Consider the following 112,122-nt stretch of genomic DNA (forward strand, 5'->3'; position numbering starts at 1 on the left):
AGAGAGCCCACGCGAATGCGGAACCTCTCAAAGCTATTCCAATGTGCCTCCGCATTTGCGTGGCCTTCGGCGTTCTTCGGGTCTTCCGGTCCCTTCAGGTGATCGCCTCGTCTGGCTGCGTCAGGGCATTTCGTCCGAACTTGCATGGCTGAACCAAACCGGATGCTGGAACATCCGGGGGAGACTTGTGACGGCAGCGGTCTTTGACACCGCCGCCCGGGCGTTCACCCCCTGCGTTCGGCTGCACGTTACAGCTTCCGGCAAGGCGCCGGCCCCCGCCTGCCCGCGAGGGTCTCGCTCCGGCGACGGAAGCGGGAGGATTGTAGGCATGAGCCGGCGAGCGGGGAAAATCGCGATCGGCCGTGGAAACCAGATCCATGCTGTGAAGCCACGCCAGTGGCCTCAACGGATTTCCGTGCCTTCTGCCCCTGTTTGAACCTGCCGGCGACAATGGCGGCTTCCAGCGGCTCCTCGGCTTCCATACAGCACGGCGGGCGTCTGGTCGTGCTCGTCGGTCGGGGAGCTCTGCCTTGGTCCAGCCTTTGCCGGCGCGGCCTCGCCCAGATCGTCCTCCAGCTGCTCGGCCTTCTCCTTTCCAAGCCGAAACGGGGATCTGGTAGCCCGGCCGCAGCCCGCGCACCAGTCCGCGCTTTTCCTCCTTCGCCCGTTGGCCGAGCGGGAAAATCGAGACAGGATTTTTCCAATGATAGCCCCGCCTAAAAGTCCCAGTCCTCATCTTCGGTCGAGACAGCCTTGCCGATGACATAGGAGGATCCTGATCCGGAGAAGAAGTCGTGGTTCTCGTCGGCGTTTGGCGACAGCGCCGACAGGATCGCCGGATTGACCTTGCAGGCTTCCGGCGGGAAGAGCGCCTCGTAGCCGAGGTTCATCAGCGCCTTGTTGGCGTTGTAGTGCAGAAACTTCTTGACGTCCTCGGTGAGCCCGACGCCATCGTAGAGCGCCTCGGTATATTTCGTCTCGTTGTCGTAGAGTTCGAGCAGCAGGTCGAACGCAAAATCCTTGATCTGCTGCTGACGCGCCTCGGACAGCCGCTCCACACCGCGCTGGAACTTGTAGCCGATATAGTAGCCGTGGACCGCCTCGTCGCGGATGATGAGGCGGATCATATCAGCCGTGTTGGTGAGCTTGGCGCGGCTCGACCAGTACATCGGCAGATAGAAGCCGGAATAGAACAGGAAGCTTTCGAGAAAGACGCTGGCAACCTTCTTCTTCAGTGGGTCGTTGGAGGCGTATTCCTCCATGATCAGCGCTGACTTCCTCTGCAGGAACTCGTTCTCGTCCGACCAGCGATAGGCGTCGTCGACATCAGGCGTCAGGCAAAGCGTCGAGAAGATCGACGAGTACGAGCGTGCGTGGACTGCCTCCATGAAGGAGATGTTGGAGAGTACCGCTTCCTCATGCGGCGTTGCGGCATCGGCCATCAACGTCACCGAGCCGACGCAGTTCTGGATCGTGTCGAGAAGCGTCAGGCCGGTGAAAATCCGGATGGTGAGCTGCTGCTCGTCGGGCTTCAACGTTGCCCAGGACGGAATGTCGTTCGACAACGGCACCTTTTCCGGCAGCCAGAAGTTTCCGGTCAGGCGGTTCCAGACGTCGAGGTCCTTGTCGTCCTCGACACGGTTCCAGTTGATGGCGCGCACGCGACTTGCGGGCTTGATTTGGATGTTCATTGGATCGTCCTCGCAAAGTCAAAGTGTGCAGGAAACGCAGCCCTGCACCTCGGTGCCGGACAACGCCATCTGGCGCAGGCGGATGTAGTAGATGGTCTTGATGCCCTTCTTCCAGGCGTAGATTTGCGCCCGGTTGATGTCGCGGGTGGTTGCCGTGTCACGGAAGAACAGCGTCAGGGACAGCCCTTGATCGACATGCTGGGTCGCCGCCGCATAGGTGTCGATGATCTTCTCTGGCCCAATCTCATAGGCATCCTGATAATATTCGAGATTGTCATTGCTCATGAAGGCCGCCGGATAGTAGACGCGCCCGATCTTGCCCTCTTTGCGAATTTCGATCTTCGAGACGATCGGATGAATCGAGGACGTCGAGTGGTTGATGTAGGAGATCGAACCGGTCGGCGGAACAGCCTGCAGGTTCTGGTTATAGAGGCCCGAGGTCATTACCGCCTGCTTCAGCACCAGCCAGTCTTCCTGTGCCGGAATATCGATGCCCGCCGTCTCGAAGAGTTCCTTGACCCGCTCGGTTGCCGGGACCCAGGCCTGCTCCGTGTATTTGTCGAAGTATTCGCCGGTTGCATACTTCGAGTTCTCGAAGCCCTTGAAGCTCGTGCCGCGCTCCACCGCCAGCCGGTTCGACGCACGGACGGCATGGTAGGTCACCGTGTAGAAATACATATTCGTGAAATCGACGCCTTCGTCCGAACCGTAATAGATGCGCTCGCGGGCGAGATAGCCGTGCAGGTTCATCTGGCCGAGGCCGATCGCATGGCTCTCGTCATTGCCCTTTTCGACCGACGGCACCGAGGCGATATGGCTTAGGTCGGAAACGGCGGTCAGCGCGCGGATCGAAGTCTCGATCGTCTTGCCGAAGTCGGTGGAATCCATCGCCGCAGCGATATTGAGCGAGCCGAGGTTGCAGGAGATGTCCTTGCCGATATGCTTGTAGGAGAGATCATTGTTGAACTCGCTCGCCTCGCTCACCTGCAGGATTTCCGAGCAAAGGTTGCTCATCGTGATGCGGCCGGCGACCGGATTGGCGCGGTTCACCGTGTCTTCGAACATGATGTAGGGATAGCCGCTTTCGAACTGGATTTCGGCGATCACCTGGAAGAAGTCGCGCGCCTTGATCTTTTTCTTACGGATGCGGCTGTCGGCCACCATCTCGCGGTACCTTTCCGTCACCGAAATCTCGGTGAAAGCCACGCCATGGACCCGCTCCACATCGTAGGGCGAGAACAGGTACATGTCCTCGTTGTTCTTTGCGAGCTCGAAGGTAATGTCGGGAATGACGACACCGAGCGACAGCGTCTTGATCCGGACCTTCTCATCTGCATTTTCGCGTTTGGTGTCGAGGAAGCGCATAATGTCGGGATGGTGCGCATTGAGATAGACTGCCCCTGCCCCTTGGCGTGCGCCGAGTTGGTTGGCGTAAGAGAACGAATCTTCCAAAAGCTTCATGACAGGAATGACGCCGGAAGACTGAGCCTCGATCTGCTTGATCGGAGCACCTGCTTCCCGCAGGTTGGTCAGAGAGAGTGCAACACCCCCGCCGCGCTTCGACAACTGAAGCGCCGAATTGATGCCTCGCGCGATCGACTCCATATTGTCCTCGACGCGCAGGAGAAAGCAGGAGACGAGTTCGCCGCGTTGCTTCTTCCCGGCATTGAGGAAGGTCGGCGTCGCGGGCTGAAACCGCCCGGCGATGATCTCATCGACCATATGACGGGCGAGGTTTTCGTTGCCGCGGGCCAGCGTCAGGGCAACCATGCAAATGCGGTCCTCGTAGCGCTCCAAATAGCGCTTTCCGTCGAAGGTCTTCAGCGTATAGCTGGTGTAATACTTGAATGCCCCGAGGAAGGTTGGGAAGCGGAACTTTTTCCCATAGCCATGGTCGAAGAGATCGCGCACGAAGTTGAACGAATATTGGTCGAGAACTTCCTGCTCGTAATAGCCCTCGGTCACCAGGTAATCGAGCTTTTCCCTGAGGTTATGGAAGAAGACGGTGTTCTGGTTCACATGCTGCAGGAAATACTGCTTGGCCGCCAGCCGATCCTTGTCGAGCTGGATTTTGCCGTCCTCGTCATAGAGGTTCAGCATGGCATTGAGGGCGTGGTAGTCGAGCGCGGCTTCTGATGCCTTCAAGGGTCGATCGAGCGTTAGCGTGTCCAAAATCGTTCCAATCCGTGTCTGACGTTGTCGACATCCGCCGCCGTGCCCAGCAGCTCGAACCTGTAGAGGTATGGCACCTGGCACTTGGCGGAGATGATGTCGCCGGCGATCCCGAAGGTCGCTCCGAAGTTGCTGTTGCCCGCGGCGATGACCCCGCGGATGTTCGAACGGTTTTCCGCGTCGTTGAGGAAGCGGATCACCTTTTTGGGCACGGCCCCCTTGCCGCCTTCGCCGCAATAGGTGGGGACGATCAGGACGAAAGGACTGCTAACCGCAAGGTTAGCGTCGCCGCCGATCGGGATGCGTTGGGCCGGCAGACCCAGCTTTGTTACGAAGCGATGGGTGTTTTCCGACCGACTGGAAAAATAGACGATCTCGCCCATCGTCCTTGCCTCACACCAGCGCGCTGATCATATCGGGGCGGAACCCGGCCCAATGCTGCTCACCTGCGACGACCACGGGCACCTGGCGATAGCCGAGGCCCTGCACCAGTTCGTAGGCCGCAGTATCGGTGGAAACGTCGATCACGGTATAATCAATGCCCTGGCGGTCGAGTGCGCGGGTGGTCGCGGTGCACTGGACGCAGGCGGGCTTGCTGTAAACGGTAATGCTCATCAATATATCCTCGTGTATCAGGAAGGCATAAGGGATCGTTCGGACATCCGCCGATGTCCGTGCGACAAATGAAGACAGCTGTTGCCGATTGCCGGGCGCGCTAAATGCCCGTCACTCGCGCAGATGCAAATCGAAACTCAAGGACCTAAGACTTCACCCCGAAGTGGCTCATGCGGGGCATTGGCGGAAGCGAAGACGCGACATCATGCGCAATCCAACGCTCGCCGTCCGGACACCCCGCCCGTGGACGTTGCTGATCGAGGCAGGTCTCCTGGCTTGCAGGTCATAGCGCTCATTCTCGCCTTCCCAAAATCAAAGACTTCAGTGGCTTTGTCGAACGAATGCTCGCCGCTTACAGTTGCGGGGGCAGCTCCGGCATTGCTCGGCCCGTCATGGACGTCGCGCACCGTATTCCCGTCTTAGCTTCCGATCCTTGCGAATCTGAAGAACCTCGAACACTACATATAGTATATGAGGTTAATTTCCCGTCAATGGCTATGTTCACACCAGCCGGTGAAAGTCTGGGAAATCGCAATGCCTCTCCGCAGGCGTGTCGGACGGATCGACCTGGATCGAAAATTGGAGCTAAGCAGAGTATTCGATCTGCATCGCGTCGCTGATCAGCGCCTTGGCGTCCTCGCTGTCCCAGGCCGCGGGGCCGTTCATGGCGGAGACAGACAGCCCATGTCATCGATCAGCAGCGTGACGGGCAGGCCGACTCCACGTATCGAGGCCGGCTGGCCCGGCCGCAAGTCCGGCCGTGGCTTCTACGACTATCGCGGCGAAACGCCGGTCCCGACCCGCTGAGACGCCAAATGATCTCGCGGATCCACGAGATGTCGGGTTCCATTCCTGCTATTTGAGGTTAGCCTCTCACACCAGATCGATAAGCTGATGAAGTGACCTGGCAAAAACCATCAACGCCTATACGCCACGGGCGTCGCGCTTTGCCTGTGAAACAGCGCCAGCCTTCCGCATTCTACCTCGCTCCATAGGACGGATGAGATTTTTGCGCTTTGAACTTTCGATCGAGTGCATGCCTGCATGAGCCTGGCGTGCGTTAAATGACTCGTCTTTCTCGCTTTTCGCTTCACTCTTTCGCGCCAACACGGCTCGCATGTTCTCGACCATCTGAACTTTAGCGAGCATTCTACGCCGACGAGCCTGTTCGGCATTTACACTACGCACGCCCATTGCCAGAACTTCGAGTTTGGCTCTCGTGCCGGTATCCTTGCGCGCTGGCGTCGCCCCTTTGGGTTGGGCCTTGCCTCGAATTTCCCTGCGCTGTCTATTCGCCTCGCTTTGCGCACGATCGCGCCTTTCACGTATTCGCTTGGCGAGGTCCGAGAGATCAGCATCCGGCAGGCCCTGCATTGCCGGATGGTGGGTTTTTTGAACGAGTTGCCATTCGTCCGCCGTTAGCAAACGTTCTGCCTGCTTGCGCGAAATTGCCATCTACGCCTCCTACGCTGTCGCACCAGTAAACTGACTTGCGTTCGATAGGGCTCGCCTGCCGCCTGAGCGAAGCGAGCTAAAGCTTCAAAAGCTTGGGAGACGCCGTCTCCTTCCGTCGCAGGTTCGACTTATGCGCGCTAAGCACGTGACGTCGTCTCGTTCACAATCTAGCGCCGCACGGCAAGGTCCGCAATGGGCCTTCAATATCGGTGGTCGTGTGGCGTCTTTCGAGGGAGTATTCTAAGTTGTCGACACTCACGACCCCACCGCACCCTTGATCAGCGCCTTGGCATCTTCGCTATCCCAGGCCGCCGGCCCGTTCATGGCAGAGATCAGGCAGCCCTTGTCGTCGATCAGCAGCGTGACGGGCAGGCCGAACGCCAGGCCCTTCTTCTTCAGGCTGTTGAACACCTCGATCGTGTTGTCGCGATAGAGCTTGAGCGCATCGACGCCGATCTCGCTCAGGAAAGCTTTCGGTTTCTCGTCGTCGCCGGTATCGATGTTGACGGGAACGACCTGGAACCTGTCGCTGCCCAACTCCTTCTCCAGCGCGTTCAGGGCCGGCATTTCCTCGCGGCAGGGTACGCACCATGTCGCCCAGAGATTGAAGAGCACGGTCTTGCCGGTGAAGTTGTCGAGCGTCATCGGTTTGCCGTCGGCGCCCTTGAAGGCGATGGTGGTGAGCTTGCGGTGCTCGTCGGCGGCAACCATTGCTGCGACCTGGCCCTTCAGGAGCGGCGAAATCCTGGCGGCGACGTCCTTCGCCGCCGCGCATTCGCCCGATGCCGTTTGCGCGCCGCCATTGCCAGACCCGGCTTCCCTGATGTAAACCGCTGCCGCACCGGCAATAATGCCCGCGATGGCCGCGATCCCGATCAGCTTGAGGGATGGCAGGCGCAGGGGCGTTCTTGTCGTCATTTCGTTCTCCGAGACACGCGTTCTTCAAGGCAGGCATCTTCATGGCCGACAGCACGGACACCAAATCCTCCAACCAGATGTGGGGCGGACGTTTCGCTTCCGGCCCAGATGCGATCATGGAGGAGATAAATGCCTCGATCGGTTTCGACAAGAAGCTGTTTGCACAGGACATCCGCGGCTCGATCGCGCACGCCACCATGCTCGCCCACCAGGGTATCATTCAGTCCGATGATAAGGACAAGATCGTCAACGGGCTAAACACGATCCTGTCAGAGATCGAAAGCGGCAATTTCGAATTCTCCCGCCAGCTCGAAGACATTCACATGAATGTCGAGGCACGGCTCGCGACGCTGATCGGCCCAGCCGCCGGCCGCCTGCACACCGCCCGCTCGCGCAACGACCAGGTCGCGCTCGACTTCCGCCTCTGGGTGAAGGAAGAGCTTGTGAAGACCGAGCAACTGCTGACCAACCTGATCGCCGCCTTCCTCGACCGCGCCGAAGAGCATGCCGAAACCGTCATGCCAGGCTTCACGCATTTGCAGACGGCGCAGCCCGTCACCTTCGGCCATCACTGCATGGCCTATGTCGAAATGTTCGGCCGCGACCGCTCGCGCGTACGCCATGCCATCGAGCATCTCGACGAAAGCCCGATCGGCGCGGCGGCGCTGGCCGGTACTGGCTATCCGATCGACCGCCACATGACCGCCAAGGCGCTCGGCTTCCGCGAACCGACCCGCAACTCGATCGACACCGTCTCCGACCGCGATTTCGCCATCGAATTCCTGGCGCTGGCCGCCATCTGCAGCATGCACCTGTCGCGTCTGGCCGAAGAGATCGTCATCTGGTCGACCCCGCAATTCGGCTTCGTGCGCCTGTCGGATGCCTTCTCCACCGGCTCGTCGATCATGCCGCAGAAGAAAAACCCCGACGCCGCCGAACTGGTGCGCGCCAAGACCGGCCGGATCAACGGCTCGCTGATCGCGCTTCTGACCATCATGAAGGGCCTGCCGCTCGCCTATTCCAAGGACATGCAGGAAGACAAGGAGCAGGTCTTCGACGCCGCCGAGAGCCTGGAGCTGGCCATCGCTGCCATGACCGGCATGGTCCGCGACCTGACGATCAATACCGCGCGCATGAAGGCCGCAGCCGGTTCCGGTTACGCGACTGCCACCGACCTTGCCGACTGGCTGGTGCGCGAGGCCGGCCTGCCGTTCCGCGACGCCCACCATGTGACCGGCCGCGCCGTGGCGCTTGCCGAGAGTAAAGGTTGTGATCTCGCCGAACTGTCGCTTGCCGATCTGCAGGCGATCAATCAGGCCATTACCGACAAGGTCTACGACGTTCTGACGGTCGAGGCATCGGTTGCAAGCCGCAAGAGCTTTGGAGGCACGGCACCTGAGGAAGTGCGCAAGCAGATCGCCTACTGGCGCGCCCGCAACTGACCTCAACAATCAGGGTGCACAAGGTGGATAAACTTCGCTATGAAGGTGTCCACCAGTGCCGCTCCAAGAGGAATTCCATGCAGAAGAGCTTGCCGCAGATCGTCCGCCTGACGGTTGTTTTCGCCGTGATCGGCCTTGCCGTCGCCGGGTGCGGTCGTAAAGGCGATCTCGATCCGCCGAGCGCGAACGCAACGAAGACCGGCGACTCGTCGAAACCGACGCCGCAGCCAGGCACCGCGGATAGACCCTTCATCATCGATCCGCTTCTCTAAGAGGCAACTGACGTGAACCATTTCCAGTATCGCGACGGCGTCCTCTACGCCGAAAACGTTCCCGTTCCCGAGATTGCCAAGGCCGTCGGCACACCTTTCTACTGCTATTCCACGGCGACGCTCGAGCGCCACTATCGGGTGTTCGCCGAAGCATTCAGCGATGTCGACGCCATGGTCTGCTACGCCATGAAGGCGAATTCCAATCAGGCCGTGCTGAAGACGCTCGGCAATCTCGGCGCCGGCATCGACGTCGTCTCCGAAGGCGAGCTGCGCCGCGCGCTCGCCGCCGGCATCCCGGCATCGCGCATCATGTTTTCCGGCGTCGGCAAGACACCGCGCGAAATGGATTTTGCGCTCGAGGCCGGCATCTACTGCTTCAATGTCGAGTCCGAGCCGGAACTCGAGATCCTTAATCAGCGCGCCATTAAATCGGGGAAAAGGGCACCTGTCTCCTTCCGCATCAATCCCGATGTCGACGCCAGGACACATGCTAAGATCTCGACCGGCAAGAAGGAAAACAAGTTCGGCATCTCCTGGGAGCGCGCCCGCGCCGTCTATGCCCGCGCTGCGACCCTGCCCGGCATCGAAGTGACCGGAATCGACATGCATATCGGCAGCCAGATCACCGAACTGCAGCCGTTCGAGGACGCCTTCAAGCTACTGCGCGAGTTGGTGAGCATGCTGCGCGCCGACGGCCACGACATCCATCACGTCGATGTCGGCGGTGGCCTCGGTATCCCCTACCGGGATGACAACAACCCGCCGCCGCATCCGGAAGCCTATGCCGAAATCGTCAAGAGCCAGCTGCGCGAACTGAACTGCAAGATCGTCACCGAGCCCGGCCGCCTGATCGTCGGCAATGCTGGCATCCTGGTGACCGAAGTGATCTACGTGAAGGACGGCGGCGAAAAGACCTTCGTGATCGTCGACGGCGCAATGAACGACCTCATACGCCCGACCCTCTATGAAGCCCATCATGAGATCCGCCCCGTCGTGATCTCCGCAGCAAACGCGCCGCGCATCAAGGCCGATGTTGTCGGCCCCGTCTGCGAAACCGGCGATTTCCTGGCGCTCGACCGCGAAATGGCGATGCCGAAACCCGGCGATCTTTTCGCTATCAGCTCCGCCGGCGCCTATGGCGCGGTGCAGGCCGGCACCTACAACAGCCGCCTTCTTGTTCCCGAAGTGCTGGTCAAGGGTAGCGATTTCCACGTGATTCGTCCGCGCGGGACCTACGAAGAGCTCATTGGCCTCGATTCCGTCCCGACCTGGCTGGGGTGATCACGCTCTCGGTGATGGCATCACTTTTTGGCGAAGAGCCGTGAAAATCCGACATTGGCCGGCGCTTGCCCTCGCCTTCGCCACAAAGAATGTTATCCTTGACCGAGAGCGAATTGCCGCCGGCAATCGCCGGATGTGCACTCTGCCCTCGAACGCCAGCTCGCGGAGACCGGATTGAATAAGCGCTCCAGCAGCGAGAAACGCGGTGCATTTGCCCTGAGGCCGTCCTTGGCTCGGCTGGTTGCGGCGAAGCGCTTTCTGGCGCGCCTGGTCCTGCTGTCCGAACAGATACTGCCCCTGCTCCTGCCGATCCTGTCGGTTGTGGCGCTCTATCTGGCAGCGTCGTGGTTCGGTGTCTTCCGCTACGCGCCCGACTGGGTCCGCGTGGCGCTGCTGATCATTTTCGCGGTTGCCTCTCTCGCAACGCTTCTTCCCCTGCGCCGGCTTCATTGGCCCGACACAGCCGCCGCCGACCGGCTGCTCGAACAGCGCAACGGCCTGCAGCACCAGCCGGTGGCCGTTCAGGAAGACGAGCCCGCCACCGACACGCCCTTCACGCGCGCCCTCTGGCGCGAACACCAGACGCGTATGGCGGAGAAGATCGCGGCGCTCGACACCGGCTTCCCGCGTCCCGACATCGCCTCCCACGACAGAATGGCGCTGCGTGCCATCCCGGCCCTGCTTGTGGTGACGGGTTTTGCCTATTCACTATCGACGAACGGCGGCTCGATCACCGACGCGCTGCTGCCGCGGCCGGCACCGCAAGCCATCGATCCTGCCGTGCGCATCGATGCCTGGGTCACGCCACCCTCCTATACCGGTCGCGCACCGATCTACCTGACGGTAAACGGCACCGAGCAGGCGGCGATCCGCGTTCCCGAACTCTCGAACCTTACGGTCCGTGTCAGCGGCGGCAAGACCGCCGAGAAGGTCGTCTTCCGGCATGAGAATGGCGAGGCACAGGACATCGCGCCTCAGGAAGCGGCCAAGCAGCCCGTGCCTCCGGCGGCGACGCAGACTGAAGGAACGGCTGCACCCCCCGCTGCGTCGGCCGCTACGCATCTGATGAAGCTCGAGGAAAACGGTGAGCTCGAGGTCAACGGCCGCACGTGGAGTTTTGAGGTTATTCCTGACAAGGCGCCCGAGATCGCCTTCAATGGCGTGCCGAAGCCGACGGTCAACGGTGCGCTCGAAATCGGCTTCACCATCAAGGACGACTACGGCGTACAGGAAGCGCGTGCGGAGATCGTTCCTGTCGACACCGAGCCGACCGCAACGCCGCTCTACCCGTTGCCCGACTTTCGCCTGGATATCCCCCGCCGCAATTCGCGCGACGCCAAAGGCGTGACTAGCAAGAACCTTACCGAGCACCCACTCTCGGGTAAGCGGGTCCGCATCACCCTTGTTGCCAAGGACGCCGCTGGCCAGACCGGTCGCAGCCCGCCGCACGAGATGACGCTGCCCGCCCGCCCGTTCAACGAGCCTCTCGCCGCGGCCGTGGCCGAGGAACGGCAGGTCTTCTCGCTCGATACCCGGAAGATGCCGGAAGCGATCGCGCTGAACGAAGCACTGACGCTCCGCCCGGAAGAGACGATCCCGAGCCTGACCAATTACCTGCTGCTGCAATCCGCACTGACACGCATGAAGCTCACCAAGGGCGACGAAGCGATGAAGGACACCGCCGATTACCTCTGGGATATCGCGGTCGGCATGGAGGACGGCGATCTTTCGCAGGCCGAGCGCAACCTGCGCAACGCCCAGCAGAACCTGGCCGATGCCCTGCAGCGCAATGCACCTGATCCCGAGATCAAGAAGCTCATGGACGAGCTTCGCAAGGCGATGCAGGAATATATGAAGGAGCTTGCCCAGCGCATGCAGAATGCGCCGATGCAGCCGAACCAGAACGCCCAGAACATCATTCGCCAGCAGGATCTGGAGCGGATGATGGACCAGATCGAGAATCTCGCACGCTCGGGCAATCGGGACGCTGCCCAGCAGATGCTCTCCGAGCTGCAGCGAATGATGAACAACCTGCAGGCCGGCAGGCCGCAGCAGGGGCAGCAAGGCCAGGACAACAGCCAGATGCGCCAGCAAATGGACAAGCTCGGCCAGATCCTGCGCGACCAGCAGAAACTGATGGAAGAGACGTTCAAGCTGGACCAGCAGCTGAAGGACCGCATGCAGCGCGGCGATCCCAACATGGGCATGAACGATCCGTTGCTCGACGACATGCCGATGGACAATGACGGCATGCAGCAGGATCAGCAACAGGGTCAGCAAGGCCAGGGTCAGGACCCGAACCAGCAAGGCCAAAACCAGCAGGGCCAAAATCAGCAGGGACAGTCGCCTTCCGACCAGATGACGGCCGAGCAGCTGCGCGAGGCCCTAAAGCAGTTGCGTTCGCGCCAGGACGAACTCGGCAAGCAGCTCGGCGAGTTGCAGAAGGGTCTTGGCGACATGGGCATCAAGCCCGGTCCGGGCTTCGGTCAGGCCCAGCGCGAAATGGAAGGCGCCGGACGCGAGCTCGGCCAGGGCCACGGTGAACCTGCGATCCAAGGCCAGGGACGTGCGCTGGAGGCGCTGCGCCAAGGCGCGCGCGACATGATGAACCAGATGATGCAGGCAATGCAGGGCCAACAGGGACAGGGTCCGCAGGGTCAGGTCGGGCAAGGCAACCAGAACGGCCGCGACCCGCTTGGCCGTCCACGCCGCGCCGAAGGACCTGATTTCGGCGATCAGGTGAAGGTGCCCGACGAAATCGATGTGCAGCGCGCCCGCGAGATCCTGGACGCCATTCGCGAAAAGCTCGGCAACAACCCGCCGCAGGAGATCGAACGGCGCTACCTGGAACGGCTGCTGGACATCCAGTAACCCAACTGTGCCAATTCAGGTCACAATAGCGTGAGATTCGCTGCCTCCACGCCGCAGATACCTATGTCTACTGTGACGCGAGATCGCGCGTCGTTTGGGCACGAGTTGAGGGTATTTCCATGAGAACGGATTTGAAGCTGATCGCAGCTGTCGCTCTTGGATTCGGCATGGCTGCAAGCACAGTAAGCGCGATGGATATCGGTGGTTTCGCCACGACCAACAGCGGCGGCAGGACCATGGCTGCCGACGGCTACGAATCGAGCCGAAGCTGGCGCGGATCGAATGCCTACCGACCGGCTCCCTATAGCATGGAGACGACAGGGAGCATTTCGTCCAACGGCTCCAGAGCACGGCGACCAGTCAATTGCCCGCCGCGGCCGGTTCCTGGCACGCTGCAGACGCAGGGCGGGAACAGTGGAACGACCATAAATCCGGCTTGCCCCGACTATTGAGAAGCCGCGAGGGATGGAATCTTGTCGATCATGCCATCGCCTCCCATGCAGCGAGACGATGGCATAACCATACGCATGACATCGTAGACGCCAACCTCCAAATTTATCGCCGAGGCTAGCCCTGCCTGGCAAAAGCTTCGTAATGTCACGCTGTAAGTGAATAACGATAGCGATTCGATGGCAATTCTCTTCAAGACGGTAATCGGTGAAAACGCAGCATTTGAGCTGATCGAGAAAGCACTCTCCCGAACCGGCGAATACGATGGCTACCTCAACGTCGTAGCGGACGAAGGCGAGCGGACTCTCTCCTGGTCTCCCGGCATGCACGCCGAACAGTTCCAGGCGGAGATCACGGAGATCCTTCGTTCGACATGGGACATCTGCCGCTTCTGGGTGATCTACGAGCGGCGTGACGATCGGCAGGATGCCGAAGCCAATGCCATCCGCAATGCGGCGTTCAGGCTGACGCGCGGCTATGCCGGCGTCATCGTCGTAACCCTCAGCCTGCTCCACAAGCGCGATAGCCTGGCCGATATCGAACTGATCTTCGTGTGCTTTCAGCAGGACTTCCAGCGACGCAATTTCCGCGTACGCTACGAAGGCAAGTTCATTCCCGACGAGAGCTGAACAGCCGAGGCAGTGCCTGACGTAACTCCCGGGATTGAGGGAAGATCGAAGAGCAATAGGCCGTCGTTTGCTGGTGGCTTGACCCGAGGACCCAAACACCCCTCACCGCAGCTCAAGATACAAGTCCCGCCAACCCGGATTCGTCTTCTCGATCAGCTCGATCCTCCCACCGAGGGTCAGGCCCAGGATGAGGAGAGGGATATGGGAAGGGCGCAGGAAATGACCCCCTCAAGACCGAAAATGGAACCCGGTTTCGGGATAAAGACATGGCTTCCCAAGATAGACGAGCGAAAGCGCGACAAGCGAATCAGAAAGATCGTGACGCGCTCAGGCGGCCAACGCACGCGCGACTGCCTTGCGGATATCGGGCAACGCAAAGGGCTTCGAGACGACATCGACGATCTTTTCCGCCAGGTCGTCAGCGCGTTCGCGCTGTTCCGCATAGCCGGTCATCAGCAGTATTTTCAGCGCCGGGAAGGCAGATTTTGCCTGGTGCGCCAGTTCGATGCCGTCCATAACGGGCATGCGGATATCCGAGAGCAGCAGGTCGTAGACGCCGTCTCTGAGTTTTTCCAGTCCTTCCGCACCGTCGGCGGCTTCTTCGGTCTCATGACCGTCAAGACGCAAAGCGCGGGCTACGAAAGAACGCAGGGAGTCCTCGTCTTCCGTAATCAGAATTTTTGCCATGGTGTGCATCACTCCGTTTCATGCCCCGCAACGGAAATCACACGACTTTCCTTTGCGATCGGTAAACGGCGGCAAGGGATGGACGGGATGGTTAACAACCCGTCTTATCCCGGCACATTCAGGCGTCGCCAGTGACGACGCCGACAAATGGAAGCTCGCGGAAGGCATAGGCGACATCCATTCCGTAGCCGACGACGAAATAGTCGGGGCATTCGAAGCCGACATAGTCTGCTTCCAGCTTTTCCTTGCGCTTCACGCTCTTGTCGAGAAGCACGGCAATGGTGACGTGGCGTGCGCCGCGCTCATAGAGCAGTTCCTTGGCAAACAGCAGCGTGCGGCCGGATTCCAGAATATCGTCGATCAGAAGAACGTCGCGATCCTTCACATCGCTGTCGATATCCTTGACGATTCGAACACCTTGCGAAACCGTGCCGGTGCCGTAGCTCGACAGCGTGATGAACTCGACTTCGGGCGCCAGGCCGCTGTCGTGCAGCGCGCGGATGAGGTCGGCGGCGAAGATGAACGAGCCCTTCAACACGGCAATGACCAGCAGATCCTTCGTGGGTCCCGCTGCAATCTGCTTCGCCATGGCATGGTTGCGTTCCGCAATCTGCTCAGCGGTGAAGAGTGGCTCGATGTTTTTTCCGCGCACGACGGGCATAAGAAGGCTTGCTCCATGAATAGACGCACAAGCCGTTACCACAAACAGCGGAACGAAACACCCCTTACGGCATGAACGAAAGCCGGACTTCCGGCATTTTTCCACCCGCGTACTGGACTCTCGTTGAAAACCCGCGGCTCTGGCCACCGTAGATGACATCCGCAGGCGGGTTGATGACGATGCTTGCCGTCAGCTGCTCACCGGCAAAAAAGTCGGCGCGGATGGGGCGCACGACCTGTGTCGTACCGCTCTGATTGTCGATGATGCCATTCACGAGCAATACCCGCATTCCGTTCGCATCACGGGGCGCCATGGTGACGTGCGAGAAATGCAGCGGCGAGTCCGTTGATCCAGCCTCGCTTTGCGAGAGGCCGGAGAAACCCCCGAAGAGGCCGAACACCAGCAACGAAAGCGCAAGTACGAGCGCGGCAAAGGTCTTGACCGATGCCTGCTGCAACCAGGCTTCGCCCATCCGAATGAACGCCGATGTGCTCGACGACTGCCAAGGACGCTGGCGATTGTCATTGAAGCTGCGGGCATCAAAGCCCCGGGTACGACCGTTCGTAATCACCACGAATTCGGCATCGGCAACATCGGCCGGGCGAGTTCGGCGGGCCTCACGCTTGGTCGGTTCGGGCGGCAGAAAATCATAGGCGTGACTGGGCGCCTGGCGTCTGAACGAGGAGGAGGTCATGATGACGGCCTTTCCGGTGTCCACATGGTTTCAGGCCGGACGGAAATCCGGGATTGAAACGAATCCTGCTCAGTCGTAAATTTTAATGGTTAATGCTTCGCAAAGATCGCCATCAAAGCGGCGTCTTTCCGGTAAAATTTACTGGTTGTTAATGGTGTTGGTTAACAAGTCGTGCGGTGAACAAACAAAAGACTGATCTGCCGTTGATCCACTTCGAAAATGTCGGTTTGCGCTATGGGATGGGGCCGGAAATTCTCCGGGACCTGACGTTCGACATTCCGAAAAAATCGTTTCAGTTCCTGACGGGGCCTTCGGGCGCCGGCAAGACCACGCTGCTGCGACTGCTGTTTCTTTCGCTGCAACCGACCCGTGGACTGATCCGCATGTTCGGGCGCGACATTTCCGATATTCCGCGCCCCGAGCTGCCACTGCTGCGGCGCCGCGTCGGCATCATCTTCCAGGAATTCCGTCTGCTTGACCATTTGACCACCTACGAAAACGTGGCGCTGCCGCTGCGTGTTCGCGGCAAGGACGAAGGCTCCTACAAGACCGATGTGCTTGAGCTTCTGAAATGGGTTGGTCTTGGCGAGCGCATCAACGTCTTGCCGCCGGTTCTGTCAGGTGGCGAAAAGCAGCGCGCCGCGATCGCGCGCGCCCTGATCGACCGTCCCGAGATTCTCCTGGCCGACGAGCCGACCGCGAACGTCGATCCGCCGATGGCCCGCCGTCTGCTCAATCTCTTCCTCGAACTCAACCGTCTCGGCACGGCGGTTGTCATCGCGACCCACGATCTGGCGCTGATGGACCAAGTGGAAGCCCGCCGCATGATTCTGTCGGAAGGGCATCTCGAAATCCATGACTAAAGCTGCCCCCAAACCGCCGGCAGAGGCCGCTCCCCAAGGCCAGAAGCGGCCGGAGATGAAGGTGCGCCCGACGGCGCCGATCCTGCCTTCCGCCAATATCCAGGGCAACGCGCTGATGGTGGTCATTGCCATCATGGCCTTCCTCGCCTGCCTGACACTCGGCGGCGTCAGCATGGTCCGCTCCACGGCGGCAAGCTGGGAGAGCCAGATTTCCCGCGAGATCACCATCCAGATCAGGCCCGACGAGGGTCTGGACATGGACAAGACGCTGACACAGGCGCGAGATCTCGCGCTCACCTTTGTCGGGACAAAGGACGGCCAGATTGTCGACGAGGCCGCAACAGCCCGTCTGCTCGAGCCGTGGCTCGGCACCGGGCTCGACATCAAGGAACTGCCTGTTCCGCGGCTTGTGATCATCACCATCGATGAGAACAACCCGCCCGATTTCGAGGCAATGCGCTCGCTGCTCAAGGAAAGCATCCCGCAGGCTTCGCTCGACGACCACCGCACCTGGGTCGACCGGCTGGTTTCGATGGCCCACACCACCGTCATGATCGGCACCGGCATCCTGCTGCTGGTCTTTTCGGCGATGGTGCTGACCGTCGTTTTCGCGACCCGTGGCGCCCTGTCCGGCAATCGCCACATCGTCGAGGTGCTTCACTTCGTCGGCGCGGAAAGCTCGTTTGTCGCCACAGAGTTCCAGAAGCATTTTCTGAAGATCAGCCTCAAGGGATCAGCGGTCGGCAGCGCCCTTGCCGCGCTCTTCTTCATGACCGCCGGCTTCCTGCAGAGCCACACGCTGGCCACCCCGCAGACGGACCAGGCAACCGCTCTCTTCGGCACGTTTTCGGTCGGTGCGCTTGGCTATGCCGGCATCTTTGCCACCATGATCGTCATCGCCCTGCTGACGACCTTCACGGCCCGGCTGACGGTGATGCGAACCATTTACGAGATCGACACGCTGCGTTCCGATCCGACACGCGCCGATGGGCTCGTGAATTGAGCTTTACATGCCTTTTTTGCCTTGAAAGCGTCTGTTCGCCGCCGCAATCTGCATATATTTTTCTGATTCATGAGCATGGGCAATTTTTCGCGCACCCCGATTCGCCCTGGAACGGAGCTTGCTCGCTCCGACGGGCGACCTGTGCGCGGTCCGGTGCGTCGAATGCTGCGCTGGGGCGGCGTTGCCTTTGTGCTCATTGTCGCGCTGATTTTTGGCGGCTTCCTTCGCTTTGCCGATTCCGTTACGACCTTGAAGCCTCCGCTCGATCCGCGCGCGGATGCGATCGTCGTTCTGACAGGAGGCTACCAGCGCATCGACCAAGCCGTCGAGCTACTTCAGAAAGGTGCCGGCAAGCGCCTGCTGATTTCAGGCGTGCACCCTGCAACCACGCCGAAGCAGATCCGCAAGATGACCCAGGCTTCGCCGGAGCTTTTCTCCTGCTGCGTCGACGTCGGCTACGATGCGCTCGACACGATCGGCAACGCCCAGGAAGCATCGAACTGGATCCATCAGCGCGGCTACAAGAGCGTCCTCGTCGTCACCAATAACTATCATATGCCGCGCAGCCTGGCGGAGCTCGCTTATGTCGACTCCGAAACCCAGTTCATTCCCTATCCTGTTGTGAACACGGATCTGAAGACCAGCAACTGGTTCACCGATCCCAACGCCGTGCGGGTCATGCTCGCCGAATATGCGAAAGTGCTCTTTGCCGGCGCGCGCAATCTGACGGGTCTCGGCCGTCATGCAGGGCTGCGTTCGGCCGGCGTCTCCGGCTAAAGCCGAGGGAAACCTTTTTCTGACGGCCAATATCGTGTAGGAGGGCGCAACCGCCTTTTGCGGACATTGGCCTTGGGAAAGTTTATGATCGCCCTGCGTTCCGTTTTCTTCAACACGATCTTCTACGTCAACCTCATCGTTCGCATGATCGTGCTGTCCCCCTACTATTTTATCGCGCCGCGCAAGGACGCCTACCGCATACCGAAGAACTGGGCGCTGTCGAGCCACTGGTTGATGGAGAAGATCGTCGGCACGACCTTCGAGATCGAGGGCATGGAGAACCTGCCTGATGGTGGCTATATCCTGGCACCGAAGCATCAGTCTTTTTGGGATACCTACGCCCTGCTGCCTTGGCTGAAGGATCCTGTCTATATCCTGAAGCGCGAGCTGATGTGGATCCCGCTCTTCGGCTGGTATGCCAAGAAGCAGCGGATGATCCCGATCAACCGCGGCGCACGCGGCAAGGTCATGGTCGAGGCGTTGAGGCGCACCAAGGAAGAATTGGCAACCGGCCGGCAGCTGATCATCTACCCCGAAGGCACGCGCCGCCCGCCGGGCGCCGAGCCGCTCTACAAATACGGCATCGCTCGCATGTACCGTGACCTGCAGCTACCGGTCGTGCCGGTCGCCATGCATCCCGGCCTCTTCTGGCCGCGACGCAGCACGATGCGCTATCCCGGCCACTTCAAGGTCCGGATACTGCCGCCGATCCTGCCTGGCATGGATCCCGATGCCTTCTTTGCACATCTGATTGAGGTGACCGAGAAGGCGAGCGATGAACTACTGGTCGATACCGTCCTGCGCAATCCGAACCTGCCGCTTCCGCCGACTGCCACTCGCCGGCTCGCGGAATTGCAGAAGGTCAATGCCGCGACGGGTTGAACTCAGGCCGCCTTTCTCAGCCGTTCCACTTCACCGACCACCTGCTCCAGCCAGTGATCGCGAATGCCCATGTCCTGCAAATGCGCCAGCGTGTTGAAGACGTAGGCGTCGTTTGGTCCTGACTGGCCTTGCGCACCGTGGACAACCCGTGCCGCCGCGATCGCATCGAGCCCGCCGGCATATTGCGTATGGCTGCGATCGACGACATAGGCGATCGCCTTGCTTGCCCTGCCGTCCGCCAGCTGCAACGGCAGGCAGCGTTCGAGATAGACGTTGGTTACGAGCTCGCGCTCCCTGAGATAGTCGATCGTTTCGTCCCACTGCTCCGGCGCGATCCGGAAGGCCATGCCACGGCAGGAACCACCACGATCCAGGCCGAGCACCAAGCCCGGATCCCGCTGCGTGCCGCGATGCACCCAGGAATGCACGCAGAGCGAACGCCTATAGCCATAGACAAGAGCCTGCGAACGCTCCAAAAACTCGAAGCCCGGATTCCACATCAGTGATCCGTAGCCAAATACCCAAAATTCGTCCATATCGCACGCCAGACCGACATTCCCACTTGCGGCACACCATTGGAGAACATCATGGCAGCGTCAAGCCCATCGCGCAGCGGCAGCAAATTCTGGATGCTCGGCGGCGGTATCGTCTTGGTGATCGTGCTTTATACGGGTGCTTGGTTTTATGCCGCGTCCCAGTTGAAGAACACCGTGCTGAGGGCAATCGCACCCGGCAATACGGCAGGCGTCAGTGGCGAGTGCACAGATATCGATTTCCGCGGCTATCCATTCCGGATCGGCCTGTTCTGCTCGAAGGTCGATGTCGACGATACTGTCAACGGCGTATCGGCAAGCTTCGGCCAGTTGCGCTCCGCAGCGCAGGTCTACGCTCCCGGCCATATCGTGTGGGAGCTCGATTCACCCGCCGAGATCCGCAATGCCCATGGCCTGTCGCTCAATGCCGAATGGGCGAGCCTGCAATCCAGCCTGATCACCAAGCTGAAGGGTATCGACCGCTCGTCGATGGTCATCGACAGGCTCAAGGGGACCGCCGTCTCCTCCCAAACGGGCCAGACGATCGACTTCGACGCCGCCCATACCGAAATCCATCTCCGCCAGAACGGCGGCGATCTTGACGGCGCGATCTCCGTGACGGATTCCAATGCCGCCATCAAGGATTGGCCTGCCTTCCCCAAGCTTTCGGCGAGTGCCGACGTGACGCTTGCCGGCAAGGCCGGCATGATCGACGGCAGCGACCAGAGGGGGCTTAACGGCGCCAGTGGCGAACTGCGCAAGGTCGTGGCCGACATCGGTGACGGCAAGGTCATGACCCTGAGCGGCCCCTTCTCCTTCGACGAGGAGGGCTATCTGTCAGGAAAGTTCAAGCTGGAGATCGAGCAGCTTGGCCCCTGGCGCGACAGCATCAAGCAGACCTTCCCTGAAATCGCCAAGACGGTCGATACAGCCGCCAAGCTGCTCAAGGCGCTGGCCGGCGGCGGCGACAAGGTTTCCGTCGATCTCGTGGTGGCGCGTGGCAACGCCACGGTCGGCGGCTTCATCCCGCTCGGATCGATCCCGCCGATCTGAGGGTTAGCCGTGGCTCCCCCGCCTCATCCCTGTGCTTGTCACAGGATCCATTCACCGCACGCCCACGCGGTGAATGACTGACATTGCGCTAGCGGGAGCTTCCCGGGCCGAAAGAGTTGGGGCGCACTGGATTCTTGTGACAAGCACAGGATGGGGGCAGCCTATTTGCCAACCTCGACCATCCTGCGGATGAGAGAGGGGCGAAGCGGCTCGGTCAACTCCTATGCTCGTCACCGGAACGAGATGTCTCCAAGTCCGTCCCCTTACTTCTTTTCGAGCGGATGGGGACGGCCGAAGTCCGGCGCATCGACATCCTGACCGGCCTGGACGATGGAGCGGCGGATGGCGCGGGTACGGGTGAAAAGATCAAAGATCTTGTCGCCCTCTCCCCATCGAATGGCCCGCTGCAGATAGGCGAGGTCCTCGGAGAAGCGCGCGAGCATTTCGAGGATCGCATCCTTATTGTGCAGGCAGACGTCGCGCCACATCGTCGGATCGGAGGCGGCCAGACGCGTGAAGTCGCGGAAGCCGGAAGCGGAATACTTGATGACTTCCGATTCGGTGACCGCCTCAAGATCATCTGCCGTACCGACGATGTTGTAGGCAATGATATGCGGCAGGTGCGAGACGATGGCGAGCACCTTGTCGTGATGCTCCGGATCCATCTCGTCGACCTTGGAGCCCAACGATTCCCAGAACTGTCGCAGCGTCTTCAACGCCGTCTCGTCAGTGCCTGAAATCGGCGTGAAGATGCACCAACGGCCCTCGAAGAGCCCGGGGAAGCCGGCATCCGGACCGGATTTCTCCGTACCCGCCAGCGGGTGGCCGGGGATGAAATGAACGTGTGGCGGCATATGCGGCTGCATCTGTGCGATGACCGAAGCCTTGGTCGAACCGACATCCGTCACGATTGCACCGGGCTTCAGGCTGCCGGCGATTTCTTTCGCAACGCTCTCGGACGCCCCAACGGGCACCGACACGATGACCAGGTCGGCGTCCTTTGCGGCATCGGCCGACGACGTCGTGTAGCGGTCGCCGAGTTGCAGTTCCTCAGCTCTCTTCAGGGTGTCGGCGCTGCGCGTCGCGATGACGACCTCCTTTGCTAGGCCAAGCCGCTTGACGTCATAGGCAATGGAGGAGCCGATCAGGCCGATCCCGATCAGCGCGATGCGATCGAACTGCACGGTCATGACTTGCGTCCCACAAACTCGCCGAGCGCTTCGATGACACCACGGTTCGCCTCTTCCGGCCCGATGCTCATGCGCAGCGCATTCGGGAATCCGTAGCCCTTGACCGCACGCAGGATATAGCCGCGGCTGGTCAGGAACGCGTCGGCTTCGGGCGCCCGTTTGCCATCAACGTCGGGGAAGTGGATGAGCACGAAGTTGGTGACCGACGGCGTCACCTTCAGACCGGCCGCCTCGAGTGCGACCGTCATCTTCTCGATCCACATCTGATTGAAAGCTACCGCTTCCTGCATAAATGCCTGGTCGCGAATGGCTGCGGCACCGGCGGCGATTGCAGCCGAATTCATGTTGAACGGACCGCGGACACGATTGACCGCGTCGATGATGTCGGCGGGCGCGTACATCCAGCCAACGCGAAGAGCGGCCAGGCCATACACCTTGGAGAAGGTGCGGGTCATGACGACGTTTGGATTGGACGAAACGATCTCGATTCCGGCTTCGTAGTCGTTGCGGCGCACGTATTCCGCATAGGCCGCATCCAGAACCAGCACGACATTCTTGGGCAAGGAGGCATGCAGACGACGGATCTCGCTGACCGGAACATACGTGCCAGTCGGATTGCCCGGGTTGGCGATAAAGACCATTTTGGTCTTGGGCGTAACCGCGGCAAGGATCGCATCGACGTCAACGGTCGCGTCCTTCTCCTTGACAACGACCGGCGTGGCGCCCGCGCCCATGATCTGGATTTTGTAGACGAGGAAACCGTGCTCGGTGATGATCGCTTCATCGTCGGCGCCAAGATAGACATGGCAGAGCAGGCCGAGCAGCTCGTCCGAGCCGTTGCCGCACATGATATTATCCGGATTAAGGCCGTGAACGGCCGCGATGGACTCCCGCAGTTCGACGGCCTGACCGTCCGGGTAGCGTTCCAGATTGCCGGCAGCCTCACGGAAAGCTTCGATCGCCTTCGGACTCGCGCCGAGCGGCGTTTCGTTGGACGAGAGCTTATAGACGCGTGCAACACCCGGCGCATGTTCCTTGCCCGGCACATAGGCTGCGATATCCAGAATACCGGGACGCGGAACGGGCTTGCTCTTCTCTTCGCTCATGGGATCGACCTTGGAAAATACCGAGGAAATTCGGCTGAAAACTGCCCTGTGGCAATAGAACGGAAAGGCAGTCTTGTCGAGTAGTGCGGGACCTAGGGTCAGGACCTAGCGGCTGCGCGTCGTTGGAACGCCATGCGGCGCCAGAACCGGCACGAAGACGCGACGCGAGGCGCGGGCGGCAACCGGCAAGCCCTGATAGAGCCGCTTCTGCGCCTCGACGATGATGACGCCTGAGAAGGCCGGCCATAAGGTGCGTCCCACGCGGTCGAAGACACTGTGCAGACGCATCATCGTGCGAAGCTTTGAGGGCGGAAAGAACAATGCCTCCGCCGTCGCGCCGGGCGTGAAATTGGTTTCCCGCAGGAGGTTCGTCAGCTGTCCTCGCGAGTAGGGACGCCCCGAGCCAAACGGCGTGTGTTCCATGCGCGCCCAGACCCCGCGGCGGTTCGGTACGACAATGACCAGACGCCCGCCTGGTGCCAGCACCCGCCACAACTCCTTCAGGGTTTCGCGCGGGCTCTCGGCAAATTCGAGCGAATGGACCATCAGCACCCGGTCGATCGAGGAATCGGGCAGCGGCAATTCCTCGTCGAAGATCAGGGCCGTCGTGGAAAGAGCGCCCACCGGCCAATTCACGGCGCCTTGCCCTGCCGGCATGAAGGCAAAGGTTCTCTCCGTGTCGGGCTGGAAGCGATCAAGGAAGGGAACGACATAGCCCAGACCAACGAGACGTTCCTGCGGCAGCCGGACCCACAGCGAGGAGAGCGCCATGGCGATCGACTGCTCGGCAATGCGTCCGAGGTCGGAATGATAGAACTGGCGTAGGTCAACAATATCAGCGTGCATCAAGGCAAATGTTATCAGTGGGCGGTTGGACTTCAAGGCGGGACTCTCTACATTCCCGGTATACCCGCGATAAAGAGGCTGCCTGAGACGATGAAACCTTTGGATTTAGACGTTTTTCTCTGCCGTTCCGACAATTTCGGCGTGTTGGTGCACGATCCTGAAGCCGGCCTGACGGCGTCGATCGACGCGCCCGATGCAGCCGCAGTGGAGAAGGCTGCGTCCCGCCGCGGCTGGACGATCTCGCATATTTTCACCACGCATCACCATACCGACCACGTCGAAGGCAATCTCGCGCTGAAGGAGCAATATGGCTGCGAGATCATCGGCCCCGTCAACGAGGCCGTGGCGATCCCCGGCCTCGACAAGACCATGGCCGACGGCGATACCTTCCTGTTCGGCGACCATACGGTACAGGTCATAGAGACCCCTGGGCACACGGCCGGGCATATCTGTTACCACTTCATCGATGACAAGCTGCTCTTTGCCGCTGACACGCTGTTTGCGCTCGGCTGTGGTCGGCTCTTCGAGCGTCCGGCCGCCGATATGTGGCACTCGCTTCAGAAGCTTGCCGTGCTGCCTGACGAAACGGCCGTCTACTTCGGCCACGAATATACCCTGTCGAACGCGCGCTTTGCGCTCACCATCGATCCGGACAATCAGCGCCTGATAGTCCGTGCGGCCGAGATCGAAGCCCTGCGGGCCGAGAACAAGTTTACAATTCCGACGACGCTGGCGCTCGAGAAGGAGACCAATCCCTTCCTGCGTGCCGCCGACCCTGCGATCCGCCGCAACCTCTTGATGGAAACAAAGACCAATGAGGAGGTCTTCGCGGAGATCCGCCGACGCAAGGACAATTTCTGATGTCCCCGGACGATATCATTCGCGAACTTGGAATGGAGCCGCATCCCGAAGGCGGCTGGTATGTACAGACCTTCCGCGACACCGACGGTGGCTCGCGCGGACATTCGACGGCGATCTACTATCTCCTGAAGGCCGGCCAGCGTTCCCACTGGCATCGTGTCCACGACGCAGCCGAGGTCTGGCACTACTATTCAGGAGCGCCCCTTGCACTGCACCGCGCCGAAGACGAAGGCGGAAGTGAAACGCTGACGCTCGGCACCGACATCTTGAAAGGAGAGCGACCGCAGGCGATCATTCCAGCCAACTGGTGGCAGTGCGCCGAGACGCTCGGAGATTACACGCTGGTCGGCTGCACGGTCGCACCCGGGTTCGAATTCTCAAGCTTCGAAATGGCGCCGCGCGACTGGAAGCCCGCCGCCTGATCATTCCGCGGCGGTGGCTTGCTGCGCCGTTGCGGCCTTCCGCCGAAACATGTCCTGCGCCGCCAGCAGCGCCCCGCCTGTCACGAGCAAGCAGGCGAAGGCGATCCGCCAGCTTGGGTCGGCAAAGCCGAAGATAGTCAGGATGAGCGTCGAAAGCAGCGGCGCGGCATAACTCGCCGAGCCGAGGATCTGGATGTCGCCATTTTTGACGCCGAAATCCCACGCATAGAAGGCGGCACCCACCGGGAACAGGCCAAGGCCGAGAACACCCAGCCATTCAAGGCCCGTTTCCGGCCAGATCGTCGTCTCAAGGCCGAGGTGGCAGACCAGCGACAGGATAGAGGTCGCCATGCAGAATCCGGTGACGACATCGGTCGACACAGCATCGAACCGCCGCGTCAACAGCGAATAGCCGGACCACGTGAAGGCGCAAAGGAAGGCAGCGCCGTAGCCGACGGCATAGGCGCCATCGAAATTGATGCCGTTGCGCCCGACGATCAGGAAGGTGCCGCAAAGACCGGCCAGGGCGCCGACGATATGATACCAGCGCAGCCGCTCTCCCGGCAGCAGCGCCGATCCGACGACGATCAGCAGCGGCCAGAGATAGGCAATCAGCCCCGCTTCGACCGCCGGCGCATTGCGAAGCGCCGTGAAGTAGAGGAAGTGATAACCGAACAATCCCGCAATCCCGACGATCCAGACCTTGGCCGGCTGCTTGAGCAGCGCCAGCCGCGACGGATTGAGGGTCAGCACGACGATGCCGGGAATGCTGCCGATGGCAAAGCAGATTGCCGACAGCTGGAACGGCGGCATTTTGCCGGAGGCGGCCGTAAACAGCGCCAGAAACGACCACATGAGGATGGCCGTAAAGCCGATTAGCGTTGCCCGAAGCTTCACCTGCCCCCCTTTTGCGGAGACACCTGCTCCGTCAGCTTGCGCCGTATTTCACGGCGGTGATCGTCACCGGTCCGTATTGCGTGGGAATACGGACGTAGACCGGAGCATATACATTTGCCGTATCCGACTTGGCAAACCAGATTTCCATCCTGCTGCTCTTGCTCAGATAGTCGATGTCGCTGCGACCCTTCTTGTAGCCGGAGCGAGGGACGAACCGGACATTGCAGACCGTCGCCTTGCCGCTGAAGCCCGCCGTCGAGAAATTCTGCGCGCCCTTGGGAGAGAGCACCAGATCCATGCGCATCTCGCCGTCATAGATCGGCAGCTTCTGCGCGCAGACATTGGCATCTCCGGGGAAGATCAGACCGGAGATCGGATCGAGGACGGAACGCATGTCGCTGGCTGGTACGTTGACCCAGTTCTTCGGCAGCCGGCGCGGCGGGTTGACTGTCGTCGAGGTGATATTGCCGTTGCTGTAACGCACGTCATATGTCCGGGCGCGCTTGCCACTCTTGTAGTAGAGATAGTAGCGGGATGCCTGTAGCCGGTCGCCGCGCAGCACGCCGTCGACGCTCGTCTTGGCGGAGATATTGGTGACGAGATCGGCAAGGCCGGCCGAACTGATGTCGCCAGATACCCTGTAGCTCTTGTCGTCCTCGATCTTCGTCAGGAAGGCAGCGCGCGCAATCGTCAGAATGCCAAGCGAAACCCTGTATTCCGTGCGATGCACGATCTCGCTCGCCCCGGCCGGAATGGCCATCAGCGCAGCGACCGCGGAAATGAAAATGCGTTTGCCCAGATGAGCCATGAAATGAACCTTGTTCGGGCAGCTCGTAAAGCCGTTCATCACGGTCTATACGCCTGTCTCACGACGAAGCAAACACGAGCTTTTTGACAGAATTGCGGGAAATGCCAAGGTTTGGCTTGACGCGCACGGCCTGTCTGACTATAGAACCGCAACTTTCCAATCATGGCCTGTTGGATTGCTAGCCCGGTTTTGCGTGGGCGTGCAACTGATGGCCGAGAAAAACAAGAATAGGTGTTCCATGTCCCGCATGTGCGAATTGACCGGCAAGGCAGTCCTGACTGGTAACAATGTCAGCCATGCCAACAACAAGACCAAGCGCCGGTTCCTCCCGAACCTGTGCCAGGTTACGCTGATCTCCGACGCGCTCGGCCAGCGTTATCGTCTTCGCGTTTCGGCTGCTGCTCTTCGTTCCGTCGAGCATCGTGGCGGTCTCGATGCCTTCCTGCTGAAGGCAAGTGAAAACGAACTGTCGATGCGCGCTCGTCTGCTGCGTCGCCAGATCGTCAAGAAGACTGCCGAAGCCGCTGCTGCATAAGCTTCGACTGCTTCTTCTTTCATACGGCTTCAAAAGGCTTGCACGGATGATATCCGGACAAGCCTTTTGCTTTGCCGGTCTGTCCCTCGAACTGGTGGCATACCCCAGGATAAAAAAATGCTGACGACGCGCTTTACGCTTATCTATGTCACACTGATGACGCTGGTCGTCGTCGCCTCGAACTTCCTCGTGCAGTTCCCGCTGAATGCCGAGCTCGCCGGCATCAATCTGGCCGACATCCTGACCTGGGGTGCCTTCACCTATCCGGTCGCCTTCCTGATCACGGATCTGACCAACCGCCAGTTCGGCCCGCAGGCTGCCCGCAAGGTCGTCTTTGCAGGCTTTGTCGTCGGCGTGGCGCTGTCCTTCTATACCTCGGTTCCGCGTATCGCGATCGCTTCGGGTTCGGCCTATCTCGCCGGCCAGCTGCTCGATATCTCGGTCTTCAACCGCCTGCGCCGTCAGGCCTGGTGGCGCGCGCCGCTCGTCGGCTCGCTGATCGGCTCGATGCTGGATACGGTGATCTTCTTCTCCTTCGCTTTCGCGGCCTTCTTCGTCTTCTTCGGCCCGAACGATCCCTTCGCGCTCGAATCCGCCCCGATCCTCGGCGTTTTCACCGCGGAGGCACCGCGCTGGATTTCCTGGGCGATCGGCGACTTCGCGGTGAAGACGATCGTCGGCCTCGCAATGCTGCTGCCCTATGGCGCACTGATGAACGTGCTGCGCCCGCTGCAGGCCGCCCCTGCGCGCTAAACAGGCGCTTGCCGCCCCCATTCTTAACTATTCGGCGGAGCTTTTGCTCCGCCGTTTCTTACTATTGGCAAGAACCCGGGACGACTTGCCGAAAAGAACCTCGCCGCGACACTTTGCTGCCACGCTCGAATGAAAAAAAATCGATGCATCCCATGCGCGGCGGTGGTTGTTGATGACGTTTTTATGACAGATGGTGTCGCAACCGCATCAAACAGGAGGACAAGCGTGAGCGAGAAGCGGAAGCGAGTTTATGAGGCGCTTTTGGACGGCGCGACGGAAGGTCTTTCCGGCAATGCGCTTTTTGATTTCGTGCTGGAACGCTGTCCCAAGGCGACCAGCAAGAAGATCGTGCGTGCCTCCTTGCTGGCCCTGACCGATCCTGACGTCACCGACCGGAACGTTCTGCATACTATCTACGCGCTCGCCATCGCCCACTGGATGGACGAAGTCGGCTCTACCAGCGATCCTGACGATGATGAGAATCCCACGGAAAAGAGCCCGGTATTGCGGAAGCTGAAGAAGAAGCCTGCATCCGCGTCGGCGCCTGCGGAGGCGAACCAGATCTGAGCCGGAGCAGCTTCGGGTCGAAAAAGAACGGTTCCGGGCACTACTGATGTTGTGGATGCACAACACGGTGTGCGAAGCGGAATGCCGGAACCCCCAGCCACAATGTTGTCACGGAACTGTTAAAGTCCACTCCTAGACCCGTCGCTATCGAATGCTGATAGGGACCGCCATGAACATCCCCATCCTCCTCAGCTAGATCGCAGCGCTCACCGCGACCTCCGGCGCTTACGCAGCAGACGCGATTGTCCCTGCCGAGCCCGAGCCTGTCGAGTATGTGCGCGGCTGCTTAGGTGCGGATTTGACGAAATGGATGAAGTGAGGGTGATGGCCATGCCGAACTCCGTGCCGATGGTACAATCGAGATTGCTTTCGCATACGGCGATGAGGCCACTTTGATAGCTAAGCCGGAGACTTCTTCGACAGCCTACTGGGCTTTGCTCTGCTCCATCGCCAGTTCTGCCAGGAGGCTTTCAGTATCTCGGAAGATCGTGGCCACCGCCAGAACCTGTCTGCCGCGCTTGAAGCGCAGGAGGCAGTCTTTCGCGGCAAGGTCGCCCTCGACCTCGATTGTGTCCCATCCCTCGGCATGGCCGACATAGTTAATCGGAATGTCGTAATGCTGGCTCCAGAAGAACGGCACATCCGTGAACTTCTCCCTGTGTCCGAGCATGTTGAGCGCTGCAGTCGCACCCTGCCGCTGCGCCACCACCCAGTGCTCCACCCTGATGGTCTCGCCGCTGTGGGGGTCGGGCCACCGGGCGATATCGCCGGCCGCATATATCCCCGGCACGCTGGTCTCCAGATAGGCATCGACCAGGACGCCTCGATCGGTGGCGAGACCCGCTGCTTCGGCGAGATCGACCCGCGGCCGCACGCCGATGCCGGCAACGATCACGTCGGCGGTCAGGGTGCTGCCGCTTTTCAGTAGGACCTCGCTCACGCCGATGCTCGCCGCGGTGTCCCTAAGATGGAAGACGACGCCATTTTCCTCATGTAGGGCGCGGATGAGGTCGCCCATCTGGGGGCCCAGCACCCGTTCCATTGGCCGTTCGTCGGGCGCCACCACATGCACGTCGACACCGCGGGTCCGAAGAGCGGCGGCAACCTCGAGGCCGATGAAGCTGGCGCCAAGCACGACCGCATGCCGTGCGGCGCCGATTTGCGCGATGATCCTGCGGCTGTCGGCTAGCGAGCGCAGCGTGTGGACATGAGGCTGGCTGGCACCGGGTATGGTCAGGCGCACCGGTTCGGCGCCGGTCGCGAGCAGCAATTTGTCGAAGGCGACCCGTGCCCCGTCGGCCAGCACGACCTCTCTGACACGGACATCGATGCCAGCAACCTTAGTTGCCAGGCGCAGATCGATGCCGTTCCTGGCATAAAAGCCTTCTTTTCGCAGAGGGATCCAGTCTTCGGGAGCCTTGCCCGCCAGATAGTCCTTCGAAAGGTTGGGCCGGTCTACAGGCAGCGCCTCGTCGTCGCTGATCATGACAATGGCGCCCTGATATTGTTCTCGCCGCAGTCTCTCGGCCGCGGCAAAACCGGCCGCGCCACCGCCGACGATGACGATCCTTTCCGGAGAGAACCCGGCATTGCTTTTGCGTGGGGCAGGCGACGGTTTCTCAAGCTTCTGGCCAACGAGAATCCTTTCGCCGCGCTGCTCGACCGACCAGCAAGCGAGTGGCGACAGCGCAGGCGCGCGCAGAGCCTCTCCGGTGCGCAGGTCGAAGCAGGCGTGATGCCAGGGGCAGGGGACGCTGTCGTCGGCGACGAGGCCGTCGACCAGCGGTCCGCCATAGTGCGAGCAGGCGGCAGCAACGGCGAATATCTCTGCTCCGCGGCGCACCAGAAGCACGGCCTCGGCGTCGCGATGGCCAACCAGCTTACCACCATCGGGAAGATCGGCGAGCGCAATGCCGAGGGCCAGATCGGGCCCGCTTGGATCTGAATGATGACCGGCCATTTTCTTCTCCCCCAATGGGCAGCTACCGGTATCGTCCTTTGTGATACTCGGTTGCCGAGCAGGCAGCTTCCCTTGAATTCTCCGCTAATCCGGCTCTCTCTTATGCGAATAAATTTGGCCTGCGGCTGAGTGGAATTCTTGTGATGATGTCAGCCGCAGTCGCTCTTCTAGCTCAAATGAACGGCATCTGCTTCAGTTCTAGAGGGAGCCCGTGGCTTCAACCAGGCGCCCTGATGACCTTCACGAACTCGGCTACATCCATCAAACTACAGCTTGTAGCCGATCTTTCGCAGCAGGTCTTTCCGCCACGCAATGTCTGCGTCGGTTTCGACACCCAGCGGCGCGGCGCCATCCACGACACCAAGCACGCCGCGGCCCAGCTCAGTTTGTGCGACGATCACCTGTGTCGGGTTGGCCGTCGCGCAGTAAATGCGGCAGACCTCTGGTACCGAACGCACCGCAGCCAGCACGTTGACGGGAAAAAATCCGTCCCCGAGGAAGATCAAGAAAGTGTGGCCAGCGCCAATGGCCAATGCATTGTCGCGTGCGAGGGCGATCGTGGCTTCGTCATTGCCCGACCAGCGCACCAGCCGCTTACCAGAGGCCTCGCAAAAAGCCAGCCCGAAACGAATGCCAGGAACCGCACCCACCAGTGCCTCGTGGACGTCTTCCACGGTCTTGATGAAATGCGACTGGCCAAAAATGAAGTTGGTGGCGTCTGGCTTGACGATGGGCACCACGGAAAGTTCCATGGCTGCACTCCTTCAAGATAGGCAATGCAATGGTAGGTAGGCAGAAGAAAGGCGGTTTCAAGCCGCCAAAGGCGGACACGCCTCCGGGCGCAGCCCCCTTGGCTTCTTCGTTGCGGTTCCACACCCTTCAAAGCCCGTGCGCTGCGATCACGTAACATCCAGCGCGCTGTTCAGATCCGGCAATCCCCGACGCGTCGGCGTCTTCAATTCACTCACTTATGAGGCCATTTAAACGTCGAGCATCGCGTCGCCTATGGCCTTGCCGAGCGCCGCGGCTGGCCAAGCTCCGCTCCCGGCGATGGCCGGTTGCGGCTGTACTGGCGTGGCGAGCAGCCCATCACCCGCTTGAACGCCGTGCTGAAGGCGGCTTCCGACTCGTAGCCGAGCGATGGCGCAATGCGGGAAATGGGTTCTCTGGCGTTTTCCAGCCGGTCTCCGGCGAGAAGCATGCGCCAATGCACGAGATAGTCCATCGGCGAGGTCCCGACCGTCTCCTTGAATCTGAGCGCGAAGGTCGAGCGCGACATGCCGGCGCGCGCCGCCAGTTCCTGCAGGGTCCAGCGGCGGGCGGGGTCGTCGTGCATCGCCGTCATCGCCGCACTCATCTGCTTGTCTGCCAGCGCAAAGAGCCATCCGACACCGGCCCGGGAACCGTCTGCGAGATGCAGCCGCAGCGCCTGAACCAGGATCATGTGCGCCAGGTGTTGCACGATCAGGAAGCCACCCGGCTGCGGCTCGCGCAGCTCCTGCATCATCCGCTCCACCAACCAGCGTAGCGCCGCCTGGCCGGGCTCGTCCCTGATGAGAACGATGGGCGGCAGGATGCGAAGCAGCAGGCCTGCATGGGCGCCGGTCAGCGCAAAGCGGCTGCTCACCAGAAGGAAATCGTCGCCGCCATTGTAGGAGACGATGCCGCCCGTGCGCGCCATCGCAAAGATCGTCGCCGCTCCGACCGGCGGCAGCGAAAGGTCCGTCGCCAGGCGAAAAGGCCGGCCGCTCGGCAGCAGGAAGCAATCCCCCGTCTGCAGCCCCACCGCCTCTGGCACGCCTTCCACCGAGAGCCAGCAATGGCCGGAAACCACGGCGCCGCATTTGACGCCGTCTTGTTGATCGGGGAACTGGATCGACCACTCTCCACCCGCCTCGAAGCCCGCAGACAGGTAATTGCGCGGCTTCAGCAGAGACAGGACGTTTGACAGCGGATCCATGAGGCCTATTCCGGACGATCGCGAAGATAATACGGACTTTACAGCATAGACCGTATTTCCAAAAATCCTATCTTGATCTGGACGCGGCCGCAGGGACGGCCCGAAATTCAGAGATAGCTCGGAGAAATCGATGCGTGTCTTCGTAACAGGCGCCACGGGATTTGTCGGCTCTGCCGTCGTTCAGGAGCTCATCGGCGCGGGCCACGAGGTCCTCGGCCTTGCCCGCTCTGATGCCGCTGCGGTATCGCTTGCAGCGGCAGGCGCTGCGGTGCATCGCGGCCATCTTGAGGATCTGGAGAGCCTGCGCAGTGGTGCCGGTGCCGCCGACGGCGTGATCCATACCGGCTTCATCCACGACTTCTCCAGGTTCAAGGAGAACTGCGAGATCGACCGGCGGGCAATCGAGACGCTGGCTTCCACGCTGGCGGCAAGCGACCGCCCGCTGGTCATCACCTCAGGAACCGGGCTGCTCCCGAAAGGCCGGTTGACGACCGAGGAGGATGCGCCGACCGCCGCCTCTCCCCGCATCGCCTCCGAAGAGGCCGCCGCTGCCGCCGCATCGCGGGGTGTGCGCGCCATCACGATCCGCCTGCCTCCGTCGGTTCATGGCGACGGCGATCACGGCTTCGTCCCGCTGCTGATCGGCTTCGCTCGCGAGAAGGGCGTATCGGTCTATGCCGGCGAGGGAGGCAATCTCTGGGCCGCCGTGCACAGGTTCGATGCAGCCAGGCTCTACAGGCTGGCGCTCGAGAAGGGCAAGGCAGGCGCCCGCTATCATGGCGTCGCTGAAGAGGGCGTTCGCTTCCGGGAGATCGCCTTGGTCATCGGCCACCGGCTGAACGTGCCGGTCGTTTCCAAGTCTCCCGAGGAGGCGGCTGTACACTTCGGCTGGTTTGCGCATTTTGCGGCGATGGACAATCTCGCCTCGAGCAAGCGAGCGCGCGAAGAACTGGGTTGGCAGGCAACCGGTCCGGGGCTGATCAAGGATATCGACCGGCCAGTCTACTTTGGCGGCTGACGCCGAGCGGTCATTTCTGCAGGCGAGCCGTGTCGCCGGCTCGCGACTCCACCAGCCGGAACTCCAGCATCAGATTGCGTTGCAAGATGGAGTGGTTGTCATCAGAGACGATCACCACATGCGTGGTCCCATCCTCGGCCGCGAAGACATCCAGGCCTTCCATATTGTCGATCTGATAGCTGAAGTCGGCCTGCAACAATATACCGCCGTCCATGACAGCGCCGGGGCGGATGTCGGCAGCCTTGATGCGGCGGATGCGCATTCCGATGCCTTCTGCGACGTTGAAGCGGCGCTCCAGCAGCAGCAGGTCGCCATTCGGCAGGAAGGCTCCGTCCGTCGCGTCGAAATCGCCGTAATGGGCGAGCGACAGACGTCCCTTCAACGGCCCGTCCAGAATCGCGGCATAGGCATTGCCGTCGATGTCCAAGCTGCGTTCGGCCACGATCAACGTCCCGCCCTTGAGGGCACTGTCAACGGGCGCAATGGCGATGGTCTCAAAGCCGCGGTTGCCGCGCAGCGATCGTTTCGGGAACGGAATGGGAATGGTGTCGATCGCAGGCGATGTCTCGAAGCCGGGGTCGGGATAGACGTCGACGCGGTGGTCCTGTTCGAAGGAGACGAGGATCTGGTCGCCATGCAGCGTAATACCCTCGGCATCCATATGCCCCTTGCCTTCAAAGCTCCGCCCGGCGCGATTCTTCATCGGGGTGATCGCGACATCGGCAAGGCCGGACAGGCGCCCCTGCGGATCGCGCTCGAGGCGTCCGGTCATCCAGTGGCCGGTATCGAGCACACCCACGAAATCCGTCTTGTCTGATCGAAAACGGATCGACGACAGCGAACCGAACAGCCGCTGGGGAGAGACCATCTCGAGCCCACCGAGGAATTCGAGGGGGCCGAACCGGGTCTGGTCGGAGCCGATCTTGAAGTCAGTGATGACGCGGCTCCTGACCTCGACATCGCCATCGGCAAGGGCTGGCGGCATGGCGGCCGCCAGCGCAAGGACGATCGATATCAGGCTGGCGAAAGGCTTTCGGAACATCCAGAAAGCGTCCCTTCGCGATTAGCCGGCGCGGCGGAGGCGACCGCCCCGCGGCTGGACGGTCTTGTCTTCGAAGAGTGACGCAAGCTGCTCGGTCATGGCGCCGGCCAGCTCGTCCGCATCGACGATCGTCACCGCGCGCCTGTAATAGCGCGTTACGTCATGACCGATACCGATTGCCAGAAGCTCGACGGGCGAACGCGTCTCGATGCGATCGATGACGGCGCGCAGGTGTCGCTCCAGATAGTTGCCCGGATTGACCGAAAGCGTCGAATCGTCGACCGGCGCGCCATCGGAGATCATCATCAGGATGCGTCGCTGCTCGCGGCGGGCAAGCAGGCGGTTGTGCGCCCAGATCAACGCTTCGCCGTCGATGTTCTCCTTGAGCAGGCCTTCGCGCATCATCAGGCCGAGATTGGCACGCGCGCGGCGCCAAGGAGCATCGGCCGACTTGTAGATGATATGGCGCAGATCGTTGAGACGGCCCGGCGTCTGCGGCTTGCCGCTACCAAGCCACTTCTCACGCGCCTGCCCACCCTTCCAGGCCTTTGTGGTGAAGCCCAGGATCTCGACCTTGACGCCGCAGCGCTCCAACGTGCGTGCCAGGATATCGGCGCAGGTGGCCGCAACCGTGATCGGGCGGCCGCGCATCGAGCCTGAGTTATCGATCAAAAGCGTCACGACGGTATCGCGGAACTGCGTGTCCCGCTCCATCTTGAAGGACAGCGCCTGCATCGGGTCAATGATCATGCGCGTCAGACGCGCAGGGTCGAGGTATCCTTCCTCGAGATCGAAATCCCAGGAGCGGTTCTGCTGCGCCATCAGGCGGCGCTGCAGGCGGTTCGCGAGACGGCCAACCGCACCCTGCAGATGTGCAAGCTGCTTGTCGAGGAAGGCGCGCAGGCGCTCCAGCTCCGCGGCGTCGCAGAGCTCTTCGGCAGTAATTGTCTCGTCAAATTCCTCGGTGAAGACGTGGTAATCGACCTTCTCGTTGAAATCGTCGAAGGGGGTGTTCGGACGGCGGGTTTCGCCCGGCGTCTCGGAATCTTCCTCGCCTTCTTCCTGCATGTCGTCGTCGGAGATTTCAGCGCCTTCGGTCTCGCCGTCCTCCATCTGCTCGTCGGCGACTTCGCTGTCCTCTACGGGCGCGGCGTCGGAACCCGCGTCGTCATCGACCTCGTCCTGGTCCTGCTCGTCGCCGTTCGGCTGGTCTTCCTGCTCCGAATCGTCGTCGGAATCGGGCTCGCTGTCATCGTCGCCATACTCTTCCGCCATCTCCATGGCTGAAAGCACGTTGCGGATCGCCTTCGAGAAGGCCGGCTGATCGTTGATGACGCCGGAGAGGTTTTCGAGTTCGGCACCTGCCTTCTCCTCGATGAACGCGCGCCAAAGGTCGAGGACCTTGCCGGCAGAGGCTGGCGGCTTCTCACCGGTCAGCTTCTCGCGCACCATCATGGCCATCGCCTCGCCGATCGGCGCATCCTCCTGCCGCTCGATGCCGGAGAAATTCGCCTTGGCGTATTTCTCATCGGTCATCGACCGAAGGTTTGCAGCAACGCCTTCCATGCGCAGCGCGCCGATCGATTCCACACGCGCCTGCTCGACGGCGTCGAAGATCGCCCGCGCGTCGGAGCCTTGCGGCGCCATCGTCGCGTGCACCCTATCGTCGTGGCAGGCGAGCCTCAGCGCCATCGAGTCGCCGAGGCCGCGCGTGACTGCGAGTTCATGCATCGTCGGACGCTTGGAAAGCTCCGGCAGACGAATCCGCTCGGCAGTCATTCCAGGGCGTTCGTTGGCGAAGGTCACCTCGACGTCGCCGTCGCCGGCGATCGCGCGAACGCTGCCGGTTATCGCCCGGCGCAGGGGCTCGACGTCGACTGGCGAGCCGGGCTTTGCTTTCGAATTGTCACCGCGAGCAGCCATGATCGGTCGCCCTTAGGCCTCCAGAACGATATTGGCGGCACTTTCCTTCAGCTCGACGCCGAAGGCGCGCTGATAGTGCTCGGCAACCAGCGGGCGCTCCAGTTCGTCGCACTTGTTGAGGAAGGTGACGCGGAAGGCAAAGGCGATATCCCCGAAGATCTCGGCGTTTTCTGCCCAGGTGATGACCGTACGCGGGCTCATGACGGTGGACAGGTCGCCATTCATGAAGGAGGCGCGCGTCAGATCTGCAACGCGAACCATCTTGGAGACCGTGTCGCGGCCTTCCTTGTCCTTCTGGAACGTCTTCACCTTGGCAGCGACGATGTTCACCTCATGGTCGTGCGGCAGGTAGTTCAGCGTCGTGACAATCGACCAGCGGTCCATCTGCGCCTGGTTGATCTGCTGTGTGCCGTGATAGAGGCCGGTGGTGTCGCCGAGGCCGATCGTGTTTGCGGTGGCAAAAAGACGGAACGCCGGGTGCGGACGGATGACACGGCTCTGGTCGAGCAGCGTCAGGCGGCCGGACGATTCCAGAACGCGCTGGATGACGAACATCACGTCGGGGCGGCCGGCATCGTATTCGTCGAAGACGAGCGCGACGTTGTGCTGGTAAGCCCAGGGCAGGATGCCGTCCTTGAATTCCGTGACCTGCAAACCGTCCTTCAGAACGATCGCGTCCTTGCCGACGAGGTCGATACGGCTGACATGGCTGTCGAGGTTGATACGCACGCACGGCCAGTTGAGGCGGGCGGCGACCTGTTCGATGTGCGAGGACTTGCCCGTGCCGTGATAGCCGGAGATCATCACGCGTCGGTTATGGGCGAAACCGGCAAGAATGGCGAGCGTGGTCTCGCGGTCGAAGAGATAATCGGTGTCGAGGTCCGGAACATAGGCGCTGCCCTGGCTATAGGCCGGCACGCGAATGTCGGAATCGATACCAAAGACCTCCCTGACCGAAACGGTGGTGTCCGGAAGCTCCGAAATATCAAGGTCAATCTTGCTCATCATGTCTCCAAGGCGGGTGACCGACACCCGACCATACTGTCTCAGCCCATATCGCAACCATGACGCCGCAGATTAGGTCCGCGCTCGCTCATGTCGGAACGTCGGCGATGCTTCTCCGGGACTGAAACGAAACCTCGGGGGCGATAATCTACCGCTAGCGAGCATTCTTGAACAAAGTCCCGGACAAGAAACGCCGCGCCCGGAAGTGGCCAAGGCGCCTGTGGGACAAACGCAGAAAGTTATGCCGCGGTTGCCTGCGGCCTCAGCCGATTTGGGACCATACCTGATTGAAGACCAAGAGCAAGGACGGGAATTAACAAAAACCGTTCTGCTTCAATAATTGATAGGCCTGAATGACGGCGCGGAACCGTTCTTCCGAGCCGCGGTCGCCACCATTGGCGTCGGGGTGGTGCTTCTTGACCAGTTCCTTGTATCGGCTCTTGATCTCCGACGAGGTTGCACTGGCATCAAGGCCCATGGTGTCGAAAGCCTTGGCTTCCAGGCTTTTCAGCTTGCGCTGTTCGGGAAAACGGGGACCACTTCCCTTGGTGCTGTTGACGAAGCCGAAGGGATCGCGCACGCGGTAGGAACCCGAGCGCAGATCGGAATGCAGCGGGCTGTTCTTGGCGGCCTTGTTGACGCCGACCGTCCAGGTCGGACGATGCCCGGTTATCGCTTCCTTCTGGTAGCGCGCGATCTCGCCGTCGGAGAGGCCGGAGAAGTAGTTGTAGCCCTTGTTGTATTCCTTCACGTGCTCGAAGCAGAACAGAAAGAACTGTCCCTCGGCATTGCGTCCGACGGGAGCGCGATGCACGCCTTTCTTGTCGCAGCCATCCCACTGACAGGAAGGGGGAGCCTGTTCGGTTTCCTGCTCGCGTTTGCGGCGGGTGCGGATGCGGTCGAAGTATTTGGAATCGAGTCTCATGGCGGCACTAATTATGGGCCTGCGAAGAGGCGACAACAAGAATTGACAAACCGGAATGTTGCTGGCTTGGTGGGAACCTTTTTCGCAAAGCAACGAGACCATGACCCTGCAGACCCGCATTGAAGAAAAGTTGACCGCCGCGTTCGCGCCAGAGCGCCTGAGCGTGATCAATGAAAGCCATCTTCATGCGGGCCATCAGCCTGACATAACGGGGACCGGCGAGACCCACATGCGGGTGCGCATCGTATCCGCCAAGTTTGCCGGCATGCCACGACTGGCGCGACACCGTGCGATCACGGAGCTTTTGAAGCCAGAGCTGGATGCCGGATTGCATGCGCTCGCTGTCGAACCAGCAGCCCCCGGCGAACCTGTGCGCTGGTAGCGGGCACAAGGCCGTATATGGGTGTTCTGGCCGCTTTTCCAATGCCACCGGATACGTCACGGTACCTTTTCAGCGGATCAGAAGTGCCGTCGCATAAAGCCCGAAGCCGAAGATGGTGTGCGCCAGCAGATTGAGGAGGCGCACCTTGTTCGGGTTCGGCGTCTTCGATGCCGCCCAGCCGATGCCAAGACCGGGCTGCAGCAGGAACCAGCCGGCACCAACGGTGACGATCGCCCAGGTCCAGGCCGGCAGGAAAGTCGGCTCCGCCAGCCAACCCGGCCCGACGAGCAGCACGAGCAGAATGCCGTAGGCAATGCCGACCGCATAATGGCCGATCCAGCCGAGCGCGAGTTCATGTTCGCAAGGTGCAGCGGTGCCGATATCGTCGTGGAAGACCTTGCCATTCTTCAGGTGCCAGAACCAGCGCCCGACCGGCGCCCAGTTCGGCAGCGGACCGCCCGTGGCTTTCGCAAGAACAATTGCCCAGATGTCCATAAGGACGGTCGCGCCGATGCCGATGGCGACAGAACGCCAGAAAATATCAAACATATCAAATCCATAATGGTGATGCTGGCGACGGACCCCTCTCCGGCGCGAGCAATAAAGGGACATCAGCCTCAAACCGGACTTGCCTCGTTTTCCTCCGCCGGCCGGATTCGAAGTTTCGTGATGCGGTTCTTTTCACGCTTCATGACGATGAAGCGCTTTTCATGGAAGGTGAAGGCCTGCCGCTCCTCTGGGATGGTCATCGATTCGTGGATCACGAGGCCGGCGATCGTCGTCGCCTCCTCATCCGGCAGATGCCAGTCGAGGGCACGGTTGAGATCGCGGATCGGGACGTTGCCATCGACCACGATCGAACCGTCCGCCTCCTGGCGCACGCCCTGTATGTCGATGTCGTGCTCATCGGCAATATCCCCGACAATCTCCTCGAGGATGTCCTCCAGCGTCACGATGCCCTGCACTTCGCCGTACTCGTCGACGACGACGGCGAAATGCTGCTTGCGGCGCAGGAAGGCATTCAGCTGCGCTTCGAGACTGGTGCTGTCAGGCACGAACCACGGCTTCTGCGCGATCTTGACGATATCGAGATGTTCCGGCTCGGCATCGCGCTCGGCAAGCGCGCGCAGTAGATCCTTGGAGTGAACGACGCCGATGATATTGTCCGTCGAGCCGCGCCAGAGCGGCATTCGGGTAAAGGGGCTTTCCAGGATCGTCCGTACGACCACCTCCGGCGGATCGTCGGCATTGATCGCCCGCATCGCGGTGCGGTGGACCATGATGTCGGAAAGTTCGAGTTCGCCGAGATCGAGGACGCCACCCAGGCGGTCGCGGTCTGCCTTGACGAAAGATCCCTCGCGGTGCAGCAGATCGACGGTGCCACGCAGTTCCTCGTGGGCGGAAAGCATCGAAGTCTCCCGCGAGAGGTTGATACCAAAGAGCGACAGAAGCCAGCGCACGATCGCATTGACAAAGGATGAGAGCGGGCCGACGACCGCGACGAACAGCTTAACCGAATAGGCGACATTGAGTGCGAACCGATCCGGCGTCGAAATCGCCCAGCTTTTCGGCAGCACCTCGGCGAAGATGACCAGGATGACGGTCATTGCGAGAGTGGCAAGCGCCACGCCGGAATTGCCGAACAGCCCGAGAAACAGGCTGGTCGCCAGCGACGAGGAAAGGATGTTGGCGAGATTGTTGCCGATAAGCAGCGCGCCGATCAGCCGGTCGCGGCGTTCGATGAGCCGCCGCACCAGCCCCGCGCGTTGCTCGCCATTGGCTTCGAGCGTGTGGATGCGGCTGCGAGAGACTGCCGTCAGCGCCGTCTCCGAGCCGGAAAAAAACGCGGACATGAGCACGAGGGCCACGATGGAGACAATTTCCGGCCAGTATGCGGAAAGAAATGCCAGCGTGCCTTCGAGGGTCATTGCGGGTGTTTCTCCTTGAGGAAGCTCAGCACTTCCGAGGCGGGAACATCATTGGCGACAAAGGACTGCCCGATGCCGCGCGTCAGGATGAAGGTCAGTTTGCCGCCCTTCACCTTCTTGTCCTGGGCGATCGCGTCCATCAGCACTTCAGCAGGTGGCAGCGTTCCTGGGATTTCGGCCATGCGCGTCGGCAGACCGACAGCCTTCAGGTGGCTTTCGACACGGCGTGCGTCGTCCGGGCTCGCCAGGTTCATGCGCGCCGAAAACGCGTGCGCCAGAACCATGCCGATCGACACGCCTTCGCCGTGTACGAGACGCGAACTGTCATAGGCGGTGGCCGCCTCCAGCGCGTGGCCGAAGGTGTGGCCGAGATTGAGCAGCGCGCGTTGCCCGGTTTCGCGTTCGTCGGCCACGACGACATCGGACTTTGCCTGGCAGCTTGTGGCGATTGCCTCGATGCGGGCGGCACCGCCGGCAAAAACCGCCCGCCAGTTGGCTTCCAGCCAGGCGAAGAAATCCGGCTTGTCGATCAGGCCGTATTTCGCCACCTCGGCATAGCCGGCGCGGAACTCCCGCGCGCTCAGCGAATTCAGGACGTCGGTGTCGGCGAGCACGAGGTCGGGCTGGTGGAAGACGCCGACAAGATTCTTGCCGTGCCGGCTGTTGATGCCCGTTTTGCCGCCAACCGAGGAATCGACCTGCGACAACAGCGAGGTCGGCACCTGCACGAAACGCACACCGCGCCGCACGATCCCAGCCGCAAAGCCGGAGAGATCGCCGATCACGCCGCCACCGAGCGCGATGACATAATCGTTACGCTCAATCCGCGCTTCGAGGACCTTGTCGCAAACGGTCATCAGGTGCTCGAAGCTCTTGGTCTTCTCGCCGGCCGGCAGCACGAGGGTTGCGCAGGCGATGCCTGCCGCCTCGAGGCTTTGGATCAGCGCCTCAAGATAAAGCGGCGCCACGTGCTCATCGGTGATGACGGCCGCTTTCCGGCCCTTCAGGCGCGATGCGATCTCTGCACCGGCGCGGGCGATCAGGCCTGGTCCGATCAGGATATCGTAGGCGCGCTCGCCGAGCGGCACGTGAACCTTGCGTTCGGAGGCGGAGGCAATCGCATTCATCAGGCTGCGCTTTCGGTTCGGGCGTCGATCACGGCTTGGAGAACCTCATCCGCCATCAGTTCCTTGCGCACATCGCGCGAGAGGACGGTGAGGTCGGCGAGCTCGTAGATCGGATAACGCGCGTTCATCAGGTTTTCGAGGGTCTGCTTGGGGTTCTCGGTCTTGAGTAACGGCCGCGTATCGCGCTTGCTGACCCGCTCCCAGAGAACGTCGAGGTCCGCCTTCAACCAGATGGAGACGCCGCCCTTCTTGATATGCTTGCGCGTCCGGTCGTTGATGAAAGCGCCGCCCCCGGTGGAGACAACGCGCGGACCGTTCTTCAGCAGGCGCTTCATCACGCGGGTTTCAAGCGCACGGAACTCTTCCTCGCCGTAGGCCGCGAAGAGTTCGCCAATGGACATGCGGGAGACCTTCTCGATCTCGGCGTCGCTGTCGACGAAAGGAATGCCGAGCTGATGGGCGACGATCCGACCGACGGAGGATTTGCCTGCGCCCATCAATCCGACCAGGATCAGATTGCGAGAACCGAGCGCAGCACGAGCCCTGTCTTTCAAGCTTTCGGCAACGGTCAGAACTGGGTCGCTCATTGGTCCATTCACACTTTGTTTGCGAACGGTATCGACAAATGCAGGTGTAGCGTCAAGTCGCGGGCAAGGGAAACGTGGTTCAAATGCGCCTTCTTGCACTTGCAAACATGCTTCTTCATAAAGAAGCAGAGCCATGGAGTTGCTGAATGCCGAGTTTGTTCCGTTTTCTCGCCGTATTGGCGGTCATCGCCGGTGCGATATACGGAACGATGTGGGCACTTGTTGTTTTCGTGGAGCCGCAGGAGCGCGACGTGACGATCCGTATTCCGTCCGAGCGGATCAACCCTCCGTCGACCGGCGCCATCAACCCGTCCAAGAAGTGAGACGATGAAGGATCTCGGCTGGGTTCACGTCGAAGCCTTTCTGGAAATGATGAGCGCGGAGCGGGGTGCGGCTGCAAATACGCTCTCCTCCTATGAGCGCGACCTCGACGATCTGCACGCCTTCCTGAACGGCAAGGGCGTCCGCCTGATGGACGCGGCGTCGGCAGATCTTTCGGCCTACCTCTCCTCACTCGCTGCCCAAGGGTTCAAGCCTTCCTCCCAGGCGCGGCGGCTGGCTGCGATGCGCCAATTCTACAAATTCCTTTATGCCGAGGGCCTGCGCACCGACGATCCGACCGGCGTTCTCGATGCGCCGAAGAAAGGCAGGGCACTACCGAAGACGATGGGCGTCGACGAGGTCGGCAGGCTGCTGGAGCAGGCGGAAACCGAAGCTCAGGATCCTGCGCCCGGCCAGCTGCAGCGACTTCGGATGCTGGCTCTTCTCGAACTGCTCTACGCCACGGGGATGCGCGTCAGCGAGCTTGTTTCGCTTCCCGCCCGTGTGCTCGATCAGGACGGACGCTTCCTGATGATCCGCGGCAAGGGCAACAAGGAGCGGCTTGTGCCGCTATCGCAATCGGCAATCGCGGCGCTGAAGCTTTACGGTCGCATGCTCGCCGCCGAGAACGCCGCCGCCAATGTCCAGCAGGAAAGCGCCTGGCTGTTTCCGGCTGCATCCAAGCAAGGCTACCTGCCGCGGCAGGTTTTCGCGCGTGATCTGAAAAATCTTGCGAGCCGCGCGGGCCTCACCCCATCTATGATCTCGCCGCACGTCATGCGGCATGCATTTGCAAGCCATCTCCTCGCCAATGGCGCGGATCTTCGCGTCGTTCAGGAGCTGCTAGGGCACTCAGACATTTCAACCACGCAAATCTATACGCATGTGTTGGAGGAACGGCTTCAACAACTGGTCCAAACGCACCACCCCCTTGCCAAACAGGCCAAAAAGCAGGAATAGGACCGGCAACAAAGGGCGCGCTCATAAAAAGGCCGCCCCGGCAAAAGGAACGGAAACGCACCTCATGCACAACTATCTCGACTTCGAAAAGCCGATCTCCGACCTCGAAGGCAAGATCATCGAACTGAAGAAGCTCGCCTCGGAAGACGAGAGCATCGACACATCCGATGAAATCGGCAGGCTTGAAGTTCGCGTTCGCGAAGCGATGGTCGACATCTATTCGAAGCTCAACGCCTGGCAGAAGACGCAGGTTGCGCGCCATCCGCAGCGACCGCATTTCGTCGATTATGCCAAGACGCTGTTTCAGGAATTCACGCCGCTCGCCGGCGACCGCAAGTTTTCCGAAGACGCCGCGATCCAGGCAGGGCTTGCCCGCTTCCGCGGCCAGCCTGTCGCCGTTCTCGGTCAGGAAAAGGGCAACGACACGAAGAGCCGCCTGAAACACAATTTCGGCAGCGCACGTCCGGAAGGCTACCGCAAAGCGATCCGCATTCTCGAGATGGCTGACCGCTTCGGTCTCCCCGTCATTACGCTCGTCGATACGGCAGGCGCCTATCCGGGCGTCGGCGCCGAAGAGCGCGGCCAGGCCGAAGCCATCGCCCGGTCGACGGAAATGTGCCTCTCGGTGAAGGTGCCGATCGTCTCCGTCGTCATTGGCGAAGGTGGTTCGGGCGGCGCGATTGCAATCGCCACCGGTAACCGCGTCTACATGCTGGAGCACGCAATCTACAGCGTGATTTCGCCGGAAGGTGCGGCCTCGATCCTCTGGCGCGATTCCGCCCGCGCCAGGGAAGCCGCCACCAACATGAAGATCACGTCAGACGATCTGAAGTCGCTCGGCATCATCGACGGTATCATCAGCGAGCCGCTCGGCGGCGCGCACCGCGATCCGGACAGCGTGATTGCCGCGACCGGCGACGTCATTGCCAATGCTCTCGGCGAACTTTCCAACCGCACGGGAGAGCAGCTTCGCAACGATCGAAGGCAGAAATTTCTCAACATGGGCCGCAATTTGTAGTACACAACACGCCGCTGCGCCGTGAATGAGGCCAAACCTTGGCCACAATAATGTTATCAATAACTTTCCTACTTGCGGGGACGCGCGCGCCTCATAGGCTGGTAAGAGTTTGTGAACCATAGTCAGCCTATGATTCGCTCCGCGCTCGTTGAGGCCGGGTTGCATACTGTTGATGGGCTATTTTGAATGCGCATTCGTCATTTTGCTTATGTTTCCCTGATGACGCTGGCCTTGGCCGGCTGCAACGATGCATTGGAAACCGCCCAGGTGGACCTCTCGAGGGTCAAGAACAAGGTCGAGCAGCCGCTGCCGCCGCGTATCCTGTCCGAGATCTCCGCCAAGGGCATGCAGCGCAATTCGCCGATCATGATCCGCATCTTCAAGGAAGAAGGTGCGTTGGAGATCTGGAAGGCGAAGACCGATAATCGCTTCGACAAGATCGCTGACTATAAGATCTGTGCCTGGTCGGGCCGCCTCGGTCCAAAGGTGAAAGAGGGTGACCGGCAGGCGCCTGAAGGCTTCTACAACCTGAGCCGCGCCAACCTGAATCCGAATTCGAAGTATTATCTCGCCATCAACACCGGCTTTCCGAACCACTATGACGCGGTCAACGGCCGCAGCGGCACCAATCTGATGATCCATGGCGCCTGCTCGTCGTCAGGCTGCTATTCGATGACCGACCAGCAGGTGCTTGAGATCTATGCCTTCGCCCGTGATGCCTTCGCCGGCGGCCAGTCGACGGTGCAGCTTCAGGCCTTCCCCTTCCGCATGACAGCTGAGAACATGGTGCGCCATCGCCTGAACCCGAACATCGAGTTCTGGAACATGCTGAAAGTCGGCTACGACAACTTCGAGGTCACGAAGCGTCCTCCTGAGGTGAATTTCTGCGAGAAGAAGTACGTCTTCAACCAGCAGGCAACCGACAACGCCACCTTCAATCCGGCCGGAACGTGCCCGGCAATGTCGACGCCGCCGGCGCTGACGGCCGCCCTTGCCTCCTACGGCAAAACCTACGACGCCGACTTTGCCAAGGCCATGAAGAAGTATGACGGCATGGCCTGGTACGATCCAAGCGAGGCCGAACGCAAGGCTGTGGTCGCCAAGCTGCGAAAGGGTCGCGAGCTCGCCTATGCACCGACCGGCACCTCGCTCGAAGCGGGCAAGATGGTCAAGGTCGCAGAACTCGAAGAAATGGCGGCCAGCAAGACGGCGTCCACGGTGGCCGCCAATGCAGCGCCCGGTGCTGCGCCGGCGACGCCCGAAGCAAAGGCGATCGCAGTCGCCGCTGCCGTTCCGGCCCAGGTTCCCGTCCCCACGCCAAGCCCCCTGGCATTCGCGCCGGTGGAGCAGTCGGTGCCGGTGGAGGTCGCCTCAAAGAAACCGTTCTGGAAGTTCTGGGGCAAGGATTGATGGCGTGAGCGCCGTTCTCTATGACCTGCGCGGCCTCAAGTGCCCGCTTCCGGTGCTGAAGACACGCCGCAAGATGTCCTTCCTGCCGAAGGGTGCATTGATCCGGGTCGAAACGACCGATCCGCTCGCCGGAATAGACATCCCTCACTTCTGCAACGAAGACGGCCACGAGCTGGTCGAGACCGAAAAGACCGAGGCCGGCCACCGCTTCCTCATCCGCAAGGGATAGATCAGAACCGCATGCCCGGCACGGCAAGCGGATTGTCGTTCAGCGCCGTCCGATCCGGCGTATCGACACGCGGCTTGCCGAGAAACGCATCGAACAGATCCTTGACGAATGCTTCGGGCAAATCCCTGGTGATCAGCACCATGCGCGTGCGTCGGTCCTCAGGGTCAGGCCAGGCCGGCAGACGTGACGGCGGGTGGAAGATGCTCTGCACGCCGTGAAGCACCAGCGGTCGATCTGGCCGGTCGGATACCGCGACGATCGCCTTCATCCGCAACAGCTTTTCGCCGTGCGCCGAACGCAAGAGATCGATGAACATATCAAGCGCCATCGGGTCGATCGGCTTGTCCTCGACGATCGAGAAGGACCGGATCGAGGAATCGTGGCGGTTCACGTCATGCGGGTCCTGATGATCGTGTCCGTGATGATGATGGTGATGATGTCCGTCAGCGCCATGGTGATGGTGTTCATGGTGGCGCGCATCATGCGCATCCTCGTCGCGCAGCCAGCGACCGACGTCGGCGATCTTGGTTGCCGGATCATAGAGACCATTGACCAACACACTCACCTTTCCGGCTTCGGCGCTGTCGGCATCCATCAGCGCCGCACGCGGGTTGAGTGCATCAAGGCGCGCTTCCAGCGCCCGCAACACCTCCAGCGACACCATCGTCCGCTTGGAGATGAGCAGCCGATCGGCAACTGCCGCCTGCTTGACCGCTTCCTCGTGATTGTCGAGTGTCTGCGAACCGTTGACCGCATCGACCACCGTCACGATGCCGTCGAGATCGAAATTGGTGGCGATGACGGGGTTGCCCATGATCGCCTGCATGACCGGCGCCGGATCGGCAAGCCCCGTCGTCTCGATGACGACCCGGTTGACCGGCTTGACACGACCGGTCTGCACCGCATCCATCAGGTTTGCCAGCGTATCGACCAGCTCGCCGCGCACCGTGCAGCAAAGGCAGCCATCCGAAAGCTCGATGATCGCGTCACCTGAGCTTTCCACCAGCAGGTGATCGATGCCGACGTCACCGAACTCATTGATGATGACAGCAGCGTCCTTCATCGCCGGATCCTTGAGGATGCGGTTCAGCAGGGTCGATTTGCCGGCACCCAGAAAGCCGGTCAGGATGGTGACCGGTATCCGATCGGAAGCAGCGCTCATCTCAAACTGGCCTTAGAAAGAGGTCGGACGCGGCAGCGGCACCGGCACGTTGGCGATCGTCCCGGCGCTATCCGCAGTGGCCAATTTGTCCGGCTGCGGTTCGTTCTGACCCGGAATAAGTCCCGCGAAGACGAAATTCGGCTCGTGGTCCATTTCCTGGATATAAGGCGACAGGACCTTCATACGGCCGACCTCGTCGCGCGTTTCACTGCGGACCTTGGCGCCCTTGGCGCTGCAGATATCGGCGGTGATGTCGGTCACCTGATCCTGGCCCGGCCCATAGGGTCGCAGCGAACTGAGCGTGTCGGACGCGGCAAACTGCGAGGTGAAGCCCTTCTGCAGCAAGTCAGCGGAGGCATCCGCACGGGCCGCAAGGCTGTCGGTGCCGAGTACAACGGAGATCAGCGTGCGGCCGCTGCGGGTTGCCGAGGCGATCTGGTTGAAGCCCGAGGCGCAGATGAAGCCGGTCTTCATGCCGTCCGCGCCTGCGAAACGGCCGATCAGGGCGTTGATGCTCGGCACATTCTTGGTGCCCGTCGTGATGCCCTCAAGCGAGAAATATCCGGCATATTGCGGGAACTCGCGGCGCAGCGCGACGGAGAGAACCGCAAGATCGCGCGCCGTCGTGTACTGGCCTTTGCCGGGCAGGCCGTTGGGATTGACGAAATGCGAATCCGTCATGCCGAGCTTCGCTGCCTCAGCGTTCATCTTCAGCACGAAGGCTTCCTGCGTGCCGCCGACGGCCTCAGCAACGGCAACCGCGATGTCATTCGCCGACTTGACCATGAGGATCTTCAGTGCACTGTCGAGCGTCAGTTTCTGTCCCGGCTTGAAATACATCTTCGCCGGCGGCTGGGCGGCCGCCCGCTTGCTCATCACAACAGGCGTGTCGATGCTGATCTGACCGGCGCGAACCGCATCGAACACTGTATAGACGGTCATCAGCTTGGTCAGCGAGGCGGGATACCATTTACGGAACGCCTCGTCGTGCTCCAGCACGCGGCCGCTCTGGACATCGACTAGAATATGCGGGTTCGCATAGGCTTGGGCGGAGGCCGAAAGAGCGATAGCGGCTGCGGAAGCTGCGATTGAGAGCGGCCGCAAAGCGGCAAACAAACGGTTCTGGCGCGTCGACACGGTTCGTCCTTAAAGATGTCCGGAAGTCTCGAAAGTTTCCCCTATTTAACGTATATGGCCATGACATGGCAAAGGGCCTTGATTAAGTTATTTCTGCGGCATCGTGTCCCCGCGACCCGGTTCCGTCCCCGTTTCGATTTTCACGACAGGAAAGCCAGCATGCCGATTTTGAACAGAGCCGCCGAACTTCAGGACGAAGTGACAGAGTGGCGACGGCATATCCATGCGCGTCCCGAACTTCTCTTCGCGGTCGAAAACACCGCCGCCTTCGTGGCCGAGAAACTCAAGGAGTTCGGTGTCGACGAGATCGTCACCGGCATCGGCAGGACCGGCGTCGTCGGCCTGATCAAGGGCAAGGGCGAAGGCGCGCGCACCATCGGCCTGCGCGCCGACATGGATGCCCTGCCGCTCACCGAAATCAGCGGCAAACCCTGGGCTTCGACGACCCCGGGCAAGATGCATGCCTGCGGCCACGACGGCCACACCGCCATGCTGCTCGGCGCGGCGAAATATCTGGCCGAGACGCGCAACTTCAACGGCAATATTGCGGTCATCTTCCAGCCGGCCGAAGAAGGCGGCGGCGGCGGCAACCTGATGGTCAAGGACGGCATGATGGAGCGCTTCGGCATCGAAGAGGTCTACGGCATGCACAACTTGCCGGGCCTTCCGGTCGGGCACTTCGCCATCCGCAGCGGCGCGATCATGGCCGCCACCGACGAATTCACCATCACCATCAAGGGCCGCGGCGGCCATGCGGCACAGCCGCACCGGACGATCGATCCGATCGCGATCGGCGCGCAGATCGTCAGCAACCTGCAGCTGATTGCCTCCCGCAGCGTCGACCCGCTGCGCTCGGTCGTCGTCTCGGTCACCAAGTTCAATGCCGGTTTTGCGCACAACGTCATCCCGAACGATGCGACGATCGCCGGCACGGTGCGCACGCTCGACGAAGAGGTGCGCAACCTCGCCGAGACGCGCCTCAAGCAGGTGGTTAACGGCCTGGTTGCGGCCCATGGAGCCGAGGTTGACATCAACTTCCACCGCAACTATCCGGTGACCTTCAACCACGCGACGGAAACCGGCCACGCCCTGCGCATCGCTGGCGAGATCGCCGGCGCCGGCAACGTGAATGCTGAGATCGACCCGATGATGGGCGGCGAGGACTTCTCCTACATGCTGAACGCCCGTCCGGGCGCATTCATCTTCATCGGCAACGGCGACACGGCCGGCCTGCACAACGCCGCCTACGATTTCAACGACGAAACGATCGCCCACGGTATTTCCTACTGGGTGCGGCTTGCCGAACAGCGCCTCGGTGCCTGAAACTGACTTCATGCGGGCATTGCAAAAGAGCTTGGCTTCCGGCCAAGCCTTTTGTATGCATGACGCTCAAGTGGTCCCGTAGCTCAGCAGGATAGAGCATCAGATTCCTAATCTGAGGGTCACGCGTTCGAATCGCGTCGGGATCACCAGTATTTCAAAGTTTAACCTTCGATTTCCTCAGAGTGTCCCGTTCGTGCATCTGTTCACGTTGATTCTCAATGATTCAACGTGTTGTCGGCCGCCTGAATAGACATCATCGAAATCGATGACATCCGTATCTAGAGTGGATAGAATCTGACGCTTGGTACCCGCGCAGAAACCTCCGTCCCGGTCGTGGAAGGGCGTTCCGACCTGCCCGCAAGCAGAAATTCCAATGTCGCACGAGGGTGGTTAGCGGTCCTTTGGTTATTCGTCACTCCGACAAAGAGGCGCGCAGTTTATGCCCAACCTCACTTTGCGTAGTGTCGCCTCAAGCTATTCTGAATACCCTGCGGTGGAGATTTTGCAGCATGGCGAAGCTCGTGTTTGGAATGAACCAGTCCCTGGACGGCTACGTCGACCACCTGGCAATGCCGACAGGCCCCGCGCTCTTTCGTCACTGGATAGAGCAAGTGCGCGACCTGACGGGCAGTGTGTACGGTCGCCGCATGTACGAGATCATGCGTTATTGGGACGAAGACCGTCCTGAGTGGAATGGGGAGCAACGCGAGTTCGCGCAGGCGTGGCGGCGCCAACCGAAGTGGGTCGTGTCGCGCTCGTTGAAGTCAGTCGGCCCCAACGCCACACTTGTTGAGGATGGCATCGAGGCGGTGATACGTGGCCTGAGGGCTCGGCTCGTTGGGGAGATTGCAGTTTCCGGACCAGACCTAGCACGAAGCCTAACCGACCTTGGTCTTATTGATGAGTATCGACTCTACTTCCACCCCGTCGTGCTTGGTCGCGGCAAGCCATTCTTCGCCGGCCCGCGGCCACCACTGCGCCTTGTTTCCACAGATCACGTTGGCGAGGACGTGATTAGGTTGACGTACGTTCCTGCTTAATCGCGTGTCTCGCCAGACGGACTGCGCCGGCGCGTCAGGTCTGCGCTGGGGTCGCGTTTTCCCCTTGGTCGCCGGCCGAAGATCGGACATCCGGTGCGGCGATCGGACCGCCGCACTGACAAGGGATTGACTCAAAGTCCGTTACAGATGGCACCAGTATCGAGCACGCCCAATCTGAAGAAGGATGGGCGGTTCATGCGCGGCGATCAAGAAGGCGAAATTTCCGGCAATTAGAGTCGGGACAGAAACCTCTCCAACTCCTCGGCATCAACAGGCACGCGATGACGTTCCTCGGGATAGGCGCCGCTTGCGATGTCGGCGGCGTATTCGCGGAATGCCGCGATCCGTTCCACCTGGATCCGATCATATTCCGCCGCGAGGTTGCGATAGACCTTGGCGTGGCGCGGATAGTGCCCGCGATTCAGGCCCAGCACGTCCTCGGAGAAGAGATATTGGGCATCGCAGCCGCTGCCGGCTCCCATGGAGATCAGCAGCATCGAGGTCCGTTCCGAAATCGCCGCAGCGACCTCGGCCGGCACCACCTCGATTTCCGCGCTGAAAGCACCCGCGGCCTCCAGATCCTTCACCTGCTTGTAGACGAAGGCTGCCGATGCCGCCGTCTTCCCGACGGCCCGAAAACCGCCCGTCCATGTGGAATGCGACGGAATGAGCCCCGTATGGCCGCAGACGGGAATATGTTCGTCACGCAGCCGCCTGATCGTCTGCAGGCTGGCGGCGCAGTAGATGGCATCGGCTGACGCCGCCCGCATCGTCACGGCGCAGCGCAGGATCTCATCGGTGGTGGCACCGCTCTGGCCGTACTCGCCGCCGGGGATTGCGAAGCGACCGGGAGCGGCATCGCGAAACTGTGGATCGACGAGGAGCTCGGGAGGAACCGAAATCAGATCGATGCCGGCGGCCTCGGCCGCTTCGGCCTCCTCGAGCGCTACCACGCGTAGCATGCTGAGCTGCCGCTTGCCCTTCATTGCCAGGAGGTCATGCACAGTCGGTCGCGCTTGTTTGCTCATTGCCGATACCTTGAGAATACGGTCGCCACTCAGGCGGCCAGGAGGGATTTCAGTTTGACGTTGCTTGCGACGAGGGCCGCCGGATCCGGATGGGCGCGCGCCGCGATCAGCATTTCGGCAAGCCGTATGTCGCGGGCGACCGCATTGCCGCGACCGATGCCGCTTGCCGCAAGCAACCGGCCGGCTTGATCGAGATGGAACAGGATGAAGGCGCCATCGCCGAGATCGCGTCGCAGATGCTGAACGGCGCCCTCCGCCAAGCCGGCGATCTGCAGCGTCACATCGTATTGATCGGACCAGAACCACGGTACGGACGAAACGGCTTTGCTAGGCCCTATCATATTGGCGGCGGCCAGTGCCCCCTGCTCCTGGGCATTGCGCCAGGATTCGAGCCGCACGCGGCGGCCGCCATAGATCGCCAGCGGGAACGAGCAGCAGTCGCCGGCTGCGTAAATGTCAGGTGCCGAGGTGCGCAGGAATTCGTCGACGGCAACGCCGTTGTCGATCCTGAGGCCGGCGCGAGCGGCAAGATCCGTATTGGGAACGGCGCCAATGCCGACGAGCACCAGATCCGCCTCGACAGTATCGCCATCGACCAGGCGGATGATCGCCCTTTCGCCCTTTCCCGTGACACTGTTGATTGCAACGCCGCAGCGAATGTCGACGCCTTCGAGCGAATGGCGTTCGGTGATGACGCGGGCAACCTCATCCGGCACGCCGCGCTTCAGCACGCGCTCCAGTCCTTCGAGAACCGTCACATCAGCTCCGAGCGCCCGCGCCGTCGCGGCAAGTTCCAGGCCGATAAAGCCGCCGCCGATGATCGCGATGCGCTTGCCGGGCACCATGGCCTTCCGAAGGGCAACCGCGTCCGCATGGGTGCGCAGCGAACGGATATGCTCGCTCTCCGCGCCGATCCCCGGAAAAGGCCGTGCGCGAGCGCCGGTCGCAAGCAGGAGCTTGTCATAGGCAATGGTGCGGCCATCGGAAAGCGCGACTGACTTTGCCTCGGGATCGAGACCCTGAATTGTGACACCCGTCAGCAGGCTGATGCCGCTTTCGACATATTTGGCCGGCTCGGCGATGAATTTCGGCACCGCCGAACGCTCGTCGCTCGCCTTTGAAAGCGGCGGCCGCTCGTAGGGCGCAAGCGACTCGCTACCGATCAGCGTGATCTCGCCGTCATAGCCCTTTTCGCGCAGGGCAAACGCCGCGCGTGCGCCGCACTCCCCTGCCCCGATGATCACGAAATGGGTCATCACAGCCTCCTCAGATCGAGATGAAGACGGCACCGCCTTCGACTTTGACGGGATAGGTGCTCAGGTTGACGCAAACCGGCGCCCCCTTGGCTTCACCCGTCTTGTAGTTGAAGCGGCCATTGTGCTTCGGACATTCGATGATCTCGTCCATGACGAGGCCGTCGGCGAGATGGACGTGCTCGTGCGTGCAGAGCCCGTCGGTTGCGAAGAACTCGTCGTCGGGGCTGCGGTAGACCGCAAACGTCCTGCCGGCGTGATCGAAACGCATGACATCCTCCTCGTCGATGTCGTCGACCGCACAGACCTCGATCCAATTTCCGCTCATCTTGTCCTCCCAAACTCTTTGTTTCGCGCGGGCTATTGGGCCGCCGGCGCAAGCTCGCTATGGAATTCCTCGCGATAGGGCCGCGCCGTCGCCGGCAGCTCGCGTTTGAGGAAATAGTCCTCGTTGCGCAGTTGGCGCAGAAATGCCGGGATCATCTCGCGATAGCCGGACCAAATCGACGGATTGGCCACCGGCAGATCGTGCTTGATCATCGCATGCAGGCGCGGCAGCGCGTGGTAGGGCACCATCGGGAACATGTGATGCTCGACGTGGTAGTTCATGTTCCAGTAAATGAAGCGGCTGACCGGGTTCATATGGACCGTGCGGCTGTTCAAACGGTGGTCGATGACATTGTCCGCGAGACCGCCATGCTGGAGCAGGCCGGTCAGCACATGATGCCACGCGCCATAGAGCCGGGGCAGGCCGATCAGCATCAGCGGCAGGATGGAGCCCATCGCAATCGCAGCCGCGATCGTTACGACATAGATGGCAAGCCAGATGCGCGCGATAAAGATGGCGCGCGGCTGTTCCATCTCAGGAATGAAGGTCTTCTCTTCCGCGCTGATGATGCCGAAGGCATTGCGCAGCATGTCGACCACTGCATGCCAGACATCGAGAAGGCCGAAGAAGTTCAGGACCAGCCGCAGCAGATCCGGCGGGCGCATCACTGCAATTTCGGGATCACGGCCGACGATCACCGTGTCGGTGTGATGGCGCGTATGGCTCCAGCGCCAGGTCACCGGATTGCGCATGATCATGAAGCAGGCGATTTGATAGACCGCATCATTCATCCAGCGTGTCTTGAAGGCCGTACCGTGGCCGCATTCGTGCCAGCGGCTATCGGATGCCGAGCCGTAAAGCACCCCATAGGCAAGGAAAAACGGCAGAGAGAGCCAGGAGCCCCAGAAATAGATAGCAAACCCGGCAAAGACGATCATCGCCCCGAGCCAGATGATCGTGTCGCGAATGGCCGGGGCGTCGGAACGCTGCATCAGCGCCTTTATATCCTTGCGCGCAACCTCGCTGTGATACCACTCCGCGGCCGCCAGTCCGATGTCGACGGCCGTTCGGCCGTTTTCGCCAAGCAGGCTGTAGTCTCGCTTCTTCGTCTGGTCTGCCATTTTAATCTCCCACAGGCCGTCCCTCCCGGCCCGTCCAACAGAGATTAGGTTGACTTTCGTCATGCGACAATGCAGCCTTGATGTATTCTATCAAAACACATCATTGCGATGCCATCACGATGATGGATTCTTGCAAGGGCACGATGGTAAGGCGACCAACGATACAGGATCTGGCGGATGCTTCCGGCGTTAGCGTCGCGACGGTCGATCGTGTGCTGAACGGTCGCCATCGCGTTCGGGAGGAGACGGCGCGACGCGTCTATAACGCGGCAGCCTCGATCGGCTATCATGCCGTCGGTCTGCTCCGGCAGCGGGTGTTTCAGGACCTCCCGCATTATCGGCTGGGGTTTTTGCTGCAGCGTCCTGCCCAGTCGTTTTATCAAACGCTCGCTCGCGAAATTGAGCAGGCGGCGCACGCCAATACGTCATTCCGCATTACGGCGCAGATCGAGTACGCGGCCGCGTCGACACCGGCCGCCATCATCGAAAAACTGAAGCTTCTCGCGAGCCGCAATCAGGCGATTGCTTTGGTCGGACCGGACTATCCGGCCGTCACCGCCGAGGTCGAAGACCTGAAAGCCAAGGGCGTCCCGGTCTTTTCAATCCTGTCTGACCTCGCAAGTGGCGTGCGGCGGGGCTACATCGGATTGAACAATCGGAAGGTCGGCCGCACGGCCGCCTGGATGATCGCAAAGGCCGCCAGAACCCCCGGAAAGGTCGCCTGCTTCGTCGGCAGCCATCGTTACCTCGGGCATGAGTTGCGCGAGATCGGCTTCCGCTCCTATTTCCGCGAGAATGCCCCTGATTTTGAGGTTCTCGAAACGCTGATCAACCTGGAGACGCCTGAGATAACTCACGAAGCCACTATCAATCTCCTCAAGCAGCATTCGGACCTCATCGGATTTTATGTCTGCGGCGGCGGCATGGAAGGCGCGATCTCGGCTGTGCGCGAAGAGGGCCTTGCCGGCAAGCTTGTCGTCGTCGTTAACGAACTGACACCCGACTCGCGTGCAGCGCTTGCTGACGACGCGGTGACCGTGGCGATCTCAACGCCGATCAAGAACCTCTGCAGCGAATTGATCACCCTGATGACCTCTTCCCTTGGGTCGGAGAATGATGCGGTTCCGGGGCAATCGTTCTTGCCTTTCGATATCTACACCTCAGAGAACATCTAGCCGCTCGTCGCGGCATTCCAGTATCAAGACCAACGAACGGCATCGGTCGGCGGCGAAACCGTTCAGGTGCGTGTCAGTTTCATGACACATTTAACCGCTACTGCGGTGGACTGAAATGTTCGCCCGTGTGAACAAACAGGCACCGAGGGCCGCCCTCTTGACACCACCGTCGCTTTATCGGCCAAGAATCGGCAGCATTTCGCTCTCCGCCATCACCGGGCTCTATCTCGTCCTGTTCACGAACCGGACGTTCTGGGGGAAGGTTCACACCTATCTCGCCACCACGCCGACAGCGATCACCGCACTTTACATTGCGATCTCGGTTCTGTTCGTGGCCATCGTCACGGCCTTTTCGGCGAAATACGTCATCAAGCCGGTTTTGATTTTCCTGGTACTTGCGGCGGCACTGGCGGCGTGGTTCACCGACACCTTCGGCGTGATCGTCGACAGCGACATGATCCGAAATGCGATGGAAACGACGCCTGCCGAGGCCAATCACCTGATTACGCCCGGCTTTCTCCTGCATGTCGTATTGTTCGCCGTTATTCCGATCACGTTGATCCTTTGGGTCAAGGTGGTTCACCGCCCCGTGCTGCAGAAGCTCTTGTGGAACAGCGTGACGATCGTCGGCTGCCTGTTGGTATTCGGCGCCGTCGCGGGCGTCTACGCCAAGGAGTATACTGCAGCGATCCGTCAGCACCGAGACATCGTGAAGAGCCTGAACCCCGTTACCCCGATCGTCGGCGCCACACGGTATTTCATGCAGACCGGCAAAGAAACCAGGCTCGTCGTCAAGCCGCTCGGCACCGACGCCAGGGTCGTCCCTGTCGTGGACGTGCACAAACCACGGGTGACGATTATCGTTGCCGGCGAGACTGCGCGGGCGATGAACTTTTCGCTCGGCGGCTATCATCGCGACACCAACCCCGAGCTTCGGAAGCAGGGCGTCATCTATTTCCCGCAAACGACGAGCTGCGGCACGGCAACTGCAACGTCGATACCCTGCATGTTCTCGCAGTTCACGCGCGCACGCTTCACCCATAGCAAAGGCATCGAGAACGAAGGCCTGATGGATGTTCTCGCCCACGCGGGCATCGACGTGACATGGTTTGACAACAACACCGGCAGCAAGGGCGCCGCTGCCCGCATCAATTATGTAGACCTCGCGAATTCGACCGATCCACGGTTCTGCAAAGACGGCGAGTGCCAGGACGGCATCTTCCTGGACAAGCTCGACACGTGGCTGAACGGCGTCACCAAGGATAGCGTGCTCGTCCTGCATCAGATCGGCAGCCACGGCCCGGCCTATTACCTGCGCTATCCCCACGAGTTCCGGAAGTTCACCCCTGAGTGCGAGACGGCGGAGCTCGGCGACTGCAAGGACGATGAAATCGTCAACGCATACGACAACTCGATCCTCTACACCGACCATTTCCTTTCCACGGTCATCGACAGGCTCAAGGCTCGCAGCGACAAGATTGCGACCGGCTTGATCTACATGTCGGATCACGGTGAGTCGTTGGGCGAGAAGGGTCTCTATCTCCATGGGGCGCCCTATATCCTCGCCCCGGAGGAGCAGACGCACGTTCCTTTCTTCGTTTGGCTCGACCCGGATTTCACTGCGTCGATGGCACTCGACAAGGCATGCTTGGCCCAGTCGACAGCACAGCCGACATCCCATGACAACCTGTTCCACAGCGTGCTCGGAATGATGAATATCTCGACGTCCGTCTATGACGCGAAGCTTGATGTCTTCGCCGGTTGTAAGACGGGTCGGACCTCCTAGCGCTAAGAGCGCGCTGCCCAGGAAAGGCCGCGACGAAGAATGAGGCGCATGTAGGGGTGATCGAACTCGCTCGCTACATGGCCGAGCGCAGAGTAAAACACACGTCCCGAGCCGAACTGACGCTTGAAGGCGACCGGCATCGTGACGTTGCGCGCAGCCGCATCATACTCTCCGGAAAAGCTCGTCGTCGCCAGGATTTCGACCGACGGATCGTAGTGGAGGTAGTATTGCTCTGACCGATAGTCGAAATCGGGAATGCCCTCCATCACAGGATCATGCTGGCGAGTGACGTTGACGCGAAAATCGATGATGTTGCCGGGATGGGCGACCCAGGTCACGCCGGAAACATAGCGGAACGGAGCACTCTCTTTGAACGAGGTCGCAAGAGCGCCGTGATGCCCGCCGAGGCCGAGACCGCCGCGCACGGCCTCCACCAACGCATTGGCATGGCCTTTCTCGATCTTCTCGCCGGTGATAACAGGCACCAGCAGATCGGCGTTCGCGATCGCCGCTGATCCGAAGATGCCAAGGTCGCCGGTCACTTCGACGGCAAAGCCATCCTCCTGCAACAGTTCCCCGACGCGGTGCGCGCAGGCTTCAGGCTCGTGGCCGCTCCAACCGCCCCAGACGATGATCGCTTTGCGCATGCGCACCTCCCCTTACCGAACGTACTAGGCCGCCGAAAACGGCCAACTCTTACTTACGACAAGACTGCCGGCCTAAGCCAGTGCGAGCCTTTTGCCGATCACATTTTCTGCCGGCGGTCAGAAGGCGGAACTTTTCCAACCGACACGGCGTTTGACGCAAAAAGAGGAGTGCTTGCCATGCGCATAAAACTGACGTTGCTTGCATTCGCATATCTCATTGTCAGCGGCCTGCTGCTCGCAACCGCCTATAAGTCGACGGGACCGATCACCACGCCAAAGACAGACAGGGTCGCAGGTTCGACCTTCCTGATGGAACGCTTCGCCGGTTGATCGGATAACTACGCTACCTGAATATCATTGCGCACAGGATTCGTCCCGGCGATAGCCTGCGCAACCTCTGTTGCGCGGTCGATTTCAGGCGCGGTTGCCACAACGCCTGTCAGCACAACGGCATGGTCCTCAACCGTCACCTTCACATCCGCCGCATCGATGCCGCCTGCCACAGCCAGGGCATTCGCCACGGCCTTTTCGAGCGAAGCATCCTTGTCGCCTGTTTCCGGATCAAAGGGCTCGCCAAAGAAGGTTGGTTGCTTGAAAACCATTGCACTTCCTCCTGTTTCGACTTCAACAAAACGCGGCGATCGGCAGTTGGTTTCGCGCAGGGCCATCGAACCTGATCTGCGAAAGCAGCGAACGCCTGGCCGGCTGCCGGATTTCTGCTGCGCGGCACACTTGCCGCTCATTTCAATCCCCTGTACAGCCAGAGCCAATGCAAGAGTTTTGGCGAAATCACCGATGATGGCACGCGAACGTGCGCCCAGGCGCCTCAGTATTTTTGGCTCAACCGGCTCGATCGGACAAAATACGCTCGACGTTATCGAGCAACTGGGCGGACGGGACGGCTATGAGATCTCGGTCGTGACCGGCAACGAGAACGTCCAGCTTCTGGCGCAGCAGGCCAAGCAGGCGGGCGCCAAGCTTGCGGTCACGGCTAGCGACGACAAATATCACTCGCTGAAGGACGAGCTCTCAGGCAGCGGCATCGCGGTGGCCGCCGGCGTGTCCGGCCTGGCCGAAGCCGCCGACCTCGATGCGGATTGGGTGATGGCCGCCATCGTCGGTACGGCCGGACTGGCCCCGACACTGGCTGCCGCCCGCAAGGGCGCCACGATCGCGCTCGCCAACAAGGAATGTCTGGTTTCGGCTGGCGATCTTTTCGTCGATGCCGTGGCGAAGGGCGGCGGACGGCTGATCCCCGTCGACAGCGAACACAGCGCAATCTTTCAGTCTCTTGACGAGGACCAGCGGCATGCGGTCGAACGGATCATCCTGACGGCGTCCGGCGGTCCGTTCCGCACCTGGTCGCGCGCCGACATGGCGAATGTGACGGCAGCGACAGCGCGCGCGCACCCCAACTGGTCAATGGGACTGAAGATCTCGGTCGGAAGTGCCTCGATGTTCAACAAGGCGCTGGAGATGATCGAGGCAAAGCATCTCTTCGGCGTTCGCCCGGACCAGATCGAAGTGATCGTTCACCCGCAGTCGATCGTCCACTCCATGGTCGGCTACACGGATGGATCGATCATAGCCCAGCTCGGCAGCCCCGACATGAGGACGGCGATCGGCTATGCACTCGACTATCCGCGCCGGCCGACGCTGAACGTCGAGCGGCTGGACTTTGCCAAGCTCTCGCGCCTGGATTTCGAGGCCCCTGATGAAGAGCGCTTCCCGGCGCTAAGATTGGCGCGCACCGCGCTGGAGCGCGGCGGCCTGCAGGGTGCCATCATGAACGCGGCTGAGGAAGTTGCGTTTCACGCCTTCGTCGATGAACGGATCGGCTTCCTGATGATGGCCGATATTGCCGAGGCGGTCATGGACAAGATGATCAAAACGGGTGAAGCGCGGACGATGGACGACGTGTTTGCTGCCGATGCCGAAGCCCGAAGGCTCGCTGCAGAACTGATCGCTCTTAGCGAAAAGGCCGCCTGACGGCGGCCAATCTTTTTGCAAACCAAGCGCCCTTAAGCAACGTGCCGGGCGAGCGCGCAGCGCGACCACAGCGAATGCAGCGCATCCACGAGATGCTCGATGTCGGCATCGCTGTGCAGCGGTGTCGGAGTGATGCGCAGGCGCTCGGTCTTCTTCGGCACCGTCGGGTAGTTGATCGGCTGCACATAGACGCCGCAATTGTCGAGCAGCAGGTCGGAGATCCACTTGCACTTTGCCGCATCGCCGACCATGACCGGGACGATATGGCTCGGGTTCGGCATGTGCGGGATGCCGCGCTGATCGAGCAGTGCCCGCAGCTTGCGGACACGATCCTGGTGACGCGCACGCTCGAAGGGACTGACCTTCAGATGCTGGATCGAGGCGACCGCACCGGCGGCAAGTGCCGGCGGCAAGGCCGTGGTGAAGATGAAGCCCGATGCGAAGGAACGAATGAAATCGCAAAGCGCCGTCGAGGCAGCGATATAGCCGCCCATGACGCCGAAGGCCTTGCCGAGCGTGCCTTCGATCACCGTCAGGCGATCCATCAGGCCTTCGCGCTCGGCAATGCCGCCGCCGCGCGGTCCATACATGCCAACGGCATGGACTTCGTCGAGATAGGTCATGGCGCCGTACTTGTCGGCGAGGTCGCAGATTTCCTTGATCGGCGCAATATCGCCATCCATCGAATAGACGGATTCAAACGCGATCAGCTTCGGCGCCTTCGGGTCGGCGGCCGCCAGCTTGGCTTCGAGATCGTGGATGTCGTTGTGCTTCCAGATCACCTTCTCGCACTTGGCATAGCGGATGCCTTCGATCATCGACGCGTGGTTCAGCGCGTCGGAGAAGATGATCAGGCCAGGGATCTTGGCGCCGAGCGTGCCGAGCGCCGCCCAGTTGGAAACATAGCCAGACGTAAAGATCAGCGCGGCTTCCTTGCCGTGAAGATCGGCAAGCTCGCGCTCGAGCAGAACGTGGTAGTGGGTGGTGCCAGAGATATTCCGGGTGCCTCCCGCACCCGCGCCACAGTGATCGATGGCATTCTTCATCGCCTCGATCACCTTCGGGTTCTGGCCCATGCCGAGATAGTCGTTGGAGCACCAGACCGTCACTTCTTTCGGGCCGTCTGCCGTATGGCGCGTGGCGCGCGGAAAGCTGCCGCGGTGACGCTCAAGATCGGCAAAAACGCGATAGCGGCCTTCGCTGTGAAGCCCGTCCAACTCGTTTTTAAAGAACGCTTCGAAATCCATCGTCTGCTCCAGTTTCGTGCGAGCGTTTGTTGCCAACAGACGCGCGCACGTCAACCCTTTGCCCTCGCTTTACCATTAACTGCGGCAAAAGGCCCATAGTCTTGAATTATTTTAAATAGAAATTGTCTGTTTTGGCCAGACGCAGCGAAAATCGCGAGGCACAGCTGCCTCGCGATCGGGTGGGTTTCGTCAGCCTGCCGCGGCAACGGCACGCTTGGCCATCACTTTGATCAGGTTGGCGCGGTATTCCGCACTGGCATGCAAGTCCGACATCAACCGAGCAGGATTGACATCGATGCCAGCGACGGAGCCGGAGGACCAGTTCGTGTCGAGCGCGGTTTCCATGGCCGTCTCGCGAAAGACGCCGTTGGATCCAGCCCCGGTGACGGCAACCCGCACGCCGCCGGCACCTTTGGCAACGAAGACCCCCGTCATCGCATAACGCGATGCCGGATTTGGAAACTTCGAGTAGCCGGCCTTGTCGGGCGCATCGAAACTGATCGCGGTCAGCAGTTCGCCATCCTCCAATGCCGTCTCGAACAGACCGGTGAAGAAGTCGTCCGCGGCGATCTCGCGCTTGTTGGTGAGGATGCGGGCATTCAGCGCCAGCATCGCCGACGGGTAGTCCGCCGCAGGGTCATTGTTGGCAATCGAACCGCCGATCGTGCCCATGTGGCGCACATGCGGATCGCCGATCGTGCCGGCGAGGTCGCAGATCGCGGGACAGACCGCGCGCAGAGCCGCCGACGCAGCGACTTCGGCATGTGGCGTGGCCGCCCCGATGGTCACCGTGCGACCATCGATCCTGATGCCCTGCATCGCGCGAATATGCCTGAGATCGACAAGATCGCTTGGCGCGGCGAGGCGTTGCTTCATCGTTGGGATCAAGGTCATGCCACCGGAAACATACTTGCCTTCCGATGTTCCCGAAATCATCCTGACGGCTTCATCGACCGAGGATGCGCGGTGATACTTGGTCTGATACATCGTCGTTCCTCCTCAATGAGCCGCGCGCGCTGCCATCCACACCTTCTGCGGGGTGGCGGGCATCGTCAGCATGTTGTTGCCGATGGCATCGGTGATGGCGTTGATGAGTGCCGGCGGAGACCCGATCGCGCCGGCCTCGCCGCATCCCTTGATGCCGAGCGGATTGCTCGGGGATGGCGTCACCTGATGCGAGACCTTGAACGAGGGCAGATCGTCGGCGCGCGGCATGGCATAGTCCATGAAGCTCGCCGTCAGAAGCTGGCCGTTTTCGTCATAATGGACGGCCTCGAGCAGAGCTTGACCGATACCTTGTGCGATACCGCCATGCACCTGGCCCTCGACGATCATCGGGTTGATGATATTGCCGAAATCATCTGCCGCGACGAACTGGATGATCTCGGTCTTGCCCGTTTCGGGATCGACCTCGACTTCGCAGATGTAGCAGCCCGCCGGGAACGTGAAATTCGACGGGTCGTAGAAGGCGGTCTCCTTCAACCCGGGTTCCATGCCGCCCGGTAGATTGTGGGCGGTGTAGGCGGCGAGCGTCACCTGGAACCAGGGAAGGCTCTTATCGGTACCGGCAACCTTCAGCTCGCCGTTCTCGATGACGATATCGCCCTCGTCGGCTTCCATCAGATGAGCGGCAATCTTTTTGGCCTTGGCTTCGACCTTGTCGAGCGCCTTGACCACGGCAGACATACCGACGGCACCTGAGCGCGAGCCATAGGTGCCCATGCCCATCTGCACCTTGTCGGTATCTCCATGCACGATCGACACGCTCTCCAGCGGAACGCCGAGACGGTCCGAAACGAGCTGGGCGAAGGTCGTCTCGTGGCCCTGCCCGTGGCTGTGCGACCCGGTGAGCACTTCTATCGTGCCGACCGCATTGACCCGCACCTCCGCAGATTCCCACAGGCCGACGCCTGCGCCAAGCGAGCCGACCGCCTGCGAGGGGGCGATGCCGCATGCTTCGATGTAGCAGCTCATGCCGAGACCGCGCTTCATGCCGCGGTTCGCCGCTTCTGCCTTGCGCGCCTGGAAACCGTTCCAGTCGGCCGCCTGCATGGCGGCATTGAGCGATGCTTCGTAGTCACCCGCGTCGTAATTCATGATCACGGGTGTCTGATGCGGGAAGGAGCGTATGAAGTTCTTCCGCCGCAGCTCGGCCGGCGAAATGCCGAGCTCGCGCGCTGCCGTTTCCATCGTCCGCTCGAGCAGGTAGGTGGCCTCCGGGCGACCGGCGCCGCGATAGGCATCGACCGGCGCGGTGTTGGTGTAGACCGTGCGCACATTGGCGTGGATCGCCGGGATATCGTACTGGCCCGACAGCAACGTCGCGTAGAGATAGGTCGGAACCGCCGACGAAAAGAGCGACATGTAGGCGCCGAGATTGCAGATGGTGTCGACCTTCAGCCCGATGATGCGGTCGTCGCTGTCAAAGGCCATCTTCACCTTCGAGACGTGGTCGCGGCCATGTGCGTCCGTCAGGAAGGCTTCGGTGCGATCGGAATTCCATTTCACCGGCACACCCGTCTTCTTGGAAGCCCAGAGACAGACGATCTCTTCGGGATAGATGTAGATCTTCGATCCAAAGCCGCCGCCGACGTCCGGTGCGATCACCCGCAGCTTGTTCTCAGGCGCGACGTTGTAGAAGGCGCTCATCACGAGACGGGCAACATGCGGGTTCTGGCTCGTCGTATAGCAGGTGTAATGATCCTCAGCGGCGTCGTAGATACCGAGCGCAGCGCGCGGTTCCATCGCATTGGGCGACAGGCGGTTGTTGTTAATCTCGATCTCGGTGACGTGTGCCGCTTCGGAAACCGCCTTGTCGGTTGCGGCGGCGTCGCCAAGTTCCCAGTCGAAAATCAGATTATTCTGAGCTTCCGGATGGATCTGGGGTGCGCCTGATTTCAGCGCGTCGACCGCTTCGACGACAGCCGGCAATTCCTCGTAGTCAATCACGACGGCTTCTGCCGCGTCCCGCGCCTCGGCAAGCGAGTCCGCGACCACCACTGCGACGGCATCGCCGACGTAGCGGACGGTCTCTGTCGCCAGCGGGCGCCAGGCGCCCATCTTCATCGGCGAACCATCCTTCGAATGGATCATCCAGCCGCAGATGAGGTTGCCGATTCCGTCGGCGAGCAACTGCTTGCCGTCGAGCACGTCGATGACGCCGGGCATCGCCTTTGCCGAGGCTGCGTCAATCCCCCCGATTTTGGCGTGCGCATATGGACTGCGGATGAAATAGGCGAATTTCATGCCCGGCACGACCATGTCGTCCGTGTAACGGCCCTTGCCGGTCAGGAACCGCTTGTCTTCCTTTCGCGCGACGCGTGCACCAATTCCTTCAACACCCATAATGTCCTCCCAATGGGGTTTCGGGCCCGGCATTCCGCCAAAGAGGTTCGTGTTCGGCAGTCAGCCAGACAATTCCTGAGAGCTATTCGGCCGCCTGCTTGGCAGCGCCATGCATCTGCTCGTTGGCAGCCAAGACGGCTTTGACGATGTTGTGGTAGCCGGTGCATCGACAGATATTGCCGTCGAGCTCATGGCGAACCGTCTTCTCATCGAGGTGACCGCTGTGGCGCGAAATCATGTCGACGGCCGTCATCACCATGCCCGGCGTGCAGAAGCCGCATTGCAGGCCGTGATGCTCCTTGAAGGCGGCCTGAACCGGATGCAGTTCGCCGTTGGTGGCGAGCCCCTCGATGGTGGTGATCGTCGAACCCGAGGCCTGGACGGCAAGGATCGAGCAGCTCTTCACCGACTTGCCATCCATGTGAATGACACAGGCACCGCATTGGTTGGTATCACAGCCGACGTGCGTTCCCGTCAGACCGAGTTTTTCGCGAATAAAATGGACAAGAAGCGTACGCTCTTCACAGTCGCCGCTGACTGCCCGGCCGTTCACCGTCAGTTTCACATTCGCCATGATTTCCTCCTCGCGCCTCCTCCAGGCACGAGCGGTATCATTTGACGTTTTCGCTTTGGGATCAACCACTACTTTAGGGAGGCTCATTAAATTCGGCGTGTCCGGTTGCGCCGAATTTGGGCGAAAGTTGCAACAGCAATTGTGTGAAAAGCGAGCATTGAAAAGCAGGGCTGCTCTTTTTGCGCCACAGTTTGACGACTAGCATGACAAAAAAAGAATCAGGGACGGCCACCGCTCTTTGAGGGCGACCAACCTAGGAGAAGAATTTGATAAAGAAGATTGTCGCATTCACCTTGATCGGCCTGTCGATCGCAAGCTGCACGCCGACCCAGCAGGGCGCTGGCATCGGCGCAGCATCTGGGGCCGTGATCGGCGGAGTGGTCACCGGCAATGTGCGTGGAGCTGCCGTCGGTGCAGCGATTGGCGGTGTTTCTGGCGCCCTCATCGGCCGCGTCGCTGAGCAGCCAGGACAGTGCTACTATCGCGACCAGTACGGTCGACGTTACATCGACGATTGCCGCGGCGACTATTGAGGCCCGAGCAAAATCATCTCGAAATCCTGGGTTCACAGCCCGGGATTTCTCATTTTTCCACCATTTCAGCGGCTAAGCGATTTAAAACGGTACACGCCGAAGAAATTTGCCGCTAAGGTTGCCGCCGGCCGGGGGGCGCGAAGCTTAATTCCAATGTAACCAAAAGCGGCGGATGCAAATTAGAGGGAAGGCACCGAAACCGGGTATAGCGTATCGGCGCGCAGGCACCATGTTGGTGATCGCGGCTGCATTTGCGTTTTCGCCGGCACTCATCTCGGAGGCTTTCGCCTTCAAGCTTTTCGGCATCACTTTGTGGGGCAAGGATGACGAATCGGCCAGCGATCAGGTGCCAGACCCGGTTCGCTACGACGTGACGCTGACGACCGACGCGGACGATCCCGATCTCAAGGAAGCACTCGAAAACAGTTCCCGCCTGGTGGGTGACAAGGACCGACCTGTTTCCGGTGATCTTGGCGTCGTTGTCAAGGCAAGGGACGATCGCGACCGACTGATCGCCGCCCTCTTCGAGAAGGCCCGCTACGGCGGCGTGGTGACGATCAGGGTCGATGGCCGAGACATCGACACCCTTCCACCCAATCCGACCTTCAATCGCTCGCGCCCGATCCCGGTGACGATCAGTGTGGCAGCGGGCCCCGTCTTCAAGGTCCATGAAGTGCAATTCGGCGGCGACGCCGCACGAGGCGATCCGGCAGACTACGATCTTGCTCCAGGTGAGACGGCCGGTTCGCTGACGATCATCAAGGCTGGCGACAAGATCGTCGAGCAACTGAAAAGCGAAGGCCGCCCGCTGGCGAAGTTGACGACCCGCAAAGTCATAGCCGACCACAGGACGAACACGGTCGACATCGTGCTCGCCGCCGAGGGTGGTCCGGTCGCGCCGATCGGCGACGTCGACGTCGCTGGTGAAAAAACCGTTCGACCGGGCTTCATCGAGCGCTATTCCCGGTTGAACAGGGGCGAGCAGTATTCGCCGGAGGCATTGAGGAAAGCCGGTGAACGACTGCGCGCATTAGGCGTCTTCTCGAGCGTCGCCATTCATGAGGCAGACGCACTGGCGCCGGACGGAACATTGCCGATGACGATCGAGGTATCGGAGGGCAAGCAGCGCTACCTCGGCGTTGGCGCCCAGTATTCGACAACCGACGGCTTCGGCGTCAACGGCTACTGGGGTCATCGCAATCTCTTCGGAGAGGCCGAAGCGCTACGCGTCGAAGGGTCCGTGGGCCGATTGGGCGAAACGACCAATATCGGCGATCTCGACTATTCGGCCGGCGTCGCCTTTACCAAACCTGGCGCGTTCTTGCCGGCGGCGACGTTACGGGCCAGTATCCTCGCCAAGACCGAGAACCCCGACGCCTACACTGCAAAGCTCGTCACCGCCTCCCTCGGCCTTTCCTACGAGCTGTCAGATCTGGATACGATCACCGGCGCCGGCGAAGTCAGCTGGGAACGGGACGACGATGCCTTCGGCAAGAACAGCTACCTGACCTTTGCGCTGCCCTTTCAGTATGACCGCGACGCACGCGACAACAAGTTCGATCCGACCGAAGGCTATCGGGCGACGCTCAAGGCAACGCCAAGCTACGAGGCCTATAACGGGACCTTCTTCTCCGGTTTCGAGGGCTCAATCACCGGATATCAGGGCCTGGGAACGGAGGACCGGATCGTTCTTGCCGGCAAGCTTTCCGCAGGTTTTCTCCTTGGAGCAGACGATCTCCAGAACATTCCCGCCACACGCCGTTTCTTTGCCGGCGGTGGTGGCTCGGTTCGCGGCTACGGCTATCAGGAGATCTCGCCTCGCAACGCGAACAATGAAGAGACCGGTGGCGCCTCTTACGTCACGGCCTCGTTCGAGACCCGGGTAAAGGTCACCGATACGATCGGCATCGTGCCCTTCATCGATGTCGGGACGGTGTCAGCCGACATAGCGCCGGACTTTTCCGACATCCGGGCAGGTGTGGGTATCGGCATCCGCTATGCGACACCGTTTGGTCCGCTGCGGCTTGATTTTGCCGTACCGCTGAACAAGTACGAGGATGGCACGGATTACGGCATCTATGCCGGCATCGGACAGTCATTCTAACATACTCGCAGCTCAGTGCGCTCGTGCGCCTTGAGCCGCCATAGAAACGGAGTAATGTCCGCGACCATGCAGACACTGGCGAAAATCTTGAACTGGATCGTGCGGCTGCTCGGTTTTTCCCTCGGCGCCCTCCTCGTCCTGCTTGCCATCGCCATCGGTGTCTTCGGCTTCACGTCTTTCGGCGCACGCATCGTCACCGACAGGGTCGCTTCGAGCCTCTCCAACCGGGATATGACCATCAAGGTTCAGGACCCCGAGGGGTTGCTGACTGGCGGACTACGCGCCAGCCAGATCGTGCTCTCCGACACCAAGGGCGTCTTCGCCCAGGTCGACGGCCTTGCCATAAGTTGGAATCCCCTAGCGCTCCTCACCGGCAGGTTCCACGCCAGAAGCGTCGAAGCTGCGGCAATCCACGTCCTTCGGCAACCGGTGCGCACGCTCCCGTCGCGTCCGGCCGCAGCAGGCGAAGCCGACAGCGGCTTTTCACTGCCGCTCAAGATCGACATCGACAAGATCGCCTTGCCGGAAATCAACCTTGCCCAGCCTCTGATCGGGCGGGCCTTCTCGCTTGCAGCGGACGGCAGCGTGCGCGCCGACGACGAAGGTGGGAACGCATCGATCAGCGTCCACCGGCACGATGCTGCGGATGCAAAGCTGATCGCCGATGTCGCTTTCATGCCGGATCGCAATCAGTTGCGACTGAAGGCAAAACTGACGGAACCGAAGGGCGGATTGCTCGCAGGTGTCCTGGCGCTGCCCGGCAACCCGGCGGTGGAAATCAGCCTGACGGGTGACGGACCGATCTCGGACTGGCGAGGCCAGTTGCAGGCCGCTCTCGACGGACAGCAACGCGCCTCGATCGAGGCGCACCACACCCTGACACCTGAGAGCCTTCACCACCTTGACCTCAAGGGCGGCGGCGACCTTAGCTCTCTGCTGCCGGCTGCCTTCCGCCCGCTCTTTGCAGGGCAGACGAACATCGACGTCGCCGCGAACTTCGACAACAAGGGCAAGATCGACATCCAGACCGGCAATCTCGCAACCGGCGCCGTTGTTATCGCCGCATCAGGCACCCTGGATCCGAAGGGCAAGAACAGCCTGAACGCCAATCTTTTGGGAACGTCGGGACCGGTCGATTTCCGTTGGCCGCTGGCCGAGGGTGAAGCCCGCTTCCTGATCTCCGGCGTCAATCTTTCGTTGACCGGCGATGCCAAGGCCTCTCGCCTCAACGCCAGCGCCTCGCTCGATTCCGCCGTGCTGGCGCAGGCGACGATGGGCAACGTCAAGCTGACAGCAAAGAGCGACAACTTCAACCTCTCCGGCCGCTCGGGAAGCGTTCAGATTACGCTGGCTGCAGGTGACACGTCCTTCGTCAATCCCGACATCAACCGGGCAATTCAAGGCCCCGTCACGATCACGCTGCCGCTGCAGATCTCGCCGGATGCGCTTGGCTTCAATGGCGCCACAATCGAAAGCGCCGCCGCGAACGCAATCCTCAACGGTTCCTATAAATTGAGTGCCAGTTCGGTGATCGGCAACGTCAAGCTGACCGTCCAACCGGCGGCGCTGCCGCCTGCGGTCGCAACGCGTTTCAATTCGCCGATCGTGATCGAGAGCCAGGTTGCGGGAACGGTTCCCTCGAAATTCAACATCTCGAACCTCTCCATCAAATCGAACGCTCTGGAGGTCACAGGAGGAGTGGTGCTCGATGAGGACACGCTCGATGCCAATCTCTCCGGTCGCGTTCCAAATGTCCAGGCGCTGCTTGAAAGCGCGACAGGCGAGCTAACCTACCAGCTGAGCGCAAAAGGCAATGTCTCCGCTCTCGCGGTGGCGGCTGATATCAAGGGCCCGTCACTCGTGATGGCCGGCCGGCAGGTCAGGCAACTCGAGGTCAACCTTTCCGGAACAGCGGACCCGAAGGCGCCACGGGCCGAAATCACCGCCCAGGGCACGATCGATGACCAACCAATCAATGTCAGCACTGCTGTTCAGGTCGTGGATGGAAAAGTGCAGCTTCCGTCGATCGCTGGCGACGTCGGCAAGAACCGCCTGACGGGCCACGTCGAACTGTCGGCGGCTTTCCAGCCGACCGGAGAGGTGAGTTTTGACTTCCCCGATCTCGGCCTTCTTGCGGCGCTCGGTGGACAGAAGGCGGAGGGCGACCTCAACGGATCGATCGATATTGCCAACGACAACGGCAAGATCGCCCTTAAGCTCGTCGCATCCGGCAGCGGCCTGAAGCGCGATACGTTTGCTGTGGTCAGACCCGACATCAACGTCGCGGTCACCGACCTCAAGGCTTTTGCCGCGACCGGCACGATCAAGGCGCAAGAGCTTGCATCCGGCCCAAATAAGGCGAAAGGCCTGGCGCTGAGTTTCACGCAGCAACAGAACCGGACGAACTTCGATCTCGGCGCTACCTATGATGCCAATCCCCTGGTCGCGTCAGGCAATGTCGAGGTGAACGCCGGTACGACGCTGCTTCGCCTCGACCGTTTCTCGGCGAAGCCGCGCGGCATCCTCGTAGAACTTGCGTCGCCGTCGCAGGTGTCGATCAGTGCGGGCACCGTGACGCTGAGCTCCATGGAACTGACGGCCGGCGACGGCTCGGTTCACGTCAGCGGTTCGGCCGGCGAAACTCTTGATATCAAGGCCGACATACGCAATCTGCCCGCAAGCCTTGCCAATAGTTTCGTCCCAAAGCTCGATGCCGCCGGCACGATCTCCGGCAAGGTCGCCGTGACCGGCACACCGGCAGCGCCGATTGCCAACTTTGACCTGGATTGGAAGGACGCGGCCACCAGTCAGACGAAGGGCGCCGGCCTTTCGCCACTGGCGATCGATGCAAACGGGAAGTTCGCCAACAACACGCTCGACTTTGAAGCCAACGCCAGCGGCAAGGGTGGCGTGTCGCTGAAGGCCGGTGGCAGTGTCGTGACCGGCCCGACTTCGCAGTCGCTGAAAGTCGATGCCAATATCGTCAACATCCCGGCCCAATTGGCGAACGCATTTGTTCCGGATCTTGGTGCCGAAGGTTCGATCTCGGGCAATGTCGCAGCCGCCGGAAAGCTGCCGGCGCCTGCGCTCGACTTCAAACTGAATTGGAAGAACGCCGCAACAAGCCAGACCAGAAGCGCCAAGCTTTCATCGCTTGGTGTAACGGCGAGCGGCAACCTCAAGGACAATATTCTCAGCTTCGATGCCGGCGCGCGCGCTAGCGGTGGTATGTCGCTAAAAGCCGCTGGCCACTATGTCGTGACAGGTGCCGACGCCCAGACGCTGAAGCTGGATGGGCAGCTCGCCAACATTCCGGCTGCTCTTGCCAACAGCTTCGTCCCGAATCTCGCCGCTGAGGGCGTGATATCGGGAACCGTATCGGCTTCCGGCAAGTTGCCGAGGCCCACCGCAACCTTCGATCTTACGTGGAAGGATGCAGCAACCAGCCACACCAAGGCGGCCCGCCTTTCCGGGATCAGGTTGACGGCAAAGGGCAGCTTCGCAGATGAGAAGTTGACCGTTCAGAGCGACCTTGCGGCGAACGGCGGTGTGGCACTGAACGCCTCCGGCAACGTCTCGCTGGCGGGAACGAAAATCGAAAACCTCACGGCAGATGCGACGATACACAACGTTCCCGCGAGCCTGGCAAACGCCTTCGTTCCAAACCTCGGCGCCAGCGGCACGATCTCCGGCACGGCCTCCGCTTCCGGAACGCTGCAACAGCCGACGGTAAGCTTCGACCTCACCTGGACGGATCTCGCAACCACCCAGACGAAGGCGGCACGCCTCTCTTCCCTCGCACTTGGCGCCAAGGGCACATTCGCCAACAACACACTGGACTTCGAGACAAGTCTCGACGGCGATGGCGCCGCCGCCCTGAAGGCGAAGGGAAAGGTTACGGTTGAAGGAACGGTCGTGAAGGGCCTCATGGCAGATGCGACGCTGAGCAACCTTCCCGCCGCGTTGGTCAACAATTTCATGCCGGATCTCGGTGCCGAAGGAACGATCTCGGGGACGGCGACTGCGTCCGGCTCGCTCCCGGTTCCTGCTGTCGACTTCAAGCTCGACTGGAACAATGCCGGGACCCGTCAGACCAAGGCAGCCGGCCTTTCGAACCTCGAGCTGAACGCGGCCGGCAAACTCGCCGACAACAAGATCTCCTTTGACGCGACGCTGAACAGCAGTCGCACTACGTTGCTGAAGGCAAAGGGAACGGCCAATCTGCAAGGCGCCAGCGTCCAAGGTCTCTCGGTCGACGCCGACATTTCGGATCTGCCTGCAAGCCTCGCCAATGGCTTCGTCCCGAACCTCGGCGCCGAAGGAACGATATCAGGCACGGCGAAGACATCAGCGACGCCGACCAATCCGATCATCGATTTTAAGCTCGACTGGAAAGACGCCGCAACGACGCAGACGAGGGCATCCGGCATCCGGCCGCTTTCAGCAAACGCGAGCGGGAAGCTTGCGGACGGCAGGCTCGACTTTACGGCGAATTTGAGCGGCAGCGGTGTGTCGATGAAGGCCGGAGGCAACTTCGTCATCACTGGGCAGAATGCAAAATCGCTCGCGGTAGATGCCGACATCTCCAACCTGCCTGCCGGCCTTGCCAACGCATTCGTGCCTGGACTGGCCGCCGAAGGCAACATTTCGGGCTCGGTCAAGGCATCAGGCAAGCTGCCTTCGCCCGCGGTCGACTTCAATCTTGACTGGAGGGGTGCCGCCACCAGCCAGACCAGAAGCGCCGGGCTTTCGCCCTTAACCATCGCCGCAAACGGAAGACTGAAAGACGATCGCTTGACGATCGACACCAATCTGGCCGGCGACAGCGGCCTCTCCTTAAGAGGCGGCGGCAGCGTCACAATCACAGGCAATCGCGCGCTGGACATGCGCTTTTCCGGCAATCTGCCATTTGCCGTGCTCGGGACGCAGCTTGCCGCCCAAGGCTTCGTCGCCGACGGCACGGCCAATCTCAATCTGCAGATCAGCGGAACCGCCGCGGCACCGTCCGTCAACGGTACGGTGACGACCAGCGGCGCAAGGGTCGTCGATGTCCGCCGTAACCTTGCGATCAACAATCTGACGGCAGATATCCGCTTCACTGGCAACGAGGCCGTGATCTCGCGCCTGACCGGTCAACTCGCCAGCGGCGGCAGCATCTCGGTGTCCGGTAGCGTCGGGATCCAGCCAGCTTCCAACTTCCCTGCCAACATCGACGTCAAGCTCGACAGGGCCGTCTATGTCGATGGGACGCTCGTAGTAGCAACCATCGACGGGACGCTCGGTTTGCGTGGTCCGCTGCTCGCAAGCCCCACCCTGAACGGCAGGCTGCGGCTGGAGAGAGCATCGATCACCGTCCCCGAGAGACTGCCAACCTCGCTGCGTGAAATCGATATCAGGCACGTCAACGCCCCGAAGGCGGTTCTCTCGCAGCTCCGCGACGAGACGCAACAGGGCGCGCGCGCGAAATCCAACACCATCAATCTCGATCTTCAGCTGGATGCTCCCTCACAGATCTTCGTGCGTGGTCGCGGTATCGATGCTGAACTCGGCGGCAGCGTCACGATCAGGGGAACGGCGGCAGAGCCGATCGTTTCGGGCGGCTTCACCATGCGGCGCGGTCGCCTGACGATTTTGAACCGGCGCCTCGATTTCACCAACAGAAGCCGTATCACCTTTGCCGGCGATCTCACGCCTGCGCTCGAGATGGAAGCCAGCTCGACCTCGGGCTCGACGACGCTGACGGTCGACGTGACCGGGCTGGCAACCGATCCCTCGATCACTTTCTCGTCGTCTCCAGCACTGCCGCAAGACGAGGTTCTGGCGCAACTGATCTTCGGACAGTCGATGTCGAGACTGTCGCCGGTCCAGATCGCTCAGCTCGCCGATGCCGTCAGTCAGCTGGCCGGCGGTCGTTCCGGATCACTGTTCCAGGGCCTGCGTAACCAGCTTGGCGTAGACGATTTCGACATCAGTACTGATGCCAAGGGCCGCACCAGCGTCAGCGTCGGCCGCTATCTCAACGACCGGACCTATTTTGAACTGCAGCAGACCACCGGCAAGGGCGGCGCGAAGGCGATTATCAATCTCGATGTCGGCCGCGGTGTGAAGCTGCGCGCGGGTGCGGGCGGCGACGGCGCCGGGGAAGCCGGCATCGTTTACGAGCACGAATACTAGAAGCTGGCCTTCCTGGTTTTCAGCAGGATGTTGGTTTCTGTCGTATTGATGCCATTGATCAGCCGGATGCGGCGCAGCGTTTCGTCGAAGGAGACGAGATCGCGGTCCTCAAGTTCGGCAATGAAATCCCATTTCCCGTTGGTGCTGTGCAGCGCACGCACCTGCGGCAGACCGCGAAGCTGATCGGCGACCTTGTCCGCGAGCTTGCCCAGCACCTCGATCATGACGATCGCGCGCACGCCCGCCGCGCGGGTTTCATGGCCGGTGCGGACGGTGAATGCAGCAATGGTGCCGTTGGCAACCAGCCGGTCGATGCGCGCCGCGACCGTCGCACGGGATGCACCGGTCATTGCCGCCAGCGAAGAAACCGGGATGCGCGCATTGTGCCGCAAAGCACTGAGAAGTTCCTGATCAAGATCGTCCATGGCTTTCACTTTGTCAAAACGCGCTTATCAAACTGATCGACGACAGCGCATTATTGGCACTTTTTCATCTATTTGTCGCCGTGCCGATATTTCAATATGTCTTCCGAAACGCAAGCTGGAGAAAAAGCATGCAGCCACAGGCAAGATCAGTCACGCTCATCGGAGCACCGCTGGAAGAGGGTTCGGGACGCAGGGGCGCCGCCATGGGTCCGGCTGCGCTTCGCATTGCAGGCGTCGATCAGACGCTGGTCGATCTTGGCTATGATGTGGTCGATGCCGGCGACGTGCATGTCGTTCCGGCACGCGACCTGCCGAACCATCCGAAGGCGCACAATCTGCGTATCATAGGCGCCTTTACGCGCGCGCTCGAGGCAGGTGTCTACGACGCGGCCGCCGCCGGCCGCTTTCCGCTGATCCTCGGCGGCGATCACAGCCTGTCGATGGGCACCGTATCCGGCATGGCGCGCTATGCAGCCCAGCAAGGCCGGCCGCTCTTCGTTCTCTGGCTCGACGCGCATTCGGATTTCAACACGCCCGCCACTTCGCCCTCCGGCAACATCCATGGCATGCCGGTCGCCTATTTCTGCGGCCAAGCCGAACTTGCCGAGATCCTGCCGAAGGAACGTCCGCTGGTTGATCCGCGCAACGTCTTCCAGGTCGGGATCCGGTCGGTCGATGCGCCGGAGCGGGAGCTCATCAAGGAGCATGGGATCAACGTCTTTGACATGCGCTGGCTCGACGAACAGGGCGTCGCGGCAACGATGCGTCAGATCCTTGGCATCGTCTCCGATGCAAACGGCCTGCTGCACGTAAGCCTTGATGTCGATTTTCTCGATCCGGAGATCGCGCCCGGCGTCGGCACGACAGTGCCCGGCGGGGCGACCTTCCGTGAAGCGCATCTCATCATGGAAATGCTCTGCGATAGCGGCCTCGTCTCCTCGCTCGATCTCGTAGAACTCAACCCCTTCCTCGACGACCGCGGCAAGAGCGCCCGGATCCTGGTGGAGCTGACGGCAAGCCTCTTCGGCCGCCGCATCTTCGACCGCCCGACCCGCGCCGCCTGAGGAGAGCCGACATGAGCAATTCCAAGAAGCTGATCGATACCGAACAGCGCCTCGGCGCCCACAACTACAAGCCGCTCGACGTCGTATTGACCCGGGGCGAAGGCGTCTATGTCTGGGATACCGACGGCAAGCGGTATCTCGACTGCCTGTCGGCCTATTCGGCTGTGAACCAGGGGCATTGCCATCCGAAGATCCTGGCCGCCATGGTTGAGCAGGCGGGCAAGCTGACGCTCACCTCGCGCGCCTTCCGCAACGATCAGCTCGCCCATCTCTATGAAGAACTGGCAGCGCTGACTGGCTCGCACAAGATCCTGCCGATGAACTCGGGCGCCGAAGCCGTCGAGACCGCGATCAAGGCCGTGCGCAAGTGGGGCTACGAAGTGAAAGGCGTGCCGGACGGCATGGCCGAGATCATCGTCTGCGCCGACAATTTTCACGGCCGGACGCTGAGCATCATCAGCTTCTCGACGGACCCCGATGCACGCACCGGCTTTGGCCCCTATACGCCCGGTTTCCGGACGGTTCCCTTCGGCGATGCCGACGCATTCGCCGCCGCCATCAATGAGAACACGGTCGCAGCGCTGATCGAGCCGATCCAGGGCGAAGCAGGCGTCGTCATCCCGCAGACCGGCTACTTCAAGCGCGTGCGCGAACTCTGCACCGACAACAAGGTGACGCTGATCCTCGACGAAATCCAGACCGGCCTTGGCCGCACCGGCAAACTACTTGCGGAAGAGCACGAGGGGATCGAGGCCGACGTGACGCTGATCGGCAAGGCGCTATCGGGCGGTTTCTATCCGGTCTCGGCCGTGCTCTCCAATTCCGAGGTGCTCGGTGTCCTGAAGCCCGGCCAGCACGGCTCGACGTTCGGCGGCAATCCGCTTGCTTGCGCCGTGGCGCGCGCGGCATTGCGGGTGCTGACCGAGGAAGGCATGATCGAGAACGCAGCCGTCATGGGCGACTATTTCCTGGAGGGGCTGCGCTCCATCCGCTCCAACATCGTCAAGAACGTGCGCGGTCGCGGGCTGATGATGGCGGTCGAGCTCGTGCCGGAAGCCGGCGGCGCCCGCCAGTATTGCTATACGCTCAAGGATCGTGGCCTGCTTGCCAAGGACACGCACGAGAACACGATCCGCCTCGCCCCGCCGCTGGTCATCACCAAGAGCCAGGTCGACTGGGCCGTGGCGCAGATTGAAAAGACCCTTGCCTAAGGCGACAAACGGATAGGACAGCGGAAGCGGCCTCCCGGCGTTTCCGCCGGAGTTGCTGGCGAACCTGGGGTCAATCGGCTCTGCGCCTAGCCAAAAATCAGCTGCCTCAATTTAGATTTGGGCAACACTCTTCCGTTAACGTCTGGAGTAACCGTATCGATACTCCTCCTCGGGAAGAGCACGCGCGGTTTGAAGGCAAAGTCCATCCGCGCCAATGGTGGCGCGGTTGCTTCTGCCCTGGCTTTCGACGGTTGGGACAATACTCATGGCTACGATCAATTCCACGAACTTCAGCGGCGATATGCTGGAGATCATTGCCTTCAGACTGCACGATCAGGAATTCTGCGTTAAGACGACGACGATCCGCGAAATCCGCGGCTGGGCACCGTCGACGCCAATCCCGCATGCACCGGCGGACGTCATCGGTGTCATGAACCTGCGAGGCTCGGTGATCCCAATCATCGACCTCGCCTTCAAGCTCGGCATGAAAGGCACGGTCGCCAACGAGCGCAGCGCCATCGTCGTGGCCGAAGTCCACAATATGGTCATCGGCATGCTGGTCGATCGCGTCTCGGACATCCTCACGATCTCCTCAAGCCAGGTGCAGCCGGTCCCGGAAGTCACGGCTTCCTTCGACCGCGCATACTGCGAAGGCATCATCGCCTCCGAAAACGGTATGATCTGCTTCCTCAACCTCGCCAAGATGTTCAAGGAAAGCGAAACCGACGACTTGGCCGCCTAACGCCAGGCCATCTGATGCTGAAAGGCCGCCTTCTATGGTGGCTTTTTTGTTGATGGATATAATCGCAGGAAATCCGTGGCGGCTCCAGACTGGCCAGACAGCGTCGTGGATGTCGGTTTACCATCGGTGGCCGCCCCGGATGCAACCGATTTGCCAGACCCAACAACAACTCTTGTCGCTATCGAGACATGTCCCCGACGCTAGCGCCTGTGCCACCGTCCTAGTGAGGCACGCTCGCTACGGGCTCCGGCCGCTTGATCAGCGGTGCTGCGCTGACAACGAGTGGGTTGAGACCGTGGCCTTCCCTCTCCATGATCTCGAATAGCTGACGCCGCATCCGCGGCTCCCAGAACTTGTTGATATGCGTCGCCACACCTGCCGCAGCTTCGCTCTCCGGCTGGCTCTTGAAGAACGTCGCGATCTGATTGGCCATATAGACGAGTTTGGACTGCGTATCATGCGACATCGGAGATGGTTCCCGGCTGAATGCGCTGCGGATTCGTGAAAATCTCGAAATCCTCGCCACGCACCAAGGCGACGAGGGTCATGCCGGCCTCATCGGCCGTGCGAATTGCAAGGGCGGTCGGCGCGGAGATGGCAACGAGGACGGGACTGCCGAGGATTGCCGCCTTCTGCACCATCTCGACGGACAAGCGGCTGGTAACAGCGACAATGCCGTCGGCGCCGGATTGCCCTTGACCAATAACCGCGCCACAAAGCTTGTCGAGCGCATTGTGCCGGCCCACATCCTCGCGCACCGCAACCAGCCCCTTGCCCGGCACGTAGAAACCAGCTCCGTGCACGGCGCGCGTCTCGCGATGCAGCGGCTGCGCTCCGTTCAACAGCGAAACGGCCTCGACGATGTCGCGACAGGTCACATTGAGCAACACCGCAGCCACGTCCGGAACCTTGCGAACGGCCTGTTCGATCGACTCGATCCCGCAGAGCCCGCATCCAACCGGACCTGCCATGCTGCGGCGGCGTGCCGTCAGCGCAGCGGCGACCTCGTCGACGAGAGCGATCTGCACATCGATGCCTTTCTCGCCATCGACAATCTCGATTGCGACGATCTGCCCGACATCGGAAATGATCCCTTCCGTCAGGCTAAAGCCTACCGCGAAATCCTCGAGATCATCCGGCGTTCCCATCATCACCGCATGGGTGCTGCCGCCATAGGAAAAGGCGATCGGCACCTCCTCCGGAACGAGCCGCACGCCGGACATCACGACGCCGCCGCTGCGGGCGGCGCGCTTCACGGCAATGCGGATCGGATGATCGATCATCACTCAGCGGGCTCCAGCTTGCCGACGATTCGCCGGCTCTGGCGCGCCTGCTCGTCGTAGTCGCGCTGCCAGTCGCTCGGGCCGTTGGACGGTGAAACCTGCACGGCTGTCACCTTGTATTCCGGGCAGTTCGTCGCCCAGTCGGAGAAATCGGTGGTGATGACGTTCGCCTGCGTGTCCGGGTGATGGAAGGTCGTATAAACGACGCCGGGCGCGACGCGGTCGGTGATCAGCGCACGCAGCGCCGTGTCGCCCGAGCGGCTCATCAGCTTCACCCAATCGCCATCGCGGATGCCGCGCTGTTCGGCGTCATGCGCATGGATCTCCAACCGGTCTTCCGCATGCCAGATAACGTTTTCCGTGCGGCGCGTCTGAGCGCCCACATTATACTGGCTGAGAATGCGCCCGGTCGTCAGCAGCAGCGGGAAGCGCGGTCCCGTCCGCTCGTCAGTCGCGACATATTCCGTCCGGATGAACTTGCCTTTGCCGCGCACGAAGCCATCGACATGCATGATCGGCGAACCCTGCGGATGAGCCTCGTTGCAGGGCCACTGCACGGAGCCCATCTTGTCGAGATAGTCGTAGGAGACGAGCGCGAAGCTCGGCGTCGTCGCTGCGATCTCGTCCATGATCTCGGAGGGATGGGTGTAGTTCCAGGCAAGACCCATGGCCTGCGCCATCTTCTGGGTGACCTCCCAGTCGGCGTAGCCGTTCTTCGGGCTCATGACCTTGCGCACCCTGTTGATGCGGCGCTCGGCATTGGTGAAGGTGCCGTCCTTTTCGAGGAAGCTGGATCCGGGCAGGAAGACATGCGCGTAATTCGCCGTCTCGTTCAGGAAGAGATCGTGGACCACGACGCATTCCATCGCCGCAAGGCCGGCCGCAACATGCTTGGTGTCTGGATCAGACTGCAGGATATCCTCGCCCTGGACGTAGAGCCCCTTGAAGGTGCCATCGACGGCCGCATCCAGCATGTTGGGGATGCGCAGACCCGGCTCATTGCTGATCTTGACGCCCCAGAGCTTCTCGAAGATGTCGCGTGTCGCGTCGTCGGAGATGTGGCGATAGCCGGGCAGTTCATGCGGGAACGAGCCCATGTCGCACGAACCTTGCACATTGTTCTGGCCGCGCAGCGGGTTCACGCCGACGCCGGCACGCCCGATATTGCCGGTGACCATGGAAAGGTTGGCGATCGCCATGACCGTCGTCGAGCCCTGGCTATGTTCGGTGACGCCGAGACCGTAGTAGATCGCGCCATTGCCGCCTGTCGCATAGAGACGCGCCGCACCACGCACCAGATCGGCCGGAACGCCGGTGAACTTCTGCGAGGCTTCCGGGCTGTGATGCGGCTCGGCAACGAAGCTTGCCCAGTCCTCGAACTCGGACCAGTCGCAACGCTCGCGGATGAAGGCCTCGTTGAACAAGCCCTCAGTCACGATCACATGCGCAAGCGACGTCAGGATCGCGACGTTCGTGCCGGGCTTCAGCGGCAGATGATAGGACGCCTCGACATGCGGCGAGCGCACGATATCGGTGCGGCGCGGATCGATGACGATGAGCTTGGCGCCTTGCCGCAGCCGCTTTTTCAAGCGTGAGGCGAAGACCGGATGCCCGTCGGTCGGATTGGCGCCGATAATGACGACGACATCGCTCTGCTCGATGCTATCGAAGTTCTGGGTGCCCGCCGAGGTGCCGAAGGCCTGGCCGAGACCATAGCCGGTCGGCGAATGGCAGACGCGGGCGCAGGTATCGACGTTGTTGTTGCGGAAGCCGGCGCGCACCAGCTTCTGCACGAGATAGGTTTCCTCATTCGTGCAACGCGACGAGGTGATGCCGCCGACGGAATCGCGGCCATATTGATACTGGAGGCGGCGAAACTCGGAGGCAACATGCGCGAAGGCCTCGTCCCAGGTGACCTCGCGCCATGGATCGGTGATCTTGTCGCGGATCATCGGATTGAGAATGCGATCCTTGTGGCTGGAATAGCCATAGGCGAAGCGACCTTTGACGCAGGAGTGACCGCGGTTTGCCTGCCCGTCCTTCCACGGCACCATGCGCACCAGTTCTTCACCGCGCATCTCGGCCTTGAAGGAGCAGCCGACGCCACAATAAGCGCAGGTGGTGACGACGGAATGCTCCGGCTGGCCGATCTCGATCACCGACTTCTCTGTCAGCGTCGCCGTCGGGCAGGCCTGGACGCAGGCGCCGCAAGAAACGCATTCCGACGACACGAAATCCTCATGCATGCCGGCCGAAACACGGGAATCGAAACCCCGGCCTTCGATGGTCAGCGCAAAGGTGCCCTGCACCTCCTCGCAGGCGCGCACACAGCGCGAGCAGACGATGCACTTCGCCGGATCGAAGGTGAAATAGGGATTGGATTCGTCCTTCGGCGCCCACTTGAGATTGAGATCGCCGTTGTTGCGCGCAGTGACGTGATTGTCGCCATCATAGCCGTAGCGCACGTCGCGAAGACCGACCGCGCCCGCCATGTCCTGCAACTCGCAATCGCCATTGGCCGCACAGGTCAGACAGTCGAGCGGGTGATCGGAGATGTAGAGCTCCATCACCCCACGGCGGACATCCTTCAGTCGGTTGGTTTGCGTCGAGACCACCATATCAGGCGCAACCGGCGTCGTGCAGGAGGCCGGCATGCCGGCGCGCCCCTGCACTTCCACCAGACAGAGCCGGCAGGAGCCGAAGGCTTCCATCATGTCGGTGGCGCAGAGCTTCGGGATCTCGATGCCGGCATCCATCGACGCGCGCATGATGGAGGTCCCCTCGGGCACCGTCACCTGATTGCCGTCGATGGTGAGCGTCACCATGGTTTCGGAGGTCGAGGCCGGCGTGCCGTAGTCGGTTTCGTGGACGAGAGGCATAGTCTTACTCCGCCGCTTCGATGAGAGGTGTGGGAACGAAGTCTTCCGGGAAATGTGTCATGGCGCTCATGACGGGATAGGGCGTAAAACCCCCGAGCGCGCAGAGCGACCCGTATTTCATGGTGTTGCAGAGATCGGCGAGCAGCACACGGTTCTTCTCCGGCTCGATGCCACGCGCGATCTTGTCCGCCGTCTCGACACCGCGCGTCGAGCCGATGCGGCAGGGCGTGCACTTGCCGCAGCTTTCGACGGCACAGAACTCCATCGCGAACCGGGCCTGTTTCAGCATGTCGGCCGTATCGTCGAAGACGACGATGCCGGCGTGACCGATCAATCCATCCTTGGCCGCGAAGGCTTCATAGTCGAACGGCGTGTCGAACAAGGAGCGTGGGAAATATGCGCCGAGCGGACCGCCGACCTGGACCGCCTTCACCGGCCGTCCGGATGCGGTTCCGCCAGCGATGTGATCGACCAATTCGCCAAGCGAGATGCCGAAGGCCGTCTCGAAGAGACCGCCATGCTTCACGTTCCCGGCGATCTGGATCGGGATGGTCCCGCGCGACCGCCCCATGCCGAAATCGCGATAATAGGCCGATCCCTTGTCCATGATCACGGGCACGGATGCGAGCGAAATGACGTTGTTGATGACGGTCGGGCAGTCGAAGAGACCCTTGTGCGCCGGCAGCGGCGGCTTGGCGCGCACGATACCACGCTCGCCCTCGAGGCTGTTCAGCAGCGCCGTCTCCTCGCCGCAGACATAGGCGCCGGCGCCGGTGCGGACCTCCATATCGAAGGCCTTGCCGGAGCCGAGAACCGAGGTGCCGAGAATTCCGGCGCTGCGGGCAATGTCGATCGCCCGGCTCATCGCCGCGATCGCATGCGGATATTCCGAGCGGGTGTAGACGAAGCCCTTGGCCGCGCCGGTCGCAAGGCCTGCGATTGCCATGCCTTCGATCAGCACGAAGGGGTCGCCTTCCATGATCATCCGGTCCGCGAAAGTGCCGCTGTCGCCTTCGTCGGCGTTGCAGACGATATATTTACGCTCGCCCGGAGCATCGAGAACCGTCTTCCACTTGATGCCTGTCGGGAAGCCCGCACCGCCGCGCCCGCGCAAGCCGGAATCGGTGACCTGTTTGACGATGTCTGCGGGCAACATCGAAATCGCCCGGCGCAGGCCGGCAAGACCGCCATGGGCTTCATAGTCATCCAGAGAAAGGGGATCGGTGATGCCGCAGCGCGCGAAGGTAAGGCGCGTCTGACGCTTGAGGAATGGCAGCTCCTCCACCTCGCCAAGACAGAGGGCGTGGTCGCCGCCGGATATCAATCCGGCATCGAAGAGCGAAGCGACGTCCTTCGCCTTGATCGGCCCGTAGCCAATGCGCTTGCCGGCGACTTCGACTTCAATCAGCGGCTCCAGCCAGTGCATGCCGCGTGAGCCGTTGCGCACAATCTTGGCGTCGAGACCGCGAGCCGCAATCTGCTCGGAGATTGCCTTTGCAACGCGCTCGCCACCCAGTGCCAGCGCGGCAGCATCACGGGGAACATAGATCCGGACGGTCATCGACGTGCCTCCGAAATCAGCGCCTCGAGATCCGCGGCATCCAGCCGGCCATGAACCTCGTCATCCATCATTGCGGATGGCGAGCACGAACAGAGACCGAGACAGAAGACGGGTTCGAGGGTAATCGCCCCATCCGGCGTGGTACCGTGCCAATCCACGCCGAGCAGCGCCTTGACGCGCTCGGCCAGCGCATCGCCACCCATCGACTGACAGGCCTCGGCGCGACAGAGCTTCAGCACGTGCCGGCCAGCCGGATGATCGCGATAGTCGTGATAGAAGGTGACGACGCCATGCACTTCGGCGCGCGAAAGATTGAGCTCCTTCGCGATAATAGGCAGGGCTTCCTGCGGCACATAGCCGAATTCATCCTGAATCTCGTGGAGGATCGGCAGCAACGGACCTTCGAGATGTTTGAGATGATCGATGATCGCGTAAGTGCGCGTCGCGATATCGCCTTCGGCGACATGAATATTCATCAGCAGCCCTCCCACGGCCTGCAAATTGCGCGTCGCGGCCTCGGGCAGGCGGGCTTTCTTTAGAACCCTATGGCCGACAGAACCGCTCGCGTTCGTTCATTATAGAACTTTCTCAGGGATGGACGAAGCGATCAATAACGCTGTTCCGTCAAACGATAGAAGTTTTCTATCAAGATTCCGGGTCTTCGGCGAGAATCCGGGCTTCATGCAGCAGGGCAGAGACCAGCGGCGTAAATGGCTCACGATGCGTCGCGACCAGACCAACAAGGTGGTGTGCTTTCGGCTCGACGATGGGGATCATCCGGATCTCGGCGGGAAAGCCGAAGGATTTCGCAACATTACGTGGCATGATGCTGGCCCAGCGTCCGGTTCGAACATGCGAGAACAACACGATCATCGAATTCGATTCGAGCGTCGGATGCGCCGTCACGCCGGCTTCGGCCAAGTGGTGATTGATGATACGGCGGTTCTGCATGTCCGCCGTCAATAGACAAAGCCGAAGATTACCCACTTCCCTCCATGTGACGCTGTCACGATCGGACAGAGGGCTGCCGGCAGCGGTAATGAGGTTGTAGTGCTCAGCATAGAGCGGCACGCTGGTCACGCGTCCAAGCGGCTCGTTTTCGAGGTAGGTGATCCCGGCATCGACCTCGAGATTCTCCAACATGCTGAGCACCTGCAGCGAATTGCGCGAGACGATGGAAAAGGTCACATCCGGATGCCGCTCCTGAAATGGCGTTGTGATGCGCGGCAGCATGGCGAGTGCAGTCGGGATCACAGCGATCCTGATATGTCCGGACAGGCCCTTGCGAGCCGCCCGCATCTCTTCGCGCATGGTGCGGGCGTCGCCAACAATGCGCCGCGCCCATTCGAGCACGCGCTGACCCTCGGGCGTCAGCCCCTGGAAACGCGAGCCGCGCTGCACCAGCATGACGCCGAGCTGATCCTCGAGCTGGCGAATGGCAGCCGACAGCGTTGGCTGCGAGATACCGCATTCCTCCGCAGCGCGGCCGAAATGCTTCTCATTGGCAAGCGCGATGAAATATTCCAACTTATCGATCATTCGGCCTCTCTGCCGAACTGCGGCAAGCCGTCATCTTCACGTCAGAGAAAGCGGTTCGCAAGGCCGATTGTCAGTTGTCCTGCGTCCCCGGAAACATCGCGAACAGAAAATGCCGCAGCGAGGTCGTGTCCGGATGAGCGACGCTGTCATAGATGAGGCGTCCGTCGCGACGACCGGAGACCAGCCCATCCAGTCTAAGACGCGCCAACTGCTGCGACACCATGGCCTGCTGAATGCCAAGGCTTTCCTCCAGCTGGCCCACCGTCTTTTCTCCCTCCGTGAGGAGGCAGAGAATGATCAATCGCGTGTGATGGGAGAGTGCCTTGAGAAAGTCGCTCGCGTCGCGCGCGCTCGCAGAAAGCTTCTGCAGATCCCGATCGGCCATGCCCGACTTCGGTGTAGGCAATGGCATTTGCATCGGTTGCATAAACAATAGTATGAAACGAAACCATAACATATTCGCAGCAGCCAGCGGTTTGGACCTGTCAAAATGCCCAAAAAAGTCCCCCGCTCAGCAGATGAGCTGGCCGCCGTTGATCTCGAGCACCTGGCCGGTGATGTAGCCGGAGAGGGAAGGTGCCGAAAGGAAGAGGTACGCAGGTGCGCAGTCCTCCGAGGTTCCCAGTCGCTGCAGGGGAATGGTCTTGCGGGTCTGCTCCAGCTTATCCGGCGACGAGTACCGCTGGTGAAAGTCAGTTTCGATCGTTCCAGGCGACACGCAGTTGACGCGAATGCCGTCGGGCGCGAGCTCCCTTGCCAGCGCTTTGGAATAGGTTGCGACAAATGCCTTCGACGCCGAATAGATTGCCGAACCGGGGCTGCCGCCCGTCAGCGCAGAAATCGAGACGGTGTTGACGATCGCCGCCTCCTGCGATGCGCGCAGCGCCGGGAGAAGCGCGCGCGTCACCTCGACGACCGAGGTCTGGTTCAGCCGCACAATCGTTTGATACTGCTCGTCGCTCAGGTCCCCTGCCGGAAAGCGGCCGACCATGGTTCCGGCATTGTTGATGAGCACATGGATCCGGTCGAATGTTGCAAGTGCCTTCTCCGCAAATCCGCTGGTGCCGCCCGGCGTTGAAAAGTCGGCGGCAACGAGAAACGCCCGGCGGTCCGCTTCCGCTGTCAGCAGGAAATCAGGCAAATCGCGGTCGGCGCCGCGGCCGAGATGCACCAGCACTCTCGCCCCACAATCGAGAAATTGCCGCGCCACCTCTAGGCCGATACCTCTCCCCCCGCCAGTCACGACCACGTTGCGGTTTTCGAACAGCTTGGGGTGAAACATCCAGTCCTCCACGGCGTGATTGAGCCGCTTGCGGCTCCTGCGTTGTTGTGATGCAGCGAAGGGAACGTTGCCTAGTCATCGGTTTCCAGCAGACGCGGACCCGGCCCATCCTTTGCCAGCCGATCATAGGGATTGCGCAGCGGGCAGCTTTCAACCGAAAGGCAACCACAGCCGATGCAATCCGTCAACCGGTCACGCAGGGCGACGAGGCGATTGATGCGGGCATCGAGGTCCTCCTTCCAAAGTAGCGACAGCCGCTGCCAATCCGTAGCGGTCGGCGTGCGGCCCTGCGGCAGCGTATCGAAAGCAGCCTGGATCTCCGCCAAGGGAATCCCGACACGCTGCGCGACCTTGATGATACCGAGACGCCGGAGCACATCGCGGCCGAAGCGGCGCTGATTGCCACGCGAGCGGATGCTGGAAATGAGGCCTTTCGCTTCGTAGAAATGCAGCGCAGAGACGGCAAGCCCGCTGCGTTCGGCGACTTCGCCGACTGTGAGCAGTTTCCTGAAGGGATTGGTGAAGCCTTCTTCCACGGCGCAGACCTCAAGTTTGCTTGAGGTAGTCTAGTCGCGCGCTTCGCGGGTGTCCACTTGCCATTCGTTCTCGCAGCGACCGAGACCGTGAGAACACACAAAAAAGCGGCCAAAAGGCCGCTTTCAAGATGCGAAAGTTTAGCGTGGATCAATCCGGGTTGATCACACCCTGCAGGTGCGTCAGTTCCATGATGTAGTGTTCCAGACGCGACTTGTGCTCGTGATGCACAGCGTCCTCGATTTCTCTCTTCGCCGCTTCGATGCGAAGCGTCATTTCGTCCTTCGAGAGATCCTGAACGATGACCGCGGACTCGGCCAACAGCGTGCATCCGGTCGGCAAAATGTCGGCAAACCCGCCAAAAACCACGTAATCCTGCTTCGAACCGTTGGCCGAACGAACGCTGACGATGCCAGGCTTGATCGTCGTCATCGTCGGGGCGTGGTTTGCCATAACGGTCATCTCGCCGTCGGTTGCCGGAATGACAACTTCTGTCACCATCTCCGAAAGGAGCAGGCGCTCGGGAGATACGAGTTCAAAATTGAAATTGTCAGCCATCAGTGACTTACCTTCTCGGCGGCTTCTGTATCTTGCAAATTGGTCCCGCAGAACGGGCAGTGCGCTATCGCCTGATCGAGATACCCAAGACCTTCCTCGGTCTGGATCAGTCCCACCACCATCATCAGCTTGCCATCGTCCGATCTATAGATCGTCGGCGCTGCCGGAGCTGGAAGCTCTGCTGCGACTTCCCGAAGGGCGTCGCAGCAGAAGATCTCGTTGAGAGCGTCGCTCATCAGGCAGCTGCGGACAGCTTCTTGGCCTTCTCGATGGCTTCGTCGATCGAGCCGACCATGTAGAAGGCAGCTTCCGGCAGGTGGTCGTATTCGCCGTTGACCAGGCCCTTGAAGCCCTTGATCGTGTCTTCGAGCGCGACGAGCTTGCCCGGCGAACCGGTGAAGACTTCAGCGACGAAGAACGGCTGCGATAGGAAGCGCTCGATCTTACGGGCGCGGGCAACGGCCAGCTTGTCCTCTTCGGACAGTTCGTCCATGCCAAGGATGGCGATGATGTCCTGCAGGGACTTGTAGCGCTGCAGCGTCGACTGAACCTTACGAGCCACTTCGTAGTGCTCTTCGCCGACAACGATCGGGTCGAGCATGCGCGACGTGGAGTCGAGCGGGTCGACGGCCGGGTAGATACCCTTTTCAGCGATCGAGCGCGACAGAACGGTCGTTGCGTCCAGGTGGGCGAACGAGGTTGCCGGAGCCGGGTCGGTCAAGTCGTCGGCAGGAACGTAAATCGCCTGAACCGAGGTGATCGAACCGGTCGTCGTGGTCGTGATGCGCTCCTGCATCTGGCCCATGTCCGTGGCGAGCGTCGGCTGATAGCCGACGGCCGAAGGAATACGGCCGAGCAGTGCCGACACTTCGGAACCTGCCTGCGTGAAGCGGAAGATGTTGTCGACGAAGAACAGAACGTCCTGGCCCTGGTCGCGGAAGTTTTCGGCAACCGTCAGACCGGTCAGAGCGACGCGAGCGCGCGCACCCGGCGGTTCGTTCATCTGGCCATAAACGAGCGCAGCCTTGGAGCCTTCGCCACCGCCGTGCTTGTTGACGCCGGATTCGATCATTTCGTGGTAAAGGTCGTTGCCTTCGCGGGTACGTTCACCCACGCCAGCGAAAACCGAGTAACCACCGTGCGCCTTGGCGACGTTGTTGATCAGTTCCATGATGAGAACGGTCTTGCCGACGCCTGCACCGCCGAAGAGGCCGATCTTGCCGCCCTTGGCGTAAGGAGCGAGAAGATCGACGACCTTGATGCCGGTGACGAGGATCTGTGCTTCCGTGGACTGATCGACGTAGGCAGGTGCATCCTGGTGGATGGCGCGCTTCGAGGCGGTCACCAGCGGACCTGCTTCGTCAACCGGTTCGCCGATGACGTTCATGATACGGCCAAGCGTTTCCGGACCAACCGGAACGGCGATCGGAGCACCGGTGTCAGAAACGGACTGACCGCGAACCAGACCTTCGGTCGAGTCCATGGCGATCGTGCGAACGACGTTCTCGCCGAGGTGCTGCGCAACTTCGAGAACCAGGCGGTTGCCGCCGTTGGTCGTCTCAAGCGCGTTCAAAATCGCCGGCAGTTCGCCTTCGAAAGCAACGTCCACGACGGCGCCGATAACCTGCGTGACCTTGCCGGCAGAGCCTGCCGCAGTCTTCTTGGGGGTAGCTGCCTTAGCCATCTTCTTACCCTCTTTCCCTAACCTCAGAGCGCTTCCGCGCCCGAAATGATTTCAATGAGTTCCTTGGTGATCTGAGCCTGACGCTGACGGTTGTAGTTGAGCGTCAGCTTGTTGATCATTTCACCAGCGTTGCGCGTTGCATTGTCCATCGCGCTCATCTTGGCGCCCATTTCGCCGGCGACGTTCTCAAGGAGCGCGCGGAAAATCTGGACGGAGATGTTGCGCGGGATCAGATCCTCGAGGATCGATGCCGGATCCGGCTCGTATTCGTAGACTGCGCCGGCGTGCGCCGCATCTTCGACAACGGCCGTAGGAGCCGATGCCGGGATGAGCTGCTGTGCCGTCGGAACCTGCGAAATCACCGACTTGAATTCGGAGTAGAACAACGTGCAGACGTCGAACTCGTCGGCCTCGAACATCTCGATGACGCGCTTGCCGATCTGGTCGGCATTCTCGAAACCGACCTTCTTCACCTCACGCAATTCCTTGCGCTCGACGATGAGCGAAGCGAATTCACGGCGCAGAACGTCGTAACCCTTCTTGCCGACGGTAAAGATCTTAACCGTCTTGCCTTCGGCGAGAAGCTTGCGAGCGTGATCGCGCGCAAAGCGCGAGATCTGCGAATTGAAGCCGCCGCACAGGCCGCGTTCGGCAGTGCAGACGACCAGCAGGTGAACCTGGTCCTTGCCGCTGCCCGTCATCAGAGCCGGCGCACCGTCCGCCTCCGTCATCGCACCTGCAATGTTTGCCAGAACGGCACCCATGCGCTGCGAGTACGGACGGGCGGCCTCGGCCGCCTCCTGGGCACGCCGAAGCTTCGCCGCGGCGACCATCTTCATCGCCTTGGTGATCTTCTGCGTCGCCTTGACGGAGGCGATCCGGTTTTTCAGATCCTTAAGTGAAGGCATCCGTTATCCGTCCTTTGGGTCCGATTAGGCGAAGGACTTCGCGAAGCTATCGATGGCAGCCGTGAGCTTGCCCTTCGTATCGTCGCTGATTGCCTTGTCCGTACGGATCGTGTCGAGGATAGCCGAGCCTTCCGAACGAAGGTACGACAGCAGGCCCTGTTCGAACTTGCCGACCTGCGCGACTGGGATCTTGTCGAGGTAGCCGTTGACGCCGGCGAAGATCACCGCAACCTGCTCTTCCGTCTTCAGCGGCGAGAACTGCGGCTGCTTCAGGAGTTCGGTGAGGCGTGCGCCGCGGTTCAGCAGGCGCTGCGTCGAGGCGTCGAGGTCGGAACCGAACTGAGCGAAGGCGGCCATTTCGCGATACTGTGCGAGTTCGCCCTTGATCGAGCCGGCGACCTGCTTCATCGCCTTGACCTGCGCGGCGGAGCCGACGCGTGAAACCGACAGACCGACGTTAACGGCCGGACGGATACCCTGATAGAACAGGTCGGTTTCGAGGAAGATCTGGCCGTCGGTGATCGAGATCACGTTGGTCGGAATGAAGGCCGAAACGTCGTTGCCCTGGGTTTCGATGACAGGCAGAGCCGTCAGGGAGCCAGCGCCCTTTTCGTCGGAGAGCTTTGCAGCGCGCTCGAGGAGACGCGAGTGCAGGTAGAAAACGTCGCCCGGATAAGCTTCGCGGCCCGGCGGGCGGCGCAGCAGGAGCGACATCTGGCGATAAGCAACAGCCTGCTTGGACAGGTCGTCGTAACCGATCAGCGCGTGCTGACCGTTGTCACGGAAGTATTCGCCCATCGTGCAGCCGGCGAACGGCGCCAGGTACTGCATCGGAGCCGGATCGGAAGCCGTTGCGGCAACGACGATCGAGTACTTCATTGCGCCGCGTTCTTCGAGAACCTTGACGAACTGGGCAACGGTCGAACGCTTCTGGCCGATAGCGACGTAGACGCAGAACAGCTTCTCGCTGTCCGGGCCGTTGTCGTGGATCGCCTTCTGGTTCAGGATCGCGTCGAGAATGATCGCGGTCTTGCCGGTCTGGCGGTCACCGATGACAAGCTCGCGCTGGCCGCGGCCGACCGGGATGAGTGCGTCGATAGCCTTGAGGCCGGTCGACATCGGCTCATGAACCGACTTACGCGGAATGATGCCTGGAGCCTTGACGTCGACGCGCGCGCGGCGGGTCGAATTGATCGGGCCCTTGCCGTCGATCGGATTGCCGAGAGCATCGACAACGCGGCCGAGCAGCTCCGGACCAACCGGAACGTCAACGATGGCGCCGGTCCGCTTGACGGTGTCGCCTTCCTTGATGTCGCGGTCCGAACCGAAAATAACAACACCGACGTTGTCCGATTCCAGGTTCAGCGCCATGCCACGGATGCCACCGGGGAACTCGACCATTTCGCCTGCCTGAACATTGTCCAGACCGTAAACGCGAGCGATACCGTCACCGACGGAGAGAACCTGACCGACTTCCGAGACTTCTGCCTCTTTGCCGAAGTTTTTGATCTGGTCTTTGAGAATTGCGGAAATTTCCGCAGCGCGGATATCCATCAGCCGACCTCTTTCAATGCAAGCTTAAGGGTAGAGAGTTTCGTACGAAGAGACGTATCAATCTGACGGGACCCGACCTTCACGATCAGACCACCAAGAATTGACGGATCAACCGTGACGGCAATCGCCACGTCTTTGCCGGTGACGCCCTTGAGCGCCGCCTTCAATTCGGTTTCCTGCGCTGCATCAAGCGCATGGGCCGAGGTGACCTCGGCAGTAATTTCGCCACGCTGGTTTGCAGCAATGATGCGGAAGGCCTTGATCATGCCCGGGAGGGCAAAGAGGCGGCGGTTACGCGCCACGACCTTCAGAAAGTTCGCGAAGAAGCCGCTGATTCCAGCCTTCTCGCTGATGGCAACAATCGCCTTGAGCTGGTCGTCGGCCGAGAAAACAGGGCTCGAAACCAAACGCTTCAGGTCGTCGCTCTCGTCGAGCATCGCCTGGAACTGGTTGAGGTCCTTGGTGACGCTTTCGACGGCGCCCTGCTCGAGCGCCAACTCGAACAGCGACGAGGCATAGCGCTCTGCAACACCAGAAGTAAGCTGGGATGTGTCTGCCACTGGCCCAAATTTCCCTGATTTCAACTCAAGAATCCGGTCCCCGGCGGGCGCCTGACCTAGGATCTTGAATTCGTTATGATTTCCCCCAGAAATCGCAAGAGAAGCCTCTTGCTTCTTCCGAAATTCGGGGTCCGTCTAACATAGGATGTTCGGACTCGCAACACGCGTAACGCCCGAATACGGCTTTCGTATCGATTTCTAACGCAAAAATGCTCAAAGCCCGGCAACCAAGAGCTCAATGCGAGAAATATCCACTCAACTCAAGCGGAAAAGAAACCGAAAACATAGGCGAGCGGAAGAGCCGCCAGAACGATCTGCACAACCAGAAGTAAATAGTTGAGAATCGTGCTCCCCTTATCTGAAAGGAGCGAGATGATGCGCGCAAATGCGGCCATGGCGAAGGAGACGCCGAGAGCCATGTAGATCCAGTCCTGCGCCAGCATGATGGCCGAGAGACCGAAACCGAGATAGAAACCGCCGACGGAGCGTTGCTCGGCATAGCCGTCGCGCCGACCCTCGCGTGGCATCACGCCGACCAACCGCATCGCATAGCCCGGCGCAAACATGATGATGAAGCCCGTCAACGCGGTGAATGCGGCTGCTGCGAAAGCGAGCTGTTCGCCCAGCTCCGTTGGAAAATAAAAGTCCATGACCGACCCCGAATCCCCTGTTTCGCCGTCCTTATGCCATGATTGCCCGCCTGGGCAAAAGCCCGTAGGGCAGCGATCTACAGGAAGCTTTGCGGGTCCACGTCGAGCTGCACATGCACCGACCCGCGCTCCTTTGGCGCTTGCGCAAGCATGGCCCTGAGAAATGCCTGCATGTCGGAGTTTCGCCGGCCATGCACGAGAAGCCGGAAGCGATAGCGGCCTCGCACCAACGCAAGCGGTGCTTCCGCAGGTCCGAGCACGGAGATGCCGGAGACAACCGGTGCGGCGTTTCTCATGCCGCGGGCATGGTTTTCCGCATCGTGGCGCGTTTCCGCCGAGACGATGATCGACGCCAGCCGTCCGAATGGCGGCAGGATCGCCCGTTCGCGCTCGGCAATCTCGCGTTCGTAGAAGGCACTCGCATCGCCCGACACGATCGCCTGCATGACGGGATGTTGCGGCTGGTAGGTCTGCAACAGGCCGTGGCTCTTCAGACCGGTACGGCCGGCGCGGCCCGTCACCTGCGATAGAAGCTGAAAGGTCCGTTCGGCGGCGCGCGGATCGCCATTGGCAAGCCCGAGATCGGCATCGACGATGCCGACCAGCGTCATCAGCGGGAAGTTATGCCCCTTTGCGACGAGCTGCGTACCGATGACGATATCGGCCTCCCCTTTCGCAATGGCCTCGAGCTCGAGCCGCAACCGCTTGACGCCGCCCATGATGTCGGACGAGAGCACGATCGTTCGCGCCTCGGGGAAATGGCGCTCCACTTCTTCAGCGATGCGCTCAACACCGGGCCCGCAGGCAACGAGATGATCGAGGGTGCCGCATTCCGGGCAGGCTTCCGGCGTGCGTTCGGCATGACCGCACTGATGACACTGCAACTGTCTTTTGAACCGGTGCTCGACGAGCCAGCTGGAGCATTGCGCGCACTGGAAGCGATGTCCGCAGACGCGGCAGAGCGTCAGCGGCGCATAACCCCGACGGTTGAGGAAGAGAAGCGCCTGCTGCTCTTTCTCGATCGTCTTGCCGATCGCGCGGATCAGGACCGGCGACAGGAAGCCGCCGCGCTCAGGCGCATGACGGCGCATGTCGATGAGGTGTAGATCGGGTAGCGCCGCGTCGCCGAAGCGGGTCGGCATGTGAATGGTCCTGTAACGCCCGCTCTGCCCATTGACCTGGCTTTCGACCGAGGGCGTGGCGGAGACGAGAACCACTGGAAAATCACCGATCCGTGCGCGCACGACGGCCATGTCGCGCGCATTGTAATAGACCCTATCTTCCTGTTTGTAGGCAGGATCATGCTCTTCATCGACAATGATAAGGCCTAAATCCTCGAACGGCAGAAACAGGGCCGAGCGAGCACCGGCAACGACGCGCACCTCGCCCGTGACCGCCTGACGCCAGACCTTCTCGCGGGTGCGCGGCGCCAGGTCGGAGTGCCATTCGGCGGGCTTTGCGCCGAAGCGATCCTGAAAGCGCTCCAGAAAGCTCGCCGTCAGCGCGATCTCCGGCAGGAGGATTAGCACCTGCTTGCCGCGCTTCAGCGTTTCCGCGATCGCTTCGAAATAGACTTCCGTCTTTCCCGAACCGGTGACGCCATCGATCAGCGATACGGCAAACTCACCCTTTCGAACCTCGGACAGGATCTCGTCTGCCGCCTCCCTTTGCGGGCCTTCGAGCCGCGCGGCCGTGAAGTCGGGATCGGGTTTGGCAACCACCGGCGGCGGCGGCAGGAATACGGTTTCGAAAATGCCCTGACTTACCAGACCGTCGACGACGCTTGTCGATACGCCGGCGGCATGGGCAAGCCCGCTTCGCGTCCAGGAAAGGCCATCACCGGCAATATCGAGCACACGGGCGCGCGCTGGCGTCATCCGCTCCGTTTCGCCGCCGACGAAGCGCAGGCCCTCAACCATCGGCTCCGGCTCGAAGGCATTTGGCGCCCGCAGCGCCATACGCGCCACGAGACCGGGCGGCGAGAGCGTATAGCTCGCCACCCAATCGATGAAGTCGCGCATCTCCTTCGTAAGCGGCGGGCAATCGAAGACATGGCTGATCGGCCTCAGCTTCTTCGGATCGACCCCGTCCTCGTCGCCATCCCAGACGACACCGATCACCTGCCTCGGGCCGAGCGGCACCCGCACGACCGAGCCCGGCTCGACGGCCATTCCCTCGGGCACGGTATAGGAATAAGGCTTCGGCGCAGGCATGGGAACGAGAACAGGCGCCGTGCGGTTGGCCGGCGGCGTCTTAAACAGCGTTCCAAAGAGATCGGACGAATCTGTGCTCATCGGGCGAGACCATGCCCGGATCGGCGTAAAAAGAAAACCTGGAAGACCCTCCGCACCGACTTACTCGTCCTCGTCGATGACGCCGGTGAGCCGCATGCCCTCGATCCAGGTGGCGCCGTCCTGCCGCACGACATGGCGTGCGCGTGCACCGCACCGCTCGCGCACGGCCGCCGCCAACGGTTCGGAATGGGTGACGATCCAGATCTGGCTGCTTTGCGCCGCGTCCGCGATCATGTCGGCCAGCGGCGGCAGCATATCCGGATGCAGGCTTGCCTCCGGTTCGTTCAGCGCAATCAGCGGCGGCAGACGATAGGACATCAGCGCCGCGGCTAGGCCGAGGAAACGAACCTGTCCGTCCGACAGTTCGCGCGGCTGAAACACCCGGTTCGGAAACTCCGGGAAGGAAAGGCCGAACTGCGCCGTCTCTTCAGGCAGCGGCACGACGAGCCGCGCACCGCCGAGGGCCGCGACGATCGCCCGATCGAGGTCGACAGTGTCCTCGCGCGTATGGACCAGCGTTGCAAAGACCGCGGCGATATTGTTACCGTCCTCGTCCAACAGCGGCGCCGTCACGGCAAGGCAGGGCGCGCGCAGCTGTGAGAGCCGATCCGTCCGGAAACCGTGAAAGAAACGCCACCCATCGATCGCGCGGCGAAACGTTCCAATCTCGGGATAGTGCCCTGCATCGCCAAGAAGCGCGATTGCCGTTTCCGAGGGCAGCGCCTGCTCCGGGTAATCTTGCATCCGGCCATTCGGCCCCCGAACGGCGATGGCGGGGCCAGCGCGCTTCATCATCGTCACCGGTCGCAAACCGGCCTCGACGCGATAGCGGAAGGTGATCGCCCTTTCCTCGTCCAGAAGCTCGGTTTCCAGGCGGATCCGGAACGACCTCTCACCGTCCCGGCGCGGACCGGACCACAGCGCCGAGAACATCCCGCCTTCGGCCGCGATCTCATGGGCCAGCCGCCCGCGCGTTGCCGCCTGAATGAGCTGCAGCGCCCGGTAGAGATTGGATTTCCCGACCCCGTTCTCGCCGATGAAGAGGTTGATGCCCGACAGATCCATGCGGATCGATCGCAGGGATCGGTAGTTCTGGGCAAACATCGAACGGAGCAGCATGGCTCGCTTTAGCCGATCGGATCAGGGAATTGAATGGGCACTGGCCAGTTCCGGCTCCGCTGGCGGGACCAGCGGCACGAATTGCGCGTCGTCATCCATGTCGAGGGCGCGCACCGTATGGTCTTCCAATGCCTTGGTTACCTCGTTGATATCGCCCTCGAGATTTTCCACCGGGATCAGATTGCCGACCACGAAGTCGAAGCGGTCACCCCGCTTGTTCAAAAGCTCGTGAAAAACGGTCATGTCCCTGAGCTCCGTCGACCACTTTGCGAGCCAGTAGAAAAGGCCGGAATTCCGCGCCGTCATATGCACCGGCAGGATCGGGAGATTGTACTTGCGGGCAAGACCAACGGCGGAGGTTTTCCAGGGACGCTCGTTCAGCCGGCCATTCGCCCAATAGGCAATGCGCCCGGACGGAAAAAGCACAGTTGCCTTGCCTTCCCTGACCGCACGGTTGGTGATCTGCAGCGTCTCGCGGGTCTTGAGCTTGCTTTTATACTCCTCACGCCATTCGACCGGAATGATGACCTCGGCGAAGCGCGGATTGACGCGTATGGCATCGCGGTTGGCAAACACCATGATGTCGGGCCGCTTGCTCTTCAAGAGATCGAAGACGGCCACCCCGTCGGCAATGCCGGTCGGATGGTTGCTGACGAGGATGAAGCCGCCGGTATCAGGAACGCGTTCGCCATGCCTGACATTGATCTCGAGCTTCAACAGGTTGCTCATATACTCGAAGCACTGAAAGCCGGGCATGTTCGCGACGTCGTTGGCGAAGCTGATGGCCCTGTGGTAGCGCAGGAGCATGTGGAGAAAGGGCCGCATAATCGGCCAGAGCGGGTGCTTGACGATTCTCTGTCCGCGCTCGGCGATCAACGTGTCAACAATATGTCCCGGCTTGCCATGGGAGACGAGGGCAATCGCTTCCGCGAATTGTCCGAAAGCGGTCGTGGGATGGCGCCGTGGCATAAAAGATCCTGCGTCGTTGGGAAACCAGTTACGTCGATGAATATGATGGAACCATGACAACCACTTGGGCGGTATTAGCAATTCCATAACTATCGGTCCTTCAGAATTGGCAGCCGGATTGGCAAATTCAAGGGCCAGACACGTGAACGAACTCCTGATCATCGCCGACCCGCGCCTGATGGCGGAACGCACCGCCTGGCTCGACAGCCTGGCAAACGAGCGTCGCCTTTCGGAGCACACGCTGGATGCCTATGAGCGCGACACCCGCCAGTTCCTGTCCTTCCTGACCGGTCATCTCGGCGGTCCCGCGACGCTGAAAGATATTCACGCGCTGCGGCCTGCGGACTTCCGCGCATTTCTCGCGGCGCGCCGCAAGGAGGGATCGGGAGCGCGCTCGCTTGGCCGCAATCTTGCCGGGCTACGCTCACTGCTGCGTTACCTCGAAAAGAAGGGGCTGGTGAATGCCGCCGGCGCCGGTGCGATCCGCTCGCCAAAGCAACCGAAGTCGCTGCCGAAGCCACTTTCCGACAGGCAAGCCATCACAGTCGTCAGCAACGAGGCGCAACTGCACGAGGAACCCTGGATTGCGGCGCGCGATGCCGCCGTTTTTGCCTTGCTCTACGGCTGCGGCCTGCGCATTTCCGAAGCACTCGACCTGATACCTGATGATTTCAACCGCGGCGCGGCAACGCTGCGCATCACCGGCAAGGGCAACAAGACCCGCCTCGTGCCGCTGCTCACCGTGGTCTTCGAGGCGGTCGAGAAATATCGGTCTCTTTGTCCATACCATCTCGAAGGCGAGCAGCCTCTTTTTCGCGGCGCGCGCAGCGGCAAGCTGCAGGCGGCGATCATTCAGCGTACCATGCAGAAGATGCGAAGTGCCTTTGGGCTGCCGGAGACGGCGACGCCGCACGCCCTGCGACACTCCTTCGCGACCCACCTGCTGGCCGGCGGCGGCGATCTCAGAACCATCCAGGAACTCCTCGGCCATGCCAGTCTCTCGACCACCCAGGTCTACACAGGTGTGGATTCCTCACGTTTGCTTGAAGTTTACGACCGTGCCCATCCGCGGGCGTAATCTTTTGTTAACAGCTTCTCTTAAAGGAATATCCGCACGCCAAGCGTAGAGCTTAGCGATCCATAGTGACCGGAACACCATGATGACGATTTCCATCGGCCACCGCAGCCTGCACATCGCATCGCCGGGCAATCTCCTGCTCTGGCTGATCGCTGCATTTCATATGCTGCTTGCGGCAACGCTGATCGCAGTTCTGTTCTCAGTCTCGCCGGCAGCGGCTGCAGATGACGACGCCTGCACCGGCCGCAATATCCTGACCGATCTGAAGCAGAGCGACCCGGCGCGCTACGCCGAGGCGGTCAAGGAAGCGGACGCCGTGCCAAACGGCAAGGGCATTTTCTGGACGATCGAAAAGCCGGGGGTGAAACCATCCTGGTTGCTCGGCAGCATGCATGTCACCGATCCGCGTGTGCTGCAGCTTCCGCCACGCACGCAGGCAGCCCACGATGCTGCCGACACCATCGTGATCGAATCAGACGAGATCCTCGACGAGAAAAAGGCATCCGCCGCCCTATTGATGAAGCCCGAGCTGATGATGTTCACCGACGGGACGACGATTGAAAAGCTTCTATCCCACGAAGACTACATCCGCCTGGAAGAAGGACTGAAGCAGCGCGGAATCCCGCTTGCCGCGGTCTCGCGCATGCGCCCCTGGATGATATCGAGCGTCGTTGCCCTGCCCGGCTGCGAAATGGCCCGCAAGGCAAAGGGCGTACAGTTCCTCGACCAGAAGATTGCCGCCGACGCCGTTGCCGAGGGCAAGCAGGTCAAAGGCTTGGAAACGCTCGCCGAGCAGTTGCAGGCGATGGCCGAGCTGCCGACCGAATTCCACATGAAGTCGCTGATTGAAACGCTGGCTTTGGGATCGAAGATGAACGATGTCGTGGAAACGATGACCGATCTTTATCTCTCCGGCGATATCGGCATGACCATTCCGATGCTGAAGACCGTCTCGCCCGACGGCAAGGACGAGGACAGCGATTATGCCGCCTTCGAGCAGCGCATCATCCTCGACCGCAACAAGGTGATGGCCGAGCGAGCAGCCCCGATCCTTGCCAACGGCAACGTCTTCATGGCCGTCGGTGCGCTCCATCTTCCCGGCGAGGGCGGCGTCATCGAGCTGCTACGCAAGCAGGGTTTTACGCTGACGGCCGTGAACTAGCGCCCAATCGTCATCCGTCGAAGAACGTTGCTCTTCCAGTAGAATTGGTGGACGAGGGCCCCGGCAACATGCGCCGCGATCAAGGCCCACAGGATAACCTTCAGCACGTCGGCGTGCAGCGATCCCGCCGGATCGACCCCGAAGTAATAGGCGGCAATCCCGGTCACTGGCATCGCGAAGATGAACGCATACAGGCCGACATGGACGACCTTTGCCACAAGGCGGAAAATTGCCGGTTCCTGGCTGACCACCGGCGGCGCACCCTTTACGAGACGCAGACACACGCGAACGATCGCAAGTGCCAATATGGCGATGCCGGCATAGGCGTGAATATTGGCCGCCGAGACCTGGTCGGCGGACGCAATGGCGCCGCGACGCATCGCCCGATGCCATTCGTTCATACCATCAGGAAACAGCAGATTAAAGAAGATGAGCAGAGCCACCCCCCAGTGAAGCAGGCGCTGCGGCAGGCTGTAGGCATCGACAGGTGTGGACTGCATAGGCTTCCTCTGGAATGATTTTAGAATCATTCGAAAGTAAAACGGCCGCCTGTCCGGGAACAAGCGGCCGATCGCATATTGCCGAAATTTAATATTACATGTGGATCGGCTTGAAGAACGCGGAAAGAGCGGCTTCCTTCACCGCTTCCGACATGGTCGGGTGAGCATGGCAGGTGCGGCCAAGATCTTCTGCGGAACCGCCGAATTCCATGAGGACGGCAATCTCGTGGATCATCTCGCCGGCTCCGAAACCGACGATATGACCGCCCAGGACACGGTCGGTTTCCTTGTCGGAGAGGATCTTCACGAAACCGTCGGTCGCCAACATGGCGCGCGCGCGACCGTTCGCTGTGAAGGGGAACTTCCCCACCTTGTAGGCGATGCCTGCAGCTTTCAGCTCTTCCTCGGTCTTGCCGACGGAGGCGACTTCCGGCTGCGTGTAGACGACGCTCGGGATGACGTCATAGTTCACATGGCCATGCTGGCCGGCGAGGATTTCTGCCAGCGCAACGCCTTCGTCTTCGGCCTTGTGGGCCAGCATCGGCCCCTTCACCACGTCGCCGATCGCGTAGATGCCGGCAACGTTGGTGCGGAAGTGACCGTCGATTTCGACGCGGCCACGGTTATCGAGCTTTACGCCTGCTTCTTCCAGACCAAGGCCGGCCGTGTAAGGGGTGCGGCCGGTCGCGATCAGAACGACCTCGGCTTCGAGTGTCTGCGCATCGCCGCCCTTGATTGGCTCGAAGGTCACCTTGGCACCCTTGCCGCCCTTCTCGACGCCAGTCACCTTCGAGCTCAGGTTGATGGCGATGCCCTGCTTGACGAGCATCCGCTGGAATTGCTTGGAGACTTCGCCATCCATGCCGCCGAGAATCGTATCGAGATATTCGACGACGGTGACCTTGGCACCGAGACGCGACCAGACGGAGCCGAGCTCGAGGCCGATGACGCCACCGCCGACGACGATCATTGTCTCCGGCACCTTCTCGAGCGCGATCGCGCCCGTCGAGGAGATGATCACCTTCTCGTCGATATCCACCTTCACGCCCGGAATGCCGGCGACGTCGGAGCCGGTGGCGATGACGATGTTCTTGCCTTCGATTTCTTGCACCTTACCGTCTTCGCCGGCCACGGAAACCTTGCCTGCCGACACAATCTTGCCGGCGCCCTGGAAGGCATCGATCTTGTTCTTCTTGAAGAGGAAGGCAACGCCATCGACGTTCGACTTCACCGTCGCATCCTTGTGCGCCAGCATCTTTTCAAGGTTCAGCTTCGGCGCAGCGACTTCGATGCCGAGCGCGTCCATGCCGTGGCCAGCCTGATGGAACATTTCGGAGGCATGCAGCAGCGCCTTGGACGGGATGCAGCCGACGTTCAGGCAGGTGCCACCGAACGTTGCACGCTTTTCCACGACAGCGACCTTGAGGCCGAGCTGCGCGGCCTTGATGGCAGCGACGTAGCCGCCAGGGCCGGTTCCGATAACGATTACATCATAGGACATTATTCTTTTCCTTTTCGCTATTTGCTTAGTCAGCCGCGCGGGCGAGCGCGAGGCGGAAACCGAATCCGACCAATGCGGCGCCGGTGATGCGGTTGAACCATTTGCCGCTTGCGATGAAGCGGTCGCGAATGGGCTTGACGGTGAAGAAGGTGGAAACGCCCGCAAACCAGGCGACGAGCGCCGTTGCCATGCCGATCCCGTAGCTAAACTGGATGAGCGCCGGGGTGTCGTGATGCACCAGCGTCGAAAACAGCGACAGGAAGAACAGGACGGGTTTCGGATTGAGCGCATTGGTGATGAAGCCCATGCCGAGGCACTTGAGTGCCGAGATCGGCTTACGATCCTCATCGGAAATTTCGATCTCGTTCACCTTGAAGCCCGGCTCGCGGAACGACTTGATGCCGAGGTAGACGAGATAGGCGACGCCCGCCCACTTGATCATTGCAAACATCATCAGCGATTTTGAGACGATGAGGCCGAGACCTAGGATGGTGTAGCTGATGTGGAAGAGCAGCGAGAAGCCCATGCCGAGGCCGGTCATCATGGCAGCCCGGCGGCCATGCACGATGCTCTGACGCAGGATGACGGCGAAGTCGGCGCCCGGTACGACGATGAAGATCGAAAAGACGGCCATCAGGCCCAAAAATTCGAAGAAGTATTGCATGGCGATATGGTCTCCGCGTCCTAACGGCCGCCGCTTACATTGAGTATGGCGCCCGTTATATAGGAAGCCGTCGGCGAGAGAAGGTAGAGGACCGCATCGGCAATTTCCGCCGCCGTGCCGGGCCTCTGCATCGGGATGCTCGGCGCCAGGTCACGCGCGCGGTTCGGCAGGCCGCCGGATGCATGAATATCGGTATCGATGACGCCGGGACGGATGGCGTTCACACGCACGCCCTCGTTCGCCACTTCTCGAGACAGACCGATGGTGAAGGTATCGATGGCGGCCTTGGACGCGGCGTAGTCGACATATTGCGATGCCGAACCCAGAACCGCTGCCATCGACGACATGTTGACGATCGCCCCGCCCTTGCCGCCGTGCCTCGACGACATCCGCCGAACGGCTTCGGCCGCGCAGAGAATCGAGCCGGTCACGTTGATCCGCATCATCCGCTCAAGGCGCTCGACGCTCATCTCATCGACGCGCTGCTGCGCATCGACGATACCGGCGTTGTTGACCAGCCCATCGAGCCGCCCGAAATGCTTGTCGACCGCCTGGAACATCGAAACGATATCCTTCGCGCTGCCGACATCACCCTTGATCGCGATCGCGTCGCCGCCCACTGCCTTGACCTCCGAGGCGATCGCATCGGCAGCCGTACGGTTCGCGGCATAGTTCACCGCCACGTTCCAGCCCTGCCGGGCAGCGAGGCGGCAAACCGCAGCGCCGATACCCCGGCTGCCGCCGGTGACGAGAAGAACCGGTCGTTGTGTCATTTCGCGCACTCCTTGAATGCCAGGACATCCCACGGCGCAACCTTAGCCTTGTCGTTGCCCCAGATCTGCGATTGGCGGATCGCCGGACCGAGACCCGGCATAAAGACGCTGTCGGCCGCGACCGCCGCTTCCGGCTGAAGGTTGTCGATCTCGCCCTTGGCATTCGCGCCGTAGATCGTGCCCTGCCAGATCGTGCAGGCGTCCAGATCCGCGCCTGTCACGTCACCGCCGGGGCATTTGAACATCAGGATACCGACGGCACGCTCCGGATCGTCCGAGGGCATGACATAGCCATCGAGTTCGATCGAGGTCTTCAGCACTTTCAGCATGAACCTGTTGCTGGCAGCCGCCGCTTCCGAATTGATCGGCGTGAAACGCAGTTCGTAGGCGCCATCCCGGTCGGCATAGACGGCGCTCGCCTGCCTGCAGTTCGGAGCGCCGGCAGCGGCCGCTTGCAGCGCCAGCAAATACGCGAGCGACGCCCCGACCCTGCCCATGGCAAGGAGAGGTATCATGGTCATACGCCCTGTGGAGATTGCCAGCGACATCGCGCGCCCCGCTGAGGTGGAAAGGGCCGCTCACGCGGCCCAGTCGATTGCTTAGAGATCGAGAACCAGGCGCTCCGGATCTTCCAGGCTTTCCTTGACGCGGACGAGGAAGGTCACGGCTTCCTTGCCGTCGACGATGCGATGGTCGTAGGAGAGCGCGAGATACATCATCGGACGGATGACGATCTGGCCGCCGACGACGACGGGACGGTCCTGGATCTTGTGCATGCCGAGGATACCGGACTGCGGAGCGTTGAGGATCGGCGAGGACATCAGCGAACCGTATACACCGCCGTTGGTGATGGTGAAGGTGCCGCCCTGCATGTCTGCCATTGACAGCGAACCGTCGCGAGCAGCCTTTGCCAGACGCGCAAGTTCCTTTTCGACTTCGGCGATCGACATCTGGTCGGCGTCGCGGATAACAGGGACGACGAGACCCTTGTCCGTGCCGACGGCCATGCCGATGTGGCAGAAGTTCTTGTAGATGATGTCAGTGCCGTCAATCTCGGCGTTGACAGCCGGAAGTTCCTTCAGCGCGTGGGTGATGGCCTTGGTGAAGAAGCCCATGAAGCCGAGCTTCACGCCATGCTTCTTTTCGAAGACGTCCTTGTACTTGGCGCGCAGATCCATGACCGCCTTCATGTCCACCTCGTTATAGGTGGTGAGCATGGCAGCGGTGTTCTGGGCGTCTTTCAGGCGCTTGGCGATCGTCTGGCGCAGGCGCGTCATCTTCACGCGCTCTTCGCGGGCCGCATCCTCGACGGTTGACGGACCGCGGGCAGCAGCCGGCACGGCAGGGGCAGCAGCGGCAGCCGGGGCGGAGATGCCCTTGGCAACAGCGGCGATCACATCGCCCTTCAGCACCTGGCCGCGCTTGCCGCTGCCGTCGACCTGATCGGCCGACAGGTTGTTCTCGGCAAGCATCTTGGCGGCAGCCGGTGCCGGCGGCATGGCGGATACGGACGCAGCCGCAGCGGCAGCAGCAACGGGTGCCGGTGCAGCGGCTGCGAGCTCGGCAACCTTCGCGGGAGCAGCAGCAGCCGGAGCAGCGGCAGCACCAGCGCCTGCGGCGATCTGGCCCAGCAACGCACCGAGACCGACGGTTTCGCCGGCCTGCGCAACGATTTCAGACAGCGTACCCGAAGCCGGCGCCGGCACTTCGATGGTCACCTTATCGGTTTCAAGCTCGAGAATGGCTTCGTCGGCCTTGATGGCGTCGCCAACCTTCTTGAACCAGGTGCCGACGGTTGCCTCGCTGACGGATTCACCGAGAGTTGGAACGCGGATTTCTGTGGCCATTGTTCAAATCCTGATTTGCTTGTGTTCGTTTATTCGTTTCCGGCCGCAGACGGCCGGAGAATGATCGAGGGCATTGGCAATATGTCAAAGCGAAAGCCGTGACCGGACTGGATGATCGGATCGGCATCGGCGAGCGCCTGCGCCGCCTGCTGATCCTGCGCCGAAACGAGTGCCATGCCCCAGGCTCCCTCGCCTTCGAAGACGGGACCGACGGCAATGGCCGATCCGACTTCTGCGTTGCGGTGCCAATAGGCGACATGGTGCTTCATCGCGGCCATTTCCTCCCCGGTCGCGTCATGCGGAAACCGGGGGCGAGGCGGCACAAGTCTGAAGAAGAAATATGCCATCGCCCCGATCCCTTAGCCGCCCAGCGCATCCTCGAGGAATGCGGCGAGCTGCGACAGATGCTTGGACATCAGACCCGTTGCCGGCGAAGCGGCAGCTGGGCGGCCGGTGTAACGGACGCGCTGGTACTTCGCATCGATATGGGCGAGAACCCACTCCAGATACGGGTCGATGAACGACCATGCGCCCATGTTCTTCGGCTCTTCCTGGCACCAGACCATCTCGGCGTTCCGGAAGCGCGAGAGCTCGTTGATGAGCGCCTTTGCCGGGAACGGATAGAGTTGTTCGACGCGCAGCAGGTAGATGTCGTCGATGCCGCGCTTTTCGCGCTCTTCCAGAAGGTCGTAATAGACCTTGCCGGTGCACATGACGACGCGGCGGATCTTGTTGTCCTTCTGCAGCTTGATCGGCCCGTCCTTGATGACCTCCGCATCGTCCCAGAGCAAACGATGGAAGGAGGATTCGCCGGCGAGTTCCGCAAGGCTGGAAACAGCCCGCTTGTGACGCAGCAGGGACTTCGGCGTCATCAGCACGAGCGGCTTGCGGAAGTCGCGCTTCAGCTGACGGCGCAGGATGTGGAAGTAATTCGCCGGCGTCGTGACGTTGGCGACCTGCATGTTGTCTTCAGCGCAGAGCTGCAGGAAGCGTTCGAGGCGGGCCGAGGAGTGCTCAGGACCCTGCCCTTCGTAGCCATGCGGCAGCAGGCAGACGAGACCCGACATGCGCAGCCACTTGCGTTCGCCCGAGGAGACGAACTGGTCGAAGACGACCTGCGCGCCGTTGGCGAAATCACCGAACTGGGCTTCCCAAAGGGTCAGCGCGTTCGGGCGAGCCAGCGAATAGCCGTATTCGAAGCCGAGCACCGCTTCTTCCGAGAGCATCGAGTTGATGACTTCGTAGCGGGCCTGGTTGGACGACAGGTTCGCAAGCGGGATAAAGCGCTCTTCCGTCTCCTGATCGTAGAGAACCGAATGACGCTGCGAAAACGTGCCGCGTTCGCAATCCTGACCGGAGAGACGGATCTTGTGGCCTTCGACCACCAGCGAACCGAAGGCAAGCGCTTCTGCCATCGCCCAGTCGAGGTTCTCGCCCGTCTGGATCATGTTGGCGCGGTTTTCCATGAAGCGCTGGATCGTGCGATGGGCACGGAAGCCTTCCGGAATTTCCGAAAGCTTGCGGCCGATATCCTTGAGTGTCTTCATTGGTACGGCGGTCTTGCCGCGGCGCTGTTCGTCGGCGTTGTCAGCCGTGCGCAGGCCCGACCACTCGCCATCCAGCCAGTCGGCCTTGTTTGGCTTGTAGCTCTGGCCGGCGTCGAATTCCTGCTCGAGATGCACGCGCCAGTCGGCCTTCATCTTCTCGACGTCGCCGTCGGTCAGCAGGCCCTCGGCAACGAGACGATCCGCATAGATCTGCAGGACGGTCTTGTGGGCGCGAATGACCTTGTACATCTTCGGCTGCGTGAAGGACGGTTCGTCGCCTTCGTTGTGGCCGTAGCGACGGTAGCAGAACATGTCGAGGACGACAGGCTTGTGGAACTTCATGCGAAATTCCATTGCGATCTTGGCTGCGTAGACAACGGCTTCCGGGTCGTCACCGTTCACATGCAGGATCGGCGCTTCGATCATCTTGGCGACGTCGGACGGATAAGGCGACGAGCGTGAGAAGGCCGGATTGGTGGTGAAGCCGATCTGGTTGTTGATGATGACGTGCATCGTGCCGGCAACGCGGTGACCGCGCAGGCCCGACAGGCCGAGGATTTCGGCAATCACGCCCTGGCCAGCAAACGCCGCGTCACCATGGATGAGCAGCGGCAGAACCTTCGCGCGCTCGGAAAGCGGAATGGTATCGCCGTCCCAGACGGTGGCGCCCATGTCCTGCTTGGCGCGCGCCTTGCCCATGACGACAGGGTCGACGATCTCAAGGTGCGACGGGTTGGCCGTCAGTGATACGTGGACCTTGTTGCCGTCGAACTCGCGGTCGGAAGAGGCACCGAGATGGTACTTGACGTCGCCCGAACCCTCGACCTCGTCAGGCGCGTAAGAGCCGCCCTTGAACTCGTGGAAGATCGCGCGATGCGGCTTGCCCATGACCTGGGAAAGGACGTTCAGGCGGCCGCGGTGGGCCATGCCGAACACGGCTTCGCGAAGGCCGAGGTGACCGCCGCGCTTCAGGATCTGCTCCAGCGCCGGGATGAGCGATTCACCGCCATCGAGACCGAAACGCTTGGTACCCTTGAACTTCACATCTAGGAACTGCTCATAGCCTTCGGCTTCGACCAGCTTGGCGAGAATGGCCTTCTTGCCTTCCGGGGTGAAGGCAACACCCTTGTCCGGACCTTCGATGCGTTCCTGGATCCAGGCTTTTTCTTCCGGATTGGAGATGTGCATGAATTCGACGCCGAGGGTCGAGCAGTAGGTGCGCTCGAGGATCTCGATCATCTCGGGCAAGGTGGCGTATTCGAGGCCGAGAACGTTGTCGATGAAGATCCTGCGGGAATAGTCGGCCTCGGTGAAACCGTAAGCTTCGGGCGACAGTTCCTTGTAGTCTTCGACGGGTGCCGCGATACCGAGCGGGTCGAGCTTGGCGTGCAGGTGACCGCGCATTCGGTAGGCGCGGATCATCATGATGGCGCGAACGGAGTCGCGCGTCGCCTGCAGGATGTCGGCGCCATCGGTCGGCTTGCCGGCGGCTTCCGCCTTGCCCTTGACCTTGGTCTCGATGATCTTCTCAACGGTACCCCAGTCGCCATCGAGCGCCGAAACGAGGTCGCTCTTGGGCTGCAGCGGCCAATCCTTCTTGCGCCAGGATGCACCCTTGGCCGCCTTCTTCACATCTTCCGGATTGTCTTCCAGCGCCTTGAAGAAAGACCGCCATTCCTCGCCGACCGAGTTCGGGTCTTCCTCATAGCGCGCATAGAGCTGCTCGATATACGCAGCATTGGCGCCATCCAGGAACGAGGTAATCTGAAACTGCTCGTTGGCTTCTTGCCGTGCCATGGTTTTACGCGGACGCTTTCGTCCGCCTCCTGACTTGTGATTCCGCCGGATACTCGACCGGCTTGCCGCATCTGTCGTTAGCCGCCTGTCCGCGGCTCATTCCATTTCGAAGTCGAGACCCGGGCAGACGGTGAGAACCGGTGCCCGGGGTATAGATTGGATTAGCCCTTGAGGACTTCAACCAGCGTCTTACCAAGGCGGGCCGGCGACGGCGAGACGCGGATGCCGGCCGATTCCATCGCCGCGATCTTCGATTCTGCGTCACCCTTGCCACCGGAAACGACGGCACCGGCATGACCCATCGTGCGGCCCTTCGGTGCCGTACGACCAGCGATGAAGCCGGCCATCGGCTTCTTGCGGCCCTTCTTGGCTTCGTCCTTGAGGAACTGTGCGGCGTCTTCTTCTGCCGCGCCGCCGATTTCGCCGATCATGATGATCGACTGGGTGGCTTCGTCAGCGAGGAACATTTCCAAGACGTCGATGAACTCGGTGCCCTTGACCGGATCGCCGCCAATGCCGACAGCCGTCGTCTGGCCGAGGCCTTCGTTCGAGGTCTGGAACACGGCTTCGTAGGTCAGCGTGCCCGAGCGGGAAACGATACCGACCGAACCCTTGCGGAAGATCGAGCCCGGCATGATGCCGATCTTGCACTCTTCCGGCGTCAGGATGCCCGGGCAGTTCGGTCCGAGCAGGCGTGACTTGGAGCGGTCGAGGCGAGCCTTGACGCGCACCATGTCCATAACAGGGATGCCTTCGGTGATGCAGGTGATGAACGGGATCTCGGCGTCGATCGCTTCGATGATCGCGTCAGCTGCGCCTGCCGGCGGAACGTAGATCACGGTCGCGTCGGCGCCGGTCTTTTCCTTGCCTTCGGCAACGGTTGCGAAGATCGGCAGGCTTTCGCCCTTCGAGCCCGTCCAGGTTTCGCCACCCTTCTTCGGGTGGATACCGCCGACCATCTGCGTGCCGTAGTAGGCAAGCGCCTGTTCGGTATGGAAGGTGCCGGTCTTGCCGGTCAGGCCCTGAACGAGGACCTTTGTGTCTTTATTGACGAGAATGGACATTTATTTCCGGTCCTTCAAAATTAGGCGTTGATCGCCGCGACGATCTTCTTGGCCGCATCGTCCAAGTCGTCAGCTGCCGTGATCGCGAGACCCGACTCGTTCAGGATCTTCTTGCCAAGCTCGACATTGGTGCCTTCGAGGCGCACGACGAGAGGAACCTTCAGGCCGACTTCCTGCACAGCCGCGACGACGCCTTCAGCGATGACATCGCACTTCATGATGCCGCCGAAGATGTTGACGAGAATGCCTTCGACCTTCGGGTCCGCCGTGATGATCTTGAAGGCCGCAGCGACCTTGTCCTTGCCGGCGCCGCCGCCGACGTCACAGAAGTTCGCCGGCTCCTTGCCGTAGAGCTTGATGATGTCCATCGTCGCCATGGCGAGGCCGGCACCGTTGACCATGCAGCCGATGTTGCCGTCGAGCGCCACATAGGCGAGGTCCCACTTCGAGGCCTCAATTTCCTTGGCGTCTTCTTCCGTCTCGTCGCGCAGCGCCTTGACGTCGTCGTGCCGGAAAATCGCGTTGCCGTCGAACGACATCTTGGCGTCGAGGACGCGCAGGTGGCCGTCCTTCATCACGATCAGTGGATTGACCTCGAGGAGAGCCATATCCTTTTCGCCGAAGGCCTTGTAGAGCGCCGGGAACAGCGACTTGGCGTCTTCTGCGGCAGCGCCATCGAGCTGCAGCGCCTTGGCGATCGCGGCAACATCGGCGGCGGTGACACCGGCTTCAGGATCGATCGCAATCGTGTGGATCTTTTCGGGCGTGTCGTGCGCGACGGCCTCGATGTCCATGCCGCCTTCCGTCGAGACGACGAAGGCAACACGGCCGACGGAGCGATCGACCAGCAGCGAGCAATAGAGCTCGCGGGCGATGTCGGCACCGTCTTCGATGTAGAGGCGGTTGACCTGCTTGCCGGCTTCACCCGTCTGCGCCGTTACCAGCGTGTTACCGAGCATTTCCCTGGCATGGGAAACGACTTCCTCGATCGACTTGGCGAGGCGAACGCCACCCTTCGCGTCAGGGCCGAGTTCCTTGAACTTGCCCTTGCCGCGGCCGCCGGCGTGGATCTGGCTCTTGACCACGTAGAGCGGGCCGGGGAGCGACTTGGCGGCAGCTTCGGCCTCCTCGACCTTGAGGATCGCCACACCTTGCGCGACCGGCGCGCCATAGCCCTTCAGCAGAGCCTTGGCCTGATATTCATGAATATTCATGGGTCTATTCCTGTTTGGATGACGTCAGCGCGCGGTCTGATTACTTGAGCGCAGGCGCAATGTTGATGCAGGCTTCGCATAGGCCGGCGACAGCGCCGACAGACTTGTCGAAGGCTTCCTTCTCGGCCTTGTTGAGGTCGATCTCGATGATGCGCTCGACGCCGCCGGCTCCAATGACCGTGGGAACGCCGACATACATGTCCTTGACGCCGTACTGGCCGGTCAGCTGTGCTGCGCAGGGCAGAACGCGCTTCTTGTCCTTGAGGTAGGATTCAGCCATTTCGATCGCCGAGGCAGCGGGTGCGTAGTAGGCTGAGCCGGTCTTCAGCAGGCCGACGATTTCGGCGCCGCCGTCACGGGTGCGCTGGATGATCTCTTCGAGGCGCTCCTTGGTGACCCAGCCCATGGTCACAAGGTCAGTAAGCGGGATGCCCGCTACCGTAGAGTAGCGAGCCAGCGGCACCATCGTGTCGCCGTGGCCGCCGAGAACGAAGGCGGTGACGTCCTGTACGGAAACGTTGAATTCCTTGGAAAGGAACAGACGGAACCGCGAGCTGTCAAGCACGCCGGCCATGCCGACGACCTTGTTGGCCGGGAGGCCGGAGAACTTCTGCAGCGCCCAGACCATCGCGTCGAGCGGATTGGTGATGCAGATGACGAAAGCGTTCGGGGCGTACTTCTTGATGCCGGCGCCGACCTGTTCCATGACCTTGAGGTTGATGCCGAGAAGATCGTCGCGGCTCATGCCCGGCTTGCGGGCGACGCCGGCAGTGACGATGCAGACGTCCGCGCCTTCGATCGCGGAATAGTCGCTGGCGCCTGTCAGGTTGGCGTCAAAGCCCTCGACCGGAGAGGACTGAGCAATGTCGAGGCCCTTACCCTGCGGAATACCGTCGGCGATATCGAAGAGAACGATGTCACCCAGTTCCTTCAGGCCGGCGAGATGCGCCAGCGTGCCACCAATCATGCCAGAACCAATGAGTGCGATCTTGTTACGCGCCATTTCGCTGTTTCCTTTGCGATCAAAATTCGTCAGGCGACGCGCGGAGGGGCATCGCCCAATGCCGCCATCGCATAGCCCCAAAGCCAAAAAATGGCAAACGATTATTTTTGAGCGAGGAATTTCAATCGTTTAGATCATAAAATTCTTACGTAAACGTAAGATAATTTGCCAGCAAATCGTTACTCGGCAGCCCGCCGCTCGTGGTGCAATGCGAGATACTCGGCACTGCGCATTTCGAAAAGGCGCGAGACAGTGCGGTCGAATTCGAAACCTTCGGTACCACGCGCTTGTGTCAACAAATTTTCAGGCATCGCTGCAGCGGACACATAGAGCCGCACCGCGTGATCGTAAAGCGTATCGATCAGAATGATGAAGCGCTTGATCTGGTTTCTCTTATCAGGCCCCAGCAATGGCACATGGTCGACGAAGATGGCGTCAAAGCGTTCGGCAACGGCGAGAAA

Annotated in this window: 108 protein-coding genes, 1 tRNA gene, 1 pseudogene and 1 riboswitch (1 of these 111 running past the window's edge); of the genes and pseudogenes, 39 read left to right on the plus strand and 71 right to left on the minus strand. The window is 61.1% G+C overall.

Going from position 1 to position 112,122, the window contains the following annotated elements:
- Window positions 1–716: 716 nt before the first annotated feature.
- The 5 genes and pseudogenes from nrdF to ACSQ9D_RS16880 form a co-directional block, all read right to left on the minus strand.
- Entirely contained in the window at window positions 717–1,691 is a 975-nt protein-coding gene (gene nrdF, locus ACSQ9D_RS16860) for a class 1b ribonucleoside-diphosphate reductase subunit beta (protein WP_436283147.1), read from the minus strand.
- Window positions 1,692–1,709: 18 nt separating this feature from the next.
- Window positions 1,710–3,863 carry a class 1b ribonucleoside-diphosphate reductase subunit alpha gene (nrdE, locus tag ACSQ9D_RS16865; RefSeq protein WP_436283148.1) on the minus strand — a complete coding sequence of 718 codons (2,154 nt, stop codon included), beginning with the start codon at window positions 3,861–3,863 and terminating at the stop codon, window positions 1,710–1,712.
- Complete coding sequence (nrdI, locus tag ACSQ9D_RS16870) at window positions 3,851–4,246, minus strand: class Ib ribonucleoside-diphosphate reductase assembly flavoprotein NrdI (protein ID WP_436283149.1); 396 nt, start codon at window positions 4,244–4,246, stop codon at window positions 3,851–3,853. The genes nrdE and nrdI overlap by 13 nt, the downstream gene beginning before the upstream one ends.
- A gap of 10 nt (window positions 4,247–4,256) precedes the next feature.
- On the minus strand, window positions 4,257–4,478 hold the full coding sequence (gene nrdH, locus ACSQ9D_RS16875; protein ID WP_368516296.1) for a glutaredoxin-like protein NrdH: 222 nt from the start codon (window positions 4,476–4,478) through the stop codon (window positions 4,257–4,259).
- Window positions 4,479–4,722: 244 nt separating this feature from the next.
- Window positions 4,723–4,947: riboswitch (cobalamin riboswitch) on the minus strand.
- Window positions 4,948–5,063: 116 nt separating this feature from the next.
- Window positions 5,064–5,194: pseudogene (locus tag ACSQ9D_RS16880) on the minus strand (TlpA family protein disulfide reductase); the annotation flags it as partial.
- On the opposite strand from ACSQ9D_RS16880, the gene ACSQ9D_RS16885 reads away from it, so the two are divergent.
- Window positions 5,163–5,285: a hypothetical protein gene (locus ACSQ9D_RS16885; RefSeq protein ID WP_436283896.1), complete on the plus strand. Its 123-nt coding sequence runs from the start codon at window positions 5,163–5,165 to the stop codon at window positions 5,283–5,285. The pseudogene ACSQ9D_RS16880 and the gene ACSQ9D_RS16885 overlap by 32 nt on opposite strands.
- 117 nt (window positions 5,286–5,402) lie before the next feature.
- On the opposite strand, the gene ACSQ9D_RS16890 is transcribed toward ACSQ9D_RS16885, so the two are convergent.
- Together ACSQ9D_RS16890 and tlpA are read right to left on the minus strand one after the other, a co-directional pair.
- Window positions 5,403–5,933, minus strand: a complete 531-nt coding sequence (locus tag ACSQ9D_RS16890; protein WP_436283150.1) for a hypothetical protein — start codon at window positions 5,931–5,933, stop codon at window positions 5,403–5,405.
- Window positions 5,934–6,188: 255 nt separating this feature from the next.
- Window positions 6,189–6,851, minus strand: coding sequence for a thiol:disulfide interchange protein TlpA (gene tlpA / locus ACSQ9D_RS16895; RefSeq protein WP_436283151.1), 663 nt, complete (start codon window positions 6,849–6,851; stop codon window positions 6,189–6,191).
- Between the two features lie 41 nt (window positions 6,852–6,892).
- On the opposite strand from tlpA, the gene argH reads away from it, so the two are divergent.
- From argH to ACSQ9D_RS16925, 6 genes are all read left to right on the plus strand, one after another.
- Window positions 6,893–8,293 (plus strand): argininosuccinate lyase, encoded by a 1,401-nt coding sequence (gene argH / locus ACSQ9D_RS16900; RefSeq protein WP_436283152.1) that lies wholly within the window; start codon window positions 6,893–6,895, stop codon window positions 8,291–8,293.
- Window positions 8,294–8,370: 77 nt separating this feature from the next.
- The gene (gene lptM / locus ACSQ9D_RS16905) at window positions 8,371–8,565 is read left to right on the plus strand and encodes an LPS translocon maturation chaperone LptM (protein WP_436283153.1); all 195 of its coding nucleotides are present in this window, start codon (window positions 8,371–8,373) and stop codon (window positions 8,563–8,565) included.
- Between the two features lie 12 nt (window positions 8,566–8,577).
- Window positions 8,578–9,846 (plus strand): diaminopimelate decarboxylase, encoded by a 1,269-nt coding sequence (lysA, locus tag ACSQ9D_RS16910; protein ID WP_436283154.1) that lies wholly within the window; start codon window positions 8,578–8,580, stop codon window positions 9,844–9,846.
- Between the two features lie 174 nt (window positions 9,847–10,020).
- Window positions 10,021–12,717 (plus strand): TIGR02302 family protein, encoded by a 2,697-nt coding sequence (locus ACSQ9D_RS16915; RefSeq protein WP_436283155.1) that lies wholly within the window; start codon window positions 10,021–10,023, stop codon window positions 12,715–12,717.
- Window positions 12,718–12,836: 119 nt separating this feature from the next.
- Complete coding sequence (locus ACSQ9D_RS16920) at window positions 12,837–13,169, plus strand: hypothetical protein (RefSeq protein ID WP_436283156.1); 333 nt, start codon at window positions 12,837–12,839, stop codon at window positions 13,167–13,169.
- 177 nt (window positions 13,170–13,346) lie between these two features.
- A complete protein-coding gene (locus ACSQ9D_RS16925) occupies window positions 13,347–13,796 on the plus strand; it encodes a hypothetical protein (protein ID WP_436283157.1) in 450 nt (149 codons plus the stop codon).
- A 327-nt stretch (window positions 13,797–14,123) separates the two neighbouring features.
- On the opposite strand, the gene ACSQ9D_RS16930 is transcribed toward ACSQ9D_RS16925, so the two are convergent.
- The 3 genes from ACSQ9D_RS16930 to ACSQ9D_RS16940 form a co-directional block, all read right to left on the minus strand.
- A complete protein-coding gene (locus ACSQ9D_RS16930) occupies window positions 14,124–14,483 on the minus strand; it encodes a response regulator (protein WP_007789408.1) in 360 nt (119 codons plus the stop codon).
- 118 nt (window positions 14,484–14,601) lie between these two features.
- Window positions 14,602–15,144 (minus strand): hypoxanthine phosphoribosyltransferase, encoded by a 543-nt coding sequence (hpt, locus tag ACSQ9D_RS16935; protein ID WP_024316197.1) that lies wholly within the window; start codon window positions 15,142–15,144, stop codon window positions 14,602–14,604.
- A gap of 64 nt (window positions 15,145–15,208) precedes the next feature.
- Window positions 15,209–15,838: a hypothetical protein gene (locus ACSQ9D_RS16940; RefSeq protein ID WP_436283158.1), complete on the minus strand. Its 630-nt coding sequence runs from the start codon at window positions 15,836–15,838 to the stop codon at window positions 15,209–15,211.
- Between the two features lie 203 nt (window positions 15,839–16,041).
- On the opposite strand from ACSQ9D_RS16940, the gene ftsE reads away from it, so the two are divergent.
- The 4 genes from ftsE (at window position 16,042) to ACSQ9D_RS16960 (ending at window position 19,363) form a co-directional block, all read left to right on the plus strand.
- Window positions 16,042–16,701, plus strand: coding sequence for a cell division ATP-binding protein FtsE (gene ftsE / locus ACSQ9D_RS16945; RefSeq protein ID WP_436283860.1), 660 nt, complete (start codon window positions 16,042–16,044; stop codon window positions 16,699–16,701).
- A gap of 55 nt (window positions 16,702–16,756) precedes the next feature.
- Window positions 16,757–17,704 (plus strand): cell division protein FtsX, encoded by a 948-nt coding sequence (locus ACSQ9D_RS16950; RefSeq protein ID WP_368516298.1) that lies wholly within the window; start codon window positions 16,757–16,759, stop codon window positions 17,702–17,704.
- A 69-nt stretch (window positions 17,705–17,773) separates the two neighbouring features.
- Window positions 17,774–18,481: a YdcF family protein gene (locus tag ACSQ9D_RS16955; protein WP_177309806.1), complete on the plus strand. Its 708-nt coding sequence runs from the start codon at window positions 17,774–17,776 to the stop codon at window positions 18,479–18,481.
- An 84-nt stretch (window positions 18,482–18,565) separates the two neighbouring features.
- Complete coding sequence (locus ACSQ9D_RS16960) at window positions 18,566–19,363, plus strand: lysophospholipid acyltransferase family protein (protein WP_436283159.1); 798 nt, start codon at window positions 18,566–18,568, stop codon at window positions 19,361–19,363.
- Window positions 19,364–19,365: 2 nt separating this feature from the next.
- Here ACSQ9D_RS16960 and ACSQ9D_RS16965 read toward each other — a convergent pair whose 3' ends face one another.
- Window positions 19,366–19,899, minus strand: coding sequence for a gamma-glutamylcyclotransferase (locus tag ACSQ9D_RS16965; RefSeq protein WP_436283160.1), 534 nt, complete (start codon window positions 19,897–19,899; stop codon window positions 19,366–19,368).
- A 51-nt stretch (window positions 19,900–19,950) separates the two neighbouring features.
- Between ACSQ9D_RS16965 and ACSQ9D_RS16970 the strand changes: the two genes are divergently transcribed.
- Window positions 19,951–20,949 (plus strand): DUF2125 domain-containing protein, encoded by a 999-nt coding sequence (locus tag ACSQ9D_RS16970; RefSeq protein WP_436283161.1) that lies wholly within the window; start codon window positions 19,951–19,953, stop codon window positions 20,947–20,949.
- A gap of 263 nt (window positions 20,950–21,212) precedes the next feature.
- Here the strand turns inward: ACSQ9D_RS16970 and ACSQ9D_RS16975 are convergent, their stop codons facing one another.
- The 3 genes from ACSQ9D_RS16975 to ACSQ9D_RS16985 all read right to left on the minus strand — a co-directional run bounded on the left by ACSQ9D_RS16975 (window position 21,213) and on the right by ACSQ9D_RS16985 (window position 24,127).
- Window positions 21,213–22,139: a prephenate/arogenate dehydrogenase family protein gene (locus tag ACSQ9D_RS16975; RefSeq protein WP_047521569.1), complete on the minus strand. Its 927-nt coding sequence runs from the start codon at window positions 22,137–22,139 to the stop codon at window positions 21,213–21,215.
- Window positions 22,136–23,245, minus strand: coding sequence for a histidinol-phosphate transaminase (gene hisC, locus ACSQ9D_RS16980; protein ID WP_436283162.1), 1,110 nt, complete (start codon window positions 23,243–23,245; stop codon window positions 22,136–22,138). Before hisC ends, ACSQ9D_RS16975 begins: the two co-directional genes overlap by 4 nt.
- Window positions 23,246–23,350: 105 nt before the next feature.
- Window positions 23,351–24,127 carry a class I SAM-dependent methyltransferase gene (locus ACSQ9D_RS16985; RefSeq protein WP_436283163.1) on the minus strand — a complete coding sequence of 259 codons (777 nt, stop codon included), beginning with the start codon at window positions 24,125–24,127 and terminating at the stop codon, window positions 23,351–23,353.
- A 54-nt stretch (window positions 24,128–24,181) separates the two neighbouring features.
- Between ACSQ9D_RS16985 and gloB the strand changes: the two genes are divergently transcribed.
- Together gloB and ACSQ9D_RS16995 are read left to right on the plus strand one after the other, a co-directional pair.
- Entirely contained in the window at window positions 24,182–24,952 is a 771-nt protein-coding gene (gene gloB / locus ACSQ9D_RS16990) for a hydroxyacylglutathione hydrolase (protein WP_436283164.1), read from the plus strand.
- Window positions 24,952–25,374: a cupin domain-containing protein gene (locus tag ACSQ9D_RS16995; RefSeq protein ID WP_436283165.1), complete on the plus strand. Its 423-nt coding sequence runs from the start codon at window positions 24,952–24,954 to the stop codon at window positions 25,372–25,374. The genes gloB and ACSQ9D_RS16995 overlap by 1 nt, the downstream gene beginning before the upstream one ends.
- On the opposite strand, the gene yddG is transcribed toward ACSQ9D_RS16995, so the two are convergent.
- Both yddG and ACSQ9D_RS17005 read right to left on the minus strand, forming a co-directional pair.
- The gene (gene yddG, locus ACSQ9D_RS17000; RefSeq protein WP_037122310.1) at window positions 25,375–26,271 is read right to left on the minus strand and encodes an aromatic amino acid exporter YddG; all 897 of its coding nucleotides are present in this window, start codon (window positions 26,269–26,271) and stop codon (window positions 25,375–25,377) included. It abuts the gene before it with no gap.
- 31 nt (window positions 26,272–26,302) lie between these two features.
- A complete protein-coding gene (locus ACSQ9D_RS17005) occupies window positions 26,303–27,079 on the minus strand; it encodes a DUF3108 domain-containing protein (protein WP_436283861.1) in 777 nt (258 codons plus the stop codon).
- 238 nt (window positions 27,080–27,317) lie between these two features.
- Here ACSQ9D_RS17005 and rpmB point away from each other — a divergent pair, with 238 nt between their 5' ends.
- The 3 genes from rpmB (at window position 27,318) to ACSQ9D_RS17020 (ending at window position 28,934) form a co-directional block, all read left to right on the plus strand.
- Entirely contained in the window at window positions 27,318–27,614 is a 297-nt protein-coding gene (gene rpmB, locus ACSQ9D_RS17010) for a 50S ribosomal protein L28 (RefSeq protein ID WP_024316182.1), read from the plus strand.
- A 117-nt stretch (window positions 27,615–27,731) separates the two neighbouring features.
- Complete coding sequence (locus ACSQ9D_RS17015; RefSeq protein ID WP_436283166.1) at window positions 27,732–28,367, plus strand: VUT family protein; 636 nt, start codon at window positions 27,732–27,734, stop codon at window positions 28,365–28,367.
- Window positions 28,368–28,592: 225 nt separating this feature from the next.
- Window positions 28,593–28,934 carry a hypothetical protein gene (locus tag ACSQ9D_RS17020; protein ID WP_436283167.1) on the plus strand — a complete coding sequence of 114 codons (342 nt, stop codon included), beginning with the start codon at window positions 28,593–28,595 and terminating at the stop codon, window positions 28,932–28,934.
- A gap of 424 nt (window positions 28,935–29,358) precedes the next feature.
- Here ACSQ9D_RS17020 and ACSQ9D_RS17025 read toward each other — a convergent pair whose 3' ends face one another.
- The 3 genes from ACSQ9D_RS17025 to ACSQ9D_RS17035 all read right to left on the minus strand — a co-directional run bounded on the left by ACSQ9D_RS17025 (window position 29,359) and on the right by ACSQ9D_RS17035 (window position 32,854).
- A complete protein-coding gene (locus tag ACSQ9D_RS17025; protein WP_436283168.1) occupies window positions 29,359–30,894 on the minus strand; it encodes an FAD-dependent oxidoreductase in 1,536 nt (511 codons plus the stop codon).
- A gap of 266 nt (window positions 30,895–31,160) precedes the next feature.
- Entirely contained in the window at window positions 31,161–31,646 is a 486-nt protein-coding gene (locus ACSQ9D_RS17030) for an adenosine-specific kinase (protein WP_436283169.1), read from the minus strand.
- Between the two features lie 251 nt (window positions 31,647–31,897).
- Window positions 31,898–32,854: an AraC family transcriptional regulator gene (locus ACSQ9D_RS17035; protein ID WP_436283170.1), complete on the minus strand. Its 957-nt coding sequence runs from the start codon at window positions 32,852–32,854 to the stop codon at window positions 31,898–31,900.
- 130 nt (window positions 32,855–32,984) lie between these two features.
- On the opposite strand from ACSQ9D_RS17035, the gene ACSQ9D_RS17040 reads away from it, so the two are divergent.
- Window positions 32,985–33,872 (plus strand): SDR family oxidoreductase, encoded by an 888-nt coding sequence (locus tag ACSQ9D_RS17040; RefSeq protein WP_436283171.1) that lies wholly within the window; start codon window positions 32,985–32,987, stop codon window positions 33,870–33,872.
- Window positions 33,873–33,882: 10 nt separating this feature from the next.
- Here ACSQ9D_RS17040 and ACSQ9D_RS17045 read toward each other — a convergent pair whose 3' ends face one another.
- From ACSQ9D_RS17045 to ACSQ9D_RS17060, 4 genes are all read right to left on the minus strand, one after another.
- Window positions 33,883–34,914 carry an esterase-like activity of phytase family protein gene (locus tag ACSQ9D_RS17045; protein WP_436283172.1) on the minus strand — a complete coding sequence of 344 codons (1,032 nt, stop codon included), beginning with the start codon at window positions 34,912–34,914 and terminating at the stop codon, window positions 33,883–33,885.
- A gap of 21 nt (window positions 34,915–34,935) precedes the next feature.
- Complete coding sequence (gene cobT / locus ACSQ9D_RS17050) at window positions 34,936–36,837, minus strand: cobaltochelatase subunit CobT (protein WP_436283173.1); 1,902 nt, start codon at window positions 36,835–36,837, stop codon at window positions 34,936–34,938.
- Between the two features lie 12 nt (window positions 36,838–36,849).
- The gene (cobS, locus tag ACSQ9D_RS17055) at window positions 36,850–37,842 is read right to left on the minus strand and encodes a cobaltochelatase subunit CobS (RefSeq protein ID WP_024316174.1); all 993 of its coding nucleotides are present in this window, start codon (window positions 37,840–37,842) and stop codon (window positions 36,850–36,852) included.
- 313 nt (window positions 37,843–38,155) lie between these two features.
- Window positions 38,156–38,767, minus strand: a complete 612-nt coding sequence (locus ACSQ9D_RS17060) for a J domain-containing protein (protein ID WP_037122327.1) — start codon at window positions 38,765–38,767, stop codon at window positions 38,156–38,158.
- A gap of 100 nt (window positions 38,768–38,867) precedes the next feature.
- Between ACSQ9D_RS17060 and ACSQ9D_RS17065 the strand changes: the two genes are divergently transcribed.
- The gene (locus tag ACSQ9D_RS17065; protein ID WP_037081939.1) at window positions 38,868–39,149 is read left to right on the plus strand and encodes a BolA family protein; all 282 of its coding nucleotides are present in this window, start codon (window positions 38,868–38,870) and stop codon (window positions 39,147–39,149) included.
- A 69-nt stretch (window positions 39,150–39,218) separates the two neighbouring features.
- Here the strand turns inward: ACSQ9D_RS17065 and ACSQ9D_RS17070 are convergent, their stop codons facing one another.
- From ACSQ9D_RS17070 to ACSQ9D_RS17085, 4 genes are all read right to left on the minus strand, one after another.
- Window positions 39,219–39,698: a DUF2938 domain-containing protein gene (locus ACSQ9D_RS17070; protein ID WP_436283174.1), complete on the minus strand. Its 480-nt coding sequence runs from the start codon at window positions 39,696–39,698 to the stop codon at window positions 39,219–39,221.
- A gap of 68 nt (window positions 39,699–39,766) precedes the next feature.
- Window positions 39,767–41,077, minus strand: a complete 1,311-nt coding sequence (locus ACSQ9D_RS17075; protein WP_436283175.1) for an HlyC/CorC family transporter — start codon at window positions 41,075–41,077, stop codon at window positions 39,767–39,769.
- Complete coding sequence (aroB, locus tag ACSQ9D_RS17080) at window positions 41,074–42,204, minus strand: 3-dehydroquinate synthase (protein WP_436283176.1); 1,131 nt, start codon at window positions 42,202–42,204, stop codon at window positions 41,074–41,076. The genes ACSQ9D_RS17075 and aroB overlap by 4 nt, the downstream gene beginning before the upstream one ends.
- Window positions 42,204–42,791 (minus strand): shikimate kinase, encoded by a 588-nt coding sequence (locus tag ACSQ9D_RS17085; protein WP_436283177.1) that lies wholly within the window; start codon window positions 42,789–42,791, stop codon window positions 42,204–42,206. The genes aroB and ACSQ9D_RS17085 overlap by 1 nt, the downstream gene beginning before the upstream one ends.
- A gap of 146 nt (window positions 42,792–42,937) precedes the next feature.
- Here ACSQ9D_RS17085 and ACSQ9D_RS17090 point away from each other — a divergent pair, with 146 nt between their 5' ends.
- The 5 genes from ACSQ9D_RS17090 to ACSQ9D_RS17110 all read left to right on the plus strand — a co-directional run bounded on the left by ACSQ9D_RS17090 (window position 42,938) and on the right by ACSQ9D_RS17110 (window position 46,729).
- Window positions 42,938–43,114: a hypothetical protein gene (locus tag ACSQ9D_RS17090; protein ID WP_037122335.1), complete on the plus strand. Its 177-nt coding sequence runs from the start codon at window positions 42,938–42,940 to the stop codon at window positions 43,112–43,114.
- 4 nt (window positions 43,115–43,118) lie between these two features.
- A complete protein-coding gene (gene xerD / locus ACSQ9D_RS17095) occupies window positions 43,119–44,072 on the plus strand; it encodes a site-specific tyrosine recombinase XerD (RefSeq protein ID WP_436283178.1) in 954 nt (317 codons plus the stop codon).
- 64 nt (window positions 44,073–44,136) lie between these two features.
- A complete protein-coding gene (locus tag ACSQ9D_RS17100) occupies window positions 44,137–45,090 on the plus strand; it encodes an acetyl-CoA carboxylase carboxyltransferase subunit alpha (RefSeq protein WP_024316165.1) in 954 nt (317 codons plus the stop codon).
- Between the two features lie 186 nt (window positions 45,091–45,276).
- Window positions 45,277–46,500: a L,D-transpeptidase family protein gene (locus ACSQ9D_RS17105; RefSeq protein ID WP_436283179.1), complete on the plus strand. Its 1,224-nt coding sequence runs from the start codon at window positions 45,277–45,279 to the stop codon at window positions 46,498–46,500.
- Between the two features lie 4 nt (window positions 46,501–46,504).
- Window positions 46,505–46,729, plus strand: coding sequence for a sulfurtransferase TusA family protein (locus ACSQ9D_RS17110; protein ID WP_436283180.1), 225 nt, complete (start codon window positions 46,505–46,507; stop codon window positions 46,727–46,729).
- A 1-nt stretch (window position 46,730) separates the two neighbouring features.
- Here ACSQ9D_RS17110 and ACSQ9D_RS17115 read toward each other — a convergent pair whose 3' ends face one another.
- Together ACSQ9D_RS17115 and ACSQ9D_RS17120 are read right to left on the minus strand one after the other, a co-directional pair.
- Entirely contained in the window at window positions 46,731–47,891 is a 1,161-nt protein-coding gene (locus ACSQ9D_RS17115; protein WP_436283181.1) for a CobW family GTP-binding protein, read from the minus strand.
- Between the two features lie 12 nt (window positions 47,892–47,903).
- On the minus strand, window positions 47,904–49,028 hold the full coding sequence (locus ACSQ9D_RS17120; protein WP_436283182.1) for a D-alanyl-D-alanine carboxypeptidase family protein: 1,125 nt from the start codon (window positions 49,026–49,028) through the stop codon (window positions 47,904–47,906).
- A gap of 159 nt (window positions 49,029–49,187) precedes the next feature.
- On the opposite strand from ACSQ9D_RS17120, the gene ACSQ9D_RS17125 reads away from it, so the two are divergent.
- The 3 genes from ACSQ9D_RS17125 to ACSQ9D_RS17135 all read left to right on the plus strand — a co-directional run bounded on the left by ACSQ9D_RS17125 (window position 49,188) and on the right by ACSQ9D_RS17135 (window position 51,391).
- On the plus strand, window positions 49,188–50,351 hold the full coding sequence (locus tag ACSQ9D_RS17125; RefSeq protein WP_436283183.1) for a M20 aminoacylase family protein: 1,164 nt from the start codon (window positions 49,188–49,190) through the stop codon (window positions 50,349–50,351).
- Between the two features lie 72 nt (window positions 50,352–50,423).
- Window positions 50,424–50,500 (plus strand) — tRNA-Arg (locus ACSQ9D_RS17130).
- A 360-nt stretch (window positions 50,501–50,860) separates the two neighbouring features.
- Window positions 50,861–51,391, plus strand: a complete 531-nt coding sequence (locus tag ACSQ9D_RS17135) for a dihydrofolate reductase family protein (protein ID WP_436283184.1) — start codon at window positions 50,861–50,863, stop codon at window positions 51,389–51,391.
- 230 nt (window positions 51,392–51,621) lie between these two features.
- On the opposite strand, the gene ACSQ9D_RS17140 is transcribed toward ACSQ9D_RS17135, so the two are convergent.
- The 4 genes from ACSQ9D_RS17140 to ACSQ9D_RS17155 are packed head-to-tail and all read right to left on the minus strand — an operon-like array spanning window position 51,622 to window position 55,121.
- On the minus strand, window positions 51,622–52,419 hold the full coding sequence (locus ACSQ9D_RS17140; RefSeq protein ID WP_436283185.1) for a 3-methyl-2-oxobutanoate hydroxymethyltransferase: 798 nt from the start codon (window positions 52,417–52,419) through the stop codon (window positions 51,622–51,624).
- A gap of 29 nt (window positions 52,420–52,448) precedes the next feature.
- On the minus strand, window positions 52,449–53,675 hold the full coding sequence (locus ACSQ9D_RS17145) for an NAD(P)/FAD-dependent oxidoreductase (protein ID WP_436283186.1): 1,227 nt from the start codon (window positions 53,673–53,675) through the stop codon (window positions 52,449–52,451).
- A 10-nt stretch (window positions 53,676–53,685) separates the two neighbouring features.
- The gene (locus ACSQ9D_RS17150; RefSeq protein WP_436283187.1) at window positions 53,686–54,000 is read right to left on the minus strand and encodes a MocE family 2Fe-2S type ferredoxin; all 315 of its coding nucleotides are present in this window, start codon (window positions 53,998–54,000) and stop codon (window positions 53,686–53,688) included.
- A gap of 32 nt (window positions 54,001–54,032) precedes the next feature.
- Complete coding sequence (locus ACSQ9D_RS17155) at window positions 54,033–55,121, minus strand: fatty acid desaturase family protein (RefSeq protein ID WP_436283188.1); 1,089 nt, start codon at window positions 55,119–55,121, stop codon at window positions 54,033–54,035.
- A 143-nt stretch (window positions 55,122–55,264) separates the two neighbouring features.
- On the opposite strand from ACSQ9D_RS17155, the gene ACSQ9D_RS17160 reads away from it, so the two are divergent.
- Both ACSQ9D_RS17160 and ACSQ9D_RS17165 read left to right on the plus strand, forming a co-directional pair.
- A complete protein-coding gene (locus ACSQ9D_RS17160; protein ID WP_436283862.1) occupies window positions 55,265–56,296 on the plus strand; it encodes a LacI family DNA-binding transcriptional regulator in 1,032 nt (343 codons plus the stop codon).
- A 115-nt stretch (window positions 56,297–56,411) separates the two neighbouring features.
- Entirely contained in the window at window positions 56,412–58,082 is a 1,671-nt protein-coding gene (locus ACSQ9D_RS17165) for a phosphoethanolamine transferase (RefSeq protein ID WP_436283189.1), read from the plus strand.
- 2 nt (window positions 58,083–58,084) lie between these two features.
- On the opposite strand, the gene ACSQ9D_RS17170 is transcribed toward ACSQ9D_RS17165, so the two are convergent.
- Entirely contained in the window at window positions 58,085–58,729 is a 645-nt protein-coding gene (locus tag ACSQ9D_RS17170) for a ThuA domain-containing protein (protein ID WP_436283190.1), read from the minus strand.
- Window positions 58,730–58,906: 177 nt separating this feature from the next.
- Here ACSQ9D_RS17170 and ACSQ9D_RS17175 point away from each other — a divergent pair, with 177 nt between their 5' ends.
- Window positions 58,907–59,059, plus strand: coding sequence for a hypothetical protein (locus ACSQ9D_RS17175; RefSeq protein ID WP_167371528.1), 153 nt, complete (start codon window positions 58,907–58,909; stop codon window positions 59,057–59,059).
- An 8-nt stretch (window positions 59,060–59,067) separates the two neighbouring features.
- Here ACSQ9D_RS17175 and ACSQ9D_RS17180 read toward each other — a convergent pair whose 3' ends face one another.
- The gene (locus tag ACSQ9D_RS17180) at window positions 59,068–59,331 is read right to left on the minus strand and encodes a BON domain-containing protein (RefSeq protein WP_436283863.1); all 264 of its coding nucleotides are present in this window, start codon (window positions 59,329–59,331) and stop codon (window positions 59,068–59,070) included.
- Window positions 59,332–59,524: 193 nt separating this feature from the next.
- On the opposite strand from ACSQ9D_RS17180, the gene dxr reads away from it, so the two are divergent.
- A complete protein-coding gene (gene dxr, locus ACSQ9D_RS17185) occupies window positions 59,525–60,718 on the plus strand; it encodes a 1-deoxy-D-xylulose-5-phosphate reductoisomerase (RefSeq protein WP_436283191.1) in 1,194 nt (397 codons plus the stop codon).
- 32 nt (window positions 60,719–60,750) lie between these two features.
- On the opposite strand, the gene hemA is transcribed toward dxr, so the two are convergent.
- From hemA to ACSQ9D_RS17205, 4 genes are all read right to left on the minus strand, one after another.
- A complete protein-coding gene (hemA, locus tag ACSQ9D_RS17190; RefSeq protein ID WP_436283192.1) occupies window positions 60,751–61,965 on the minus strand; it encodes a 5-aminolevulinate synthase in 1,215 nt (404 codons plus the stop codon).
- 189 nt (window positions 61,966–62,154) lie between these two features.
- Window positions 62,155–62,952, minus strand: a complete 798-nt coding sequence (locus ACSQ9D_RS17195) for an FAD binding domain-containing protein (RefSeq protein ID WP_436283193.1) — start codon at window positions 62,950–62,952, stop codon at window positions 62,155–62,157.
- Window positions 62,953–62,964: 12 nt separating this feature from the next.
- Window positions 62,965–65,310 (minus strand): xanthine dehydrogenase family protein molybdopterin-binding subunit, encoded by a 2,346-nt coding sequence (locus ACSQ9D_RS17200; RefSeq protein ID WP_436283194.1) that lies wholly within the window; start codon window positions 65,308–65,310, stop codon window positions 62,965–62,967.
- 82 nt (window positions 65,311–65,392) lie between these two features.
- Window positions 65,393–65,884 (minus strand): (2Fe-2S)-binding protein, encoded by a 492-nt coding sequence (locus ACSQ9D_RS17205; protein ID WP_436283195.1) that lies wholly within the window; start codon window positions 65,882–65,884, stop codon window positions 65,393–65,395.
- Between the two features lie 269 nt (window positions 65,885–66,153).
- On the opposite strand from ACSQ9D_RS17205, the gene ACSQ9D_RS17210 reads away from it, so the two are divergent.
- The 3 genes from ACSQ9D_RS17210 to ACSQ9D_RS17220 all read left to right on the plus strand — a co-directional run bounded on the left by ACSQ9D_RS17210 (window position 66,154) and on the right by ACSQ9D_RS17220 (window position 74,695).
- A complete protein-coding gene (locus ACSQ9D_RS17210) occupies window positions 66,154–66,417 on the plus strand; it encodes a YMGG-like glycine zipper-containing protein (protein ID WP_436283864.1) in 264 nt (87 codons plus the stop codon).
- 172 nt (window positions 66,418–66,589) lie between these two features.
- Complete coding sequence (locus ACSQ9D_RS17215) at window positions 66,590–68,521, plus strand: autotransporter assembly complex protein TamA (RefSeq protein ID WP_436283196.1); 1,932 nt, start codon at window positions 66,590–66,592, stop codon at window positions 68,519–68,521.
- A 66-nt stretch (window positions 68,522–68,587) separates the two neighbouring features.
- Window positions 68,588–74,695 (plus strand): translocation/assembly module TamB domain-containing protein, encoded by a 6,108-nt coding sequence (locus ACSQ9D_RS17220; RefSeq protein WP_436283865.1) that lies wholly within the window; start codon window positions 68,588–68,590, stop codon window positions 74,693–74,695.
- Here the strand turns inward: ACSQ9D_RS17220 and ACSQ9D_RS17225 are convergent.
- Complete coding sequence (locus tag ACSQ9D_RS17225; protein WP_024316140.1) at window positions 74,692–75,120, minus strand: Lrp/AsnC family transcriptional regulator; 429 nt, start codon at window positions 75,118–75,120, stop codon at window positions 74,692–74,694. The two genes, ACSQ9D_RS17220 and ACSQ9D_RS17225, sit on opposite strands and share 4 nt — an antisense overlap.
- Window positions 75,121–75,248: 128 nt before the next feature.
- Between ACSQ9D_RS17225 and rocF the strand changes: the two genes are divergently transcribed.
- The 3 genes from rocF (at window position 75,249) to ACSQ9D_RS17240 (ending at window position 78,137) form a co-directional block, all read left to right on the plus strand.
- On the plus strand, window positions 75,249–76,184 hold the full coding sequence (gene rocF / locus ACSQ9D_RS17230) for an arginase (RefSeq protein ID WP_037116249.1): 936 nt from the start codon (window positions 75,249–75,251) through the stop codon (window positions 76,182–76,184).
- A gap of 11 nt (window positions 76,185–76,195) precedes the next feature.
- Entirely contained in the window at window positions 76,196–77,395 is a 1,200-nt protein-coding gene (rocD, locus tag ACSQ9D_RS17235; RefSeq protein ID WP_436283197.1) for an ornithine--oxo-acid transaminase, read from the plus strand.
- Window positions 77,396–77,660: 265 nt separating this feature from the next.
- Entirely contained in the window at window positions 77,661–78,137 is a 477-nt protein-coding gene (locus ACSQ9D_RS17240; protein WP_037116809.1) for a chemotaxis protein CheW, read from the plus strand.
- A 220-nt stretch (window positions 78,138–78,357) separates the two neighbouring features.
- Here ACSQ9D_RS17240 and ACSQ9D_RS17245 read toward each other — a convergent pair whose 3' ends face one another.
- The 19 genes from ACSQ9D_RS17245 to ACSQ9D_RS17335 form a co-directional block, all read right to left on the minus strand.
- Window positions 78,358–78,603 (minus strand): formate dehydrogenase subunit delta, encoded by a 246-nt coding sequence (locus ACSQ9D_RS17245; protein WP_037116252.1) that lies wholly within the window; start codon window positions 78,601–78,603, stop codon window positions 78,358–78,360.
- Complete coding sequence (gene fdhD / locus ACSQ9D_RS17250) at window positions 78,593–79,420, minus strand: formate dehydrogenase accessory sulfurtransferase FdhD (protein ID WP_436283866.1); 828 nt, start codon at window positions 79,418–79,420, stop codon at window positions 78,593–78,595. Before fdhD ends, ACSQ9D_RS17245 begins: the two co-directional genes overlap by 11 nt.
- Window positions 79,420–82,299, minus strand: a complete 2,880-nt coding sequence (gene fdhF, locus ACSQ9D_RS17255) for a formate dehydrogenase subunit alpha (RefSeq protein WP_436283198.1) — start codon at window positions 82,297–82,299, stop codon at window positions 79,420–79,422. Before fdhF ends, fdhD begins: the two co-directional genes overlap by 1 nt.
- A 4-nt stretch (window positions 82,300–82,303) precedes the next feature.
- Window positions 82,304–83,860, minus strand: a complete 1,557-nt coding sequence (locus ACSQ9D_RS17260; RefSeq protein ID WP_436283199.1) for a formate dehydrogenase beta subunit — start codon at window positions 83,858–83,860, stop codon at window positions 82,304–82,306.
- Window positions 83,857–84,336: a formate dehydrogenase subunit gamma gene (locus tag ACSQ9D_RS17265; RefSeq protein ID WP_037116259.1), complete on the minus strand. Its 480-nt coding sequence runs from the start codon at window positions 84,334–84,336 to the stop codon at window positions 83,857–83,859. Before ACSQ9D_RS17265 ends, ACSQ9D_RS17260 begins: the two co-directional genes overlap by 4 nt.
- A 169-nt stretch (window positions 84,337–84,505) precedes the next feature.
- Complete coding sequence (locus ACSQ9D_RS17270; RefSeq protein WP_436283200.1) at window positions 84,506–85,399, minus strand: LysR family transcriptional regulator; 894 nt, start codon at window positions 85,397–85,399, stop codon at window positions 84,506–84,508.
- Window positions 85,400–85,469: 70 nt separating this feature from the next.
- Complete coding sequence (locus ACSQ9D_RS17275) at window positions 85,470–85,811, minus strand: ArsR/SmtB family transcription factor (protein WP_436283201.1); 342 nt, start codon at window positions 85,809–85,811, stop codon at window positions 85,470–85,472.
- A gap of 99 nt (window positions 85,812–85,910) precedes the next feature.
- A complete protein-coding gene (locus ACSQ9D_RS17280; RefSeq protein WP_436283202.1) occupies window positions 85,911–86,681 on the minus strand; it encodes an SDR family NAD(P)-dependent oxidoreductase in 771 nt (256 codons plus the stop codon).
- 71 nt (window positions 86,682–86,752) lie between these two features.
- Window positions 86,753–87,217, minus strand: coding sequence for a redox-sensitive transcriptional activator SoxR (gene soxR, locus ACSQ9D_RS17285; protein WP_436283203.1), 465 nt, complete (start codon window positions 87,215–87,217; stop codon window positions 86,753–86,755).
- A 148-nt stretch (window positions 87,218–87,365) separates the two neighbouring features.
- The gene (locus ACSQ9D_RS17290) at window positions 87,366–87,773 is read right to left on the minus strand and encodes a F0F1 ATP synthase subunit epsilon (protein WP_436283204.1); all 408 of its coding nucleotides are present in this window, start codon (window positions 87,771–87,773) and stop codon (window positions 87,366–87,368) included.
- Window positions 87,773–88,009, minus strand: a complete 237-nt coding sequence (locus ACSQ9D_RS17295; RefSeq protein ID WP_072369320.1) for a hypothetical protein — start codon at window positions 88,007–88,009, stop codon at window positions 87,773–87,775. The genes ACSQ9D_RS17290 and ACSQ9D_RS17295 overlap by 1 nt, the downstream gene beginning before the upstream one ends.
- The gene (gene atpD / locus ACSQ9D_RS17300; protein ID WP_037116272.1) at window positions 88,009–89,457 is read right to left on the minus strand and encodes a F0F1 ATP synthase subunit beta; all 1,449 of its coding nucleotides are present in this window, start codon (window positions 89,455–89,457) and stop codon (window positions 88,009–88,011) included. The genes ACSQ9D_RS17295 and atpD overlap by 1 nt, the downstream gene beginning before the upstream one ends.
- A gap of 23 nt (window positions 89,458–89,480) precedes the next feature.
- Complete coding sequence (locus tag ACSQ9D_RS17305; RefSeq protein WP_436283205.1) at window positions 89,481–90,365, minus strand: F0F1 ATP synthase subunit gamma; 885 nt, start codon at window positions 90,363–90,365, stop codon at window positions 89,481–89,483.
- 24 nt (window positions 90,366–90,389) lie between these two features.
- Complete coding sequence (gene atpA, locus ACSQ9D_RS17310; RefSeq protein ID WP_037116282.1) at window positions 90,390–91,919, minus strand: F0F1 ATP synthase subunit alpha; 1,530 nt, start codon at window positions 91,917–91,919, stop codon at window positions 90,390–90,392.
- Window positions 91,919–92,479 carry a F0F1 ATP synthase subunit delta gene (locus ACSQ9D_RS17315; RefSeq protein WP_436283206.1) on the minus strand — a complete coding sequence of 187 codons (561 nt, stop codon included), beginning with the start codon at window positions 92,477–92,479 and terminating at the stop codon, window positions 91,919–91,921. The genes atpA and ACSQ9D_RS17315 overlap by 1 nt, the downstream gene beginning before the upstream one ends.
- Window positions 92,480–92,739: 260 nt before the next feature.
- Entirely contained in the window at window positions 92,740–93,129 is a 390-nt protein-coding gene (locus tag ACSQ9D_RS17320; RefSeq protein WP_436283207.1) for an AGROH133_08824 family phage infection protein, read from the minus strand.
- A gap of 77 nt (window positions 93,130–93,206) precedes the next feature.
- Window positions 93,207–95,423 carry a primosomal protein N' gene (locus tag ACSQ9D_RS17325; protein WP_436283208.1) on the minus strand — a complete coding sequence of 739 codons (2,217 nt, stop codon included), beginning with the start codon at window positions 95,421–95,423 and terminating at the stop codon, window positions 93,207–93,209.
- 60 nt (window positions 95,424–95,483) lie between these two features.
- Window positions 95,484–96,542, minus strand: coding sequence for an AAA family ATPase (locus tag ACSQ9D_RS17330; protein WP_436283209.1), 1,059 nt, complete (start codon window positions 96,540–96,542; stop codon window positions 95,484–95,486).
- Between the two features lie 21 nt (window positions 96,543–96,563).
- Window positions 96,564–97,511, minus strand: coding sequence for a GNAT family N-acetyltransferase (locus ACSQ9D_RS17335; RefSeq protein ID WP_436283210.1), 948 nt, complete (start codon window positions 97,509–97,511; stop codon window positions 96,564–96,566).
- A gap of 142 nt (window positions 97,512–97,653) precedes the next feature.
- Between ACSQ9D_RS17335 and ACSQ9D_RS17340 the strand changes: the two genes are divergently transcribed.
- Window positions 97,654–98,589, plus strand: coding sequence for a tyrosine recombinase XerC (locus tag ACSQ9D_RS17340; RefSeq protein ID WP_436283211.1), 936 nt, complete (start codon window positions 97,654–97,656; stop codon window positions 98,587–98,589).
- 82 nt (window positions 98,590–98,671) lie between these two features.
- On the plus strand, window positions 98,672–99,751 hold the full coding sequence (locus ACSQ9D_RS17345) for a TraB/GumN family protein (protein WP_436283212.1): 1,080 nt from the start codon (window positions 98,672–98,674) through the stop codon (window positions 99,749–99,751).
- Here ACSQ9D_RS17345 and ACSQ9D_RS17350 read toward each other — a convergent pair.
- The 12 genes from ACSQ9D_RS17350 to zapE all read right to left on the minus strand — a co-directional run.
- Window positions 99,748–100,251 (minus strand): cytochrome b, encoded by a 504-nt coding sequence (locus tag ACSQ9D_RS17350; protein WP_436283213.1) that lies wholly within the window; start codon window positions 100,249–100,251, stop codon window positions 99,748–99,750. The genes ACSQ9D_RS17345 and ACSQ9D_RS17350 overlap by 4 nt on opposite strands.
- 94 nt (window positions 100,252–100,345) lie before the next feature.
- Window positions 100,346–101,785, minus strand: a complete 1,440-nt coding sequence (gene lpdA / locus ACSQ9D_RS17355; RefSeq protein ID WP_436283867.1) for a dihydrolipoyl dehydrogenase — start codon at window positions 101,783–101,785, stop codon at window positions 100,346–100,348.
- Window positions 101,778–102,416, minus strand: coding sequence for a LysE family translocator (locus tag ACSQ9D_RS17360; RefSeq protein WP_436283214.1), 639 nt, complete (start codon window positions 102,414–102,416; stop codon window positions 101,778–101,780). The genes lpdA and ACSQ9D_RS17360 overlap by 8 nt, the downstream gene beginning before the upstream one ends.
- 20 nt (window positions 102,417–102,436) lie before the next feature.
- A complete protein-coding gene (locus tag ACSQ9D_RS17365) occupies window positions 102,437–103,189 on the minus strand; it encodes an SDR family oxidoreductase (protein WP_436283215.1) in 753 nt (250 codons plus the stop codon).
- Window positions 103,186–103,686 carry a hypothetical protein gene (locus ACSQ9D_RS17370; protein WP_436283868.1) on the minus strand — a complete coding sequence of 167 codons (501 nt, stop codon included), beginning with the start codon at window positions 103,684–103,686 and terminating at the stop codon, window positions 103,186–103,188. The genes ACSQ9D_RS17365 and ACSQ9D_RS17370 overlap by 4 nt, the downstream gene beginning before the upstream one ends.
- Window positions 103,687–103,788: 102 nt before the next feature.
- Window positions 103,789–105,036, minus strand: coding sequence for a 2-oxoglutarate dehydrogenase complex dihydrolipoyllysine-residue succinyltransferase (odhB, locus tag ACSQ9D_RS17375; RefSeq protein ID WP_436283216.1), 1,248 nt, complete (start codon window positions 105,034–105,036; stop codon window positions 103,789–103,791).
- A 29-nt stretch (window positions 105,037–105,065) separates the two neighbouring features.
- Window positions 105,066–105,383: a YciI family protein gene (locus ACSQ9D_RS17380; protein WP_436283217.1), complete on the minus strand. Its 318-nt coding sequence runs from the start codon at window positions 105,381–105,383 to the stop codon at window positions 105,066–105,068.
- Between the two features lie 12 nt (window positions 105,384–105,395).
- Entirely contained in the window at window positions 105,396–108,380 is a 2,985-nt protein-coding gene (locus ACSQ9D_RS17385; protein ID WP_436283218.1) for a 2-oxoglutarate dehydrogenase E1 component, read from the minus strand.
- Between the two features lie 161 nt (window positions 108,381–108,541).
- Complete coding sequence (gene sucD, locus ACSQ9D_RS17390) at window positions 108,542–109,444, minus strand: succinate--CoA ligase subunit alpha (RefSeq protein ID WP_436283219.1); 903 nt, start codon at window positions 109,442–109,444, stop codon at window positions 108,542–108,544.
- Between the two features lie 20 nt (window positions 109,445–109,464).
- Window positions 109,465–110,658, minus strand: a complete 1,194-nt coding sequence (gene sucC / locus ACSQ9D_RS17395; protein ID WP_436283220.1) for an ADP-forming succinate--CoA ligase subunit beta — start codon at window positions 110,656–110,658, stop codon at window positions 109,465–109,467.
- 40 nt (window positions 110,659–110,698) lie between these two features.
- The gene (gene mdh, locus ACSQ9D_RS17400) at window positions 110,699–111,661 is read right to left on the minus strand and encodes a malate dehydrogenase (RefSeq protein ID WP_037116323.1); all 963 of its coding nucleotides are present in this window, start codon (window positions 111,659–111,661) and stop codon (window positions 110,699–110,701) included.
- A 179-nt stretch (window positions 111,662–111,840) separates the two neighbouring features.
- Window positions 111,841–112,122: the final stretch of a cell division protein ZapE gene (zapE, locus tag ACSQ9D_RS17405; protein ID WP_436283221.1), read on the minus strand. 882 nt of this gene lie beyond the right edge of the window; only the last 282 of its 1,164 coding nucleotides appear in the window; its start codon lies beyond the right edge, outside the window; it ends in the stop codon at window positions 111,841–111,843.

Origin of the sequence: Rhizobium sp. LjRoot258 (assembly GCF_964254185.1) — a bacterium.
GTDB lineage: Bacteria > Pseudomonadota > Alphaproteobacteria > Rhizobiales > Rhizobiaceae > Rhizobium.

Excerpts from the sequence above, each read along its gene's own strand:
- nrdF (WP_436283147.1), bottom strand. The coding sequence starts at position 1,691 with ATGAACATCCAAATCAAGCCCGCAAGTCGCGTGCGCGCCATCAACTGG.
- nrdI (WP_436283149.1), bottom strand. The coding sequence starts at position 4,246 with ATGGGCGAGATCGTCTATTTTTCCAGTCGGTCGGAAAACACCCATCGC.
- nrdH (WP_368516296.1), bottom strand. The coding sequence starts at position 4,478 with ATGAGCATTACCGTTTACAGCAAGCCCGCCTGCGTCCAGTGCACCGCG.
- ACSQ9D_RS16885 (WP_436283896.1), top strand. The coding sequence starts at position 5,163 with ATGTCATCGATCAGCAGCGTGACGGGCAGGCCGACTCCACGTATCGAG.
- ACSQ9D_RS16890 (WP_436283150.1), bottom strand. The coding sequence starts at position 5,933 with ATGGCAATTTCGCGCAAGCAGGCAGAACGTTTGCTAACGGCGGACGAA.
- tlpA (WP_436283151.1), bottom strand. The coding sequence starts at position 6,851 with ATGACGACAAGAACGCCCCTGCGCCTGCCATCCCTCAAGCTGATCGGG.
- argH (WP_436283152.1), top strand. The coding sequence starts at position 6,893 with ATGGCCGACAGCACGGACACCAAATCCTCCAACCAGATGTGGGGCGGA.
- lptM (WP_436283153.1), top strand. The coding sequence starts at position 8,371 with ATGCAGAAGAGCTTGCCGCAGATCGTCCGCCTGACGGTTGTTTTCGCC.
- ACSQ9D_RS16920 (WP_436283156.1), top strand. The coding sequence starts at position 12,837 with ATGAGAACGGATTTGAAGCTGATCGCAGCTGTCGCTCTTGGATTCGGC.
- ACSQ9D_RS16925 (WP_436283157.1), top strand. The coding sequence starts at position 13,347 with ATGGCAATTCTCTTCAAGACGGTAATCGGTGAAAACGCAGCATTTGAG.
- ACSQ9D_RS16930 (WP_007789408.1), bottom strand. The coding sequence starts at position 14,483 with ATGGCAAAAATTCTGATTACGGAAGACGAGGACTCCCTGCGTTCTTTC.
- hpt (WP_024316197.1), bottom strand. The coding sequence starts at position 15,144 with ATGCCCGTCGTGCGCGGAAAAAACATCGAGCCACTCTTCACCGCTGAG.
- ACSQ9D_RS16940 (WP_436283158.1), bottom strand. The coding sequence starts at position 15,838 with ATGACCTCCTCCTCGTTCAGACGCCAGGCGCCCAGTCACGCCTATGAT.
- ACSQ9D_RS16950 (WP_368516298.1), top strand. The coding sequence starts at position 16,757 with ATGAAGGTGCGCCCGACGGCGCCGATCCTGCCTTCCGCCAATATCCAG.
- ACSQ9D_RS16955 (WP_177309806.1), top strand. The coding sequence starts at position 17,774 with ATGAGCATGGGCAATTTTTCGCGCACCCCGATTCGCCCTGGAACGGAG.
- ACSQ9D_RS16960 (WP_436283159.1), top strand. The coding sequence starts at position 18,566 with ATGATCGCCCTGCGTTCCGTTTTCTTCAACACGATCTTCTACGTCAAC.
- ACSQ9D_RS16965 (WP_436283160.1), bottom strand. The coding sequence starts at position 19,899 with ATGGACGAATTTTGGGTATTTGGCTACGGATCACTGATGTGGAATCCG.
- ACSQ9D_RS16970 (WP_436283161.1), top strand. The coding sequence starts at position 19,951 with ATGGCAGCGTCAAGCCCATCGCGCAGCGGCAGCAAATTCTGGATGCTC.
- ACSQ9D_RS16975 (WP_047521569.1), bottom strand. The coding sequence starts at position 22,139 with ATGACCGTGCAGTTCGATCGCATCGCGCTGATCGGGATCGGCCTGATC.
- hisC (WP_436283162.1), bottom strand. The coding sequence starts at position 23,245 with ATGAGCGAAGAGAAGAGCAAGCCCGTTCCGCGTCCCGGTATTCTGGAT.
- gloB (WP_436283164.1), top strand. The coding sequence starts at position 24,182 with ATGAAACCTTTGGATTTAGACGTTTTTCTCTGCCGTTCCGACAATTTC.
- ACSQ9D_RS16995 (WP_436283165.1), top strand. The coding sequence starts at position 24,952 with ATGTCCCCGGACGATATCATTCGCGAACTTGGAATGGAGCCGCATCCC.
- ACSQ9D_RS17005 (WP_436283861.1), bottom strand. The coding sequence starts at position 27,079 with ATGGCTCATCTGGGCAAACGCATTTTCATTTCCGCGGTCGCTGCGCTG.
- rpmB (WP_024316182.1), top strand. The coding sequence starts at position 27,318 with ATGTCCCGCATGTGCGAATTGACCGGCAAGGCAGTCCTGACTGGTAAC.
- ACSQ9D_RS17015 (WP_436283166.1), top strand. The coding sequence starts at position 27,732 with ATGCTGACGACGCGCTTTACGCTTATCTATGTCACACTGATGACGCTG.
- ACSQ9D_RS17025 (WP_436283168.1), bottom strand. The coding sequence starts at position 30,894 with ATGGCCGGTCATCATTCAGATCCAAGCGGGCCCGATCTGGCCCTCGGC.
- ACSQ9D_RS17030 (WP_436283169.1), bottom strand. The coding sequence starts at position 31,646 with ATGGAACTTTCCGTGGTGCCCATCGTCAAGCCAGACGCCACCAACTTC.
- ACSQ9D_RS17035 (WP_436283170.1), bottom strand. The coding sequence starts at position 32,854 with ATGGATCCGCTGTCAAACGTCCTGTCTCTGCTGAAGCCGCGCAATTAC.
- ACSQ9D_RS17040 (WP_436283171.1), top strand. The coding sequence starts at position 32,985 with ATGCGTGTCTTCGTAACAGGCGCCACGGGATTTGTCGGCTCTGCCGTC.
- ACSQ9D_RS17045 (WP_436283172.1), bottom strand. The coding sequence starts at position 34,914 with ATGTTCCGAAAGCCTTTCGCCAGCCTGATATCGATCGTCCTTGCGCTG.
- cobT (WP_436283173.1), bottom strand. The coding sequence starts at position 36,837 with ATGGCTGCTCGCGGTGACAATTCGAAAGCAAAGCCCGGCTCGCCAGTC.
- cobS (WP_024316174.1), bottom strand. The coding sequence starts at position 37,842 with ATGAGCAAGATTGACCTTGATATTTCGGAGCTTCCGGACACCACCGTT.
- ACSQ9D_RS17060 (WP_037122327.1), bottom strand. The coding sequence starts at position 38,767 with ATGAGACTCGATTCCAAATACTTCGACCGCATCCGCACCCGCCGCAAA.
- ACSQ9D_RS17065 (WP_037081939.1), top strand. The coding sequence starts at position 38,868 with ATGACCCTGCAGACCCGCATTGAAGAAAAGTTGACCGCCGCGTTCGCG.
- ACSQ9D_RS17070 (WP_436283174.1), bottom strand. The coding sequence starts at position 39,698 with ATGTTTGATATTTTCTGGCGTTCTGTCGCCATCGGCATCGGCGCGACC.
- ACSQ9D_RS17075 (WP_436283175.1), bottom strand. The coding sequence starts at position 41,077 with ATGACCCTCGAAGGCACGCTGGCATTTCTTTCCGCATACTGGCCGGAA.
- aroB (WP_436283176.1), bottom strand. The coding sequence starts at position 42,204 with ATGAATGCGATTGCCTCCGCCTCCGAACGCAAGGTTCACGTGCCGCTC.
- ACSQ9D_RS17085 (WP_436283177.1), bottom strand. The coding sequence starts at position 42,791 with ATGAGCGACCCAGTTCTGACCGTTGCCGAAAGCTTGAAAGACAGGGCT.
- ACSQ9D_RS17090 (WP_037122335.1), top strand. The coding sequence starts at position 42,938 with ATGCCGAGTTTGTTCCGTTTTCTCGCCGTATTGGCGGTCATCGCCGGT.
- xerD (WP_436283178.1), top strand. The coding sequence starts at position 43,119 with ATGAAGGATCTCGGCTGGGTTCACGTCGAAGCCTTTCTGGAAATGATG.
- ACSQ9D_RS17100 (WP_024316165.1), top strand. The coding sequence starts at position 44,137 with ATGCACAACTATCTCGACTTCGAAAAGCCGATCTCCGACCTCGAAGGC.
- ACSQ9D_RS17105 (WP_436283179.1), top strand. The coding sequence starts at position 45,277 with ATGCGCATTCGTCATTTTGCTTATGTTTCCCTGATGACGCTGGCCTTG.
- ACSQ9D_RS17115 (WP_436283181.1), bottom strand. The coding sequence starts at position 47,891 with ATGAGCGCTGCTTCCGATCGGATACCGGTCACCATCCTGACCGGCTTT.
- ACSQ9D_RS17125 (WP_436283183.1), top strand. The coding sequence starts at position 49,188 with ATGCCGATTTTGAACAGAGCCGCCGAACTTCAGGACGAAGTGACAGAG.
- ACSQ9D_RS17135 (WP_436283184.1), top strand. The coding sequence starts at position 50,861 with ATGGCGAAGCTCGTGTTTGGAATGAACCAGTCCCTGGACGGCTACGTC.
- ACSQ9D_RS17140 (WP_436283185.1), bottom strand. The coding sequence starts at position 52,419 with ATGAGCAAACAAGCGCGACCGACTGTGCATGACCTCCTGGCAATGAAG.
- ACSQ9D_RS17145 (WP_436283186.1), bottom strand. The coding sequence starts at position 53,675 with ATGACCCATTTCGTGATCATCGGGGCAGGGGAGTGCGGCGCACGCGCG.
- ACSQ9D_RS17150 (WP_436283187.1), bottom strand. The coding sequence starts at position 54,000 with ATGAGCGGAAATTGGATCGAGGTCTGTGCGGTCGACGACATCGACGAG.
- ACSQ9D_RS17155 (WP_436283188.1), bottom strand. The coding sequence starts at position 55,121 with ATGGCAGACCAGACGAAGAAGCGAGACTACAGCCTGCTTGGCGAAAAC.
- ACSQ9D_RS17160 (WP_436283862.1), top strand. The coding sequence starts at position 55,265 with ATGGTAAGGCGACCAACGATACAGGATCTGGCGGATGCTTCCGGCGTT.
- ACSQ9D_RS17165 (WP_436283189.1), top strand. The coding sequence starts at position 56,412 with ATGTTCGCCCGTGTGAACAAACAGGCACCGAGGGCCGCCCTCTTGACA.
- ACSQ9D_RS17170 (WP_436283190.1), bottom strand. The coding sequence starts at position 58,729 with ATGCGCAAAGCGATCATCGTCTGGGGCGGTTGGAGCGGCCACGAGCCT.
- ACSQ9D_RS17175 (WP_167371528.1), top strand. The coding sequence starts at position 58,907 with ATGCGCATAAAACTGACGTTGCTTGCATTCGCATATCTCATTGTCAGC.
- ACSQ9D_RS17180 (WP_436283863.1), bottom strand. The coding sequence starts at position 59,331 with ATGGTTTTCAAGCAACCAACCTTCTTTGGCGAGCCCTTTGATCCGGAA.
- dxr (WP_436283191.1), top strand. The coding sequence starts at position 59,525 with ATGATGGCACGCGAACGTGCGCCCAGGCGCCTCAGTATTTTTGGCTCA.
- hemA (WP_436283192.1), bottom strand. The coding sequence starts at position 61,965 with ATGGATTTCGAAGCGTTCTTTAAAAACGAGTTGGACGGGCTTCACAGC.
- ACSQ9D_RS17195 (WP_436283193.1), bottom strand. The coding sequence starts at position 62,952 with ATGTATCAGACCAAGTATCACCGCGCATCCTCGGTCGATGAAGCCGTC.
- ACSQ9D_RS17200 (WP_436283194.1), bottom strand. The coding sequence starts at position 65,310 with ATGGGTGTTGAAGGAATTGGTGCACGCGTCGCGCGAAAGGAAGACAAG.
- ACSQ9D_RS17205 (WP_436283195.1), bottom strand. The coding sequence starts at position 65,884 with ATGGCGAATGTGAAACTGACGGTGAACGGCCGGGCAGTCAGCGGCGAC.
- ACSQ9D_RS17215 (WP_436283196.1), top strand. The coding sequence starts at position 66,590 with ATGCAAATTAGAGGGAAGGCACCGAAACCGGGTATAGCGTATCGGCGC.
- ACSQ9D_RS17220 (WP_436283865.1), top strand. The coding sequence starts at position 68,588 with ATGCAGACACTGGCGAAAATCTTGAACTGGATCGTGCGGCTGCTCGGT.
- ACSQ9D_RS17225 (WP_024316140.1), bottom strand. The coding sequence starts at position 75,120 with ATGGACGATCTTGATCAGGAACTTCTCAGTGCTTTGCGGCACAATGCG.
- rocF (WP_037116249.1), top strand. The coding sequence starts at position 75,249 with ATGCAGCCACAGGCAAGATCAGTCACGCTCATCGGAGCACCGCTGGAA.
- rocD (WP_436283197.1), top strand. The coding sequence starts at position 76,196 with ATGAGCAATTCCAAGAAGCTGATCGATACCGAACAGCGCCTCGGCGCC.
- ACSQ9D_RS17240 (WP_037116809.1), top strand. The coding sequence starts at position 77,661 with ATGGCTACGATCAATTCCACGAACTTCAGCGGCGATATGCTGGAGATC.
- ACSQ9D_RS17245 (WP_037116252.1), bottom strand. The coding sequence starts at position 78,603 with ATGTCGCATGATACGCAGTCCAAACTCGTCTATATGGCCAATCAGATC.
- fdhD (WP_436283866.1), bottom strand. The coding sequence starts at position 79,420 with ATGATCGATCATCCGATCCGCATTGCCGTGAAGCGCGCCGCCCGCAGC.
- fdhF (WP_436283198.1), bottom strand. The coding sequence starts at position 82,299 with ATGCCTCTCGTCCACGAAACCGACTACGGCACGCCGGCCTCGACCTCC.
- ACSQ9D_RS17260 (WP_436283199.1), bottom strand. The coding sequence starts at position 83,860 with ATGACCGTCCGGATCTATGTTCCCCGTGATGCTGCCGCGCTGGCACTG.
- ACSQ9D_RS17265 (WP_037116259.1), bottom strand. The coding sequence starts at position 84,336 with ATGAATATTCATGTCGCCGAAGGCGATATCGCGACGCGCACTTACGCG.
- ACSQ9D_RS17270 (WP_436283200.1), bottom strand. The coding sequence starts at position 85,399 with ATGATCGATAAGTTGGAATATTTCATCGCGCTTGCCAATGAGAAGCAT.
- ACSQ9D_RS17275 (WP_436283201.1), bottom strand. The coding sequence starts at position 85,811 with ATGCCATTGCCTACACCGAAGTCGGGCATGGCCGATCGGGATCTGCAG.
- ACSQ9D_RS17280 (WP_436283202.1), bottom strand. The coding sequence starts at position 86,681 with ATGTTTCACCCCAAGCTGTTCGAAAACCGCAACGTGGTCGTGACTGGC.
- ACSQ9D_RS17290 (WP_436283204.1), bottom strand. The coding sequence starts at position 87,773 with ATGGCTGACAATTTCAATTTTGAACTCGTATCTCCCGAGCGCCTGCTC.
- ACSQ9D_RS17295 (WP_072369320.1), bottom strand. The coding sequence starts at position 88,009 with ATGAGCGACGCTCTCAACGAGATCTTCTGCTGCGACGCCCTTCGGGAA.
- atpD (WP_037116272.1), bottom strand. The coding sequence starts at position 89,457 with ATGGCTAAGGCAGCTACCCCCAAGAAGACTGCGGCAGGCTCTGCCGGC.
- ACSQ9D_RS17305 (WP_436283205.1), bottom strand. The coding sequence starts at position 90,365 with ATGCCTTCACTTAAGGATCTGAAAAACCGGATCGCCTCCGTCAAGGCG.
- atpA (WP_037116282.1), bottom strand. The coding sequence starts at position 91,919 with ATGGATATCCGCGCTGCGGAAATTTCCGCAATTCTCAAAGACCAGATC.
- ACSQ9D_RS17320 (WP_436283207.1), bottom strand. The coding sequence starts at position 93,129 with ATGGACTTTTATTTTCCAACGGAGCTGGGCGAACAGCTCGCTTTCGCA.
- ACSQ9D_RS17325 (WP_436283208.1), bottom strand. The coding sequence starts at position 95,423 with ATGAGCACAGATTCGTCCGATCTCTTTGGAACGCTGTTTAAGACGCCG.
- ACSQ9D_RS17330 (WP_436283209.1), bottom strand. The coding sequence starts at position 96,542 with ATGCTGCTCCGTTCGATGTTTGCCCAGAACTACCGATCCCTGCGATCG.
- ACSQ9D_RS17335 (WP_436283210.1), bottom strand. The coding sequence starts at position 97,511 with ATGCCACGGCGCCATCCCACGACCGCTTTCGGACAATTCGCGGAAGCG.
- ACSQ9D_RS17345 (WP_436283212.1), top strand. The coding sequence starts at position 98,672 with ATGACGATTTCCATCGGCCACCGCAGCCTGCACATCGCATCGCCGGGC.
- ACSQ9D_RS17350 (WP_436283213.1), bottom strand. The coding sequence starts at position 100,251 with ATGCAGTCCACACCTGTCGATGCCTACAGCCTGCCGCAGCGCCTGCTT.
- ACSQ9D_RS17360 (WP_436283214.1), bottom strand. The coding sequence starts at position 102,416 with ATGCAATACTTCTTCGAATTTTTGGGCCTGATGGCCGTCTTTTCGATC.
- ACSQ9D_RS17365 (WP_436283215.1), bottom strand. The coding sequence starts at position 103,189 with ATGACACAACGACCGGTTCTTCTCGTCACCGGCGGCAGCCGGGGTATC.
- ACSQ9D_RS17370 (WP_436283868.1), bottom strand. The coding sequence starts at position 103,686 with ATGGGCAGGGTCGGGGCGTCGCTCGCGTATTTGCTGGCGCTGCAAGCG.
- odhB (WP_436283216.1), bottom strand. The coding sequence starts at position 105,036 with ATGGCCACAGAAATCCGCGTTCCAACTCTCGGTGAATCCGTCAGCGAG.
- ACSQ9D_RS17380 (WP_436283217.1), bottom strand. The coding sequence starts at position 105,383 with ATGGCATATTTCTTCTTCAGACTTGTGCCGCCTCGCCCCCGGTTTCCG.
- ACSQ9D_RS17385 (WP_436283218.1), bottom strand. The coding sequence starts at position 108,380 with ATGGCACGGCAAGAAGCCAACGAGCAGTTTCAGATTACCTCGTTCCTG.
- sucD (WP_436283219.1), bottom strand. The coding sequence starts at position 109,444 with ATGTCCATTCTCGTCAATAAAGACACAAAGGTCCTCGTTCAGGGCCTG.
- sucC (WP_436283220.1), bottom strand. The coding sequence starts at position 110,658 with ATGAATATTCATGAATATCAGGCCAAGGCTCTGCTGAAGGGCTATGGC.
- mdh (WP_037116323.1), bottom strand. The coding sequence starts at position 111,661 with ATGGCGCGTAACAAGATCGCACTCATTGGTTCTGGCATGATTGGTGGC.